The organism is Streptomyces sp. NPDC001594 (assembly GCF_042893675.1).
GTDB lineage: Bacteria > Actinomycetota > Actinomycetes > Streptomycetales > Streptomycetaceae > Streptomyces.
In genome coordinates, this window is sequence record NZ_JBIAVB010000011.1 from 1 (window position 1) to 113997 (window position 113997).

99 protein-coding genes, 1 pseudogene and 1 riboswitch (1 of these 101 only partly in view) are annotated in these 113997 nt (G+C 72.8%); of the genes and pseudogenes, 32 read left to right on the forward strand and 68 right to left on the reverse strand.

All coding sequences use genetic code 11. From position 1 onward, the window contains the following. Nucleotides 1-391 precede the first annotated feature (391 nt). The 3 genes from ACFY0O_RS21930 to thyX form a co-directional block, all read right to left on the reverse strand. On the reverse strand, nucleotides 392-2077 hold the full coding sequence (locus ACFY0O_RS21930; RefSeq protein WP_388948919.1) for a ribonuclease J: 1686 nt from the start codon (nucleotides 2075-2077) through the stop codon (nucleotides 392-394). A gap of 113 nt (nucleotides 2078-2190) precedes the next feature. Then, nucleotides 2191-3090: a 4-hydroxy-tetrahydrodipicolinate synthase gene (gene dapA, locus ACFY0O_RS21935; RefSeq protein WP_358892621.1), complete on the reverse strand. Its 900-nt coding sequence runs from the start codon at nucleotides 3088-3090 to the stop codon at nucleotides 2191-2193. A gap of 242 nt (nucleotides 3091-3332) precedes the next feature. Beyond that, nucleotides 3333-4073, reverse strand: coding sequence for an FAD-dependent thymidylate synthase (gene thyX / locus ACFY0O_RS21940; protein WP_388948921.1), 741 nt, complete (start codon nucleotides 4071-4073; stop codon nucleotides 3333-3335). A 215-nt stretch (nucleotides 4074-4288) separates the two neighbouring features. Between thyX and ACFY0O_RS21945 the strand changes: the two genes are divergently transcribed. Both ACFY0O_RS21945 and ACFY0O_RS21950 read left to right on the forward strand, forming a co-directional pair. Further along, nucleotides 4289-4531 (forward strand): hypothetical protein, encoded by a 243-nt coding sequence (locus ACFY0O_RS21945; protein ID WP_079430072.1) that lies wholly within the window; start codon nucleotides 4289-4291, stop codon nucleotides 4529-4531. Nucleotides 4532-4578: 47 nt separating this feature from the next. Beyond that, nucleotides 4579-5136 carry a PH domain-containing protein gene (locus ACFY0O_RS21950; protein WP_388948924.1) on the forward strand — a complete coding sequence of 186 codons (558 nt, stop codon included), beginning with the start codon at nucleotides 4579-4581 and terminating at the stop codon, nucleotides 5134-5136. Between the two features lie 90 nt (nucleotides 5137-5226). Here the strand turns inward: ACFY0O_RS21950 and ACFY0O_RS21955 are convergent, their stop codons facing one another. The 6 genes from ACFY0O_RS21955 to eccD form a co-directional block, all read right to left on the reverse strand. Further along, entirely contained in the window at nucleotides 5227-5679 is a 453-nt protein-coding gene (locus ACFY0O_RS21955; RefSeq protein WP_358892624.1) for a hypothetical protein, read from the reverse strand. Between the two features lie 15 nt (nucleotides 5680-5694). Then, on the reverse strand, nucleotides 5695-6447 hold the full coding sequence (gene dapB, locus ACFY0O_RS21960; RefSeq protein WP_388948927.1) for a 4-hydroxy-tetrahydrodipicolinate reductase: 753 nt from the start codon (nucleotides 6445-6447) through the stop codon (nucleotides 5695-5697). A 24-nt stretch (nucleotides 6448-6471) separates the two neighbouring features. Then, entirely contained in the window at nucleotides 6472-7851 is a 1380-nt protein-coding gene (locus tag ACFY0O_RS21965; RefSeq protein WP_388948930.1) for a M16 family metallopeptidase, read from the reverse strand. After that, the gene (locus tag ACFY0O_RS21970; RefSeq protein WP_388949443.1) at nucleotides 7848-10070 is read right to left on the reverse strand and encodes a polyribonucleotide nucleotidyltransferase; all 2223 of its coding nucleotides are present in this window, start codon (nucleotides 10068-10070) and stop codon (nucleotides 7848-7850) included. The genes ACFY0O_RS21965 and ACFY0O_RS21970 overlap by 4 nt, the downstream gene beginning before the upstream one ends. A gap of 319 nt (nucleotides 10071-10389) precedes the next feature. Continuing rightward, entirely contained in the window at nucleotides 10390-10677 is a 288-nt protein-coding gene (gene rpsO / locus ACFY0O_RS21975) for a 30S ribosomal protein S15 (protein WP_007266917.1), read from the reverse strand. 172 nt (nucleotides 10678-10849) lie between these two features. Continuing rightward, the gene (eccD, locus tag ACFY0O_RS21980; RefSeq protein WP_388948933.1) at nucleotides 10850-12355 is read right to left on the reverse strand and encodes a type VII secretion integral membrane protein EccD; all 1506 of its coding nucleotides are present in this window, start codon (nucleotides 12353-12355) and stop codon (nucleotides 10850-10852) included. A gap of 220 nt (nucleotides 12356-12575) precedes the next feature. Here eccD and eccCa point away from each other — a divergent pair, with 220 nt between their 5' ends. Both eccCa and ACFY0O_RS21990 read left to right on the forward strand, forming a co-directional pair. Beyond that, a complete protein-coding gene (gene eccCa, locus ACFY0O_RS21985; protein WP_388948936.1) occupies nucleotides 12576-16529 on the forward strand; it encodes a type VII secretion protein EccCa in 3954 nt (1317 codons plus the stop codon). A 146-nt stretch (nucleotides 16530-16675) separates the two neighbouring features. Further along, a complete protein-coding gene (locus ACFY0O_RS21990; protein ID WP_007266914.1) occupies nucleotides 16676-16909 on the forward strand; it encodes a DUF397 domain-containing protein in 234 nt (77 codons plus the stop codon). A 92-nt stretch (nucleotides 16910-17001) separates the two neighbouring features. Here ACFY0O_RS21990 and ACFY0O_RS21995 read toward each other — a convergent pair whose 3' ends face one another. From ACFY0O_RS21995 to eccB, 4 genes are all read right to left on the reverse strand, one after another. Continuing rightward, nucleotides 17002-17313 (reverse strand): WXG100 family type VII secretion target, encoded by a 312-nt coding sequence (locus tag ACFY0O_RS21995; RefSeq protein WP_388948939.1) that lies wholly within the window; start codon nucleotides 17311-17313, stop codon nucleotides 17002-17004. Nucleotides 17314-17350: 37 nt separating this feature from the next. Continuing rightward, a complete protein-coding gene (locus ACFY0O_RS22000; protein WP_388948941.1) occupies nucleotides 17351-17671 on the reverse strand; it encodes a WXG100 family type VII secretion target in 321 nt (106 codons plus the stop codon). 150 nt (nucleotides 17672-17821) lie between these two features. Further along, nucleotides 17822-19039: a type VII secretion-associated serine protease mycosin gene (gene mycP, locus ACFY0O_RS22005; protein ID WP_388948944.1), complete on the reverse strand. Its 1218-nt coding sequence runs from the start codon at nucleotides 19037-19039 to the stop codon at nucleotides 17822-17824. Between the two features lie 15 nt (nucleotides 19040-19054). Beyond that, on the reverse strand, nucleotides 19055-20635 hold the full coding sequence (gene eccB / locus ACFY0O_RS22010; RefSeq protein ID WP_388948948.1) for a type VII secretion protein EccB: 1581 nt from the start codon (nucleotides 20633-20635) through the stop codon (nucleotides 19055-19057). Between the two features lie 203 nt (nucleotides 20636-20838). On the opposite strand from eccB, the gene eccE reads away from it, so the two are divergent. The 4 genes and pseudogenes from eccE (at nucleotide 20839) to ACFY0O_RS22030 (ending at nucleotide 26233) form a co-directional block, all read left to right on the forward strand. After that, entirely contained in the window at nucleotides 20839-22167 is a 1329-nt protein-coding gene (gene eccE, locus ACFY0O_RS22015) for a type VII secretion protein EccE (RefSeq protein WP_388948951.1), read from the forward strand. Nucleotides 22168-22210: 43 nt separating this feature from the next. After that, the gene (locus ACFY0O_RS22020) at nucleotides 22211-22924 is read left to right on the forward strand and encodes a hypothetical protein (RefSeq protein ID WP_388948954.1); all 714 of its coding nucleotides are present in this window, start codon (nucleotides 22211-22213) and stop codon (nucleotides 22922-22924) included. 297 nt (nucleotides 22925-23221) lie between these two features. Further along, nucleotides 23222-23341: pseudogene (locus ACFY0O_RS22025) on the forward strand (SCO5717 family growth-regulating ATPase); the annotation flags it as partial. Nucleotides 23342-25042: 1701 nt separating this feature from the next. Beyond that, on the forward strand, nucleotides 25043-26233 hold the full coding sequence (locus tag ACFY0O_RS22030) for a MinD/ParA family protein (protein WP_388949446.1): 1191 nt from the start codon (nucleotides 25043-25045) through the stop codon (nucleotides 26231-26233). A gap of 82 nt (nucleotides 26234-26315) precedes the next feature. Here ACFY0O_RS22030 and ACFY0O_RS22035 read toward each other — a convergent pair whose 3' ends face one another. The 9 genes from ACFY0O_RS22035 to rimP form a co-directional block, all read right to left on the reverse strand. Then, the gene (locus ACFY0O_RS22035) at nucleotides 26316-27275 is read right to left on the reverse strand and encodes a bifunctional riboflavin kinase/FAD synthetase (RefSeq protein ID WP_388948957.1); all 960 of its coding nucleotides are present in this window, start codon (nucleotides 27273-27275) and stop codon (nucleotides 26316-26318) included. A gap of 103 nt (nucleotides 27276-27378) precedes the next feature. Then, on the reverse strand, nucleotides 27379-31176 hold the full coding sequence (locus tag ACFY0O_RS22040; RefSeq protein ID WP_388948960.1) for a hypothetical protein: 3798 nt from the start codon (nucleotides 31174-31176) through the stop codon (nucleotides 27379-27381). A 352-nt stretch (nucleotides 31177-31528) separates the two neighbouring features. After that, complete coding sequence (truB, locus tag ACFY0O_RS22045) at nucleotides 31529-32437, reverse strand: tRNA pseudouridine(55) synthase TruB (protein WP_388948963.1); 909 nt, start codon at nucleotides 32435-32437, stop codon at nucleotides 31529-31531. Further along, on the reverse strand, nucleotides 32434-32886 hold the full coding sequence (gene rbfA, locus ACFY0O_RS22050) for a 30S ribosome-binding factor RbfA (protein WP_358892638.1): 453 nt from the start codon (nucleotides 32884-32886) through the stop codon (nucleotides 32434-32436). The genes truB and rbfA overlap by 4 nt, the downstream gene beginning before the upstream one ends. A gap of 33 nt (nucleotides 32887-32919) precedes the next feature. Next, nucleotides 32920-33213, reverse strand: coding sequence for a DUF503 domain-containing protein (locus ACFY0O_RS22055; RefSeq protein ID WP_030227569.1), 294 nt, complete (start codon nucleotides 33211-33213; stop codon nucleotides 32920-32922). Nucleotides 33214-33373: 160 nt separating this feature from the next. Beyond that, nucleotides 33374-36457 (reverse strand): translation initiation factor IF-2, encoded by a 3084-nt coding sequence (gene infB / locus ACFY0O_RS22060; protein WP_358892639.1) that lies wholly within the window; start codon nucleotides 36455-36457, stop codon nucleotides 33374-33376. 147 nt (nucleotides 36458-36604) lie between these two features. Further along, nucleotides 36605-36892, reverse strand: a complete 288-nt coding sequence (locus ACFY0O_RS22065; RefSeq protein ID WP_388948968.1) for a YlxR family protein — start codon at nucleotides 36890-36892, stop codon at nucleotides 36605-36607. A 163-nt stretch (nucleotides 36893-37055) separates the two neighbouring features. Then, a complete protein-coding gene (gene nusA / locus ACFY0O_RS22070; protein ID WP_388948970.1) occupies nucleotides 37056-38060 on the reverse strand; it encodes a transcription termination factor NusA in 1005 nt (334 codons plus the stop codon). A 2-nt stretch (nucleotides 38061-38062) separates the two neighbouring features. Beyond that, nucleotides 38063-38560 carry a ribosome maturation factor RimP gene (rimP, locus tag ACFY0O_RS22075; RefSeq protein WP_388948973.1) on the reverse strand — a complete coding sequence of 166 codons (498 nt, stop codon included), beginning with the start codon at nucleotides 38558-38560 and terminating at the stop codon, nucleotides 38063-38065. Between the two features lie 202 nt (nucleotides 38561-38762). Between rimP and ACFY0O_RS22080 the strand changes: the two genes are divergently transcribed. Genes ACFY0O_RS22080 through ACFY0O_RS22095 form a run of 4 tightly spaced genes read left to right on the forward strand, consistent with a single transcriptional unit; the run spans nucleotide 38763 to nucleotide 41594 of the window. Beyond that, nucleotides 38763-39281, forward strand: a complete 519-nt coding sequence (locus tag ACFY0O_RS22080) for a hypothetical protein (protein WP_388948975.1) — start codon at nucleotides 38763-38765, stop codon at nucleotides 39279-39281. Next, nucleotides 39278-39748 carry a ferritin-like domain-containing protein gene (locus ACFY0O_RS22085; RefSeq protein WP_388948978.1) on the forward strand — a complete coding sequence of 157 codons (471 nt, stop codon included), beginning with the start codon at nucleotides 39278-39280 and terminating at the stop codon, nucleotides 39746-39748. Before ACFY0O_RS22080 ends, ACFY0O_RS22085 begins: the two co-directional genes overlap by 4 nt. A gap of 16 nt (nucleotides 39749-39764) precedes the next feature. Then, nucleotides 39765-40667: an aminoglycoside phosphotransferase family protein gene (locus ACFY0O_RS22090; RefSeq protein ID WP_388948981.1), complete on the forward strand. Its 903-nt coding sequence runs from the start codon at nucleotides 39765-39767 to the stop codon at nucleotides 40665-40667. A gap of 42 nt (nucleotides 40668-40709) precedes the next feature. Next, nucleotides 40710-41594, forward strand: coding sequence for a slipin family protein (locus ACFY0O_RS22095; RefSeq protein ID WP_388949449.1), 885 nt, complete (start codon nucleotides 40710-40712; stop codon nucleotides 41592-41594). A gap of 38 nt (nucleotides 41595-41632) precedes the next feature. On the opposite strand, the gene ACFY0O_RS22100 is transcribed toward ACFY0O_RS22095, so the two are convergent. From ACFY0O_RS22100 to ACFY0O_RS22150, 11 genes are all read right to left on the reverse strand, one after another. Further along, nucleotides 41633-43333, reverse strand: coding sequence for a proline--tRNA ligase (locus tag ACFY0O_RS22100; RefSeq protein WP_388948983.1), 1701 nt, complete (start codon nucleotides 43331-43333; stop codon nucleotides 41633-41635). A gap of 41 nt (nucleotides 43334-43374) precedes the next feature. Beyond that, complete coding sequence (locus ACFY0O_RS22105) at nucleotides 43375-43947, reverse strand: GNAT family N-acetyltransferase (RefSeq protein ID WP_388948986.1); 573 nt, start codon at nucleotides 43945-43947, stop codon at nucleotides 43375-43377. A 151-nt stretch (nucleotides 43948-44098) separates the two neighbouring features. Then, nucleotides 44099-44944 (reverse strand): GNAT family N-acetyltransferase, encoded by an 846-nt coding sequence (locus ACFY0O_RS22110; RefSeq protein ID WP_388948988.1) that lies wholly within the window; start codon nucleotides 44942-44944, stop codon nucleotides 44099-44101. 148 nt (nucleotides 44945-45092) lie between these two features. Beyond that, entirely contained in the window at nucleotides 45093-46250 is a 1158-nt protein-coding gene (ispG, locus tag ACFY0O_RS22115) for a flavodoxin-dependent (E)-4-hydroxy-3-methylbut-2-enyl-diphosphate synthase (RefSeq protein ID WP_079430044.1), read from the reverse strand. A 176-nt stretch (nucleotides 46251-46426) separates the two neighbouring features. Further along, entirely contained in the window at nucleotides 46427-47728 is a 1302-nt protein-coding gene (locus ACFY0O_RS22120) for a M50 family metallopeptidase (protein WP_388948991.1), read from the reverse strand. Next, a complete protein-coding gene (gene dxr, locus ACFY0O_RS22125) occupies nucleotides 47725-48978 on the reverse strand; it encodes a 1-deoxy-D-xylulose-5-phosphate reductoisomerase (RefSeq protein ID WP_388948994.1) in 1254 nt (417 codons plus the stop codon). Before dxr ends, ACFY0O_RS22120 begins: the two co-directional genes overlap by 4 nt. 21 nt (nucleotides 48979-48999) lie before the next feature. Further along, the gene (locus ACFY0O_RS22130) at nucleotides 49000-50310 is read right to left on the reverse strand and encodes a hypothetical protein (RefSeq protein WP_388948997.1); all 1311 of its coding nucleotides are present in this window, start codon (nucleotides 50308-50310) and stop codon (nucleotides 49000-49002) included. 67 nt (nucleotides 50311-50377) lie between these two features. Continuing rightward, complete coding sequence (locus tag ACFY0O_RS22135; protein WP_388949000.1) at nucleotides 50378-52327, reverse strand: acyl-CoA dehydrogenase family protein; 1950 nt, start codon at nucleotides 52325-52327, stop codon at nucleotides 50378-50380. 155 nt (nucleotides 52328-52482) lie between these two features. Beyond that, nucleotides 52483-53928 carry an aldehyde dehydrogenase family protein gene (locus ACFY0O_RS22140; protein ID WP_388949002.1) on the reverse strand — a complete coding sequence of 482 codons (1446 nt, stop codon included), beginning with the start codon at nucleotides 53926-53928 and terminating at the stop codon, nucleotides 52483-52485. 183 nt (nucleotides 53929-54111) lie between these two features. After that, entirely contained in the window at nucleotides 54112-55692 is a 1581-nt protein-coding gene (locus ACFY0O_RS22145) for a PucR family transcriptional regulator (protein WP_388949004.1), read from the reverse strand. A 133-nt stretch (nucleotides 55693-55825) separates the two neighbouring features. Further along, nucleotides 55826-58150, reverse strand: a complete 2325-nt coding sequence (locus ACFY0O_RS22150) for an ATP/GTP-binding protein (RefSeq protein WP_388949007.1) — start codon at nucleotides 58148-58150, stop codon at nucleotides 55826-55828. Between the two features lie 248 nt (nucleotides 58151-58398). Here ACFY0O_RS22150 and gabT point away from each other — a divergent pair, with 248 nt between their 5' ends. Further along, nucleotides 58399-59745: a 4-aminobutyrate--2-oxoglutarate transaminase gene (gabT, locus tag ACFY0O_RS22155; protein WP_388949010.1), complete on the forward strand. Its 1347-nt coding sequence runs from the start codon at nucleotides 58399-58401 to the stop codon at nucleotides 59743-59745. 349 nt (nucleotides 59746-60094) lie between these two features. Then, nucleotides 60095-60667 (forward strand): phosphatase PAP2 family protein, encoded by a 573-nt coding sequence (locus tag ACFY0O_RS22160; RefSeq protein ID WP_388949013.1) that lies wholly within the window; start codon nucleotides 60095-60097, stop codon nucleotides 60665-60667. On the opposite strand, the gene ACFY0O_RS22165 is transcribed toward ACFY0O_RS22160, so the two are convergent. From ACFY0O_RS22165 to ACFY0O_RS22200, 8 genes are all read right to left on the reverse strand, one after another. Beyond that, entirely contained in the window at nucleotides 60636-62432 is a 1797-nt protein-coding gene (locus ACFY0O_RS22165) for a chitinase (protein ID WP_388949452.1), read from the reverse strand. The genes ACFY0O_RS22160 and ACFY0O_RS22165 overlap by 32 nt on opposite strands. An 84-nt stretch (nucleotides 62433-62516) precedes the next feature. After that, nucleotides 62517-62987: a hypothetical protein gene (locus ACFY0O_RS22170; protein WP_388949016.1), complete on the reverse strand. Its 471-nt coding sequence runs from the start codon at nucleotides 62985-62987 to the stop codon at nucleotides 62517-62519. A gap of 187 nt (nucleotides 62988-63174) precedes the next feature. Next, nucleotides 63175-64593: an FAD-dependent oxidoreductase gene (locus ACFY0O_RS22175; protein ID WP_358892658.1), complete on the reverse strand. Its 1419-nt coding sequence runs from the start codon at nucleotides 64591-64593 to the stop codon at nucleotides 63175-63177. A gap of 23 nt (nucleotides 64594-64616) precedes the next feature. Then, entirely contained in the window at nucleotides 64617-65411 is a 795-nt protein-coding gene (locus ACFY0O_RS22180) for an ABC transporter permease (RefSeq protein ID WP_079430030.1), read from the reverse strand. Beyond that, entirely contained in the window at nucleotides 65411-66340 is a 930-nt protein-coding gene (locus ACFY0O_RS22185; protein WP_388949018.1) for an ABC transporter permease, read from the reverse strand. The genes ACFY0O_RS22180 and ACFY0O_RS22185 overlap by 1 nt, the downstream gene beginning before the upstream one ends. Further along, nucleotides 66337-67485, reverse strand: a complete 1149-nt coding sequence (locus ACFY0O_RS22190; protein WP_358892661.1) for an ABC transporter ATP-binding protein — start codon at nucleotides 67483-67485, stop codon at nucleotides 66337-66339. Before ACFY0O_RS22190 ends, ACFY0O_RS22185 begins: the two co-directional genes overlap by 4 nt. 68 nt (nucleotides 67486-67553) lie before the next feature. Then, nucleotides 67554-68804: a PotD/PotF family extracellular solute-binding protein gene (locus ACFY0O_RS22195; RefSeq protein ID WP_388949020.1), complete on the reverse strand. Its 1251-nt coding sequence runs from the start codon at nucleotides 68802-68804 to the stop codon at nucleotides 67554-67556. Between the two features lie 49 nt (nucleotides 68805-68853). Further along, on the reverse strand, nucleotides 68854-70368 hold the full coding sequence (locus ACFY0O_RS22200; RefSeq protein WP_388949454.1) for a gamma-aminobutyraldehyde dehydrogenase: 1515 nt from the start codon (nucleotides 70366-70368) through the stop codon (nucleotides 68854-68856). A 182-nt stretch (nucleotides 70369-70550) separates the two neighbouring features. Here ACFY0O_RS22200 and ACFY0O_RS22205 point away from each other — a divergent pair, with 182 nt between their 5' ends. Together ACFY0O_RS22205 and ACFY0O_RS22210 are read left to right on the forward strand one after the other, a co-directional pair. Beyond that, nucleotides 70551-71105 (forward strand): NADAR family protein, encoded by a 555-nt coding sequence (locus tag ACFY0O_RS22205; RefSeq protein WP_388949022.1) that lies wholly within the window; start codon nucleotides 70551-70553, stop codon nucleotides 71103-71105. Nucleotides 71106-71595: 490 nt separating this feature from the next. Beyond that, nucleotides 71596-73206 (forward strand): TROVE domain-containing protein, encoded by a 1611-nt coding sequence (locus tag ACFY0O_RS22210; protein WP_388949025.1) that lies wholly within the window; start codon nucleotides 71596-71598, stop codon nucleotides 73204-73206. A gap of 91 nt (nucleotides 73207-73297) precedes the next feature. Here ACFY0O_RS22210 and ACFY0O_RS22215 read toward each other — a convergent pair whose 3' ends face one another. After that, the gene (locus ACFY0O_RS22215) at nucleotides 73298-73903 is read right to left on the reverse strand and encodes a DUF4190 domain-containing protein (RefSeq protein WP_388949028.1); all 606 of its coding nucleotides are present in this window, start codon (nucleotides 73901-73903) and stop codon (nucleotides 73298-73300) included. A 236-nt stretch (nucleotides 73904-74139) separates the two neighbouring features. On the opposite strand from ACFY0O_RS22215, the gene ACFY0O_RS22220 reads away from it, so the two are divergent. From ACFY0O_RS22220 to ACFY0O_RS22240, 5 genes are all read left to right on the forward strand, one after another. Beyond that, nucleotides 74140-75165, forward strand: coding sequence for an adenosine deaminase (locus ACFY0O_RS22220; RefSeq protein ID WP_388949030.1), 1026 nt, complete (start codon nucleotides 74140-74142; stop codon nucleotides 75163-75165). Nucleotides 75166-75193: 28 nt separating this feature from the next. Then, entirely contained in the window at nucleotides 75194-75892 is a 699-nt protein-coding gene (locus tag ACFY0O_RS22225) for a glycerophosphodiester phosphodiesterase (RefSeq protein WP_388949033.1), read from the forward strand. After that, on the forward strand, nucleotides 75889-77061 hold the full coding sequence (locus ACFY0O_RS22230) for a sensor histidine kinase (protein WP_388949035.1): 1173 nt from the start codon (nucleotides 75889-75891) through the stop codon (nucleotides 77059-77061). Before ACFY0O_RS22225 ends, ACFY0O_RS22230 begins: the two co-directional genes overlap by 4 nt. After that, a complete protein-coding gene (locus ACFY0O_RS22235; protein ID WP_388949037.1) occupies nucleotides 77058-77759 on the forward strand; it encodes a response regulator in 702 nt (233 codons plus the stop codon). Before ACFY0O_RS22230 ends, ACFY0O_RS22235 begins: the two co-directional genes overlap by 4 nt. A 147-nt stretch (nucleotides 77760-77906) precedes the next feature. Beyond that, nucleotides 77907-79106, forward strand: coding sequence for a serine hydrolase domain-containing protein (locus ACFY0O_RS22240; protein ID WP_388949039.1), 1200 nt, complete (start codon nucleotides 77907-77909; stop codon nucleotides 79104-79106). On the opposite strand, the gene ACFY0O_RS22245 is transcribed toward ACFY0O_RS22240, so the two are convergent. The 3 genes from ACFY0O_RS22245 to ACFY0O_RS22255 all read right to left on the reverse strand — a co-directional run bounded on the left by ACFY0O_RS22245 (nucleotide 79073) and on the right by ACFY0O_RS22255 (nucleotide 82408). Further along, entirely contained in the window at nucleotides 79073-79582 is a 510-nt protein-coding gene (locus ACFY0O_RS22245; RefSeq protein ID WP_388949042.1) for a hypothetical protein, read from the reverse strand. The two genes, ACFY0O_RS22240 and ACFY0O_RS22245, sit on opposite strands and share 34 nt — an antisense overlap. Before the next feature lie 77 nt (nucleotides 79583-79659). Further along, nucleotides 79660-80838 (reverse strand): spermidine/putrescine ABC transporter substrate-binding protein, encoded by a 1179-nt coding sequence (locus ACFY0O_RS22250; RefSeq protein WP_388949044.1) that lies wholly within the window; start codon nucleotides 80836-80838, stop codon nucleotides 79660-79662. 130 nt (nucleotides 80839-80968) lie between these two features. Next, nucleotides 80969-82408 (reverse strand): gamma-aminobutyraldehyde dehydrogenase, encoded by a 1440-nt coding sequence (locus ACFY0O_RS22255; RefSeq protein ID WP_358892672.1) that lies wholly within the window; start codon nucleotides 82406-82408, stop codon nucleotides 80969-80971. A gap of 169 nt (nucleotides 82409-82577) precedes the next feature. Here ACFY0O_RS22255 and ACFY0O_RS22260 point away from each other — a divergent pair, with 169 nt between their 5' ends. The 10 genes from ACFY0O_RS22260 (at nucleotide 82578) to ACFY0O_RS22305 (ending at nucleotide 92285) form a co-directional block, all read left to right on the forward strand. Then, a complete protein-coding gene (locus tag ACFY0O_RS22260) occupies nucleotides 82578-83081 on the forward strand; it encodes an Lrp/AsnC family transcriptional regulator (protein ID WP_042814156.1) in 504 nt (167 codons plus the stop codon). Between the two features lie 3 nt (nucleotides 83082-83084). Beyond that, nucleotides 83085-84446, forward strand: a complete 1362-nt coding sequence (locus ACFY0O_RS22265; protein ID WP_358892673.1) for an aspartate aminotransferase family protein — start codon at nucleotides 83085-83087, stop codon at nucleotides 84444-84446. A 168-nt stretch (nucleotides 84447-84614) separates the two neighbouring features. Further along, the gene (locus ACFY0O_RS22270) at nucleotides 84615-85367 is read left to right on the forward strand and encodes an ABC transporter ATP-binding protein (RefSeq protein ID WP_388949049.1); all 753 of its coding nucleotides are present in this window, start codon (nucleotides 84615-84617) and stop codon (nucleotides 85365-85367) included. Further along, nucleotides 85349-86422 carry a hypothetical protein gene (locus ACFY0O_RS22275; protein ID WP_388949052.1) on the forward strand — a complete coding sequence of 358 codons (1074 nt, stop codon included), beginning with the start codon at nucleotides 85349-85351 and terminating at the stop codon, nucleotides 86420-86422. The genes ACFY0O_RS22270 and ACFY0O_RS22275 overlap by 19 nt, the downstream gene beginning before the upstream one ends. Nucleotides 86423-86448: 26 nt before the next feature. Next, nucleotides 86449-87540, forward strand: coding sequence for an LOG family protein (locus ACFY0O_RS22280; RefSeq protein ID WP_388949054.1), 1092 nt, complete (start codon nucleotides 86449-86451; stop codon nucleotides 87538-87540). A 126-nt stretch (nucleotides 87541-87666) separates the two neighbouring features. Beyond that, complete coding sequence (locus ACFY0O_RS22285) at nucleotides 87667-88572, forward strand: hypothetical protein (RefSeq protein ID WP_388949057.1); 906 nt, start codon at nucleotides 87667-87669, stop codon at nucleotides 88570-88572. Nucleotides 88573-88659: 87 nt separating this feature from the next. Then, a complete protein-coding gene (locus ACFY0O_RS22290; RefSeq protein WP_388949059.1) occupies nucleotides 88660-89280 on the forward strand; it encodes a hypothetical protein in 621 nt (206 codons plus the stop codon). A gap of 124 nt (nucleotides 89281-89404) precedes the next feature. Then, nucleotides 89405-89635 (forward strand): ferredoxin, encoded by a 231-nt coding sequence (locus ACFY0O_RS22295; RefSeq protein ID WP_388949061.1) that lies wholly within the window; start codon nucleotides 89405-89407, stop codon nucleotides 89633-89635. Continuing rightward, nucleotides 89625-91019: an NAD(P)/FAD-dependent oxidoreductase gene (locus ACFY0O_RS22300; RefSeq protein WP_388949064.1), complete on the forward strand. Its 1395-nt coding sequence runs from the start codon at nucleotides 89625-89627 to the stop codon at nucleotides 91017-91019. Before ACFY0O_RS22295 ends, ACFY0O_RS22300 begins: the two co-directional genes overlap by 11 nt. A gap of 15 nt (nucleotides 91020-91034) precedes the next feature. Next, nucleotides 91035-92285: a cytochrome P450 gene (locus tag ACFY0O_RS22305; RefSeq protein WP_388949066.1), complete on the forward strand. Its 1251-nt coding sequence runs from the start codon at nucleotides 91035-91037 to the stop codon at nucleotides 92283-92285. A gap of 49 nt (nucleotides 92286-92334) precedes the next feature. Here the strand turns inward: ACFY0O_RS22305 and ACFY0O_RS22310 are convergent, their stop codons facing one another. From ACFY0O_RS22310 to rpsB, 9 genes are all read right to left on the reverse strand, one after another. After that, nucleotides 92335-93360, reverse strand: coding sequence for an ABC transporter ATP-binding protein (locus ACFY0O_RS22310; protein WP_388949069.1), 1026 nt, complete (start codon nucleotides 93358-93360; stop codon nucleotides 92335-92337). Then, nucleotides 93360-94976: an ABC transporter permease gene (locus tag ACFY0O_RS22315; protein ID WP_388949456.1), complete on the reverse strand. Its 1617-nt coding sequence runs from the start codon at nucleotides 94974-94976 to the stop codon at nucleotides 93360-93362. Before ACFY0O_RS22315 ends, ACFY0O_RS22310 begins: the two co-directional genes overlap by 1 nt. Nucleotides 94977-95032: 56 nt before the next feature. Next, nucleotides 95033-96163, reverse strand: coding sequence for a thiamine ABC transporter substrate binding subunit (locus ACFY0O_RS22320; RefSeq protein WP_388949072.1), 1131 nt, complete (start codon nucleotides 96161-96163; stop codon nucleotides 95033-95035). 88 nt (nucleotides 96164-96251) lie between these two features. Next, nucleotides 96252-96362, reverse strand: a riboswitch (TPP riboswitch). A 23-nt stretch (nucleotides 96363-96385) separates the two neighbouring features. Next, complete coding sequence (rlmN, locus tag ACFY0O_RS22325; protein WP_358892685.1) at nucleotides 96386-97501, reverse strand: 23S rRNA (adenine(2503)-C(2))-methyltransferase RlmN; 1116 nt, start codon at nucleotides 97499-97501, stop codon at nucleotides 96386-96388. 135 nt (nucleotides 97502-97636) lie between these two features. Further along, nucleotides 97637-98713 carry a phosphatidate cytidylyltransferase gene (locus tag ACFY0O_RS22330; RefSeq protein ID WP_388949075.1) on the reverse strand — a complete coding sequence of 359 codons (1077 nt, stop codon included), beginning with the start codon at nucleotides 98711-98713 and terminating at the stop codon, nucleotides 97637-97639. Further along, entirely contained in the window at nucleotides 98713-99270 is a 558-nt protein-coding gene (gene frr / locus ACFY0O_RS22335; protein WP_388949078.1) for a ribosome recycling factor, read from the reverse strand. The genes ACFY0O_RS22330 and frr overlap by 1 nt, the downstream gene beginning before the upstream one ends. A 94-nt stretch (nucleotides 99271-99364) precedes the next feature. Then, nucleotides 99365-100144 (reverse strand): UMP kinase, encoded by a 780-nt coding sequence (gene pyrH / locus ACFY0O_RS22340; protein WP_351884069.1) that lies wholly within the window; start codon nucleotides 100142-100144, stop codon nucleotides 99365-99367. Nucleotides 100145-100306: 162 nt separating this feature from the next. After that, the gene (tsf, locus tag ACFY0O_RS22345; RefSeq protein WP_358892690.1) at nucleotides 100307-101143 is read right to left on the reverse strand and encodes a translation elongation factor Ts; all 837 of its coding nucleotides are present in this window, start codon (nucleotides 101141-101143) and stop codon (nucleotides 100307-100309) included. 134 nt (nucleotides 101144-101277) lie between these two features. Continuing rightward, nucleotides 101278-102162 (reverse strand): 30S ribosomal protein S2, encoded by an 885-nt coding sequence (gene rpsB, locus ACFY0O_RS22350; RefSeq protein WP_388949081.1) that lies wholly within the window; start codon nucleotides 102160-102162, stop codon nucleotides 101278-101280. Between the two features lie 250 nt (nucleotides 102163-102412). On the opposite strand from rpsB, the gene ACFY0O_RS22355 reads away from it, so the two are divergent. Continuing rightward, nucleotides 102413-102931: a M23 family metallopeptidase gene (locus tag ACFY0O_RS22355; RefSeq protein WP_388949084.1), complete on the forward strand. Its 519-nt coding sequence runs from the start codon at nucleotides 102413-102415 to the stop codon at nucleotides 102929-102931. Here the strand turns inward: ACFY0O_RS22355 and ACFY0O_RS22360 are convergent. From ACFY0O_RS22360 to rimM, 14 genes are all read right to left on the reverse strand, one after another. Then, the gene (locus ACFY0O_RS22360) at nucleotides 102921-103478 is read right to left on the reverse strand and encodes a TetR/AcrR family transcriptional regulator (protein ID WP_388949457.1); all 558 of its coding nucleotides are present in this window, start codon (nucleotides 103476-103478) and stop codon (nucleotides 102921-102923) included. The genes ACFY0O_RS22355 and ACFY0O_RS22360 overlap by 11 nt on opposite strands. Before the next feature lie 81 nt (nucleotides 103479-103559). Further along, nucleotides 103560-104396 carry an RNA polymerase sigma factor WhiG gene (gene whiG / locus ACFY0O_RS22365; protein ID WP_358892693.1) on the reverse strand — a complete coding sequence of 279 codons (837 nt, stop codon included), beginning with the start codon at nucleotides 104394-104396 and terminating at the stop codon, nucleotides 103560-103562. Nucleotides 104397-104635: 239 nt separating this feature from the next. After that, nucleotides 104636-105793, reverse strand: a complete 1158-nt coding sequence (dprA, locus tag ACFY0O_RS22370) for a DNA-processing protein DprA (RefSeq protein WP_388949087.1) — start codon at nucleotides 105791-105793, stop codon at nucleotides 104636-104638. Beyond that, nucleotides 105790-107415 carry a YifB family Mg chelatase-like AAA ATPase gene (locus tag ACFY0O_RS22375; RefSeq protein WP_388949090.1) on the reverse strand — a complete coding sequence of 542 codons (1626 nt, stop codon included), beginning with the start codon at nucleotides 107413-107415 and terminating at the stop codon, nucleotides 105790-105792. Before ACFY0O_RS22375 ends, dprA begins: the two co-directional genes overlap by 4 nt. Further along, nucleotides 107415-107786, reverse strand: coding sequence for a YraN family protein (locus tag ACFY0O_RS22380; protein ID WP_079429995.1), 372 nt, complete (start codon nucleotides 107784-107786; stop codon nucleotides 107415-107417). Before ACFY0O_RS22380 ends, ACFY0O_RS22375 begins: the two co-directional genes overlap by 1 nt. Nucleotides 107787-107903: 117 nt before the next feature. Continuing rightward, nucleotides 107904-108212: a DUF2469 domain-containing protein gene (locus ACFY0O_RS22385; RefSeq protein WP_014675276.1), complete on the reverse strand. Its 309-nt coding sequence runs from the start codon at nucleotides 108210-108212 to the stop codon at nucleotides 107904-107906. Between the two features lie 55 nt (nucleotides 108213-108267). Then, nucleotides 108268-108771 (reverse strand): NUDIX hydrolase, encoded by a 504-nt coding sequence (locus tag ACFY0O_RS22390; protein WP_388949092.1) that lies wholly within the window; start codon nucleotides 108769-108771, stop codon nucleotides 108268-108270. Then, on the reverse strand, nucleotides 108761-109522 hold the full coding sequence (gene lepB / locus ACFY0O_RS22395; RefSeq protein ID WP_388949095.1) for a signal peptidase I: 762 nt from the start codon (nucleotides 109520-109522) through the stop codon (nucleotides 108761-108763). Before lepB (ACFY0O_RS22395) ends, ACFY0O_RS22390 begins: the two co-directional genes overlap by 11 nt. Before the next feature lie 60 nt (nucleotides 109523-109582). Beyond that, nucleotides 109583-110479, reverse strand: coding sequence for a signal peptidase I (gene lepB, locus ACFY0O_RS22400; protein WP_358892698.1), 897 nt, complete (start codon nucleotides 110477-110479; stop codon nucleotides 109583-109585). 113 nt (nucleotides 110480-110592) lie between these two features. Beyond that, complete coding sequence (gene lepB / locus ACFY0O_RS22405; RefSeq protein ID WP_388949097.1) at nucleotides 110593-111408, reverse strand: signal peptidase I; 816 nt, start codon at nucleotides 111406-111408, stop codon at nucleotides 110593-110595. After that, on the reverse strand, nucleotides 111401-112147 hold the full coding sequence (lepB, locus tag ACFY0O_RS22410) for a signal peptidase I (protein ID WP_388949100.1): 747 nt from the start codon (nucleotides 112145-112147) through the stop codon (nucleotides 111401-111403). The genes lepB (ACFY0O_RS22405) and lepB (ACFY0O_RS22410) overlap by 8 nt, the downstream gene beginning before the upstream one ends. Nucleotides 112148-112191: 44 nt before the next feature. Continuing rightward, nucleotides 112192-112542, reverse strand: a complete 351-nt coding sequence (gene rplS, locus ACFY0O_RS22415; RefSeq protein ID WP_079429989.1) for a 50S ribosomal protein L19 — start codon at nucleotides 112540-112542, stop codon at nucleotides 112192-112194. A 132-nt stretch (nucleotides 112543-112674) separates the two neighbouring features. Beyond that, nucleotides 112675-113496 carry a tRNA (guanosine(37)-N1)-methyltransferase TrmD gene (gene trmD, locus ACFY0O_RS22420; protein WP_388949102.1) on the reverse strand — a complete coding sequence of 274 codons (822 nt, stop codon included), beginning with the start codon at nucleotides 113494-113496 and terminating at the stop codon, nucleotides 112675-112677. Continuing rightward, nucleotides 113496-113997, reverse strand: partial view of a ribosome maturation factor RimM gene (gene rimM, locus ACFY0O_RS22425; protein ID WP_388949105.1) — the 3' portion only. It continues 101 nt past the right edge of the window; only the last 502 of its 603 coding nucleotides appear in the window; its start codon lies beyond the right edge, outside the window; it ends in the stop codon at nucleotides 113496-113498. The genes trmD and rimM overlap by 1 nt, the downstream gene beginning before the upstream one ends.

Below are 113997 nucleotides of genomic sequence, written 5' to 3' on the forward strand. Positions count from 1 at the left end.
GGACGCTTCCTTTGTACTCACCCTCGCGGGCTTTCCTCCGGGCTTTCGTTCTTGCGATTCAGACTCTATCAGAGTCTTTCTCGCTCGCTTTCCAGGTCCTTCGCTTTCGCGTTTTTCCTTTCCGGCGGTTCCGACTCTATCAGATTCTTTTCCGTTCCGTTTCCGGTCTGGATTCGAATTCCGATGGCCTTCGGAGGGGCCTTTCCCTTTCGGGCGGGACAGACTTTATCAGGTTTCCCCGGTCTGGATTCCCATCCTCCCCGGGACACCGGTCCGGGCACACGTGTGTGCGCCGTTCCGTGCGGGGTGGAGTCGTCAACTTACTGGAGCGGGGCCCCCGGATGCAAATCCAGGGGCCCCGCTCCGGTGAGTCGCTGCCGACGGGTCCGGATCAGACCTCGACGACGACCGGGAGGATCATCGGGCGGCGGCGGTAGCCGTCCGAGACCCACTTGCCCACCGTGCGGCGGATGAGCTGCTGGATCTGGTGCGGCTCGGCCACGCCGTCGGCCGCGGCGCGGGCGATGGCCTCCTCGATCTTCGGGGCGACCGCCGTGAAGGCGGAGTCCTCGATGCCGGAGCCGCGGGCCTGGATGGTCGGGCCGCTGACGACCTTGCCTGTGGTGCTGTCCACCACGACGAAGACCGAGACGATGCCCTCCTCACCCAGGATGCGGCGGTCCTTCAGGGAGGCCTCGGTGACGTCGCCGACCGAGAGGCCGTCCACGTACACGTAGCCGGCCTGGACCTTGCCGGAGATGCGGGCCTTGCCGTCGATCAGGTCGACGACCACGCCGTCCTCGGCGATGACGATGCGGTCCTTCGGGACGCCCGTCATGGCACCGAGCTCGGCGTTGGCGCGCAGGTGGCGCCATTCGCCGTGGACCGGCATCAGGTTCTTCGGCTTGCAGATGTTGTAGAAGTACAGCAGCTCGCCGGCCGAGGCGTGGCCCGAGACGTGGACCTTGGCGTTGCCCTTGTGGACGACGTTCGCGCCCCAGCGGGTCAGGCCGTTGATCACGCGGTAGACCGCGTTCTCGTTGCCCGGGATCAGGGACGACGCCAGGATCACGGTGTCGCCGGGGACGATCCGGATCTGGTGGTCGCGGTTGGCCATGCGGGACAGGGCCGCCATCGGCTCGCCCTGGGAACCCGTGCACACCAGCACGACCTCGTCGTCCGGCAGGTCGTCGAGGGTCTTGACGTCGACGACGAGGCCGGCCGGGACCCGGAGGTAGCCCAGGTCACGGGCGATGCCCATGTTGCGGACCATGGAGCGGCCGACGAAGGCGACCCGGCGGCCGTACTCGTGGGCGGCGTCCAGGATCTGCTGGATGCGGTGCACGTGGCTGGCGAAGGACGCCACGATGATCCGCTTCTGGGCACCCGCGAAGACGCCGCGGATGGCGTTGGAGATGTCGCGCTCCGGCGGGACGAAGCCCGGGACCTCGGCGTTCGTCGAGTCCGAGAGGAGGAGGTCGATGCCCTCCTCGCTCAGACGCGCGAAGGCGTGCAGGTCCGTGAGGCGGTTGTCCAGCGGCAGCTGGTCCATCTTGAAGTCGCCGGTGGCGACGACCAGGCCGGCGCCGGTGCGGATGGCGACCGCGAGGGCGTCCGGGATGGAGTGGTTGACGGCGATGAACTCGCAGTCGAAGGGGCCGAGGTTCTCGCGCTCGCCTTCCTTCACCTCAAGGGTGTAGGGGCGGATGCGGTGCTCCTGCAGCTTGGCCTCGATGAGGGCCAGCGTCAGCTTGGAGCCGATCAGCGGGATGTCCGGCTTCTCCCGGAGGAGGTAGGGGACGGCGCCGATGTGGTCCTCGTGGCCGTGGGTGAGGACGATGCCCTCGATGTCGTCGAGCCGGTCCCGGATGGACGTGAAGTCCGGAAGGATCAGGTCGATGCCCGGCTGCTCCTCCTCGGGGAAGAGGACGCCGCAGTCGACGATCAGGAGGCGGCCGTCGAACTCGAAGACGGTCATGTTGCGGCCGATCTCGCCGAGACCGCCCAGGGGGGTGACCCGCAGGCCGCCCTTGGGGAGCTTCGGCGGCGGGCCCAGTTCAGGGTGCGGATGGCTCAAAGGTTCTCCTTCACCACGCGCGCCACGTACCCATCCGGCACGTGGCGCCCATGTCATTCGTGCACTTGCTCTTGTCTGTTTCGGTCGTGCTTATTCAGTTGTGAAGTCCGTTGTCAGAGCTGTACCCCGCCGGCGGCGAGATCGAGCTTGAGCTGGGCCGTCTCTTCGTCGGTCAGACCGATCAGCGGGAGGCGCAGCGGGCCCGCGGGGAGCCCCTGGAGGTCCAGGGCGGCCTTGGTGGTCATCACGCCCTGGGTGCGGAACATACCCGTGAAGACGGGGAGCAGCTTCTGGTGGATCTCGGTGGCCTTCTGCACGTCGCCGCCGAGGTGCGCTTCGAGCATCTCGCGCAGGTCGGGGGTGACCACGTGGGCGACGACGGAGACGAAGCCGACGGCGCCGACGGACAGCAGCGGCAGGTTCAGCATGTCGTCGCCGGAGTACCAGGCCAGGCCGCTCTGGGCGATGGCCCAGCTGGCGCGGCCGAGGTCGCCCTTGGCGTCCTTGTTGGCGACGATGCGGGGGTGCTCGGCGAGCCGGACCAGGGTCTCGGTGTTGATCGGGACGCCGCTGCGGCCGGGGATGTCGTAGAGCATGACCGGCAGCTCGGTGGCGTCCGCGATGGCCGTGAAGTGCTGGAAGAGGCCTTCCTGCGGCGGCTTGCTGTAGTAGGGCGTGACCGCGAGGAGGCCGTGGGCGCCGGTGCGCTCGGCCTGGCGGGCCAGCTCGAGGGTGTGGCGGGTGTCGTTGGTGCCGATCCCGGCCACGACGTGGGCGCGGTCGCCGACCGCTTCGAGTACGGCTCGTACGAGGTCGTTTTTCTCCGCGTCGGTGGTCGTGGGGGACTCACCGGTGGTGCCGTTGATGATCAGGCCGTCGTTGCCTGCGTCCACCAGGTGGACGGCGAGACGCTGCGCGCCGTCGAGGTCAAGTGCGCCATCCGCCGTGAACGGCGTGATCATGGCGGTGAGGACCCGCCCGAAGGGGGTCTGCGGAGTCGAGATCGGAGCCATGGGTAACACGCTACTCGCTGCCATGCTCGCGGTGTCCCCTCGGGGGACGTCAACCGGGGATCCGTCGTGCGTTCCCCCGGCGGCGGCCGGGGGTCCGGGTTGTTGGATCCCGGCACTGCCTGCTCGGGGGTTCAAGCAGTGCCGGGTCCGTTTGATCAGCCTAGATGAACTTTACGAAACGCCGCAATACGGACACTTGGGACTTCTCTTGGCACATCAGTACGCCGTGCGTGCATCGGTCCTTACGGGGCAACGCGACCGTTGCCGTTGAAGGCCGCGTAGGTCAGCGGCATGAGCTGCGCCCAGTGCTGCTCCATCTTCTCGCCGACCATCTCGATCTCCCGCTGCGGGAAGGACGGAACCTTCGCCAGCTCGTGCTGGGTGCGCAGGCCGAGGAAGTGCATGAGCGAGCGCGCGTTGCACGTGGCGTACATCGACGAGAACAGGCCGACCGGCAGGACCGCCCGGGCGACCTCGCGCGCCACGCCCGCCGCGAGCATCTCCTGGTAGGCCTCGTAGGCCTGGCGGTAGCTGTCCTCCATGACCCGCCCGGTCAGCTCCTGCTGCGCCTCGGTGCCCTCGACGAAGACGTACTTGCCCGGACGGCCCTCCTGGACGAGCTTGCGCTCGGCGTCGGGCACGTAGAAGACCGGCTGGAGCTCCCTGTAGCGGCCGGACTCCTCGTTGTAGGACCAGCCCACGCGGTGGCGCATGAACTCGCGGAACACGAAGATCGGGGCGCTGATGAAGAAGGTCATCGAGTTGTGCTCGAAGGGGCTGCCGTGGCGGTCGCGCATCAGGTAGTTGATGAGGCCCTTGGAGCGCTCCGGGTCCTTCTGGAGCTCCTCCAGGGACTGCTCCCCGGCCGTCGACACACGGGCGGCCCACAGCACGTCGCTGTCGGCGGCGGAGTGCTTGACCAGCTCCACCGTCACATCACTGCGGAAGCTGGGTTTCAGGTCGGGGGCGACGGTCTCGCTCACACGGAGTCCTTCCGAACGGGTCTTTCGAGGGGCGCGCCCACTCTACGGCGATCGGCGGCACCCTCCCGACAGGCGACGGGGGCGCCGGGCTCACCCGGACAGCTGACGGGCCGCCACGGATTTGGGCGGATGTCCCGGAATCCGGCACCGATCGGCGCTTTCGTTCGTCTTACCGGGCAGACGTACCAGCCCCCTACTCAGAGGAGTGTTGCCCCATGTTTCGCCGCCGGCGCGAACCCGTCCCGTTCGCCTTCGTCGCCGAGGCCGACCGTTTCCGAAGCAATGTCACTCCGCCGCCGCGCGAGAGTCTGAGCATGACCCAGATCACCGCCCGTAGTCTGGTCGGACTGACCGTGGTGGCGGGGCTCGTCGGGTCCCTGCTCTTCGGCATGCCCGCCCTGCAGCCCTACAAGGCGACCGGCAAGGCGCAGCAGTCGCAGGCCTCCGAAGGGCGGTAGCCTCACGGGCACAGATCAACGAACGTGCATGTGAGTGAGGTCCAGCCGTGCCCCTGCCCTTCCTGACGGCCGACGGCGTCTTCGACGCCGACGAGGACGCGGCGCTCCCGCATGCGGATCCCGAGCGCTGGCGCAGGCCCTACCGGCCCGGCCCCTGGCGGGTGGCCGGTGCGGCGCTGCTCCTGCTGCTCTCGGCCTTCATGCTGCTGGCCACCGTGATCATCGCCTTCGCGGGCACCTGGGCCGGCGCCGCGGTCGCCGGAGCCGCCTCGCTCGCCGTGATCGGTTCGGCGCTGCGGATCCTTCGCGCGGGTGTCTGGGTCAGTCCCGGAGGGCTGCGCCACGTCGGGTTCTTCACGACCCGTTCGATCCCGTGGAGCGAGGTCGAGGAGGTCAGGAAGGTCCAGCAGCCGGTGCGCTGGCTGGGGCTGCCGAGGACCGTGCAGGGGCAGGCCCTGACGGTGGCCGGCCGGGGCGGCGCGGAGCTTCCGGTGCTGCTGACCGACCACAGCGCCGACTTCCTGTCGCGCGGTGAGGCCTTCGACCGGGCGGCCGTCCTGGTGGAGGCGTGGGCCGAGGAGTACCGGGCCTCCGTGCCCGCCTGACGGTCCGGAAGGACGCACGAGGGCCCGTACGGGGATCGTCCCGTACGGGCCCTTCGTCCGTGCCGGTGCGTGCCGGGTGCCGGGCGGCGGTCACGCGCCGGCGTGCGCCGCCTGGTGCAGGGCGATGGCCCTCTGCATGGCCTTGCGGGCCCGCGGGGTGTCGCGGGCGTCGTGGTAGGCGACGGCGAGGCGGAACCAGGTGCGCCAGTCCCCCGGCGCGTCCTCGGTCTCGGCCTTGCGGCGCGCGAAGACCTCGTCGGCGGAGTCCCGCAGGATCCGGCCGTACTGGTCCCGCTCCAGTTCGTCGACGGGCAGGCCGCCCTCGGCCTCCAGCTCGGCGGCGAGCTGGTTGGCGCGGGTGACGAAGCGGGTGTTCATCCAGAGGAACCAGATGCCGATGACCGGCAGGATCAGCACGGCCGCGCCGAAGGTGACGGTGAGCCAGGTGCCCTGCTGGATCAGCATCAGCCCGCGGCTGCCGACCAGGGCGAAGTAGACGACCAGGACGGCGGCCGTGATGAAGTAGGTGATCTTCGCGCGCATGGTGCTACTGCCTCATCAGCCGAGGTCGAGGAAGTTTTCCAGGCCGAAGGTGAGGCCCGGGGTCTGCGTCACGCGGCGCACGCCGAGCAGGATGCCCGGCATGAAGCTGCTGTGGTGCAGGGAGTCGTGACGGATGGTCAGGGTCTCGCCCTCGCCGCCGAGGAGGACCTCCTGGTGGGCCAGGAGGCCGCGCAGGCGGATGGCGTGCACCGGAACGCCGTCGACGTCCGCGCCGCGGGCGCCGTCGAGGGCGGTGGCGGTGGCGTCCGGCTGCGCGCCGAGGCCGGCCTGGGCACGGGCTGCCGCGATGAGCTGGGCGGTGCGGGTCGCGGTGCCCGAGGGGGCGTCGACCTTGTTGGGGTGGTGGAGCTCGACGACCTCGACGGACTCGAAGTAGCGGGCGGCCTGGGCGGCGAACTTCATGGTGAGGACGGCGCCGATGGAGAAGTTCGGGGCGATGAGCACCCCGGTCTCCGGGGAGCCGGCCAGCCAGTCGTTCAGCCGGCCGAGGCGGTCCTCGTTCCAGCCGGTGGTGCCGACGACGGCGTGGATGCCGTGGCCGACGAGGTAGTCGAGGTTGTCCATCACCGAGTCGGGGGTGGTCAGCTCGACGGCGACCTGGGCCCCGGCGTCGGCCAGGGCCTCCAGCTTGTCGCCCCGGCCGAGGGCCGCCACCAGCTCCATGTCGGCGGCGGCCTCGACGGCCTTGACGGCCTCGGAGCCGATGCGGCCCTTGGCGCCGAGGACTGCCACGCGCAGCTTGCTCATGCTTGTTTCCTTCACTCGTACGGGCTAGGCGACCGCTTCGTCCAGGCGGGCCGCCTGCTTCTCCTTGAGCGGGCCGACCACCGCGAGCGAGGGCCGCTGCGCCAGTACATCCCGGGCGACTTCGCGGACGTCGTCCGGGGTCACCTCGGAAATGCGGGCCAGCATCTCGTCGACCGACATCTGGTCGCCCCAGCACAGCTCGCTCTTGCCGATGCGGTTCATGATCGCGCCGGTGTCCTCCAGGCCGAGGACGGTGGAGCCGGAGAGCTGGCCGACGGCGCGCCGGATCTCCTCGTCGGTGAGTCCCTCGGAGGCGACCTTGTCGAGCTCGTCGCGGCAGATCCGCAGGACGTCGTGGACCTGGTTGGGCCGGCAGCCGGCGTAGACGCCGAAGAGGCCGGTGTCGGCGAAGCCGGAGGTGTACGAGTACACGCTGTAGGCCAGGCCGCGCTTCTCACGGACCTCCTGGAAGAGCCGGGAGGACATGCCGCCGCCGAGGGCGGTGTTCAGCACGCCGAGGGCCCAGCGGCGGTCGTCGGTGCGGGCGAGGCCGGGCATGCCGAGGACCACGTGGGCCTGCTCGGTCTTGCGGTTCACCAGGTCGACGCGGCCGGCGGTGCGGACGCGCTTGCTGCCGGTGCGCGGGCCGAGGGGGGTCGCGCCGGTGTCGCGCAGGGCGCCGGCCTTCTCGAAGGCGGCGCGGACCTGGCGGACGACCTTGGCGTGGTCGACGTTGCCGGCGGCGGCGACGACCAGGCGGGTGGGGTCGTAGTGCTTCTTCCAGAAGCGGCGGATCCGGTCGGCGCCGAGGGCGTTGATCGTGTCGACGGTGCCGAGGACGGGGCGGCCGAGCGGCGAGTCCCCGTACATGGTCTGGGCGAAGAGGTCGTGGACCATGTCGCCCGGGTCGTCCTCGGTCATCGCGATCTCTTCGAGGATGACCCCGCGCTCGGCGTCGACGTCCTCCTCGCGGATCAGCGAGCCGGTGAGCATGTCGCAGACCACGTCGATGGCCAGCGGCAGGTCGGTGTCGAGCACCCGGGCGTAGTAGCAGGTGTACTCCTTCGCCGTGAAGGCGTTCATCTCGCCGCCGACCGCGTCGATCGCGGAGGAGATGTCGAGGGCGGTGCGCTTGGCGGTGCCCTTGAAGAGGAGGTGCTCCAGGTAGTGGGTGGCGCCGTTGAGGGCGGGGGTCTCGTCGCGGGAGCCGACGTTGGCCCAGATGCCGAAGGTGGCGGAGCGCACGGACGGCAGCGTCTCGGTGACGACGCGCAGTCCGCCGGGCAGGACGGTGCGGCGGACGGTGCCGATGCCGTTCTCGCCCTGGAGGAGGGTTTGGGTACGGGCGACGGCCCGCCCCTCCGAAGAGGGGCGGGCCGTCACACGGGAACTACGCGACGTCACTTGTCGGAGTCGTCCTTGTCAGCATCGGCGTCGGCGGTCTCGCCCTCGATCACGGGGACCAGGGAGAGCTTGCCGCGCTGGTCGATCTCGGCGATCTCGACCTGCACCTTGGTGCCGACCGCGAGCACGTCCTCGACGTTCTCCACGCGCTTGCCACCGGCGAGCTTGCGGATCTGCGAGATGTGCAGCAGGCCGTCCTTGCCGGGCATGAGGGAGACGAAGGCACCGAAGGTGGTGGTCTTGACGACCGTACCCAGGTAGCGCTCGCCGACCTCCGGCATGGTCGGGTTGGCGATCGCGTTGATCGTGGCGCGGGCGGCCTCGGCGGCCGGGCCGTCGGCGGCACCGATGTAGATGGTGCCGTCGTCCTCGATCGTGATCTCGGCGCCGGTGTCCTCCTGGATCTGGTTGATCATCTTGCCCTTGGGGCCGATGACCTCACCGATCTTGTCCACCGGGATCTTGACGGTGATGATCCGCGGGGCGTTGGGGGACATCTCGTCCGGCGTGTCGATCGCTTCCATCATCACGTCGAGGATGTGGAGGCGGGCGTCGCGGGCCTGGGTGAGGGCCGCGGCCAGGACGGAGGCCGGGATGCCGTCCAGCTTGGTGTCGAGCTGGAGGGCGGTGACGAACTCCTTGGTGCCGGCGACCTTGAAGTCCATGTCGCCGAAGGCGTCCTCCGCACCGAGGATGTCGGTGAGGGCGACGTAGTGGGTCTTGCCGTCGATCTCCTGGGAGATCAGGCCCATGGCGATACCGGCGACGGGGGCCTTGAGGGGCACACCGGCGTTCAGCAGCGACATGGTGGAGGCGCAGACCGAGCCCATGGACGTCGAACCGTTGGAGCCGAGGGCCTCGGACACCTGGCGGATCGCGTAGGGGAACTCCTCGCGGGTCGGCAGGACCGGCAGGATCGCGCGCTCGGCGAGCGCGCCGTGGCCGATCTCGCGGCGCTTCGGGGAGCCGACGCGGCCGGTCTCGCCGACGGAGTACGGCGGGAAGTTGTAGTTGTGCATGTAGCGCTTGCGGGTCACCGGGGAGAGGGTGTCCAGCTGCTGCTCCATGCGGAGCATGTTGAGGGTGGTGACGCCCAGGATCTGGGTCTCGCCACGCTCGAACAGCGCCGAGCCGTGCACGCGCGGGATGGCCTCGACCTCGGCGGCCAGGGTGCGGATGTCGGTCAGGCCACGGCCGTCGATGCGGACCTTGTCCTTGATGACGCGCTCGCGCACCAGGGCCTTGGTCAGGCTGCGGTAGGCGGCGGAGATCTCCTTCTCGCGGCCCTCGAAGGCCGGGAGGAGCTTCTCGGCGGCGATGTCCTTGACGCGGTCCAGCTCGGCCTCGCGGTCCTGCTTGCCCGCGATGGTGAGCGCCTGGGCCAGCTCGCCGCGGACGGCCTGCTCCAGGGCGGTGTAGACGTCCTGCTCGTAGTCGAGGAAGACGGGGAACTCGCCCTCGGGCTTGGCGGCCTTGGCGGCGAGGTCGGCCTGGGCCTTGCACAGGACCTTGATGAAGGGCTTCGCGGCCTCGAGGCCGGCGGCCACGATCTCCTCGGTCGGCGCCTCGGCGCCGCCCTTGACCAGGGCGATTGTCTTCTCGGTGGCCTCGGCCTCGACCATCATGATCGCGACGTCGCCGTCCTCCAGGACGCGGCCCGCGACGACCATGTCGAAGACGGCGTCCTCGAGCTCGGTGTGCGTCGGGAAGGCCACCCACTGGCCGCGGATCAACGCGACGCGGACGCCGCCGATCGGGCCGGAGAAGGGCAGGCCGGCCAGCTGCGTGGACGCGGACGCGGCGTTGATCGCGATGACGTCGTACAGGTGGTCGGGGTTGAGCGCCATGATCGTGGCGACGACCTGGATCTCGTTGCGCAGGCCCTTCTTGAAGGAGGGGCGCAGCGGGCGGTCGATCAGGCGGCAGGTGAGGATCGCGTCCTCGGAGGGGCGGCCCTCGCGGCGGAAGAAGGAGCCGGGGATCTTGCCGGCGGCGTACTGCCGCTCCTCGACGTCGACCGTGAGGGGGAAGAAGTCGAGCTGGTCCTTGGGCTTCTTCGACGCGGTGGTCGCGGAGAGCACCATCGTGTCGTCGTCCAGGTAGGCGACGGCGGAGCCGGCGGCCTGGCGGGCGAGGCGGCCCGTCTCGAAGCGGATGGTGCGGGTGCCGAAGGAGCCGTTGTCGATGACGGCCTCGGCGTAGTGGGTCTCGTTCTCCACTAGCGTTTTCTCCATTTTCGTCGTCTTCCGTCCGCCACCCGTGTGGTGGTGGACGTCCGCCCCGGCCACCCGTGTGGTGGGGGACGGTTGCGGAGAAGCGCTCCTGGCGTGCGGGCCGGTCTTCGATCGAAGCACCCGGTTCCCGGCCCCTGCGTGGGGGCTTTCCGGATGCCACTACCGAGGACCGGCGGCGTAGGGAGGGCGCTCCTCCTCTTCAGTTGTGCGCTGTGTCCCAGCCTACAAAGCGTGGGGTACGTCGCGCACGTACGGCAAAGGGAGCGGCCCCATCGGTGTGGGAACCGCTCCCTTCACAGTGTGCTTACTTGGCGCCGGCCGCACCGCGGCGGATGCCGAGGCGCTCGACCAGCGTACGGAAGCGCTGGATGTCCTTCTTGGCCAGGTACTGCAGCAGGCGGCGGCGCTGGCCGACGAGGATCAGCAGACCACGACGGGAGTGGTGGTCGTGCTTGTGGGTCTTGAGGTGCTCGGTCAGGTCCGAGATGCGGCGGGAGAGCATCGCGACCTGGACCTCGGGAGAGCCGGTGTCGCCCTCCTTGGCACCGAATTCGGCGATGATCTGCTTCTTCGTAGCGGCGTCGAGCGGCACGCTTACTCCTCGTTTAGGTCTTCGTGGCCACCGAGTGCCCCAGGTCGAATTCTCTGGGGATCTTCCATGACTCGGGAGGCGGGGTCCGCTGAGCGCAGCCTCCAGAGGATTCCGGGGGCGCGTACACAAACGGCCGTCACACAGCGTACCAGGCTGCCGGGACGTGGACGTCTCAGCTGGTGAGAGAGCGGGCTCGGCCGTACACGTCGAGGACGGCCAGGGCCAGCGGCACCAGGCTGAGCAGGACCGCGGCCTCGGTGAGGTCGAGCAGCCTCCCCCAGAAGGGTGACAGGCCCTTGCGGGGGATGACAAGCGCGATTCCGGCGAGGAGGGCCGCGCCCGCGGCGACGGCGGCGGAGAGCCAGATCGTACGGAGGTCCAGGCCGCCGCGGTCGTGGTAGCGGGTGAACTCGATCATCAGGTCGACGGGCGGGTGCAGGGCCAGGCCCAGGACGAGCAGCCCGACGGCGGCGAGGCCGGCGACCAGGGCGCAGACCACCTGGGAGGTGTAGCGGAAGAGGCGGGCGCGCAGCAGCACGGCCAGCCCGGAGGCCAGCGCCAGGAGGCGGCCCCAGGTGTCGTCGGAGAAGCCGAGGACGGCGGCGGACCCCACGGTGACGGCGGCGCAGCCCGCGACCAGGCCGAGGAGCATCTCGTGGCCGCGGCGGGCCTGGGCGGCGACGGCTTCGGCGTCGATCGGTTCGCCCTGGTCGGCGCGGCCGTCGCCGGGCTGGTCACCGTACGGGTCGGCGTCGTGGCGGTCCGGGGTCTCGTAGCCGGGGGCGGCGCTCTGCGGGGCGGCGTAGCCGATGGGCAGGCGGGCGAAGCGGGCGGAGAGGCCGGGGAGGAAGGCGACGAGGCCGATGGCGACGGGGGCGCAGACCGCGGCGGTGGCGGTCGCGGAGGCGCCGGTGGCGATGGCCGCGAAGGTGGCGAGGGTGCCGGTGGCGGCGAGGAAGGTGGCCGCGACGAAGGGGGCGTCGCCGTGCGGGGTGAGCGCGGTCAGGGCGACGGAGGCGACGAGGACGCAGCCGCAGCCGAGCAGGAACTGCAGACGGCCGGGTCCCTGGCCGGGGCCGGCGGCGACGATGCCGGAGCCGGCGATCAGCAGGTGCGGGAGTGCGCCGAGGCCGAGGGCGACGGCGGAGCCGCGGTCGCGGTAGACGCGGGCGCGCACCGCGGCGGCGGCGGTGAGCAGGACGCCGGCGGATCCGGCGATGATCCCGGGCAGGCCGTGCATGTCGTGGCGGACGGGGTCGGCGTACCAGAGGACGAAGCCGAGGAGGACGAGCAGCACGGCGGCGCCGGCCAGGCCCGCGCCGCGGAGCAGGTCGTCGCTCCAGCGGTGCCGGTCGCGGACGACGGCGGAGGCGACGGCGTCGGAGACGTCGTCGAACACGGCGGGCGGCAGGGACTCGGCGAAGGGGCGCAGGCTGAGCACCTCGCCGTCGAGGACCTGCTGGGCGGCGAGGGTGCGGGCCCCGTCGAGGACGACGCCGGAGCGGCGTACGAGGTGGAAGCCGGTGGGGGCGCCGGGGGGCTGGGTCTGGCCGGTGAGCCGCAGCAGCTCCGGGTAGACGTCGGCGACGGCGATGTCCTCGGGGAGGGCGACGTCGATACGGCTGTCCGGGGCCACGACGGTGACCCTGCAGAATCCGGTCGCCTCGGCCGTACTCACCTGTGTGACCCCCTGTTGCCGCCACGGGGCGGCCGATTCGCGGATGCGCATGGGTGGATGCGCGTGGTGCGCGCGCCACCCTACCCGGAGGGGGTCCGGCCGTCGGCAAGTAGGATCACGGTTCGCGCCCGGGCGCGGGGTGCGGTAGTCCCCTGCGGGTCCGGGGAGTTGGGGGCGGCGGTCGCGGCGTCCCGTCCGCTTTCGAGGGATTGATGCTCCGGTGAGCCAGATCGTCGTCAAGCGCCCGCCCCGGTCGCTGCCGCCCGAAGTCCCTTCGGAGGAGCTGCGGCTGGAGTCCCCGCCGGAGCTTCCGCGGGGGCAGCAGGAGGGGCTGCTGATGCAGCTCCTGCCGATGTTGGGCATGGGTTCCTCGGTCGTGTTCTTCTTCATGCCGGGTGCGGCGCCGTTCATGCGGATCATGGGCGTGTTGATGCTGGTGTCCACGGTGGGCATGGTCATAGCCCAGCTGGTGCGCCACCGGCGCGGTACGCAGGGGCAAATGGCCGACGTGCGGCGGGACTACCTCAAGTACCTGGCGCAGACACGCCGTCAGGTGCGCAGGACGGCGCGGGCGCAGCGGGACGCGCAGCTGTACCTGCACCCGGCCCCCGAGCAGTTGTGGTCGGTGGTGGCCGAGGGTTCGCGGCTGTGGGAGCGGCGGGTCGGTGACGCGGACTTCGGGCAGGCCCGGCTGGGGCTGGGGGCGCAGGGGCTGGCGACGCCGCTGGTGGCGCCGGACACGGCGCCGGTGGACGAGCTGGAGCCGCTGACGGCGGGGGCGATGCAGCGCTTCCTGAAGGTGCACTCCTCGCTGGACGGGCTGCCGGTGGCGGTGTCGATGCGGGCGTTCTACCACGTGACGGTGTCCGGGGAGGCGGAGTCGGCGCGCGGGGCCGCGCGGGCGATGGTGGCGCAGCTGGCGACGCTGCACTCCCCCGAGGACCTGGTGGTCGCCGTGGTGGCCGCGCCGGGGGCGGTGGCGGCGTGGGACTGGGTGAAGTGGCTTCCGCACACGCAGGTGCCCGGGCAGGTGGACGGGGCCGGCTCGAAGCGGCTGTTCAGTGATGACCTGGGCGAGCTGGAGGGGCTGCTGGGGCCCCGGCTGGACGGGCGGCCGCGGTTCAGCCGGGACGTGTCGCCGGTGCTGGACCAGCCGCACCTGGTGGTGGTCCTGGATGGCGGGATGGTGCCGCCGGACTCGGTGTTCGCGGCGGCCGAGGGGCTGCAGGGCGTGACCGTCGTCGAGGTGGTCGCGGGCGAGCTGGACGAGCCGCGCGGCGGGCTGTCGGTCGTGGTGCGGCCGGGCCGGCTGCGGCTGGAGTCGGGCGCGGGGGTCGCGTACGAGGGGGTGCCGGACACCCTGTCGCTGCCGGCGGCCGAGGCACTGGCCCGGCAGCTGGCGCCGTTGCGCACGGGCGGCGGGGACGACGACGAGCCGCTGCTGGCGAACCTGGACTTCACCGACCTGCTGAACCTGGGCGACGCGGCCTCGGTGGACGTGTCCCGCACCTGGCGGCCGCGGTCGGCCGGTGAGCGGCTGCGGGTGCCGATCGGGGTGGGCGAGGACGGCGCGCCGGTGATGCTGGACCTGAAGGAGGCCGCGCAGGAGGGCATGGGCCCGCACGGGCTGTGCGTGGGCGCGACGGGTTCGGGCAAGTCGGAGCTGCTGCGCACGCTGGTGCTGGGTCTGGCGGTGACCCACACCTCGGAGACGCTGAACTTCGTCCTCGCGGACTTCAAGGGCGGTGCCACCTTCACGGGCATGGGGCAGATGCCGCACGTCGCGGCGGTGATCACCAACCTGGCGGACGACCTGACGCTGGTCGACCGGATGGGCGACTCGATCCGCGGCGAGCTCCAGCGGCGCCAGGAGCTGCTGCGCGCGGCGGGCAACTACGCGAACATCCACGACTACGAGAAGGCGCGCGCGGCGGGGGCGGCGCTGGAGCCGCTGGCCTCGCTGGTGCTGGTGATCGACGAGTTCAGCGAGCTGCTGACGGCGAAGCCCGACTTCATCGACATGTTCATCCAGATCGGCCGGATCGGCCGTTCGCTGGGCGTGCACCTGCTGCTGGCCTCGCAGCGGCTGGAGGAGGGCAAGCTGCGCGGCCTGGACACGTACCTGTCGTACCGGATCGGTCTGCGGACCTTCTCGGCGGCGGAGTCGCGGACGGCGATCGGCGTGCCGGACGCGTACCACCTGCCGTCGGTGCCCGGTTCGGGCTACCTGAAGTTCGGTACGGACGAGATGACGCGGTTCAAGGCGGCGTACGTCTCGGGCGTCTACCGTTCGGGCGGGCGGGAGCTGGCGGTGGGGCCGTTCCCGGTGGAGCGGCGGCCGGTGCTGTTCACGGCGGCTCCGGTGCCGGTGGTGTACGCGGCCCCGGACCCGGCGCACCTGGCGGTGCGGCCGGAGCGGGAGGACGACGCGCTCGCGGACACGGTGCTCGACGTGATCGTGGGGCGGCTGGAGGGGCAGGGGGTGCCGGCGCACCAGGTGTGGCTGCCCCCGCTGGACCGGGCGCCGTCGCTGGACCAGCTGCTGCCGGCGCTGGCCCCGTCGGCGGAGCGCGGGCTGCACGCGGAGGGGTACACGCGGCCGGGCGGGCTGGTGGTGCCGCTCGGGCTGATCGACAAGCCCTTCGAGCAGCGGCGCGAGGTGCTCTACCGGGACTTCTCGGGGGCGGCGGGCCACATGCTGGTGGTCGGCGGCCCGCAGTCGGGCAAGTCGACGCTGATGCGGACGCTGATCTCGGCGTTCGCGCTCACGCACACCCCGCGCGAGGTGCAGTTCTACGGGCTGGACTTCGGCGGTGGCGGCATGTCGGCGGTGGCGGAGCTGCCGCACGTGGGCGGGATCGCCTCGCGGCTGGATCCGGAGCGGGTGCGGCGTACGGTGGCGGAGGTGGCGGGGATCCTGAACCGCCGGGAGGAGTTCTTCCGGGCGAACGGGATCGACTCCATGGCCACCTACCGGCGCCGGCGGGCGGCGGGCGAGCTGCCGGGCGAGGCGTGGGGCGACGTGTTCCTGGTCGTCGACGGCTGGGGCGGCTTCCGCGGCGAGTACGAGGGCCTGGAGCAGGTGGTCACCGACATCGCCTCGCGGGGTCTGGGCTACGGCGTGCACGTGGTGGTGACGGCGGCCCGGTACATGGAGGTGCGGGCCGCGCTGAAGGACCAGATGCTGGGGCGGCTGGAGCTGCGGCTCGGTGACGTCATGGACTCCGAGTTCGACCGCCGGGTGGCCGCGAACGTGCCGACGGGCATGCCGGGGCGCGGTCAGGTGCCGGAGAAGCTGCACTTCCTGGGCGCGCTGCCGCGCACCGACGGCTCGCACGAGGCCGAGAGCCTCTCGGAGGGCACGGCGGAGTTCGTGGCGGCGGTGCGGTCCGGCTGGCAGGGTCCGGCGGCTCCGGGCGTCCGGCTGCTGCCGCGGCTGCTGCACGCCGACCAGCTGCCCAAGGGCGGCGAGTTCCCGGAGCGCGGGATCGCGGTCGGCATCGACGAGACGGCACTGGAGCCGGTGTTCGTCGATTTCGACGCGGACCCCTTCTTCCTGGTGTTCGGCGAGAGCGAGTCCGGCAAGACGAACCTGCTGCGGCTGATCGCCCGGCAGATCGCCGAACGGTATCCGCCGGAGCAGGCGAAGCTGGTGGTCGGCGACTACCGGCGCGGGCTGCTGGGGGCGCTGCCGGAGGAGCACCTGCTGGAGTACGCGCCGATGGCGAATTCCCTGCAGACGCACATGGAGGCGCTGGCCGGGGTGTTCTCGCGCCGCCAGCCGCCCACCGACGTCACCCCGCAGCAGCTGCGGGACCGCAGCTGGTGGACCGGCCCGAACGTGTTCATCGTGATCGACGACTACGACCTGGTGGCCACGAGCCAGGGCAATCCGCTGGCACCGCTGGTGGAGTTCCTGCCCTTCGCCCGGGACACGGGGGTCCGGTTCATCATCGCGCGGAACTCGGCGGGGGCCTCGCGGGCCCTGTACGAGCCGTTCATGCAGCGGATCAAGGAGCTGGGGGCGCAGGGCGTGGTGCTGTCGGGCGATCCGTCCGAGGGGGACCTGCTCGGATCGGTCCGGCCGCGCCCGATGCCCGCGGGCCGCGGCTACTACGTCTCGCGGCGGCGCGGGACGTCCCTGGTGCAGCTGGGGCGGATGCCGGGGTTGTAGGCCGGGGTGGCGGGGCGGGGTGCTGGGCCCGGGTTGTGGGCCAGGGTTTCGTTTCCGGCGGAAACGGGCCCCGGGCGGCGGGCCCTCACCGATAATCGGCTGCGAAGACCGAGCAGCACCGCACGACCGACGGGAAGGGCCGCATCATGGGCACCCAGCAGGAGAAGGACGAGCTGTACGCGCTCGACATCAGCGACGTCGAGTGGCAGGGGCCGCCCGGGACCAGCCCGGACGAGGAGCGGGTCGAGATCGCCAAGCTGCCCGAGGGCGCGGTGGCGATGCGGTCGTCCCTGGACCGTGACACGGTGCTGCGGTACACGGCGGCCGAGTGGGAGGCGTTCGTCCTCGGGGCCCGGGACGGGGAGTTCGACCTCACCTGAGGGGTGCGGGAGCCGTACGAAGAGGGGGCGCGCCCGGTGCGGGCGCCCCCCCTCTTCGTATGCCCGTGTGCGGTGAGCCGTGGGACTCCGGCTCAGAAGGCTTCGGTGAACGCGCGGGAGGCCTTCACGTCGGTGGCGCGGTAGGCGCCCTTGCCGTGCTCGATGAGGCGGGCGGCCTCCTCGAGCCTCTTCTGCATGTGGTCGGCGCGCGCGTGGTACTTCTTCTGGAGCTCCAGGTACTGGGTGTGCGCCTCACCGTCCCAGGTGTCGGTGACGACCTTCACGGCCGACTCCATCTCCTCGAGGTCCTTGAGGATGTTCCTGGACACCACGCGGATGCGGTCCGCCATCTGCTGGACGCTCTCGTACCGTACCCGGGTGTGGCCGTCGTTGTTGCCGGACATGATCTTCTCCTTCGGCTGGCGTGCGGGGCGGGGCGGCTCAGAGGCTGTCGAGGCCCGACTTGCGGGCCTGGGCGAACGCCTGGTGCACTTCCTCGTCCTGTGCGTTGGTGAGGTTCTTGGTCTCCGACACGGCGTGGTGCAGCACGCGGAGCAGGCGGCGGATCGCGTCGTGGTCCTCGTTCAGCTCCACCTGGGCCGACGTGAACCCGTCGGCGCCGACACCGGTCCAGCCCGCGGCGGCGGTGGCCAGGATGTCGGCCAGCTCGCGCGCCTGGCTGGACACCGCGTCGCCCGTCTCGGCGATCTTGTTGGCCGCCTTGACGACCGGATCGTCGGCAAGTCCGAAATTGGTAGTCATCCGAAGCTCCTCACTTCTCAATTCCCCGGCCGAACCAGGGGATCGCGCGGCGGAGCGGATCGTCCGGGCGCGGATTGCAGCCGCGCGCACCGGAGTTCCCCCTCTGCCTCACGCCCTCCCCCGATCTCAGTCGTGAAGACTGCGGTCACTCTAGCCAGTTCGACCGGCACGCCCAACACGGCGGCGGGCCTCGCGCACCACGGTGGCGGTCACGGCGATGACGGCGATGAGCAGACCGGTGATGCCCAGGGCGTACGTGCCGATCCGTTCGTCGCGCTCCCGCGCCGTCTCGGTGAGCGGCAGCGGTACCGCCTGCGGGGCGGCCGCCGGGGGCGGGCCCGGGTCCGGGACGGGGGCCCGGGGGGGCTCGCGGTCCTGGGTGAGCGCCCGTACGGGGTCCACGACGCCCCAGCCCACGTAGTCGTCGCGGCCCTTGACGGAGCGCTCGGCGGTGTTCTGGATCTGCCAGACCACCTCCTGCGCGGTCCAGTCCGGGTGCTTGGCGCGCAGCAGGGCGGCGACCCCGGCGACGTAGGGGGCGGAGAAGCTGGTGCCGTTGTCGATGCACTGCCCGAAGCCCGGGACGGTGGAGACCATGTCGACGCCGGGGGCGGCGATACCGATGAAGTCGCCGGGCTGGGAGAACGCCGCGCGCTCGTTGTTGCGGTCGGAGGAGGCGACGGCGAGGACCCCGGGGAAGGCGGCCGGGTAGGTCCTGCGCTTCTCGCCGCTCATCCCGTCGTTGCCGGCGGAGGCGACGACCACGGCCTTGGCCTCCTGGGCCCGCTGGACCGCCTTGGCGAGCTCGGAGTCGGCGGTCAGGGGGGCGTCGGTGTCCTGGGAGATGTTGATCACCTGGGCACCCTTGGCCACGGCGTGGTCGATGGCCTGGGCGAGGGTGGCCGCGTTGCCGTTGCCCTGTCCGTCGTTCTGCCGGATGGGGATGACGGTGGCCTCGGGGGCCAGGCCGACGAAGCCGGTGCCCTGCTGGGGGCGGGCCGCGATCAGTCCGGCGACCTTGGTGCCGTGGCCGACGGTGTCGTTGGTGCCGTCGCCGCCCTTGGGGTCGAGGAAGTCGCGGCCGGCGCCGGCGTCGAGGGCGCCGGTCAACTGGGGGTTGGCGCGGTCGACGCCGGTGTCGATGACCGCGACGCGGACGCCCTTGCCCCTGGTCTGCGCCCACAGGGCGTCGAAGGTGAGGCGCTGGAGGGCCCAGGGGCGGTCGGCGATCTGCTTCTTCATGGGGAAGGTGCACTCCCCGGCGCCTGCGGGGCCCAGGGCGGGGACCGCCTGAGCGGGGGGTGCGGCCAGGAGGGCGACGGTGAGCGCGGCCAGCGGCAGGGCGGCGGCGCGGGAGGGCTGGGGCACGGCCGGCGTCCTCACTCAGGAACCCTGGGGCTGACGGGCGGAGTTGGTGTCCAGGCGGGGCCCCTTGGAGAGGAACTCCGACCAGGCGATGGGCACCAGTGCCGGGACCACGCCGCCGTAGCCGAGCCGGACCTGCGCCTGGCTGGGCTCGGGCCGGCCGTCACCGGCCGCGCCCGGGGCCTGCGGGTCGGGGGCGCCGATCTTCGACTGCTCGGCGTCGCTGTCGCCGTTGGCCTGCACGGCGTACCGCAGGCCCGTGTCGGTGACCAGGAACAGGGCGCCGCCCGCGTTGGCCTGGCGGCCCTGGACCTGGGTGTAGAGCAGGCCGGTGCCGGGGGTGACGTACGAGCTGGTGCCGCTGGCGGTGATGTCGACGGGGAAGCCGGTCCCGGCCCAGGTGCTCAGCGTCTGGTTGCCCTGGGGGTCGACGGAGCGCAGGACGTTGCAGACGGTGTCGCGCTGTTCGCCGGACGGGGCCGAGCCGGGCGCGGCCGCGACCCGGTTGACCTGGGCGGTGCGCTTGCGGGGCCAGCGGACCTCGTCCTTGAAGGCGGTGGCCTCGGGGTTCAGGGCCTGGAGGTCGACCTCGTGGGCCTTGCCGTGCATGTTCAGGGTGTCGGTGGCGGGTGCGGAGATCAGCAGCCAGGCGACGAACTCCGAGACCGGGGCGACCCGGTCGGGCAGGACCACGTAGTGCTGGGTGCCGGAGCCGGTCTGGGCGGTCAGCACCATCCCGACCCGGTTGTCGGTGCTGCCGAGCCCCTGGACGGAGGCGGGGGCGCCGGCGGTGCCGGGCAGCTGGGGGAAGCCGAGGTCGTCGCCGGAGTTGAGGGTGGCCAGCCATTCCTCGGTGACCGGCTGGGGGGTGGCGCCGGTGCCGACGAGGGCCGTGGTCAGGGTGCCGGAGTCGGGCCGGCCCTCGGGGAACCTGTACTTCGTGCCGGCCGAGTCGACCAGGTAGCGCTCCTTGGCGCCGCCGGTGCTCTGCACGTACAGCACCTGGGTGTCGGTGGTGCGGCGCGCGTCGTCCAGGAGGCCCGCCTCGCGGTCGGCGAGGACGAAGGCGGCCGTCTGCACGCCCCGGTTGTTGCCGCCGGGCTGCTGGCAGACGGCCCAGCGCTTGGCCTTGGCCGCGTCGGCCTTCGCGGGGAGCCGGTCGGGGGCGTAGGGGATGCCGATGATGGGGCCGCGCGGGGGCTTGCCGGCGTCGAGCAGCTTGTCGTCGACCTGGACGACCTTGGCCTTCTGCGGGTCGAGGAGGAGCCGCGCGGAGGCCAGGTTCAGGACGGGGTGGAGCCGGGTCTGGTCCTTGCCGTTGATCTTGGTGGTGAGGACCACGTACCGGGTCGTGGACTGCTTGCCGACGATGACCATGGCGCCGGGTTCGTCCCAGCCCTTGGGTGCCTGCGGTTTGAACATGCCCCAGGCGCCGAAGCCGGCGACCAGGAGCGCGCCGACGACCACACCGGGCAGGACGGTGCGCAGCGGCCGGGGCGCGCCCTCCTCGGTTCCGCTGGCGGAGGGCTGGAGGAAGGCGGCCACCGTGCGCCGTTTCGCAAAGGTGTACGCGTTGAGCTCGTCGCGCCGTGACGCCATGACCGCCTGTTCCTCCCCGGGTGGGTTGGTCGGTGGGGCCCGGTGCGGCCCGGTGGGGCCGTTCCCCGGGCCCTTGGTTGTCGGACCGGGGACCTACTATGCCTGTTGACGGGGGATCGGCTGGTGTGGGGTGGGGTCCGGTGGGGGGATTCCGCCGTCGGGCGGCCTGGGCCGTACGGTGACCGGACTTCTTTGTTCCGCGCATGAGTTGGGGAGGTACGCCGGTGGGGGCCACCGCGACGGCGCCGCAGGCGGCCGAGGCAGCGACGACCGGAAGCGGCGGGGGCGCGCCGCAGGCCGCCGGCCGCGGCGGGGTCACACCGCATCCGAGGCCGAGCCCCGGCCGGTTCGGGCCGCTCCGGCTGCAACAGCTCGTGCTGCTCCAACTCGCCGCCGCCGCGCTGCTCGTGGCCTGGGTGGTGGAGCCGATGCTGCTGATGCCCGCCGGAGTGGTCGCGCTGGCCCTGGTGCTGCTCGCCCTCGTACGGCGCCACCAGCGCTCCCTGCCCGAGTGGATCGGCGGTGCGCTCGCGCTGCGCGCCCGGCGGCGCAGGGCCGCGACCGCGACCGTGCCCGCGGGCACCGAGCCGGGGCTCGCACCGCTGGTCGAGGCCGATCCGGCGCTGCGGACCACGGCCTTCGGCGGCCGGGACCGGCGTCCGGTCGGGCTGGTCGGCGACGGGACGTTCCTGACGGCGGTGGTCCAGGTGGACATGGACGCCACCGCCCTGCGGCCGGAGCGCACGGCGCGGCCGCTGCCGCTGTCCGCGGTGCGGGACGTCCTGGAGGTGGACGGGATCCGGCTGGAGTCGGCGCAGGTGGTGCAGCACACCCAGCCGGCCCCCGCCCCGCACCTGCCGGCGCAGTCGGTGGCGGCGCGCAACTACGCCCCGCTCCAGGCGCGGACGGGGACCCCGGCGGTGCGGCTGACGTGGATCGCCCTCAAGCTCGACCCGGAGCTGTGCCCCGAGGCGGTCGCCGCGCGCGGCGGAGGGCTCGCGGGGGCGCAGCGGTGCGTGGTGCGGGCGGCGGACCAGCTGGTGAGCCGGCTGACGGGGGCGGGGTTCCGGGCCACGGTGCTGACGGAGCAGGAGCTGACGGGCGCGCTGGCGACCTCGTCGTGCGCGAACCCGATGGCGATCACGCAGGCCGGGCGGTCGGCGAGCACGGGACGGCGTACGGAGGAGACCCCGCGCACCTGGCGCTGCGACGACCGGCGCCACACCACCTACTGGATAGCCCGCTGGCCGCAGCTGGGCGGCGCGGGGGCGGCACTGCCGCAGCTCGCGGCGCTGCTGACCTCGCTGCCCGCGCTGGCGACGAACTTCAGCCTGACGATGGCCCCGGCCGGGCGGCAGGGCGTGGCGTTGACGGGACACGTACGGGTGACGGGGCGCAGCGACGAGGAACTCGTCGCGGCCCGGCGGGAGCTCGAGCGGACGGCCCGGGGGGTGCGGACCGGGCTGGTCCGGCTGGACCGGGAGCAGGTGCCCGGGCTGCTGGCCTCGCTGCCGTTGGGCGGGGCGCGGTGAGGGGGTTGGGCGTGGGTGTTGTGGGTGCGGGTGCGGGTGTGGTTTGGGGTGGCGTGCTGTGAGGGGCGGGTTCGGGTTGGTCGGGCCGCGTCGGGAGCGGCATGTGGTGCCCGCGGCGGATCTGGACGCGCTGGCGGTGCCCGTCGGCGATGACGGGGTCGTCATCGGCGTGGATGCCGAGGGGCGGTCGGCGGTGCTGGGCGTGAACCGGCCCACCCCGTACGAGGTCACGCTGATCGGCGGCTTGTGGACCGCCCAGGTGCTGGCGCTGCGCACCGCCGCCACCGGGGCCCGTGTCGCGGTGGAGACGGGGCGCGCGCAGGTGTGGAACGAGCTGGCCCGGGCGGCCGGTGGCGGGCAGCAGTGCGTGACGCTGCACGAGGTGGGCCGGGTGCCTCCGCAGGGCGCTTCGGCGGGCAGTCCGGTCCTGGTGGTCCGGGACTGCGGGATGCGGCCGCCGCGGGGGCGGGTGGTGGCGGGGCCGTGGCAGTCGGTGCTGACCCTGCTGCCGTACCTGAGCCCGACGGCGCCGCGGCTGCTGCGGAACTCCGCGCTGGTGGGGGTGCAGAGGGTGTCCCCCGATGAGGCGGAGCAGGTGGGCGCGCTGATGCGGCTGCCCAGGGCGGCGGTGGACTCGCTGCCGACGCTGGGGGACGGGGTGACGCTGTGGTGCACGCCCCGGGACCGGAAGTTCGTGATGACGCAGGCGACGGAGACGGAGACCGGGTTGTTGGGGGCTGCGCGGCGGATCGACTGAGGCGGTGTTACGGGGGGCGGGGTGGTCGGGGGTCGCCTCGCCGGGCGTACGGGCCGACCTGCATGCCGTCCGGGAGGGCGATGCGCGTCGGATCGCTACGCGCTTCTCCCGTCTCGGTGTGCGACGGCCGTCCTGGGTGACGTCCGGTGATGGTTGCTCAGGGGCCGGGGGGCCTGTAGGCAGGACGTGTGGGGGCGCGACCTCCGGGGCTTTCGAGCACGGAGCGCGATTAGGCTGAGCGCGGGCGCGGCGTCTTGTGTGGGCGCCTGACCGGTGTGCGACAGACCAGGAGGATCAGTGAGCGGCGATCGGAACGAGAGGCGCGGCGGGACGTGGGATGTCCCGACGGACGATCAGTCCGACGCGGAGCCCGATGTGACGGGCGAGTTCACCATCGACTACACCCCGCCGGCCTGGTACACGCAGAGCCCGCCGCCCGCGCCGGCTGCGGGGGTGCCGGGGCTGCCCGAGGGCAGTGGTTTCGAGCCCCATCGGCCGGCGGACGTGGTCTCGCCCCCGACGATGCGGATCGCTCCGCCGGGGGCGCGCGGTGACGCCGGTGCGCCGTTGCCGGGGGCCGAGCCGGGCGCAGCCGTGCCTACGGCCTCGGGGGCGCAGCCGGGCGCAGCCGTGCCTCCGGCGTTCCCTGCGGGTACGCCGCCGATGCCTCGTGGTGCCGAGCCCGTTGCCGCGCCTGCGGCCGCGTCCCCGGGGGGTGCCGGTGCCGAGTCGGCTGGCCCGCCTGCGGCGCCGTTCCCGGCGGGCGCGGGGGCCGAGTCGGCTGGCCCGCCTGCGGCCCCGTTCCGGGGGGCGGCCGGTGCCGAGTCCGGTACTCCGGCTGTGGCCCCGTTCCCGGCGAGTGCCGGTGCCGAGTCCGTTGCTCCGTCTGGGGCGTCGCTTCCGGCGGGCGTGGATGCCGAGTCGGCCGCGCCTGCGGGGGCGGCCGGTGAGGCGGGCGGGCCTGCGAGGCCTGCGGCTGCTGCGCCGTTCGCCGTGCCCACCGTGCCGCCGATGTCCGTCGCGGCCGACCCCGTGTTCCCGCCTGCCGCCGATGCGGCTGTGCCTGGCCCGGACGGTGCCGTTGGCGGATCGGCGGCTGCCCCCGCCGTGGAGCCTTCGGCCGCTGCTTCCCTCGGCGAGAGCGCCCCTGGTCTCCCGGCCGGGTCGGCGGATCCGGTTCCGGCCGCTCCGTCGGCGCAGCCGCCTGTGGCTCCGGTGGTGCAGCCCGCTGCGCAGCCGCCGGCCGACGCCGTTCCGGTCGGGCAGCCGCCTGCGGCTTCGGTCGCCGATGCGGCGGCGGGGCCGGGGGACGCGTCGCCCGCGGCTGTGCCGGGTGTCCGGCAGGCTGCGGATGCCGGCCCGGGGTTCCCGTCGGCCGCGCCCATCGGCGGGGTCGGCGACGCCGCGGGGGCGCCCGCCCCGGTCCAGGGGGACGGGGGGCGGACCGCCACTCCGGCCGAGGGGGTGGCCGTTGCCGACGCACCCTTCGGGGGAGGCGGGGCACTGCCGCCGCTGCCGCCCGCCTTCACCTCCGGCCCGCCCCAGGGGTACGGGTTCCCGCAGGACGCCGCACCGCAAGGTGCCGCACCGCAGGCACCCGGCCCCCAGGGGCACGGATTCCCGCAGGGCGGCACACCCCAGGACACCGCACCGCAAGGTGCCGCACCCCAGGACGCCGCACCCCAGGCACCTGGCCCCCAGGGGTACGGATTCCCGCAGGGAGCAGCACCGCAGGGGGCAGCACCGCAGGGGGCCGCACCCCAGGACACCGCACGGCAAGGTGCCGCACCACAGGACGCCGCACCGCAGGGGTACGGATTCCCGCAGGGTGGCACACCGCAGGACGCCGCCCCACAGGGTGCCGCACCGCACGCAACCGCACCCCAGGCACCCGGCCCGCAGGGGTACGGATTCCCGCACAGCGGCACACCCCAGGACGACGCCCCACAGGGTGCCGCACCCCAGGCACCCGCACCGCAGGCACCCACCCCGCAGGGGTACGGATTCCCGCAGGGCGGCACACCCCAGGACGCCACACCGCACGCACCCGGCCCGCAGGCTGCCGCGCCGCAGGGGTACGGGTTCCCGCCCGTCGGCGCGCAGCCGCAGCCGTACGGGGTGGCGCCGCAGCAGGGGCAGGCTCCGCAGGGGCCGTACCAGCAGCAGCCGGCCGCCCAGGGGCCCGGTGCGCCGTTGGGGTACACCGCTGCCGTCGAGCTGTCCTCCGACCGCCTGATCCGGGCCAAGCAGAAGCCGCGGCCCACCCGCTCCGGGTTCCGGTTCGGCGGGAAGGCGGCCGAGGCCGACCGCCAGCGGAAGCTGGAGCTGATCCGGACGCCGGTGATGTCCTGCTACCGGATCGCCGTGATCAGCCTCAAGGGCGGCGTCGGCAAGACCACGACGACCACCGCCCTCGGCGCGACGCTGGCCACCGAGCGGCAGGACAAGATCCTGGCCATCGACGCTAACCCCGACGCCGGCACCCTGGGCCGGCGCGTCCGGCGCGAGACCGGTGCGACGATCCGGGACCTGGTCCAGGCGATCCCGTACCTGCACTCGTACATGGACATCCGGCGGTTCACCTCGCAGGCGCCCTCCGGGCTGGAGATCATCGCCAACGACGTGGACCCGGCGGTCTCGACGACCTTCAACGACGAGGACTACCGCCGCGTCATAGAGACCCTCGGCCGCCAGTACCCGATCATCCTCACCGACTCGGGCACCGGGCTCCTGTACTCCGCCATGCGCGGGGTCCTGGACCTGGCCGATCAGCTGATCATCATCTCCACCCCGTCCGTGGACGGCGCCAGCAGCGCGAGCACCACGCTCGACTGGCTCTCCGCCCACGGTTACGCGGATCTCGTCTCGCGCTCGATCACCGTCATCTCCGGGGTCCGCGAGACCGCCAAGATGATCAAGGTCGAGGACATCGTGCAGCACTTCGAGACCCGCTGCCGGGGTGTCGTCGTGGTGCCGTTCGACGAGCACCTCGCGGCCGGCGCGGAGGTGGACCTCGACCTGATGCGGCCCAAGACGCGGGAGGCGTACTTCAACCTCTCCGCCCTGGTCGCGGAGGACTTCGTACGGGCCCAGCAGCAGACCGCGCAGGGGCAGTGGGGCGCGCTCCAGCAGCCCCAGCAGTACGCCCCGCCCCAGCAGCCCCAGCCCCAGCCGCCGCAGCAGCAGCCCCAGGGGCCGTACCAGCAGCCGTACGGGCAGCAGCCCTACCCGCAGCCCGGGCAGCCCTGGCCGCAGGCCCCGGCTCCGCAGCAGCCCGGGCAGCCCCCGCGCGACCCGCGGCTCGGCTGAGGCGGGGCGAACGCCGGAGGGCCCCTGCCGTCCCGGGACGGTAGGGGCCCTCCGGCGTGTCAGGGGCGGGGGCGCCGGCCCCTCAGCGGCGTGCCGCGTCGGAGGCGTCCGTCAGGGCGCGCGCCCGCTTCACGTCGTCGGCGATGGCCTCCAGCAGGCCGTCGAGCGACTCGAACTTCGCCATCCCGCGCACGTACGCGAGGAAGTCCACCGCCACCTGCTTGCCGTACAGGTCGAGCCCGACGCGGTCGATCGCGTAGGCCTCCACGGTCCGCTCGGTCGCGTCGAACTGCACGTTCGTGCCGACCGAGATCGCCGCCGGCATCCGCTCGCCGTCCGCCGTCAGCCACCCCGCGTACACCCCGTCGGCCGGGATCGCGGTGTGCGGCGCCGTCTCCACGTTGGCCGTCGGGTAGCCGAGTTCGCGCCCGCGCTGCGCACCGCGCACCACGACGCCCTCGACCCGGTGCGGGCGGCCCAGGATCTCGGCGGCGCCCTCCATGTCGCCCTCGGCGACGAGCCTGCGCGCCAGGGTGGAGGAGAACGGCACGCCGCCGCCCGCCTCGCCGCGCTCGACCAGGTCCACGACCTCGACCTCGTAGTCGTAGGTGGAGCCCAGCTCGCGCAGGAAGTCGACGTTCCCGGCGGCCCGGTGCCCGAAGCGGAAGTTGGGGCCCTCGATGACGGCGCGCGCGTGCAGCTTGTCGACCAGCACCTTGACGATGAAGTCGGCCGGGGACAGCTGGGAGAACTCCGCCGTGAAGGGCAGGATCAGCAGCGCGTCGACGCCGAGGCCGGCCATCAGTTCGGCGCGGCGGTCGTAGGGGGCCAGGATCGGCGGGTGGCTGCCGGGGCGCACGACCTCGCTGGGGTGCGGGCTGAAGGTCACGACGACCGACGGCACGCCCAGGGCGCGGGCCTTCGCCACGGCCCGTCCGATGATCAGCTGGTGTCCGCGGTGCACACCGTCGTAGGAGCCGATGGTGACGACGCTGCGTCCCCAGTCCTGGGGGATGTCCTCCAAGCCACGCCAGCGCTGCACTGTGACCGCTCCTCGCCCGAACCCTTGTAGTCCCTGTACGGGATTGCCGATTGCAGGTCTAAGACTGCCATGCCGGTGGCCCGGTCCCCGCATCGGAGTCCGCTCAGGTGACGTGGGGGGCGGATCGGCTGAGGGTCTCCACGGTGCGGCGGGCGCCCGGTCCGAGCAGGGCCGCGGCCTCCGCCGCGGACTCGGCGAGCCAGCGGGCCACCAGGGCCCCGAAGACCGGGTCGGCGCGGGCCAGCTCCACGGTGCGCTGCTCGAACACCTCGGGCCCGCCCGGGGTCCGCAGCAGCTGCCGGCCGGTACGGCGGAGCAGCTCGCGGGTGCGGTCCTCGGGGCGGGCGCGGGCGGCCGCGGCGAGGGCCGTCAGGAAGGCGCCGAGCACCTGCGGGTCGGGCTCCTCGCGCAGCAGGGTCTCGGCCAGCTCGGCCCGCAGCACCGAGCCGGGCTCGCCGCCGGGCGCCGCGAGTACGCCGGCCAGCGCGGCCCGTACCGGCGGCGGGGCGGTCCGCAGCAGGGCCAGGACCAGCGGGCGCAGCACGGGGGCGGCGGCCGGGCCCTGCTCCAGGCGCCGGTCGACGAAGGCGGCCGCGTGCGGGGCGTCGGCGGGGTGCCGCGCGAGGTGCTCCCGTACGAGGTCACCGGCGCGGCGGGCCAGCGCGGGGGTGGTCAGGGCAGCCAGGGCGCGCAGCACCTCCCCGTCCGCGCGGGCCCGCAGGGCGTCGAACACCGCGTCCGGGTCGGGCAGTACGGGCAGGGCCGCGACCAGGGCGGAGGCGGGCAGCCGGGAGCCGCGGTCCGGGTCGCGGAAGCAGTCGAGGGCGTCGGTCAGGTGGCGGGCGCGGGCCTGGGGGTCGCGCAGCAGCATCCCGAGGGCGCTGCCGTGCAGGGGGAGGTCGCCGGGGCGGGCGAGGAGCGCCTCGGCGGCGTGGCGCAGCACTTCGCGGTCGGCGGGGGTCCGCACGTGCGGGGCGGTGGCGAGCCCGTACGCGGCGGCGGCCACGCGGCGGCCCGGGCGGTCGTCGTGGGCCCAGCGGTCGACGGCGCGGGACATCGCGGAGGGCTCGTCTTCGGCGAGGACGGCGAGGAGTTCGTCGGCGCGGGGGTGGGCGGCGTCGACGAGGGCCTCGGTCAGGTCGTCGGGGGCGAGGGCGCGGTGGGTGTGCAGGAGCGCCTGGGCGGCGGTGGCCACGGTGGCTCCGGGGCGGCCGCGCAGTCGGCGTTCGTCGGTGAACCAGGTGCACAGGAGGGGCAGGACGATGTGCGGGGCGCGGGTGAGGCGGCGTCCGGCGGCTTCGAGGTAGCGGTGGTCTGAGGGCAGCAGGCGGCGCAGCAGGTCGAGCCGGTCGGACTCGGGCAGCCGGAGCCGGTTCCAGAACCAGCCGCCGAAGTCCTGCGGGCCGGTCCGGGCCACGTGCTCGGCGAGGGCGTGCAGGACGGGCAGGTGGGCGGTGGCGTCCGGGGCGCCGAGCAGGGTTCCGCGCAGCAGCCGGGCGGCCCACCAGACCCGGTCGGGGTGCACCTCGCCCGGCGGGGCGTCGGCGAAGGCGTTCAGGGCGTCGACCAGCCGGGCGGGCTCCTGCGCGGTGCCGGCGGAGGGGGGCCGGCGGAGGGCTTCGAGCACGGGCCCGATCCGGTGCCGGGGCACGGGCGGGCCGGGGGCGGCGGGGCCGGAGTGGACGAGGGAGTCGAGGGCGCCGACGAGGTCGAGGTGGCAGGCCTGGAGCCAGTCGGAGAACTCCTCGTGGGCGAAGCGGTAGCCGGGGCCCGCGGGGACGAGGAGGCCCTCGGTGAGGACGGCGGAGGCCCAGCCGGTGCGCCAGGGGAACAGCTCCTCGAAGGAGGCCCGGTCGAGCTGCCCCTGTCCGGGCCCGAGGCACCGCCGGGCGGCCTCGTGCACCCGCCCGGCCACCCGTACGGCGAGCCGCCGCACCCCGGGGGCGTACACCCCGCCGGCCGGGTCCGCGGCTCCGGCGGACGGGTCGGCCCCGCGAGGGGAACCGGAGGGCCCGCCGGCGCCGGACCGGAAGCCCGGGGCACCGCCTTCGGCCGGTTCGGCGGGACCGGCCCCCGGCTCCGGCCGTGCCCGTGCGGTCCCGTCGCGCGCCGGGCCACCGGCCGGGGCGGCCCCGGGGCCTGGGCCGGAGGGTCGGCCCCCCGCAGGTGGGGTGCCGGTCCCCGGGGCGGGTGCCGGCGGGGGCCCGGCGGCCGGGGAGTGCCCAGCGGACGGGAAGGGCCCGGCGGCCGGGGAGGGCCCGCCGACCGGGGAGCCGGGCCAGGCGGACGGGGAGCGCCCGCCGACCGGGGAGCCGGGTCGGGTGGTCCGGCGGGAGTTCCGGTTCGGACTGTGCGGGCCGGCCGGACCGGAGGGGCCGCCGGGGGGCGACCGGAAGGGGTCCGTGGTCGAGCCGGGGGCGGCGGTGATGCGCAGGGCAGCCCGGAGGCACAGGAGGTCCAGGTGGGCCGCGAAGACCTCGTCGCGGGTCGGGCGGCCCCCGGTGACCCCGGCGGCGCGGATCCCCGCGAGCAGGCCGAGGGTGAGGGGGTGGCGGGCGTCGGCCTCCGGTACCGCGTCCGCCGGGAGGCCCAGGCGGGCCCGGGCGGTGTCCGCCTCCGCCGGGGTGAGGTCCCCGACGGGCAGCGCGGGCGGCAGCCTCCGGGCGGGGTGGCGGGGGGTGTGCAGCAGCTCCGGCGGGTAGAGCGCCCCGGCGAGTTCCCAGTGCTCGGGCCGGGCGGCGACCACCAGCCGGGCGCCGGTGCCGCACAGCCAGGCGGCGGTGGACACCGTCCACGGCGCGAGCCGGTGCGCCAGGGCGGGCGGCATCTCCTCCGGGCCGTCCAGCACGATCAGCAGCGCCCGTCCCGCCGCCCCCGTCAGCCGGGCCACGCGCTCGGCCGTCCCCTCGGCGGCCGGCTCCCGCGCCGCCGCCCCCGTCGGCGCGCCGCCCGCGGTGACGATGCGGACGGCCTCCGCCAGCGCCCGCTCCACGGCGTCCGCCAGGGAGGCGTCGTCGGCCCGCAGGTCGGCCCCGCGCAGCCAGAGGGTGGGGGCGGGGCGGGGTCCGCGGGCCCGGTCGGCGGCGAGGGCCGCGAGGGCGGTGGTGCGGCCGGTGCCGGGGTCGCCGACGAGGCCGAGGACGAGGTCCTGCCCTGCGGTGAAGGCGGCCAGCCCGGCGGCGAGGGCGGGCCGTGCCACCGGTTCCGGCCCGGCGAGGACCGCCGGGGGGAAGGCCGAGCCGACGGTGGTCGCGGTCAGCTCCAGCGCCCCCGCCAGGTTGAGTTCGGCCCCGTAGCCGGGGACGGTGGCGCCGTTGCGCTCCAGCAGGGCCGCCAGGGGGCCCGTGGGGGCGGTGGCGGCGGCCGCGCGCAGGGGGACGGCGAAGGTGCCGGAGCGGCGCTCCGCGGTGAGAGCGGTGCCCAGTACCGCGAGCACCGCTCCGGTCTCCGCGTCGAGGACCGGCCCCCCGCAGGCCTCGCCGCCCAGCCGGAGGGCGTCCCGGCCGTCCGTGCCGATCGCCAGCTCCACGGTGACGGGCAGCACCAGCCGGCGCCCGGCCGCGGTGTAGCCGGCCTCCGCCCCCGCCGCGAGCACCCGGGCCTGGCGCCAGCCCCGCGCGGGGACGCGCACGTACGTTCCCGAAGGGATGGTCCCGCGCCCGGCCACCGGCAGCGGCCGCACCCCGAGCCCGTCGCTCGGCACCAGAGCCAGCCCGAGCTCGGGCAGGAGGGTGACGTCGGCGCCGTCGGTCCGCCAGGTCCGCCCGTCCGGCGCGTGCAGCACGACCCGGTCCAGGCCCTCGACGGCCTCGTGGCCGGTCAGCACCGTCCCGCGGTCGTCGGCGACGAACCCGCTCCCGCGGGCCCGTCCGGCCGCGTCCCGAACGGTGACGAGTTCCACCGGCTCCGCGGGCGCGTGCGGCTCCGCGACCCCCGGGTGCTCCGCCGTTCCCCAGGGGGCCGCCCCGGCACGCCCCGCACCAGCTGTGACCTCGTCCGACAACGCCGCACCACTCCCCCGCCACGGGACCCGTGGTCATGACGGTAGGCAAGTGAAGATCGGGACGAAAAGCGCGCGGGCCGAAAGCGCCCCCTTACGCTCCCTCCGTTCACTCCGAGCGCCTGCTCGGTCGGGTGAACAACGGGCTCCGGGTGGATAGAGACCTACCCGAGGGGGGTCGTGGAGCGGTGAGCGGCGGTCGCGGTCCGAGTGCGCTCACCGCTCCACGTCGGAGCGGATCGGTCGGTGCGGATCAGACGAAGACCGCGAGGGACTTCGCCTTGCCGCCCTTGCTCTCCACGAGCCCGAGCAGCTGGCCCTGCGGCCCGTAGACGGCCACGGTCCGGCCGTCCTGGTACTCGTCCGGCATGTCGATCCGCACGCCGTTGGCGAGCAGCGAGGCCCGCCGGGCGTCCAGGTCCCAGCGCGCGAACGCGGCCGCGGCCGCCTCGCCGATCGGCATGACGGTCAGCTCCTCCTGGAGCTGGTCCAGCGTGCGCGCCTTGTCGAGCTTGTACGGGCCCACCCGCGTGCGCCGCAGCGCCGTGAGGTGGCCGCCGACACCCAGGTCGGCGCCCAGGTCGCGGGCGAGGGCCCGGATGTAGGTGCCGCTGGAGCAGACGACGGAGACGACCAGGTCGACGACCTTGGTGCCGTCCTCGGCCTCCGCCTCCCGCATGTCGTAGACCTGGAACGACGAGATGGTCACCGGGCGGGCCGGGATCTCGAAGTCCTCGCCGTCGCGGGCGCGCTTGTAGGAGCGCACGCCCTTGATCTTGATGGCGCTGACCTTGGACGGGACCTGCATGATGTCGCCGGTCAGCTTGGCGATCCCCGCGTCCACGGCCTCCCGGGTCACCCCGGAGGCGTCGGCGGACCCGGTGATCTCGCCCTCGGCGTCGTCCGTGAGGGTGTACTGCCCGAGGCGGATCGTCCCGAGGTACTCCTTCTCCGTCAGCGCGAGGTGGCCGAGGAGCTTGGTGGCCTTCTCGACGCCCAGGACGAGGACACCCGTCGCCATGGGGTCGAGGGTGCCGGCGTGGCCGACGCGGCGGGTCTTGGCGATCCCGCGCATCTTGGCGACCACGTCGTGCGAAGTGAAGCCGGACGGCTTGTCGACGATGACAAGGCCGTCCGGAGTCTTCCCTGCGTCGGTGCTCATTCCGCGGCTGCGTCCTCGTCGTCCTCGTCGCCCGGCTTCTTGTACGGGTCGGCCTCACCGGCGTACTGGGCGCCGGAGGAGACCTCGCGCACCTGGGCGTCGGAGGCGCGCGCCTTGTCGAGGAGGTTCTCGATGGTCTTGGCGTTCTCCGGGAGGGCGTCCGCGACGAAGGTCAGGGTGGGCGTGAACTTGGTCCCCGCCGCCCGGCCGACCGCGGAACGCAGTACGCCCTTGGCGCTCTCCAGGCCCGCTGCCGCGCTGGCACGGTCCTCGTCGTCGCCGTAGACCGTGTAGAAGACCGTGGCCTCCCGCAGGTCGCCGGTGACCCGGGTGTCGGTGATGGTCACGTGCGTACCGAGCCGGGGATCCTTGACTCCACGCTGCAGCTTCTGCGCCACCACCTCCCGGATGAGGTCCGCCAGCTTCTTCGCCCGCGCATTGTCGGCCACTGGTCCGTCTCCTTCTTCCTTGCAGACAAGCAATCAGTCTTCATCACCGTGGAACCGCCGCCTGACGGACAGCAGCTCCACTTCCGGACGCGCCGCGACCAGCCGCTCACAGCGGTCGAGCACGTCCGACACGAACCCCGCGTCCCCGCTCACCAGGGCGACCCCTATGCGGGCCCTGCGGTGCAGGTCCTGGTCTCCCACCTCGGCCGCGCTCACGGAGAACTTGCGCTGGAGCTCGGCGACGATGGGCCGGACGACGGAGCGTTTCTCCTTCAGCGAATGGACGTCGCCGAGGAGCAGATCGAAGGACAGAGTCCCCACGTACATGCAGTTCCGGATATCCCGCCGGTGCGGGTTCGGTGGCCTGCCGGCCGTCGCTCGGCAGGGTCACCAGAACCGTACACGCAACGGCCGGGGCCGATCGACGGATATTCCGCCGACCGGCCCCGGTGTTACGCGTTACGACACGGTGCGAACCGCCTCGCGCTTACGCGCGCGGCTTCTCGCGCATCTCGTACGTCGCGATGACGTCGTCGATCTTGATGTCGTTGAAGGAGCCGAGGTTGATACCGCCCTCGAAGCCTTCGCGGATCTCGGTGACGTCGTCCTTGAAGCGGCGCAGACCCGAGATGGTGAGGTTCTCGGCGATGACCTTGCCATCGCGCAGGAGCCGCGCCTTGGTGTTGCGCTTGACCTCGCCCGAGCGGACCAGGACACCGGCGATGTTGCCCAGCTTGGACGAGCGGAAGATCTCTCGGATCTCCGCCGTACCGAGCTCGACCTCTTCGTACTCCGGCTTGAGCAGACCCTTGAGGGCCGCCTCGATCTCCTCGATGGCCTGGTAGATCACCGAGTAGTACCGGACGTCGACGCCCTCGCGGTCCGCCATCTGCCCGGCACGGCCGACAGCGCGGACGTTGTAGCCGATGACGATGGCGTCGGAGCCCATCGCGAGCGAGATGTCCGACTCGGTGACCGCACCCACACCGCGGTGCAGGACGCGGATGTCGACCTCTTCGCCGACGTCGAGCTGGAGCAGCGAGGACTCCAGGGCCTCGACCGCACCGGACGAGTCGCCCTTGATGATGAGGTTGAGTTCCTGGACCAGACCGGCCTTGAGCACGGAGTCGAGGTCCTCGAGGGACACGCGACGGACGCGCTTGGCGAAGTTGGCGTTGCGCTCACGCGCAGCACGCTTCTCGGCGATCTGACGGGCGGTGCGGTCCTCGTCGACGACGAGGAAGTTGTCGCCGGCGCCGGGGACGTTGGTGAGACCCAGGACCAGGACGGGGGTCGACGGACCCGCTTCCTCGATGTTGTTGCCCTTGTCGTCGAGCATGGCGCGCACGCGGCCGTAGGCGTCGCCCACGACCATCGTGTCGCCGACGCGGAGGGTACCGCGCTGGACGAGGACGGTGGCGACGGCACCGCGGCCACGGTCGAGGTGGGACTCGATCGCAATACCCTGAGCGTCCTGCTCCGGGTTGGCGCGCAGGTCGAGCGAGGCGTCGGCGGTGAGGACGACGGCCTCCAGCAGGGAGTCGATGTGCAGACCCTGCTTGGCGGAGATGTCGACGAACATCGTGTCGCCGCCGTACTCCTCGGCCACCAGACCGAACTCGGTCAGCTGACCGCGGACCTTGACCGGGTCGGCACCCTCGACGTCGATCTTGTTGACCGCGACGACGATCGGGACGCCGGCGGCCTTGGCGTGGTTGAGCGCCTCGATCGTCTGCGGCATGACGCCGTCGTTGGCCGCGACCACGAGGATCGCGATGTCGGTCGACTTCGCACCACGGGCACGCATGGCGGTGAACGCCTCGTGACCCGGGGTGTCGATGAAGGTGATCTTGCGGTCTTCACCGTTGACCTCGGTGCCCACCTGGTAGGCGCCGATGCCCTGGGTGATGCCGCCGGCCTCGCCCGCGACGACGTTCGTCTTGCGGATGGCGTCGAGGAGGCGGGTCTTACCGTGGTCGACGTGACCCATGACGGTGACGACCGGCGGACGCGGCAGCAGGAACTCCTCGCCGCCCTCGTCCTCGCCGAACTCGATGTCGAAGCCCTCGAGCAGCTCGCGGTCCTCCTCCTCCGGGCTGACGATCTGAACGGTGTAGTTCATCTCGCCGGCAAGGAGCTGGAGGGTCTCGTCGGAGACGGACTGCGTGGCAGTGACCATCTCGCCGAGGTTCATCATGACCGCGACCAGCGACGCCGGGTTGGCGTTGATCTTCTCCGCGAAGTCGGTGAGGGACGCACCGCGCGACAGGCGAACGGTCTCGCCGTTGCCGCGGGGCAGCATCACGCCGCCCACGGACGGGGCCTGCATGGCCTCGTACTCCTGGCGCCTCTGACGCTTCGACTTGCGACCGCGACGGGCGGGCCCGCCGGGACGGCCGAACGCACCCTGCGTGCCACCACGGGCACCCGGGCCGCCGGGACGGCCGCCGAAGCCGGGACGACCGCCACCACCGGCGCCGGCCGGGCCGCCGCCGAAGCCGCCGCCACCCGGACGCGGGCCGCCGAAGCCGCCACCGGCCGGACGCGAGCCCGGACCGGCCGGACGGCCGGCGAAGCCGCCGCCGCCGGGACGACCCGGACCGCCGGGACGGCCCGCGCCGCCCGGACCGGGACGGGGGCCGCCGCCGGGACGGGGGCCGGGACCGCCGGCAGCGGGACGCTGCGGCATCATGCCGGGGTTCGGACGGTTGCCACCGGGAGCACCGCCCGGACGCGGAGCGCCGCCCTGCGGACGGGGCATGCCGCCCGGGGTCGGACGACCCGCACCGGGACCCTGCGGACGCGGAGCGCCACCGGGACCACCCTGCGGGCGGGGAGCACCCTGGCCGCCGCCGGCGCCGGGGGCACCGGGACGCGGGGCGCCGGCCGGACGGGGCGCCTGCGGGCGCGCCATGCCGGTGGAGCCGCCGGAGGTGAACGGGTTGTTGCCCGGACGGGGACCGGCCGGACGGGAGCCCTGCGGACGCGGGGCCGGAGCACCGGGACGCGGGGCCTGGGCACCGGGGGTGGCGCCGGCCGGACGCGGGGCGCCGGGACGGGCACCGCCCTGAGCCGGGCCGGCCGGACGCTGCTGCGCCGGACGGGGACCGGGGGTGGCGCCGGCCGGACGCGCGGGGGCGGCCGGGGGCGCGGAGAACTCGGTCGCCACGGGAGCCGCCGGAGCGGGCTTCGGGGCGGCCGGAGCCTTGGGGCCGGGACGCGGGCCGGGAGCGGCCGGAGTCACCGGGGCGGAAGCCGCGGGGGCCTCGGCAGCGGCCGGCTTGGGGGCCGGTGCGCCGGGCTTGGGGGCGGCGGGACGTGCCGCGGCGGCCGGGGAGGGCGCCGCGGGCTTGGCGGGCGCGGCCTTGCGGGGCGCGCCGGGCTTCGCAGCGGACTTGCCGGCGTTGCCGCCGGGCCCCTGCAGTGCGTCAGTCAACTTGCGTACAACCGGCGCCTCGATCGTCGAGGACGCCGAACGGACGAATTCACCGAGTTCCTGGAGCTTGGCCATGACGACCTTGCTCTCAACCCCGAACTCCTTGGCGAGTTCGTATACCCGGACCTTAGCCACTTCGCTCCTTTTAGGTCCGGGTTACGCCGGACCGTCGCTACTTCATGGGCGTACTCATCGCGTACTCATCGAGTGCTCATCGCAATCTCGACCTACTTCCAACTCGCGAGGTACCTGACCGCACGGGAATCCGTGCCGTACTTCTTCTTACGGTGTCGCCACGGCCCGGTCTGCCAGGGCCGTGCGCAGTCCCTCCGTGTCGAGCGGTCCAGCGGACCGGAGGGCCCGGGGGAACGCCCGGCGGCGGACCGCCTGGTCGAGGCAGACCACGGCGGGGTGCACGTACGCACCCCGGCCGGGCAGCGTACCGCGAGGATCGGGGACGCACTCGCCCCCGACCGCCACGATGCGCAGCAGATCGTTCTTGGCCGCTCGCTCCCGGCACCCCACACAGGTGCGTTCGGGGCATGCGCGGGCTTGCGTCCGGCCAGACACGCTTAAGTCTACCTCCCCGTACCGACCTCACCCCTTCAGGTGAAAAATCGAACGGATGTCGTTGTGATCCACGAGGGTCCCCCGACTGCGGGGACACCCCTGTCTACCGCCCGGAAACGATCGTTCGGTAGCCATTTATTCCCGTCCGGGGCGCCGTTTCCGGTCAGTCCCGATCGGTGTCCGCCTCGGACGCCGGCTCGGTGTCGGGCCGGATGTCGATGCGCCAGCCGGTCAGCCGCGCGGCGAGGCGGGCGTTCTGGCCCTCCTTGCCGATGGCCAGCGACAGCTGGTAGTCGGGGACGGTCACCCGCGCGGAGCGCGAGTCCCAGTCGACGACCTCGACCTTGCTCACCCGGGCGGGTGACAGGGCGTTCGCGACCATCTCCGCCGGGTCGTCCGACCAGTCGACGATGTCGATCTTCTCACCGTGCAGTTCGGCCATCACGTTGCGCACGCGGCTGCCCATCGGGCCGATGCAGGCGCCCTTCGGGTTCAGGCCCGAACGGGTGGACCGGACGGCGATCTTGGTGCGGTGTCCGGCCTCGCGGGCGATCGCGGAGATCTCGACGCTGCCGTCGGCGATCTCCGGGACCTCCAGGGCGAAAAGCTTCTTCACCAGGTTCGGGTGCGTGCGCGACAGGGTCACGGACGGACCGCGGACGCCCTTCGCCACGCGCACGACGTACGCCTTCAGGCGGAGCCCGTGCGGGTACTCCTCACCGGGGACCTGCTCCTGCACCGGCAGGATGGCCTCCAGCTTGCCGATGTCGACCAGGACGTTCTTGGGGTCCTTGCCCTGCTGCACGACGCCGGTGATGACGTCGCCCTCACGGCCGGCGAACTCGCCGAAGGTCAGGTCGTCCTCGGCGTCGCGCAGACGCTGGAGGATCACCTGCTTGGCGGTCGTCGCGGCGATCCGGCCGAAGTCCGACGGGGTGTCGTCGAACTCCTTGGGCTCCTGCCCCTCCTCGAGATCGCGCGGGTCCTCCGTCGCCCAGACGACCACGTGGCCGTTGGTGCGGTCCAGCACCACCCGGGCGCGGCGGAAGCTGCCCTCGGTGCGGTGGTACGCGATGAGGAGGGCCGACTCGATCGCCTCGACGAGCAGGTCGAAGGAGATCTCCTTCTCCCGGACCAGACCCCGCAGGGCACTCATGTCGATGTCCACGGCTACGCCTCCTCTTCCTTCTTGTCCTTGCGGTTGAACTCGATCTCGACACGCGCCTTGGCGATGTCGGTGAACGCGACGCGGCGGGCGGTCGCCTTGCGGCCCTTCACGCCCGGTACTTCGAGGTCCATGCCCTCGTCGTCGACGTCGAGGATGCGGGCGACGAGCTCCCCGCCCTCGACCAGCTGGAACTTCACGAGGCGCCCCACGGCCCGCACGTAGTGGCGGTGCTCGCTGAGCGGGCGGTCCGCGCCCGGGGAGCTGACTTCGAGGACGTACTCGTCCTCGCCCATCACGTCGGAGGCGTCGAGCGCGTCGGAGACCTCACGGCTCAGCTCGGCGCACGCGTCCAGTTCCACGCCTTCGTCGGAATCCACGACGATCCTCAGCATCCGGCGCCTGCCCGCCTTGGAAAGCTCGATCTCCTCGAGGTCCAGGCCCTTGGCGGCGACGAGCGGCTCCAGCAGTCCGCGCAGCCTGTCGCTCTGGGTGGTGCTCATCCGGGTGACTCCTCGGCCGCGTGTGCTGTTGTGGTTTTCCGTCGCGTGTCAGGTCAAAGGGTATCCGGTCGCGGAGGGTGTTGCCGTCCGCGCCGCCGGGCGGACCCCCGGGTACCGTGATCACACCTTGTCCCGCCGTCACCCCGAGGACGTCACCGTGCCCTGGACCTTGCCTTCGAGGCCCTCGCCCTCACGCAGGAGCGTGCTCGCCGGAGCCGCCGTCGCAGCGGCCGGGTCCGCGCTGGTCACCGGGTGTTCCGGCGGCGGCGAACCGTCCGCCGCGGACCAGGCGATTTCACTCGAACGGCGGATGCGGGAGGGCGCCGTCCGCGACAGCGGCCGGCTGCTGGAACGTTACGACGCCACCCTGGCCGTCCACCCCGATCTCGCCGAACGGCTGGCACCCCTGCGGGAGGCCGTCGCCGCGCACGCCAAGGCCCTCGCCTTCACCACCCCGAAGGCCGACCCCACCCCCTCCCGGCCGGCCTCCCCCTCCGCCTCCCCCTCCCCCAGCGCACCCGCGGCCGGGCGGGCGGAGGTCCCGGCGAAGCCCGCCGAGGCGCTGAGCGCCCTCGCGGACGCCGAGCGGAGCCTGTCGGAGGCCCGCACCATCGCCCTGGCCGGGGCCCCGGGGGAGCTCGCCCGGATGCTGGCCTCGGTGGCGGCCTGCGGGGCCGTCCACGCCTTCCTGCTGACCTCCAACCCGGGAGCCGCCTCGTGAACCCCGCCGTGAAGCCCTCCCCCTCCGCCGGCGGCCGCGCCCTGCAGGCCGCCCAGGCGGCGCTCGCCGCCGAGCACGCGGCGACCTACGGGTACGGGGTCATCGGCGCCCGGATCGCGGCCGCCCGGGCCACCGAGGCCCGCGAGGCCTACGGCCAGCACGTCTCGCGCCGCGACCGGCTCACCCGGACGGTGCGGGAGCTGGGCGGGGCGCCCCGGCCGTCCGAGGCCGCGTACGCCCTGCCGTTCGAGGTGCGCTCCCCGGACGACGCGGAGCGGCTGGCCGCCGACATCGAGGACCGGGTGGCGGGCGCCTACTCGGACCTCGTCCGGGCGGCGGACGGCCAGTTGCGCCGTGACGCGGCTGACGCGCTGAGCGCCGCGGCCGTGCGCGCGGCACGCTGGCGCGGGGTCGGCGTAGCCTTCCCTGGGCTCACCGAACGCTCGGAGGGCGCCCGCACCAGCTGAAAGGGACCACGCACGCATGGCTTTCGAACCGCCGCAGCGGCTCGTACGGGCGCTCGGCGAGCTGCCGCGGACAGCGCAGGACACACAGTGGCTGGAGCGGCTGCCGGAGCTCGCCGAGGAGGCGCTGGAGCGGCGGGACGTGGAGGCCCAGCGCGCCCTGGCGCCGGGCGGCCGCAGCAGCCTGGTGGTCCTGGTCCGCTACGCCGACGGCACACCCGCCACCCTGAAGCTGGCACCGCCGGCCGCCCGGCCCGACCGCGAGCTGGCCGCGCTCGCCCACTGGGGCGGCTTCGGCGCGGTACGGGTCCTGGACTCGCGCCACCACGAGGAGGACGGCGCCCTCCTGCTGGAGCGACTGCAGCCGGACGTCTCCCTGCGCTCGCTCCCCGAGGCCAAGGCCCTGCTGGAGGCGTGCGGCACGCTCCGTCGCCTCTGGGTGCGCCCGCCGTCCGACCACCCCTTCGAGACGGTGGCCGCGCGCACGGCCGCCCAGTCCGAAGCCCTGCGCGCGGCGCCCCCGGAGGCCCGGGCCCTCGCGGAGACCGCCCTGGCACTCCTCCCGGAGCTGACCGCCCAGCCGCCGGAGGAACTCCTGCTGCACGGGAACTTCCGCCAGGGCAAGGTGCTGGCGGGCGATCGGGCGCCCTGGCTGACGGTGGGCCCGGACCCGCTGGTCGGCGAGCGGGCCTACGACCTGGCCCGGCTGGTGCGGGACCGCCTGGAGGACCAGATGGCCTCGTCGGCGGGGGCCTCGGGGGCGCGGCGGCGGGTGAACAAGCTGGCCGACTCCCTGGAGGTGGACCGGGAGCGGCTGCGGGGCTGGACGGTGTTCCGGGCGGTGGAGTCCGGGGTGCGCGCCCTGGCCGCCGGGCGGCGCAGGGACGCGGAGCTCCTGCTGGAGTTCGCGGCCTGGCTGTAGGGCATACCTTAGTAAAAGGTGTATGTCCGGCAGGGGGCCGTCATGGTCGAGGAACTGCTGACAGCGGGGATCGCCGCCGCCGCGGGCGTCGCGGTCTACCTGGGCGCTGCCGCACGGGTGGTGAAACAGTACGAGCGGGGCGTCGTCCTGCGCTTCGGGCGGCTCCGCGAGGGGGTCCGGCCGCCCGGCTTCACGATGATCCTTCCGGTGGCGGACCGCCTGCACAAGGTGAACCTCCAGATCGTCACCCTCCCGATCCCGGCCCAGGAGGGCATCACCCGGGACAACGTCACGGTCCGCGTGGACGCGGTCGTCTACTTCAAGGTGGTCGACCCGGCGAGCGCGATCATCGCGGTGGAGGACTACCGTTTCGCCGTCTCCCAGATGGCGCAGACCTCGTTGCGCTCGATCATCGGCAAGAGCGACCTCGACGATCTCCTGTCGAACCGCGAGAAGCTGAACCAGGGCCTGGAGCTCATGATCGACAGCCCGGCGATGGGCTGGGGCGTCCAGATCGACCGGGTGGAGATCAAGGACGTCTCCCTCCCGGAGACCATGAAGCGCTCGATGGCCCGCCAGGCCGAGGCGGACCGCGAGCGCCGCGCCCGCGTGATCAACGCGGACGCGGAACTCCAGGCCTCGCACAAGCTGGCCGAAGCGGCCGAGGTCATGTCGGAGCAGCCGGCGGCCCTGCAGCTGCGCCTCCTCCAGACGGTGATCGCGGTGGCGGCGGAGAAGAACTCCACCCTGGTCCTCCCCTTCCCCGTGGAACTCCTCCGCTTCCTGGAACGCGCGACCCCCTCCGGAGACCCCCAGCCCCACCCGGCGCCCGCTCCCCCGGCCGCACCACCTCCGGACCTCCCAGCCCAGGACCCCCTCCCCGAACTGGACACCCCCCACCCCCCGGCCCTACCCCCGGAACCGTAGGCCCCGCTGCGCGGAGTCCATCGAGGGAGAGCCGCCCCCTACCCCACCCGCCCCACGGCCTCCTCCAGCGTCAGCTCCACCCGCTCGCCCGTCCGCCGGTCCTGGAGCTCGACCACTCCGTCGGCCGACCTGCGGCCCGCCACCAGGATCCACGGCACGCCGATGAGCTCGGCGTCCGTGAGCTTGACCCCCGGCGAGATCCCGGCGCGGTCGTCCAGCAGGACCCGCTTGCCCGCGGCCGCCAGGGCCTCCGCCGCCCGCTCGGCCAGCGCCAGTGGGACCGCCTTGCCCGCCGCCACCACGTGCACGTCGGCCGGGGCCACCTCCGCCGGCCAGCACAGCCCGCGGTCGTCGGCCGTCTGCTCGGCCAGCGCGGCCACCGCCCGGGAGACGCCGATGCCGTACGAGCCCATGGTGACCCGCACCGGCTTGCCCTGCGGGCCGAGCACGTCCAGCCCGAAGGCGTCCGCGTACTTCCGCCCCAGCTGGAAGATGTGCCCGATCTCGATCGCCCGGTCCAGCCGCAGCCCCGCACCGCACTTCGGGCAGGGGTCGCCCGGCTCCACCACGACCACGTCCAGGTACCGGTCCACCTCGAAGTCGCGCCCGCAGACCACGTTCCGCGCATGCGTGTCGGCCTTGTTGGCCCCGGTCACCCAGGCGGTCCCCGGCGCCACCCGGGGGTCGGCGATGTAGGGCACCTTCTCCAGCCCCTGCGGCCCCACGTACCCCCGCACCAGGTCGGGCCGCCCCGCGAAGTCCTCGGCCGTCACCAGCTCCACCACCGCCGGGGCCAGGTGCTCCCCGAGCTTGCCCAGGTCCACCTCCCGGTCCCCCGGCACGCCCACCGCCGTGATCTCCCCGTCGACCTTCACCAACAGGTTCTTCAACGTCGCCGAAGCGGGCACACCCAGGTGGGCGGCCAGGGTCTCGATCGTCGGCGTGTCCGGCGTCGCGATCTCCTCCAGCGCCCCGTGCGACGCCGCGTCCGCCGCACCCCCGGGAACGTGGACGACCGCCTCCGTGTTCGCCGCGTAGTCACACGCCGGGCAGTCCACGAACGTGTCCTCACCGGCCGCCGCCGGCGCCAGGAACTCCTCCGACGCCGAGCCGCCCATCGCGCCCGAGACGGCCGACACGATCCGGTGGTCGAGCCCGAGCCGCTCGAAGATCCGCACGTACGCCTCGCGGTGCAGCCGGTAGGACTCCGCCAGCCCCTCCTCCGTCACGTCGAACGAGTACGAGTCCTTCATCTGGAACTCGCGCCCGCGCAGCACCCCGGACCGGGGCCGGGCCTCGTCGCGGTACTTGGTCTGGATCTGGTACAGCATCACGGGCAGGTCCTTGTAGGACGTGCACTGGTCCTTGACGACGAGGGTGAAGATCTCCTCGTGGGTCGGCCCGAGCAGGTAGTCCGCGCCCTTGCGGTCCTTGAGCCGGAACAGCAGGTCCCCGTACTCCGACCAGCGGCCGCTGACCTCGTACGGCTCCTTCGGCAGCAACGCCGGCAGCAGCACCTCCTGGGCCCCGATCGCGTCCATCTCCTCACGGACGATGCGCGAGACGCTGTCGAGGACCTTCTTGCCGAGCGGCAGCCAGGTCCACACCCCCGCGGAACTGCGCCGGACGTAACCGGCGCGGACGAGGAGGCGGTGGCTGAGGGTCTCGGCGTCGGCCGGGTCCTCGCGGAGGGTCTTGGCCATCAGGCGGGACATGCGCTGCACGTGTTGCGTCGACATGCGGCGAGGCTATCCGGGGCGGCCCCCGCCGGGTATCGAATTCAGCCCCGGCGCAGCGGCAGCGGCGCGCCCATGACCGCGTACGGCATGCTCGCGCTCGGGAAGTGGACCTTGCGGGCCAGGTCCTGGTAGCCGAGGGCCCCGTAGAGCCTGCGGGCCGGGCTGTCGGTGTCGATGGCGGAGAGGATCGAGCGGGGTTCCTCGGCGCCGTCGGTGATCCGGGTGATCAGCGCGCGGCCGACCCCGCAGCCCTGGAAGCCGGGGTGGACGTGCAGCTCGGTGATCACGAAGGAGTCGTCGAGCCAGTGCTCGGTGTCGGTGGCCCGCAGGTAGGGCTCGACGATCGTGGACCACCAGTGGGCGCGGTCGTTGGGCATCCCGTAGACGAACCCGGCGAGGGCCCCGTCGTCGGTGAAGGCGCCGAGTGCGCGGGCGCCGCGGCAGGTCATGTGGCGCTGGACGATGTAGCGCCGGATGCCGACCTCCTCCTCGCTGAGCCCGAAGGCCACCGCCTGCACGCGCAGGGCCTCGTCCACGCGGCCGGCGAGGTCGAGGGGCCCGATGCGCAGTCCGGCGGGCCGTGCGGGGTCGTCGCCCCCGTGGGTAGGCAGCATGCGGCCGACCTTACTTCGGGGTAGGGCCGCTCCGGTACGGCTTCCCGGACGAATCCGGCCGCGCGGACCCGTACATGTCCACAGGCCTCGGCCGGGCGGGCGGGCCCCTCACGGCGCCGGCCCGCGGACGATCCGCGCCCGCGGGCCCCGATCAGAACAGCACGCTCATGAACGCCCCCACCTCACGGAACCCCACCCGCCGGTAGGCGGCCCGCGCGGCGGTGTTGAAGTCGTTGACGTACAGGCTCACCACGGGCGCGACGTCCCGCAGCGCGAAGTCCACGACGGCCGCCATCCCGCTCTCGGAGTACCCGCGGCCGCGGAACTCGGGAGCCACCCAGACGCCCTGGATCTGGCAGGCCCGGGCGGTGGCGGCGCCGATCTCGGCCTTGAAGACGACCTGGCCGTTCTCGACGCGGGCGAAGGAGCGGCCGCTGCCGACCAGCTCGGCGACCCGGGCCTGGTAGAGCAGGCCGCCGTCCCCGGCCATGGGCGAGATGCCGACCTCCTCGGTGAACATGGCCACGCAGGCGGGCATGATCATGTCCATCTCGTCCTTGCGGATCCGCCGCACGAGCGGGTCGGGCGCGATCTCGGCGGACGGCTGCTCGGTGGCCATGAGCGGCTGGTGGGGGCGGACGTCGCGGGCCGGGCCCCAGCTGGGCTCCAGGAGCTGCCACAGCAGCCGGGTGGCCTCGGCGGGGCCGACGATGGAGGAGCAGCGGCGGCCGGTGCGGCGGGCCCGGTCGGCGAAGGCGCGGACCGCTTCGGGGCCGGCGCAGACGGGGACGAGGTTGGCGCCGGCGTAGCACAGGGAGCGCAGCTCGCCGCCGGAGTACCAGCCCCACATCTCGCCGCCGAGGCGCCAGGGGTCGAGTCCGGCGACCTGGACCCGGGAGGTGACGAAGGCGTTCTCTACCGGCTCGCGTCCGAGGATGGCGAGCGCGGCGTCCAGATCACTGGGCTCAAGGACCCGGGTGGTTGTCTGAGTCAACACTGGGGCCTCACCGTGCAAGTCTGCTGATCTCCGCACTGTACCCGCCGGGGCGCGGGGATGCCGCGTCCCGAGGGTCACGAAAAGGGCCCCGGCCCCGGCCCCTCGACGGGTCCGGGGCCGGGGCCCTGGCTCGGCGGCCCTGAAGGGATCAGACGCCGATGGCGACGCTGGGCTCGCCGGAGGCGATCCCGTCCTTCTCCATCTGCTCGGCGATCTTCAGCGCCTCTTCGATGAGGGTCTCCACGATCTTGGACTCGGGGACGGTCTTGATGACCTCGCCCTTGACGAAGATCTGGCCCTTGCCGTTGCCGGAGGCGACGCCGAGGTCGGCCTCGCGGGCCTCGCCGGGGCCGTTGACGACGCAGCCCATGACGGCGACGCGCAGCGGCACGGTCATGCCGTCGAGGCCCGCCGTGACCTCCTCGGCCAGCTTGTAGACGTCGACCTGGGCGCGGCCGCAGGACGGGCAGGAGACGATCTCCAGGCGGCGCTGGCGGAGGTTGAGCGACTCCAGGATCTGGATGCCGACCTTGATCTCCTCGGCCGGGGGCGCGGAGAGCGAGACGCGGATGGTGTCGCCGATGCCCTGGGAAAGCAGGGCGCCGAAGGCGACGGCGGACTTGATGGTGCCCTGGAAGGCGGGGCCGGCCTCGGTGACGCCGAGGTGCAGCGGGTAGTCGCACTGGGCGGCGAGCTGGCGGTAGGCCTCGACCATGACGACGGGGTCGTTGTGCTTGACCGAGATCTTGATGTCGCGGAAGTCGTGCTCCTCGAAGAGGGAGGCCTCCCACAGCGCGGACTCGACCAGCGCCTCGGGGGTGGCCTTGCCGTACTTCTTGAGCAGCCGGGCGTCGAGGGAGCCGGCGTTGACGCCGATGCGGATCGGGGTGCCCGCGTCGCCGGCGGCCTTCGCGATCTCCTTGACCTTGTCGTCGAACTGCTTGATGTTGCCCGGGTTGACGCGGACGGCGGCGCAGCCGGCGTCGATCGCGGCGAACACGTACTTGGGCTGGAAGTGGATGTCGGCGATGACCGGGATCTGCGACTTCTTGGCGATCACGGCGAGCGCGTCGGCGTCGTCCTGCGTGGGGCAGGCGACGCGGACGATCTGGCAGCCGGAGGCGGTCAGCTCGGCGATCTGCTGGAGCGTGGCGCCGATGTCGGACGTCCGGGTGGTGGTCATCGACTGCACCGAGACGGGTGCGTCGCCTCCGACGGCCACGGAGCCGACCTGGATCTTGCGGCTGACCCGGCGGTCGGCAAGCTTCGTCGGCACGGACGGCATTCCGAGAGAGATGGCAGTCATCTGCTGTGCAACCCCAAGGTGTGGATCGAGGTCCCGAGATCGGCGGGCTCCGGCCTTTGAGGTTACGCCAATGCGCGCGTGCCCCACGCATCCGAGGGGGCGGCGCCACCCGAACGTAGGGAGCCGGGCACGGTGCGTGCCCGGCTCCCGGTGTCCGCGGTGGTGCCCCCGCCCGGCTAACTGATCTTGATCGGGTTGACCACGTCCGCGACGAGCACCAGCAGGGTGAAGCAGACGAAGACACCCGCGACCACGTACGCGGCGGGCATCAGCTTCGCCACGTCGAAGGGACCGGGGTCGGCGCGCCGGAAGACCTTGGCCACGGTGCGCCGGACGGACTCCCACAGGGCGCCCGCGATGTGGCCGCCGTCGAGCGGGAGCAGCGGGAGCATGTTGAACAGGAACAGCGACAGGTTGAACCCGGCCAGCAGGTTGAGGAAGAACACCAGCTGGTACTGGGCGGGGATGTCGAGGTTGAAGATCTGGCTGCTCACGCGGGCCGCGCCGACGACGCCCATGGGGCTGTCCTGCTTGCGCTCGGCCCCGTTGAAGGCGGCGTTCCACAGGTCCGGGACCTTGCCGGGGAGGTCGACGAGGGACTGGACGCCGGCCTCCATCATCTCGCCCATGCGCTCGACGGCCTGGCCGAAGGTCTGCGGGACGTAGCCGACGGCGGGGGCGAAGCCGAGGAAGCCGGCGGTGACGTACTGGTCCTTGACGTAGCGGCCCGCGGCGTCGGTCTTGGCGACCTTGTTCTCGATCAGGTTGGCGTGCAGGTCGAGGCGCTTGCCGGCCCGCTCGACGGTGATGGTGGCGGGGCCGACGGTGGCGCGGATGTCCTTCTGGAGGACGGACCAGTCCTCGACCGGGCGCCCGTTGAAGGCGACGATCTTGTCCTGTGCCTGGAGTCCGGCGGCCTTGGCCGGGGCGGCCGGGTCCCCGGCCGCGCACTTGTCGCGCTTCTCGCTCTGCTGGATGACGCAGTCGGAGACCGAGCTGACGACGGTGGTCTGGGTGTTCAGCCCGAAGGTCATCAGGGTGGTGAGGAAGATCGCCACCGCCAGGACCAGGTTCATGAACGGACCCGCGAACATCACGATGACGCGCTTCCAGGGCCGACGGGTGTAGAACAGCCGGCTCTCGTCGCCGGGCTGGAGCTCCTCGTACGCGGCCGAGCGGGCGTCCTCGATCATCGACCGGAACGGCGAGGTCGAGCGGGCGGTGACCTTGCCGTCGTCGCCGGGCGGGAACATCCCGATCATGCGGATGTAGCCGCCCATCGGGATGGCCTTGATGCCGTACTCGGTCTCACCCTTCTTGCGCGACCAGACGGTCGGCCCGAAGCCGACCATGTACTGCGGCACCCGGATGCCGAACAGCTTGGCCGTGGAGAGGTGGCCGAGCTCGTGCCAGGCGATGGAGACCAGCAGGCCGAACGCGAAGAGCACGACCCCGAGTACCGTCATCAAAGCCGTCATGCGCCCGCCTCCACGGCGGCCCGCGCCGCCATCTCCCGTGCCCGGGCCCTGGCCCAGGTCTCCGCTTCGAGGACGTCCTGGACGGTGAGGGAAGTTCCCGTCCGCGGCGTCCCGTGCTCATCGACCACTGCGGAGACCGTATCCATGATTGCTGTGAACGGCAGCCGGCCGGCGAGGAAGGCCTCGACGCATTCCTCGTTCGCGGCGTTGAACACGGCGGGGGCGGTGCCGCCCAGGGTGCCCACGTGCCGGGCGAGGTCCACGGCGGGGAAGGCCTCGGTGTCCAGGGGGAAGAACTCCCAGGTGGAGGCCTTGGTCCAGTCGAAGGCGGGGGCTGCGTCGGGGACCCGCTGCGGCCAGCCGAGGCCGATCGCGATGGGGCCGCGCATGTCCGGCGGGGTGGCCTGGGCAAGGGTGGAGCCGTCCGAGAACTCGACCATGGAGTGCACGTACGACTGGGGGTGTACGACGACCTCGATGCGGTCGAAGGGGATGTCGTAGAGCAGGTGCGCCTCGATGACCTCCAGCCCCTTGTTGACCAGGGTGGCCGAGTTGACCGTGATCACCGGGCCCATGGCCCAGGTGGGGTGCGCGAGGGCGTCCTGGACGGTCACCTCCGCCAGCTCCGCGCGGGTGCGGCCGCGGAAGGGGCCGCCGGAGGCGGTGACGACCAGCTTGCGCACGTCGGCGCGGGTGCCGGCGGCCAGGGCCTGGAAGAGGGCCGCGTGCTCGGAGTCCACGGGGATGATCTGGCCGGGCGCGGCCAGCGCCTTGACCAGGGGGCCGCCGACGATCAGCGACTCCTTGTTGGCCAGCGCGAGGGTCCGGCCCGCGCGGAGCGCGGCGAGGGTCGGCGCGAGGCCGATGGAGCCCGTGATGCCGTTGAGGACGGTGTGGCACGGGGAGGCGGCGAGGTCGGCGGCCGCGTCGGGTCCGGCGAGGATCTCGGGCAGCGGCTCGGAGGGCCCGTACGCGGCGCTCAGCGCCTCCTTCAGGGCCGGTACGGCGTCCTCGCGGGCGACGGCCACGGTCTCCACCCGCAGGGTGCGGGCCTGCTCCGCCAGGAGGTCGGTGCGGCCGCCCGCGGCGGACAGCGCGGTGACCCGGAAGCGGTCCGGGTTGCGCAGGGCCAGGTCGATGGCCTGGGTGCCGATGGACCCGGTCGCCCCGAGGATGACGATGTCCCGGCGGCCGGCCGCGGCGTCGAAGAGGAGGTGCGGGTCGGCGAGGGGGGCTGGACTGTCGCTCATGCCCCCCATTGTTGCCGCTCCTCAGGGCCGTTTGGACACGGAGTCCCCGTCCGTGACCCGGGCGAGGAGTTCGGGCAGGGTGCCGGCGAAGTCGGGCAGGGCGCGGGCGGCGCGCCACCAGGCCTCCGGGTCGTCGCCGAGGGCCGCGTCGAAGAGCCGGTCGGCCTCGGCGCGGGCGGCGAGGACGGCGGCGGGCCGGTCGTGGCGGTCGGGGTGGCCGATGTCGCCGAGCCACTGGTCCTCGTCCAGGGCCCAGCACGCGGGGACCTTGTGGCGGATGACGTCGGCGCCGGTGAGCAGGGAGCGGTCCAGGCAGTCGCGGACCCAGCGGACGTCCTCAGCGGCGGTGTCCATCGGCACGGCGAGGCTGACGAGGGCCAGCTCGCGCTCCCAGGCCCCGGACGGCTCGGCGGGGGCCGTCTCGGGCGCGAGGTGGCGTACGGCGCGGGCCAGGGCCGGGTCGTGGCGGACGGCGCCGGGGGCGGCCGGGGTGCCGGCGGCGAGGGCGGCGGCCAGCTCGGGCAGGGTGCCGGGGAAGGCGGCGGCGCGCCGGGGCAGCTCGGCCCACAGCCGGGGGTCCTCGCCGAGCAGGGGGCGCAGGGCGCGGTGCACGGCCGACTGCATCTCGGCCTGTTCGGGCAGGTTCCAGCGCAGGCCGCGGGTGGCGGGGAGGTGGCCGAGGAGCAGGGTGCGGGCGGCCGGGGCCACGTGGGCGACGAGTTCGTCGCAGGTCAGCAGGCCCATGCGGACGGCGCGGACGGCGGGCCGGTACCAGTGGCGCCCGTACGGCTGCCCGGCCCGGGCGTCGAGCAGGGCGAGGCACTCCGTCCGGGTGAGGCCGCCCGCGAGGAGCAGCGCTTCGACGGCGCCGGCCGGCAGCGGGGCGCGGGCGTGCCCGTTCAGCAGTTCCCCGGGGTCGAGCTCGTGCGGCATGCGCAGCAGGGTGAGCGGGATCCGGGGGCGGCGGCCGTGGCGGCGCAGCAGGGCCGTCAGCTGTTCGGTGGTGAAGGGGCCGGGGCCCACGTCGGCCAGCAGCTCGGGCGAGGGGCCGGGCCGGGCGGCGTACCGGGCGGCGCCGGGCAGGCCGGGGAGGGGGCGGCCGACGACGTGGGGGTTGCGGGCGATGTAGTGCCGGTCGGCGTCGGTGCCGTGGCGCAGCAGCAGGGTGACGGCGGCGGCCGGCAGCCACTCGTCGCGGCACAGGTACTTGCGGACGGGCGCGTCGAGCCGGTCGAGGAGGTCGGCGACGACGTGGTGCGGTGCGTGGCGCAGCAGGTGCGCCACGCACCGGGCCAGCCGTCTGCTGGCCCGGTCCTCCTCGGCCGTCGGCATCGTCCTCGTCCGCCTCGCGCTCGCACCCGTACTCGTACATCCGTCCGTACAAGCCGATGATGGCAGGTCAGCGCAGGGGACGGTGAACGTTTTTCCTCGTGGAGGGGCCGGGGGTGGCGTCGGCGATCCAGGGGCCGTCGCCGGAGGGGTCGAGGACGCCTTCCTCCAGCCAGGTGTAGGTGCCGGAGAGGACGCCCTGGACGACCTTGTGGTCGAGTTCGTCGGTGTTGGCCCACAGGCGGCCGAACAGCTCCTCGACGCGCAGCCGGGACTGCCGGCAGAAGGCGTCGGCGAGCTGGTAGGCCTCGCGGCCGTGGTCGCCGGTGGCGCGCAGGTGCTCGGCGCGGACGCAGGCCGCGCTCATGGCGAAGAGTTCGGCGCCGATGTCGACGATCCGCCCGAGGAAGCCCTGCTTGGTCTCCATGCGCCCCTGCCAGCGGGCCATGGCCATGAACATCGCACGGGCGAGTTTGCGGGCGCCGCGCTCGACGTAGCGCAGGTGGGTGGCGAGGTCGGGGTGGCCGGCCGGGTGGAACTCGCGGTAGGTGCCGGGGACCTGTCCGGGTCCGGCGGCGAGTTTGGGCAGCCAGCGGGCGTAGAAGCCGGCCGCGCGGGCGCCCGCCTTGGCCTTGTCGCCGAGGGCCTTGTCGGGGTCGATGAGGTCGCCGGCGACGGAGAGGTGGGCGTCGACGGCCTCGCGGGCGATCAGCAGGTGCATGATCTCGGTGGAGCCCTCGAAGATCCGGTTGATGCGCAGGTCGCGCAGGAGCTGTTCGGCGGGGACGGCCCGTTCGCCGCGGGCGGCGAGGGACTCCGCGGTCTCGAAGCCGCGTCCGCCGCGGATCTGGACCAGCTCGTCGGCCATCAGGCAGGCCATCTCGGAGCCGTAGAGCTTGGCGAGGGCGGCCTCGATGCGGATGTCGTTGCGGTCCTCGTCGGCCATCTGGGAGGCGAGGTCGACCACGGCCTCCAGGGCGAAGGTGGTGGCCGCGATGAAGGAGATCTTGGCGCCGACGGCCTCGTGCCGGGCGACGGGGCGGCCCCACTGCTCGCGGACCCCGGACCACTCGCGGGCGATCTTCAGGCACCATTTGCCGGCGCCCACGCACATGGCGGGCAGGGAGAGCCGTCCGGTGTTGAGGGTGGTCAGCGCGATCTTGAGGCCGGCGCCCTCGGGGCCGATGCGCTGGGAGGCGGGGACGCGGACGCGGTGGAAGCGGGTGACGCCGTTCTCCAGGCCGCGCAGGCCCATGAAGGCGTTGCGGTGCTCGACGGTGATGCCGGGTGAGTCGGCCTCGACGACGAAGGCGGTGATCCCGCCCCGGTGGCCCTCCGACTTGGGTACCCGGGCCATGACCACGAGCAGGTCGGCGACCACCCCGTTGGTGGTCCACAGCTTCACCCCGTCGAGGAGGTAGCAGTCGGGGTCCTCGGGGTCCGGGACGGCGGTGGTGGCCAGGCGTGCCGGGTCGGAGCCGACGTCGGGCTCGGTGAGCAGGAAGGCGCTGATGGCGGTGGTGGCACAGCGGGGCAGGTAGGCGTCCTTCTGCTCCTTGGTGCCGAACATCTTCAGCGGCTGGGGCACGCCGATGGACTGGTGGGCGGAGAGCAGGGCGCCGATGGCCGGGCTGACGGAGCCGACGAGGGCGAGCGCCTTGTTGTAGTACACCTGGGTGAGGCCCAGGCCCCCGTACTCGGGGCTGATCTTCATGCCGAGGGCGCCGAGCTCCTTGAGCCCGCGCACGGTCTCGTCGGGGATGCGGGCCTCGCGCTCGATGCGCTGCCCGTCGATCTCGTTCTCGCAGAACTCCCGCAGCCGGGCGAGGAAGGCCTCGCCGCGCCGGACGTCCTCGTCGGCGGGGAGCGGATGGGGGTGGATCAGGTCGAGCCGGAAGCGGCCGAGGAAGAGCTCCTTGGCGAAGCTGGGTTTGCGCCAGTCCTGCTCCCGGGCCGCTTCCGCGACCTGCCGTGCCTCGCGCTCGGTCACCTTGGGCTGTACGGGCTGTGTTGCCGACATCCGGGTCCTCACCTCGCCGCATCGGGGGCTGCCGATCGGTTGCGTGTGAGTCGTACCCGTTTCGGGCGCCGGGGATTCGGGGGGCGTGGCAAAAGGGGGACGGCCGGGCCCCCGCACAGTAGGCCCGGCCGTCGGTCTGTGACCGTACGAGTCGGTCAGATGTCGAGGCCCGTGAGGACCAGGACGCGCTCGTACGTGTAGTCGTCCATCGCGTAGCGGACGCCCTCGCGGCCCACGCCGGACTGCTTGACGCCGCCGTACGGCATCTGGTCGGCGCGGTAGGACGGCGCGTCGCCGATGATCACACCGCCGACCTCGAGCTCGCGGTGGGCGCGGAAGGCGACCTGGACGTCACGGGTGAAGACGCCGGTCTGCAGGCCGAACTTCGAGTCGTTGACGGCGGCGAACGCCTCGTCGGTGTTCTCGACGCGGGTGATGGTCAGGACCGGGCCGAAGACCTCCTCGGTCGCCAGCTTGACGCCGGCCGGGACCTCGGCGATGACGGTCGGCTCGACCGTGGCGCCGTCGCGCTTGCCGCCGGTGAGCAGCTTGGCGCCGGCGGAGACGGCCTCGTCCACCCAGGACTCGACGCGCTTGGCGGCGTCCTCGGAGACCAGCGGGCCGACGTCGGTGGCGTCGTCCGCCGGGTCGCCGGTGACCTGGGCCTGGACCTTCGCGACGACCTTCTCGACGAGGCGGTCGTAGACGGAGGCGTCGGCGATCACGCGCTGCACGGAGATGCAGGACTGGCCGGCCTGGTAGTTCGAGAAGGTCGCGATCCGGGTCGCGGCCCAGTCGAGGTCGGCCTCGGAGGACCAGTCGGCGAGGACCACGGCCGCGGCGTTGCCGCCGAGCTCCAGGGTGCAGTGCTTGTGGGGCACCGACTGCTGGATGGCGTAGCCGACGGTGTCGGAGCCGGTGAAGGAGATGACCGGGAGGCGGTCGTCCTTGACCAGGGCCGGCATCTTGTCGTTGGCGACCGGCAGGACCGACCAGGAACCGGCCGGGAGGTCGGTCTCGGCGAGCAGCTCGCCCAGGATCAGACCGGAGAGCGGGGTGGCCGGGGCCGGCTTCAGGATGATCGGCGCGCCGACGGCGATGGCCGGGGCCACCTTGTGGGCGCACAGGTTCAGCGGGAAGTTGAACGGCGCGATGCCGAGGACCGGGCCCTTGACGAAGCGGCGGGTCAGGGCGAGACGGCCGACGCCACCGGCGTCGGTGTCCAGGCGCTGGGCCTCTCCGCCGTTGAAGCGGCGGGCCTCTTCGGCGGCGAAACGGAACACGGACACCGCACGGCCGACCTCGCCGCGAGCCCACTTGATCGGCTTGCCGTTCTCGGCGGAGATCAGCTGGGCGATCTCCTCGGTGCGCTCGGCGAGGCGCTTGGACACGTGGTCCAGCGCGGCGGCGCGTACGTGGGCGGGGGTCGCGGAGAACTCCGCCGTCACGGCGTACGCCGCGGCCACGGCCTCTTCCACCTGGGCGTCCGTGGGCACGCTGACGGTGCCGACGAGCCGGCCGTCCCACGGGTTGTGGACGTCGAAGCTGTCCTCGCCGGTGGCCTGGCGGCCGGCGAGCCAGAAGGCGTGGGTGGAAGTCATGCGAATCCCGGCCCTTCGGTGGTGTGTGCTGGGGGCACCTCCCAGCGGTGGCTGGGGGCGGTCCTTGTCTCCACCAAGGTAGGACGCCGCCGGGCGTTCGTCGTTTAGCCGCGTTGGAGCGGCGCCCTCGCGGCCTGCGCCGCTTTGTCACTGTTGCCCGCGGCCGCCGCCGCGCCCGGAGGGTCAGGGGTGGGGCGGGGTGGCCTTGAGGGCGAGCCAGAGCTCCATGCGGACGTCCGGGTCGTCCAGGGAGCGGCCGAGGATCTCCTCGACCCGCTTCATCCGGTACCGCAGGGTGTGCCGGTGCACACCCAGGTCCGCGGCGGCGGCGTCCCACTGCCCGTGCCGGGCGAGCCAGGCCTGGAGCGAGGCCACCAGGTCGCCCCGCCCCGTGGCGTCGTGTTCGCGCAGCGCCCGCAGGGTGCCCTCCGCGAAGGCCCGTACCGCCTCGTCGGCGAGCAGCGGCAGCACGGAGCCCGCCGCGAGGTCCTCGTGCTCGACCAGCGGCCGCCCACGGCGCCGGGCCACGGCCAGCGCCTGGTCGGCCTGCTTGAACGCGGCCGCCACCCCGTCCGGCCCGGCGGGGGCCGACAGTCCGACCACGAGTTCGTCCGGCTCCGGTCCGGCCGTCTCGCGCCCGCGCCGGGACTCCAGCGCCTCGGCGTGGTCCGCGCAGGCCTGCACGGCCGCTCCCCCGTCGGCGGCCAGCACCACCAGCCGTCCCGGCTCCGGCACCACCAGCAGGGCCTCCCCGGTCCGTGAGGCCGCCGACTCCAGGGTGTCGGCCAGCAGCGCCAGTCCCTCCGGCTGGGCCGTCCCGGGCAGGGCCGGCTCCGCGACGAGGATCCGGAACGGGGCCTCCAGCAGGGCCCCGTACAGGTCCCCCGCCACCGCCCGGGCGTGCCCGGCCTCCCCGTCCAGCAGCATCCGCAGCACCGCCGCGCCCAGCCGGGACTCCGCGTCGTGCAGGGACCGCGAGCGCTCGGTGGTCAGGGTCAGGAGGGCGACGGCGGAGTGCACCGCGTACCGCTCGGCGGTGCCCAGCGGGGCCGCCGTCCCCACGGCGAGCGCGCCCCGGGCCCGCCGTCCGGTGCCCAGCGACTGGAGCTCGACCCGGTCCTCGGACCCGCCCACCACCGCGCTCGCGGGCGCCGGCCGCTCGCGCAGCCGTTCCACGTCGGGGGTGAGCCGGGCGGCCCGGCGCGCCGCCCAGTCGGGGGCGGCCGCGACGACGGCGCCGGAGGTGTCGTACAGCGCGGCCCAGCCGTGCACGTGGGCCGCGAGCTTCGCCAGCAGGTCGGCGGGGCCGTCGGCGGACAGCGCGGCCCGGGTCAGCTCCCGCTGCGCCTCGAACCCGGCGGTCACGGCCCGGTACTGGTCGGCCGCGAGCGCCGCGGAGACGGCCTTGCTGATGGCGAGGAACGGGGTGCGCCGGGGCACCTCCAGCAGCGGCAGGTCCTCCTCCCGGGCGGCCTGGACCAGCGCCTCGGGCACGGCGTCGTAGTTGACGCCGACGGCGAAGCCGATGCCGACGACCCCGGCGGCCGCGAGGCGCCGTACGTAGCGGCGCATCTCCTCGGGGTCCTCGGCGTCCAGCTTCATGGCGGTGACGAGCAGCAGCTCGCCGCCTTCCATATAGGGGACGGGGTCGGCGAGCTCACTGACGTGGGCCCAGCGCACGGGGGTGTCGAGGCGGCTCTCCCCCGCCCGGACGCTGAGCTTGAGCGCCGAGTGCTGGACGAGCGAGGCGAGGGTGAGCGGCATCGGGTACCAGGGGCCTTCGGGAGGGCGGGGAGCAGCGGGCGGGGCGTCCTCGATCCTGGGCTCCCCCGGTCCGGGGACTTCTCCACGTCGTATGAACGACCCCTCTCGATTCTGCCACCCCGTACGGGTCCTCTCAGCCCGTCGCGGCCAGCCGGAGCAGCAGCGGAGCCGCCCGTTCCCCCCGGACGGAGGTGAGGGAGAGCACCGCGCAGCCGGGCGGTACGGCGTGCGCCAGCTCGGAGGCGGACCAGCGCTCGCGCTCCACCTGGCGCACGGTGACCGCGTCCGTGGTCACCGCCTTTCCGGTGACCATCTTGCGGAAGGCGTGGATGGCCCGGGTCAGCGGCTGGTCGGCGAAGACGGTCCGGTGGGTGACGTCGCGGGTCTCGACCCACTCGGTGCCCCACGCGTCGGCGAAGCGCTGCCCGTCCCAGGTGGTCACCCCGGAGAACGCCATCCGGCAGCCGACCGCCCCCAGCAGCGGGGTGCGCAGGGCCTCCGGTACGTCGTCCAGCGAGCGCAGCGCGAGCAGGACCCCGGCGTTCACCGAGCGCAGCCGCTGGAGCCCGCGGACGGTCTCCGGGGTCAGGGTGTGGGAGGCGTCGTCGAGGGCGAGGAAGGCGAACAGGGAGCGGTCGGCACGGGCGGCCGCGGAGGCGTTGAACTGGGCGAGCAGCAGCCGGGCCAGCATCCGGGAGGCCTCGGCGTGCCCGCGTTCGGGCAGGTCCACGCGGACCCGGACGGGGTGTTCGAGGGTGCGCAGGGAGAAGGGCCGCCCGCGTCCGGTGGTGTCGAAGAAGCCGGCGAAGGCGGGCCGGTCGAGCAGGGCGATCCGGTCGGCGAGGGCGGGGCCGGGGTCGCCGTGGGCCCCGTACTGGCGCTCGCGCGCGTCGAGCTCGCGGAGCATCGCCTGCTGCCCGGCGCCCTCCAGGGCCTGGCGCAGGGAGGTGACGGCGGTGGGCACCCCGTCGAGCAGCTCCCGCAGCTCGGGCACGGCGGGGAAGCGGCCGTGCGCCGCGCGGAAGGGGCCGAGCACCTGGGCGAGGGCGGTCGCGGCGCGGCGTACGTCGGCGCCGGGGGCGTCGGCGACGAGGGCCTCGGCGACGAGGGCGGCGGCCTCGTCGCAGTCGCCGGTGCCGCCGTAGAGGTCGAGGTCGTGGACGGAGTCGGGGTCGCCGACGCGGACCACGATGTCGTACGCCTCGTCGGGGCCGAGCGGGGACCCGGCGGCGCCGACGGCGATGACGGCGGCCTGGCCGGCCAGCGCCTGGAGCGCCAGGGACTCCACGACGGGCCGCACGAGGCGGGCGGTCTTGCCGCTGCCGGAGGGGCCGACGGCGAGCAGGGAGGTCCCGAGCACGTCGGGGCCGAGGGCGAGGCCGGTGCCGCGGCGGGCGTACGGGTTGCGCTCGCCGTCCTCGACGGTGCCGAGGAGCACCTGGCGGGCGAGGAGGTCGTGCCGCGCGGCGCGGACCGGCAGGTCGCGGTCGCCGGAGGGGTGGACGCAGGCGGCGGCGCCGTGGTCGCGGACGGCGTCGGCGAAGGCGGGCAGCCGGGCGGGATCGGCCCGCACGGTCTCCCAGGCCCGCCGGATCCGCGCGTAGTCCACGTCGTTCATCCGCCCCCCGAACACCTCCCCCCCCAGCCGCCCGGCCACGTCCCCCAGCCCGGCATCCCGCACCTCGGGCCATTCGGCGGGGTCGGCGGGCGGCCCGGCCTCGGGCAGCGCAGTGGTGGTGTAGCGCTCCCCGGAGGGGGGCTTGAGTGCGAGGCGGGTGAAGAAGATGACGACCGGGGCAAGGGCGACCGTGTACACGACGGCGGAGAGCGCCATCTGTTCGCCCTTGCTCAGGGCCTGCAAGTCGTAGTGGGTGCCGAGAAGGTCGGCGATCGGAAGGGTCCCGTTCCAGATCAGCAGTGCCACGAACAGGGCTCCGGCCGTGGCCCCCGCCACCCGGGCCCGCGGGCCGCGCGCCGCGACGAGCCGTTCGAAGGCCAGGCCCCAGGATCCGAGGCGGCTGAACCACATCACCAACGCGGCCGTCAGCAGGATCACGTACACCTGCAAGGCGGCCTCGCCCCGCCCGTCGACGGGTCCCCCGCCCAGCGGCTTCCACCAGTCGTCGGGAGTGAAGAGCTTCACCGGAACGTCGACGTACGGGACGTAGCGGTTGGTGATCAACGACCACACCAGCACGCACGCCAGAAAGGAGATGACCGCCCCGCTCAGCAGCGACCGGTCGCTGACGGGATCCGCCTCGCTCCCCTTGCGCGGCACGTACCCGAACCGCCACACCCCCGGCTCCGCCTGCGGGCGCGGCGTGCGGAGCCAGTCCGCGAGCGGGGATCCGACCGTCGGCGCGTGTCTCGGTTTCGGCGGGGCCTGGGCCGGTGCGGCCGGGCGGGGGACGTGCCCCGCGCGGGTCGCCCGTCCGTCGTTGGTGCCCTCGCTGTCCATGAACCCCTGCCCCCTGCCGTGCCATGCCGTTCCCTGTAACGCCGCGGCGCTCAATCTAGTGCCCGGCCCGCCACTTGGGCCCGTACCCCGGCGGGATCCACGGCCCCCGCGCCGCGTCCTTCCTATGGCCGCCGCGGACAAGGACACGCGGGCACCACTCCCTATCGGAGCATGCCTTACCCCCGCCCCCGGGCCTAGCCTGCGGACAAAGACACAAGTGCGTCCGAAAACACCCCCAGGAGCCCTCTATGACCGCTGTTCCGCAGGAGCGCAAGATCGTCACCGCGATCCCCGGCCCGAAGTCGCAGGAGCTGCAGGCGCGCCGTCTGCAGACGGTGGCCGGCGGCGTGGGCTCCGTGCTGCCCGTCTTCACCGCCCGCGCGGGCGGCGGCATCATCGAGGACGTCGACGGCAACCGCCTGATCGACTTCGGCTCCGGCATCGCCGTGACCTCCGTCGGCGCCTCCGCCGAGGCCGTCGTGCGCCGCGCCTCCGCGCAGCTCGCCGACTTCACCCACACCTGCTTCATGGTCACCCCCTACGAGGGCTACGTCGAGGTCTGCGAGGCCCTCGCCGAGCTGACCCCGGGCACCCACGCCAAGAAGTCGGCCCTGTTCAACTCGGGCGCCGAGGCCGTCGAGAACGCCGTCAAGATCGCCCGTGCGTACACCAAGCGCCAGGCCGTCGTCGTCTTCGACCACGGTTACCACGGCCGCACCAACCTCACGATGGCGCTGACGGCGAAGAACATGCCGTACAAGCACGGCTTCGGCCCGTTCGCCCCCGAGGTCTACCGCGTCCCGGTCGCCTACGGCTACCGCTGGCCCACCGGTGCCGAGAACTGCGGCCCCGAGGCCGCCGCCCAGGCGATCGACCAGATCACCAAGCAGATCGGCGCCGAGAACGTCGCCGCGATCATCATCGAGCCGGTCCTCGGCGAGGGCGGCTTCATCGAGCCGGCCAAGGGCTTCCTCCCGGCGATCGTGAAGTTCGCCAACGAGAACGGCATCGTCTTCGTCGCCGACGAGATCCAGTCCGGCTTCTGCCGCACCGGCCAGTGGTTCGCGTGTGAGGACGAGGGCATCGTCCCGGACCTGATCACCACCGCCAAGGGCATCGCGGGCGGTCTGCCGCTCGCCGCCGTGACGGGCCGCGCCGAGATCATGGACGCCGCCCACGCGGGCGGCCTGGGCGGCACCTACGGCGGCAACCCGGTGGCCTGCGCCGGTGCGCTCGGCTCCATCGAGACCATGAAGGAGCTCGACCTCAACGCCAAGGCGAAGAACATCGAGTCGATCATGAAGTCGCGCCTCTCCGCCATGCAGGAGAAGTACGACATCATCGGCGACATCCGCGGCCGCGGCGCCATGATCGCGATCGAGCTCGTGAAGGACCCGGCGTCCAAGACCCCGTTCCCGGAGGCGGCCGGCGCGCTCGCCAAGGCCTGCCACGCCGAGGGCCTGCTCGTCCTCACCTGCGGCACCTACGGCAACGTGCTCCGCTTCCTGCCGCCGCTGGTCATCAGCGACGAGCTGCTGAACGAGGGCCTGGACCTGATCGAGGCGGCGTTCGCGGCCATCGGCACGGACGTCTGAGCGAACCACCGAACACAGGAGCCCGCCGGTACCGCCGGTAACGGTCGGGCACTGTGAAGAAGCTGTGGGGGGCCGATGACAAGAGGCCGTTCCTGCTGTCGGTCCCCCCTCGGCTGCCGTACGGTTTCTGCAGATGAGTGAGACAGACCGCTCCCGGGCAACCGGGGGCGAAACCGGTACAGGGCTTCCCCAGCGCCGTACTGGGCATGCGTTCGCGCACACTCCTCTCCGATCGGACGGCCGTCCGCCCCAAACCCCCCGGGGCGCACGGCAACCCGGTCCGGCCGGCCGTCCCGGAACCACCCCCCCTGTTCCGGGACGGCCGGCCCTTTTCCTCCCCTCCCTCCTCGTGTCGGCCGTCTGCGCCGTCCTCTTCGCCCTGATCACCTGGCAGGTCCTCGACGGGGGCCCGCTGCTGACCCCGGATCAGGAGCTGAGCCGCGCCCTGGTGCGCACCGTCCCCGACGCCGTCACCGAGCGCCTCGCGGACCTGGGCAACGTCGAGGTCGCCGTTCCCGTCCTCGTACTGGCCATGGCGTACGCCGTCCGGCGCGGCCACCGCCTCGCCGCCCTCGCGGCCGGTCTGGCGATGGCCCTGGTGCCGGCGCTGATCGTGCCCCTCAAGGAGTGGACCGCCCGCCCGGGCCCGCTGGAGCCCTGGGCCGCCGGCTACTACCCTTCCGGCCACACGGCCACGGCCCTGACGGCCTACACCGCCGCGGCCCTCCTCCTCACCCCCCACACCCGCCGCCGCTGGCCCCTGCCCGCCGCGGCGGCCCTGACGGCCCTGACCGCGGCGGGCCTGGTCCTGCGCGGCTTCCACTGGCCCCTGGACGTCCTGGCCGGCCTCCTGCTGTGTACCCCGCTGCTGCTGGGAGTGCGGTGGGCGGTCAGCCGAAGTACGCGTCGAAGTTCCGGCTGAACTCCCAGCCGCCGAAGCGGTCCCAGTTGATCGACCAGGTCATCAGGCCGCGCAGGGCGGGCCAGGTGCCGTGGGGCTGGTAGGGGCCGCAGCCGGTGTGCCGGGTGAGGCAGTCCAGGGTCTTGGTGACCTCGGCCGGCGGGGTGTGGCCGTTGCCCGCGTTCGGGGTGGCCGGGAGGCCGATGGCCACCTGGTCCGGGCGCAGGGGCGGGAAGACGCGGGAGGTGTTCCCGGCGACCGGGAAGCCGGTGAGCAGCATGTCGGTCATCGCCGTGTGGAAGTCGGCGCCGCCCATGGAGTGGTACTGGCCGTCCAGGCCCATGATCGGCCCGGAGTTGTAGTCCTGGACGTGGAGCAGGGTCAGGTCGTCGCGCAGGGCGTGGATGACGGGGAGGTAGGCGCCCGCGCGCGGGTCCTGGCCACCCCAGGGGCCGGAGCCGTAGTACTGGTGGCCGAGCTGGACGAAGAAGGTCTCCGGGGCCATGGTCAGGACGAAGCCGGGCCCGTACCTGGCCTTGAGGGTCTTCAGCGCCGCGATGAGGTTCACGATCGACGGGGTGGTGGGGGCGCGGAAGTCGGTGTCGCCGGTGGCGAGGGAGAGGGAGTGGCCCTCGAAGTCGATGTCGACGCCGTCGAGCCCGTACTCGTCGACGATCTTCGAGACGGAGGAGACGAAGGCGTCGCGGGCGGCCGTGGTGGTGAGCTGTACCTGGCCGTTCTGGCCGCCGATGGAGATGAGGACCTTCTTGCCCGCCGCCCGCTTGGCCCTGACGGCCGCCTTGAACTCGGCCGGGGTCTCCGCGCCGGGGCATTCGGAGACCGGGCAGGGCTGGAAGCGGATGTCGCCGGAGGTGGCGGAGGTCGGTTCGCCGAAGGCGAGGTCGATGACGTCCCAGGAGTCGGGGACGTCGGCCATGCGGAGGTGGCCGGCGCCGTTGGCGAAGCTGGTGTGGAGGTAGCCGACGAGGGCGTGGGCGGGCAGGCCGCCGGGGGTGCCCGGGTCGCCGCCGCCGGGCGGGGTGGTGACGGTGACCGGGGCGCTGCGGGGGGATTCCCCGGCGGCGTTCACCGCGCCGACCGTGAAGGTGTAGGGGGTGGCGGGGGCGAGTCCGGTGATCGTGGCCGAGGGGGTGGTGGTGGTCAGGGGGTCGGCGCCGTCGCGGCGGACGGTGTAGGAGGTGGCCCCGGGGGCCGCCGTCCAGGTCAGGGCGACCGTGCTGGGGGAGGTGGCGGTCGCCGTGAGGCCGGTGGGGGCGGCCGGGGGCTGGGGTTGGCCGGGGCCGCCGGGGTCGGGGCCGGTCAGGGTGACGTCGTCGGTGAGGTGGGCGGGCTGGCCGTACCAGCCGTGGGTGTAGACGGTGACGGAGGTGGTGGCGGGGCCGGTGCGGAAGCTCGTGGTCAGCTGATTCCAGGCGCCGGGGGTCTGGGTCCAGGTGGCGACGTCGGTGGTGCCGGTGCCGCTCGCGCCGAGGTAGACGTACGCGCCCTGCACCCAGGCGGTGAGGGTGTAGGCGGAGTCCGGCTTGACGGTGACGGTCTGGGCGCAGCGGGCGTTGTCCTGGCCGGCCGGGGTGGCCCGGAGGGCGGAACTCCCGCCGTGGACGGGGGTGCTGACGACGGCTCCGCTGCCGGCGGAGCAGCTCCAGCCGTCGAGGCCGGATTCGAAGCCGCCGTTGCGGACGAGGTCGGCGTCGGCGGCCGTGGCGGGCGGGCCGGCGGTGAGGAGGGTGGCCGCGGTGAGGGCGGCGGCGGCCAGGAGGGGCAGGGGTCCGCGCACAAGTGCCTCCGGATCGTGGGGGGATGGAGGATCCGGGCCAACATGGTCCAGACCAATCCCCTTGTCAAGGCCTCAGGCGCCGACGGGTCCCCGCTCCCCCGCCAGGGCCCGCCCCGCCGCCTCGTGCAGGGCCAGCTCCAGCAGGGCCGGGTCGGTCAGGGTGCCGCGCCCGTCCGGGAGTTGCAGCCAGCGTGGACCGCCCGTCGCCCGGCCGGGGTACGGGACCGCGATCCAGCTCCCGCGCCCCGCGCCCCGTACGCCCGTTCCGGCCCAGTGGGCGGCGGTGCCCGGCGGGACGAAGAAGCCCAGGCGGGCGGTGCGGCCGCCGAGGAGCACGGGTCCGGGCGGGGCGGGCAGCCGGCGCAGTACGCCGAGGGCGGCCCCGCCCAGCTCCCCGGGGGTGATCAGCAGGTCCCAGTGCCGTCCGGCGGGCAGGAGGGCGACCCCGAGGGGGCCCCGCTCCCACTCCCAACGGCAGGCCTCCGGATCCGGCGCGGCCGCCGCCAGCCACTCCACTGCCGCCCTGGTCTGCGGGAACGCCATCGCCCGGCCTCCGTTCGTCTCGCGGTGTGAGGGTGTCTCACCGGGAGAGAGCGGGACCGGGCGCGGCTATGACGCGGGTCGGGTTACGCCATGGGGGTGATGCGGGTCACCGCCCGGGCGCCGGTGTGCGCCGGGGCGTGCCAGCCGGCGCCCCCGGAGCCCCCGAGGCCCCCGGAGCCCGGCGTCGTCAGCTGTCGAAGCCGAGGCCGAAGCGGTCCAGGGTCCTCAGCCACAGGTTGCGCCGGCCGCCCCGGGCGTCGGCGCGGGCCAGCGACCACTTGGTGAGGGCGATCCCGGTCCAGGCCAGGGGCTCGGGCGGGAAGGGCATCGGCTTGGACTTCACCATCTCCAGCCGGGTGCGCTCGGTGGAGAGCCCGTCCAGCAGGTCCAGCATCACGTCGGCGCCGAAGCGGGTGGCGCCCACCCCGAGCCCGGTGTAGCCGGCGGCGTAGGCGACGCGGCCCGCGTGCGCGGTGCCGAAGAAGGCCGAGAAGCGGGAGCAGGTGTCGATGGCCCCGCCCCAGGCGTGGCTGAAGCGCAGCCCCTCCAGCTGCGGGAAGGCGGTGAAGAAGTGCTCCGCCAGCTTGAGGTAGGTCTCCGGGCGGTGGTCGTACTCCGAGTCGAGCTTGCCCCGGTAGGGGTAGATCGCGTCGTAGCCGCCCCACAGGATGCGGTTGTCCTTGGTGATGCGGAAGTAGTGGAACTGGTTGGCGCTGTCGCCCAGTCCCGGGCGGTTCTTCCAGCCGACGGAGGCCAGCTGCTCCTCGGTCAGCGGCTCGGTCATCAGCGCGTAGTCGTAGACCGGGACGGTGAACGGGCGGATGCGCTTGACCAGCGACGGGAAGATGTTGGTCGCCAGGGCGACCCGGCGGGCCAGGATCGTCCCGTACGGGGTCTCCACGGTCATCCCGGCGCCGGCCCGGGCCATCTTGAGGCCCCGGGTGTTCTCGTAGATCCGCACGCCCTGCTCCAGGCAGGCCCGCTTCAGGCCCCAGGCCAGCCTGGCGGGGTTGAGCATGGCGACGCCCTGGCGGTCCCAGAGGCCGGCGAGGAAGGTCGGGGAGTTGACCTCCGCGCGCAGGGCCTCGCCCTCCAGCCATTCGGAGCCGTCCGCGAGACCGAGCTTGCGGGCCTCCTCGTGGAGTTCGCGCAGCTCCTCGACCTGGTGCGGCTCGGTGGCCACGTCGATCTCGCCGGTGCGCTCGAAGTCGCAGTCGATGCCGTAGCGGGCGACCGCCTCCTCGATGGCGTCGAGGTTGCGGGCGCCGAGCTCCTCCAGTTTGGCCAGCTCGCCGGGCCAGCGGGACAGGCCGTTGGCGAAGCCGTGGGTGAGGGAGGCCGCGCAGAAGCCGCCGTTGCGGCCGGAGGCGGCCCAGCCCGCCTCCTTGCTCTCGATCAGGACGACGTCCCGGCCGGGGTCGCGCTCCTTGGCCAGCAGCGCGGTCCACAGTCCGCTGTAGCCGCCTCCGACGACCAGCAGGTCGCAGCGCTCGTCGGAGGTGAGGGCCGGCTGCGGGTCGGGGCGGCCGGGGTCGTCCAGCCAGTACGAGACCGGCTTCGCTTCGGAAAGGGATTTCGCAACACTACGCATGGCGACTGGGGCCATGGCTTCCAACTCCCTACAGGGCTCTACTTCGGTTGTGCCTTCTTGCGGCGGTTGCCGGCCCACTGGCCGGCGAGGACCACCAGCACCGCGATGACGAACATCGCCGTGCCGATGACGTTGATCTGGACGGGCGTACCGCGCTGGGCCGATCCCCACACGAACATGGGGAAGGTGACGGTGTTGCCCGAGTTGAAGTTGGTGATGATGAAGTCGTCGAACGAGAGCGCGAAGGACAGCAGCGCGCCCGCCGCGATACCGGGGGCCGCGATCGGCAGGGTGACGCGCAGGAAGGTCTGCACGGGCCCGGCGTAGAGGTCGCGGGCGGCTTCCTCCAGCCTCGGGTCCATCGACAGCACGCGCGCCTTGACGGCGGCGACGACGAAGCTGAGGCAGAACATCACGTGGGCGATCAGGATGGTCCAGAAGCCCAGCTGGATGCCCATGTTGAGGAACAGGGCGAGCAGCGAGGCGGCCATCACGATCTCGGGCATGGCCATCGGCAGGAAGATCAGCGAGTTCACCGCGCCGCGCGCCCGGAACCGGTAGCGCACGAGCGCGAAGGCTATGGCGGTGCCGAGGACGGTGGCGCCGATGGTCGCCCACAGGGCGATCTGGAGGGAGAGCGAGAGGGAGCCGCACAGGTCGGCGACCCCGCACGGGTCCTTCCAGGCGTCGAGGGAGAACTCCTGCCAGGCGTAGTTGAAGCGCCCGGTGGGGTTGTTGAAGGAGAAGACCGTCACGACGACGTTCGGCAGGATCAGGTACGCGAGCGTGCCGAGGCCGGCGATGACGACGAGATTGCGGCGGAGCCAACGCATCAGACCAGGTCCTCCGTTCCCGCTCGGCGGATGTAGACGGTGACCATGATCAGCACGATGGCCATGAGGATGAAGGACAGCGCGGCCGCCGTCGGGTAGTCGAGGATCCGCAGGTACTGCGACTGGATGACGTTGCCGATCATCCGGGTGTCCGTGGAGCCGAGGAGTTCGGCGTTGACGTAGTCGCCGCTGGCGGGGATGAAGGTCAGCAGGGTCCCGGAGACCACGCCCGGCATCGACAGCGGGAAGGTGACCTTGCGGAACACCGTGGCCGGAGTCGCGTAGAGGTCGCCGGCGGCCTCGTGGAGGCGGGTGTCGATGCGCTCCAGCGAGGTGTAGAGCGGCAGGATCATGAAGGGCAGGAAGTTGTAGGTCAGACCGCAGACCACGGCGAGCGGGGTGGCCAGCACCCGGCTGCCCTCGGTGATGCCGAGCCAGCTGGTGACGTCCAGGAAGCCGATCTTGTCGAGGACGCCGACGACCGGGCCGCCGTCGGCCAGGATCGTCTTCCAGGCCAGGGTGCGGATCAGGAAGCTGGTGAAGAACGGGGCGATGACGAGGACCAGCAGGAGGTTGCGCCAGCGGCCCGCCTTGAAGGCGATGAGGTAGGCCAGCGGGTAGCCCAGCAGCAGGCACAGGACCGTGGCGGTGCCGGCGTAGGCCAGGGAGCGCAGGAACTGCGGGAGGTACTCGGTGAAGGCGTCCCAGTAGGTCTGGAAGTGCCAGGTGACCTTGAAGCCCTCTTCGAGGGAGCCGGTCTGCACCGAGGTGGAGGCCTGGTAGACCATCGGCAGCACGAAGAAGACGAGCAGCCAGACGATGCCGGGGAGCAGCAGCCAGTACGGGATCAGGCGCTTCTTCAGCGAGGCCCGGTGGACGGGGGGCTCGGCCGGGGCTTCGGCCCGCGGGGGCGCGGCGGTGGCGGTCACGCGCTCTCCTCGACGGTCTCGATGCCCGCGTCGATGGCCTGGGCCGCGTCCAGGCCGAAGGTGTGGTCGGGGTTCCAGTGCAGGACGACGTCGGCGCCGGGGACCAGGCGGGCGTCGCGCTCGATGTTCTGGACGTAGACCTCCAGCTCCGGACAGACCGGGCTGTCGATCACGAACTGGGTGGAGACGCCGATGAAGGAGGAGTCGGCGATCTTGCCGGTGATCTTGTTGCGGCCGGCCGCGACGGTGTGCTCCTCCCCGGCCGGTACCAGGGAGATCTTCTCGGGACGCACGCCGACCAGCAGCTTTCCGCCGGTGCGGGGCGTGGTCGAACATCGGGCGGCGGGCAGCCGGAGTACGGCGCCGGAGGCCGAGACGGCGACGTCCGGGCCGGTGGACTCCACCGAGGCCTCGATGAGGTTGGAGGTGCCGAGGAAGTTCGCGACGAAGGTGGTGCTCGGGTTCTCGTAGAGCTCGGCGGGGGCGCCCAGCTGCTCGACGCGGCCGCCGTTCATCACCGCCACCGTGTCGGCCATGGTCATGGCCTCCTCCTGGTCGTGGGTGACGTGCACGAAGGTGATGCCGACCTCGGTCTGGATCCGCTTGAGCTCCAGCTGCATCTGGCGGCGCAGCTTGAGGTCGAGGGCGCCGAGCGGCTCGTCGAGGAGGAGGACCTGGGGGTGGTTGATCAGGGCGCGGGCGACGGCCACGCGCTGCTGCTGTCCGCCGGAGAGCTGGTGGGGCTTCTTGCGGGTGTGCTCGCCCAGCTGGACGAGGTCGATCATGTCGTCGACCTGCTTCTTGACCGACTTGATGCCGCGGCGGCGCAGGCCGAAGGCGATGTTCTCGAAGATGTCCATGTGCGGGAACAGCGCGTAGCTCTGGAAGACGGTGTTCACCGGGCGCTTGTAGGGCGGCAGGTGGGTGACCTCGCGCTCGCCGAGGCTGATGGTGCCGGTGGAGGGCTCCTCCAGGCCGGCGATCATGCGCAGGGTGGTGGTCTTCCCGCAGCCCGAGGCGCCGAGCAGGGCGAAGAAGGAGCCCTGGGGGATGGTCAGGTCCAGCGGGTGCACGGCGGTGAAGGAGCCGTAGTGCTTGCTGATCCCGGCGAGGCGGACGTCGCCGCTCGCGGTGGTGTCGGTCATGGGCCTGGGCCTTCGGTGGTGTGTCGTGGAAGGGGGCGGGGCGCGTGGCGGGCCGGCGAGGGGGCCGGTCAGGCGCCGATGAGCTTGGCGAACTTCTCCTCGTACGCCGTCTCTTCCTCGCTGCTGAGGGAGCGGAAGGCGTGGGCCTTGGCGGCCATCTCCTTGTCCGGGACGATCAGCGGGTTGTCCGCGAGCTCCGGCTTGATCTTGGCCAGCTCGTCCTTGACCCCGTCGACCGGGCAGACGTAGCTGATGAAGGCGGCCAGCTGGGCGGCGACCGCGGGCTCGTAGTAGTAGTCGATGAGCTTCTCGGCGTTGGCCTTGTGCCGGGCCTTGGCGGGGACCAGCAGGTTGTCGCTGGAGGTGATGTAGCCGGCGGCCGGGATCGCGTACTTGATGTCGGGGTTGCCGGCCTGGAGCTGGATGACGTCTCCCGCCCAGGCGAGGCAGGCCGCGAGGTCGCCCTTGTCGAGGTCGGCGGTGTAGTCGTTGCCGGTGAAGCGGCGGATCTGCTTGCTGTCGACGCCCTTCTGGAGGCGGCCGATGGCGGCGTCGTAGTCCGCGGCGGTGAACTTCGCCGGGTCCTTGCCCTGGTCGAGGAGGGTCATGCCGACGGTGTCGCGCATCTCGGTGAGGAAGCCGACGCGGCCCTTGAGGGTGGGGTCGTCGAGCAGCTGGGTGACGGAGTCGACCTTGTTGCCGCCGGTGGCCTTGACGTTGTAGGCGATGACGGTGTCGATGCCGGTCCACGGGTAGCTGTGGGCGCGGCCCGGGTCCCAGTCGGGGTTGCGGAACTGCGGGATCAGGTTGGCGTAGGCGTTGGGGAGGTGGGCGGGGTCCAGCTTCTGCGCCCAGCCGAGGCGGATGATGCGGGCGGCGAGCCAGTCGGTGACGACGATCAGGTCGCGGCCGGTGTCCTGGCCGGCCGCGAGCTGCGGGCGGATCTTGCCGAAGAACTCGACGTTGTCGTTGATGTCCTCGGTGTACTTGACCTCGATGCCGGTGCGCTTGGTGAAGGCCTCCAGCGTCGGCCGGGACTTCTCGTCGTCGCTGGTGTCCATGTACTCGGTCCAGTTGGAGAAGTTGATCTCCTTCTCCTGCGCCGAGTGGTCGTCGGACGGAGCCGCCTGGCCGCCCTCGCGCTTGGCGGGCGGGATACCGCAGGCGGTGAGGGCGGCGAGGCCGCCCAGGGTGAGCGCCCCGGCTCCGGAGGCGCGCAGCAGCGAGCGGCGGGTGAGGGCGCCGCGGCCGCTGGTGAGACTGCGCCGCATCGCGGCGAGTTGCGCCGCCGAGAGGCGGTCGGGCTCGAACTGCTCCATGCGCGTTGCCCTTTCGGGAGGGAGGGCCGCTGGTCAGGCGGCGCTATGACTATCGGTCCCCGAAGATCGTGCGGTGCCAGTCCTTCGCGGCCACCGCGGTGTTGTCGTACATCACATGCTTGACCTGCGTGTATTCCTCGAAAGAGTAAGAGCTCATGTCCTTTCCGAAGCCACTGGCCTTGTAGCCCCCGTGCGGCATCTCGCTGATGATCGGGATGTGGTCGTTGACCCAGACGCAGCCGGCCTTGAGCTCGCGGGTGGCCCGGTTCGCCCGGTAGAGGCCACGGGTCCAGGCGGAGGCGGCGAGGCCGTACGGGGTGTCGTTGGCCAGGGCCAGGCCCTCGTCGTCGGTGTCGAAGGGGAGGGCGACGAGGACCGGGCCGAAGATCTCGGACTGGACGACCTCGCTGTCCTGGGCGGCGCCGGTGATCAGGGTGGGCCGGTAGTAGGCGCCTTCGGCGAGGTCCCCGCCGGGGATCTCGCCGCCGGTGACGACGGTGGCGTACGCGCGGGCGCGCTCGACGAAGGCGGCGACGCGGTCGCGCTGGGCGTGCGAGACCAGCGGGCCGAGGTCGGTGGTGGGGGCGAAGGGGTCGCCCAGGCGGACGGTCTCCATCAGCTCGGCGACGCGGGCGGTGAAGTCCTCGAACAGGGGGCGCTGGACGTAGGCACGGGTGGCGGCGGTGCAGTCCTGGCCGGTGTTGATGAGGGAGGCGGCGACGGCCCCGTGGGCGGCGGCCTCCACGTCGGCGTCGTCGAAGACCACGAAGGGGGCCTTGCCGCCGAGCTCCAGGTGGAGCCGCTTGACGGTGGCGGTGGCGATCTCGGCGACCCGCTTGCCGACGGCGGTGGAGCCGGTGAAGGAGGTCATCACCACGTCGGGGTGGCCCACCAGGTGCTCGCCCGCGTCGCGGCCGGCGCCGGTGACGATGTTGATCACCCCGTCGGGGATCCCCGCCTCCTGGGCCGCCTGGGCGAACATCAGGGAGGTCAGGGGGGTGAGCTCGGCGGGCTTGAGGACGATGGTGTTGCCCGCGGCGACGGCCGGGAGGATCTTCCAGGCGGCCATCTGGAGGGGGTAGTTCCAGGGGGCGATGGAGCCGACGACCCCGATGGCCTCGCGGCGTACGTACGAGGTGTGGTCGCCGGAGTACTCGCCCGCCGCCTGGCCCTGGAGGTGGCGGGCCGCGCCGGCGAAGAAGGCGGTGTTGTCGACGGTCCCGGGGACGTCGAACTCGGTGGACAGCCTGAGCGGCTTGCCGCACTGCAGGGACTCCGCGTACGCGAAGTCCTCCGCCTGCTCGGCGAGGACGGCGGCCAGCCGGTGCAGGGCGTCCGAGCGCTCGCCCGGGGTGGCGGCCGACCAGGCCGGGAAGGCCCGCTTGGCGGCGGCGACGGCCTCGTCCACGTCGGCCGGGCCGGCGAGCTCGTAGGTGAGCACGTCCTGTCCGGTGGCGGGATCGACGACGGTGTGCGACCGTCCGGAGGTACCGGCGCGGAGCCGTCCGTCGATGTACTGCGCGCCGTCTGCGAAGCGGTCCTTGACCTGGAAGCGGTTACCCATCACGCTCTCACGCTCTCCGTAGCTACAGCTCGAATTGAGTGCCGATCCTGACAGAGGGCTCTTCCTCCGCCAAGTGATTCCGTTGTTGCCTTTTGATTACGCGACGGAATCGGTCGACCATGTGTCGAGGCGCGCCGCAAATCCCGTACGAAGTGTCAGTGGTGGCTGGCAGACTCGCGTGCATGGAGCGGATCGAGGCATTGATCGGGCAGGTCAGCCATGGTGAGCGGGTGAAGTACCTGCCCTTCTGGGGACACCGGCCCCGCCCGGACGGCAGCCTGGGACCGAGCTGCCTCAGCCAGTGGTGGCCGTCCCCCTTCACTGTGGGTGACGTCCGGTACGCGACGGCCGAGCACTGGATGATGGCCGGGAAGGCCCGCCTGTTCGGGGACGCGGAGGCGGAGCGCGCCGCCCTGGAAGCGCGGAGTCCGGCCCAGGCGAAGAAGGCCGGCCGGCTGGTGCGCGGCTTCGACGACGCGGTGTGGCAGCGGGAGCGGTTCGCGCTGGTCGTCGAGGGCAGCGTGCACAAGTTCGGCTCGGACCCGGCGCTGCGCGCGTACCTGCTGGGTACGGGGTCGCGGGTGCTGGTGGAGGCGAGCCCGGTGGACCGCATCTGGGGCATCGGCCTGGCCCCCGACGACGACCGCGTCCTGGACCCGGCCCGCTGGCGCGGCCTGAACCTGCTGGGGTTCGCGCTGATGGAGGCGCGTGCCCGGCTGGGCGGGGAAGCGGCCTGAGGCCTCGTTAAATACGTGGCGTCCCTCCCGGACGGGCCCCTAACGTGAACGTCGTCCAGGTGCGAAGGCGAGACCTACTTCGACTACTCATCGGGCGGTCGCGGGTTCGAGTCCCGCCACCGGTACTCGTGCCGGTGTAGCTCAGTTGGCAGAGCACCATGTGGTTTCGCCGGCCTTGTTCTCTGGACACCTACTCGTCACGCACCTCCCGGTGCGCCCGGCGGCGGCTACTTCTCGCAGAAATCACGCCGCCGCCCCATCTGATCTCGGGAGGCCCGCGTGGGGGATGCCCGGTGCGCAGGCGACGGTTACTTCCGGGACCCGGAGGTCGTGGGTTCGAATCCCACCCGGCCCGACGCCCGCGAGGGCGACGGCCGGTGGAGCAGCTTGGTGGCTCGCCGGGCATAAGCACCGTCACCGACTCGGATCTCGGGCATCCCCCATCCGGCACGCCTCCCCCGCTCTTCGTTCTGAATTCGGGGGGATTCACATGGCCCGCTTCAACCAGCGCGCGTCCAAGACCGCGGCCAAGACCGCGGCCTCGACCGCTGCCGCGCCCGCCTCGCCCGTGCGCTCCACGGGCCGGCGCGCCGCCAACCACCACGGCAGCCCCGGCTTCGCCCGCGACGCCCGCTCCGAGCTGTTCCTGCTGGCCGTCGCCAACTTCGTCACGCAGGACACCGCCTACGAGTCCGGCGGGGCCCGCGACGACCGCTTCCGCGCGCTGGTGCGCAGGCTCGCCGTCAAGGACCCGGAGTGGACCGCGGGCCTGCTGCACTGGCTGCGCCGCGACGGCAGCATGCGCACGGCCTCCCTCGTCGGCGCCGCCGAGTACGTCAAGGCACGCCTCGACGCGGGCGCGACGGACGGGCCCGCCAACCGGCAGGTGGTGGACTCCGTGCTGCTGCGCGCCGACGAGCCCGGTGAGCTGCTGGCCTACTGGACGGCCGTCCACGGACGCAACGTCCCCCAGCCCGTGAAGCGGGGCATCGCCGACGCCGTGCGCCGGCTCTACTCCGGTACCTCGCTGCTGAAGTACGACACCGCGTCCAAGGGCTACCGCTTCGGCGACGTCCTGAACCTGGTCCACGCCTCGCCCGACCCGGCCAAGCCCTGGCAGGGCGAGCTGTTCCGGTACGCCCTCGACCGCCGCCACCACCCGGAGACCGCCCAGGTGCCGGCGGGCAACCGCACCCTGGTGGCCCACCGGGAGCTGATGGAGATCCCCGTGGAGCGACGCCGGACCGTGGTCACGGGGAAGGACGGGGCGCAGCGGCTCGCGGAGGCGGGCATGACCTGGGAGGCGCTGGCCGGCTGGCTCCAGGGGCCGATGGACGCGGCCGCCTGGGAGGCGGTCATCCCGTCCATGGGCTCGATGGCGCTGCTGCGCAACCTGCGCAACTTCGACCAGGCCGGGGTCTCGGACGCGGTGGCGAAGGAGGTCGCCGCGAAGATCGGCGATCCCGAGTCGGTGGCCCGGTCGCGGCAGTTCCCCTTCCGCTACCTGGCCGCCTACCAGCACGCGCCCTCGCTGCGCTGGGCGTACCCGCTGGAGAAGGCGCTGCGGCACTCGCTGGCCAACGTGCCGCAGCTGTCCGGGCGGACGCTGGTCCTGGTCGACCGCTCCGGCTCGATGTGGTCGCCGCTGTCGGCCCGCTCGCAGCTCAACCGGGCCGACGCGGCCGCCGTGTTCGGCGCGGCGCTGGCCCTGCGGGCCGAGCGGGCGGACCTCGTCCAGTTCGGCACCGGCAGCAAGGAGGTCGCCTGCCGGCGGGGCGAGTCGGTGCTGAAGGTGCTCGAGCGGTTCGAGAGCCTCGGCGGTACGAACACGGCGGAGGCCGTGCGCCGGCACTACCGGGACCACGACCGGGTCCTGATCGTCACCGACGAGCAGGCCACGTACGCGTACGGGGGTGACCCGACGGCCCTGGTCCCCCAGGAGGTGCCCGTCTACACCTGGAACCTGGCCGGGTACCAGGTGGGCCACGCGCCCGCCGGGTCGGCGAACCGGCACACCTTCGGCGGGCTCACGGACGCCGCGTTCCGCATGGTCCCCCTGATCGAGGGCGGCCGGGACGCCGACTGGCCGTGGGCGGCGTAGGACGGCGCGGGGAACGCCGAAGGGCCGGCTCCGGGCGTCCGCTGCCCGGGGCCGGCCCTTCGCCGCGTCCGCCGTCGGGCGGTGCCGGGGCTCAGACCCGTTCGCGCACCTGGGTGTTGGAGTGGGAGCCGCCGTCCGGGGTCTCGTCGAAGGTCTCCGACATGATCCCGGTGAAGGCGAGGACCAGGATCACGGCACCGAGCACGATGCCGATGGCGCCCAGGATGGTGCCGGCCAGGGCCATGCCGCCGTTGGTGGCCTCGCCCCGGTTCGCCTTGCCCCGTCCGAGCACGCCGAAGACCACCGCGGCGATGCCCAGCGCGATCGAGAAGAAGCTGGTGACGCAGATGACGACGGAGAGGATGCCGAGGACCAGCGCGGTGATGCCGAAGCCGTTGCTGGGGCCCGGGCCGTACGCGTGGTACCCGGTGTAGCCCGGGTAGCCGGGCGCGGGCGGGTAGCCCGGTGTGCCCGGGTAGCCCGCAGGGGGCGGGTAGCCGGGGTAGCCGTACCCGGGCGGCTGCGCCGCGGCCGGGCCGGGCGGGCCGTAGCCGCTCGGGGCCGGGTACGCGTACCCGGCGCCGGGTATCGGCGGGGCTGGCGCGGGGCCGGGGCCCGGCGCGGGTGCCGGTCCGGACGCCAGCGGCGGGGCCCATTCGGCTCCCGGCATCCCCGCGACGGTCTGCTGGTCGTGCACGGACGGCGCTCCCGGGGTCCCGTGGCTCCCCTGGGTCCCCGGCGTCTGCCGCGGGCTCCCGCCCGGTGCGGCGGCGCGCCCTTCGGGCGGCGCCCACGGGTCCCTCGGCTCAGGGCTCTGGTCGGTCATACGGCGCCCCCCTCTCGTACAGCCATGCTAAGCGCTGCCGCCGACACCGCCGGGCCTGCCTACGATGAGGCAGACCTGCCCGCACCAGCGTCCCACCGGAGGCCCCCATGTCCGACCTGCACCCCTTCATCGCGGGGCTGCCCAAGGCCGAACTCCACGTCCACCACGTCGGCTCGGCGTCCCCCCGCATCGTGGCCGAACTCGCCTCCCGCCACCCGGACTCCAAGGTCCCCACCGACCCCGAGGCGCTGGCCGACTACTTCACCTTCACCGACTTCGCCCACTTCATCGAGGTCTACCTGTCGGTCGTCGACCTCGTCCGCACCCCCGACGACGTGCGCACGCTGACCTTCGAGGTCGCCCGTGACATGGCCCGGCAGAACATCCGCTACGCCGAACTGACCATCACCCCCTACTCCTCCACCCGCCGCGGCATCGACGAGCGCGCCTTCATGGAGGCCATCGAGGACGCCCGCAAGGCCGCCGAGTCCGAGCTCGGGGTCATCCTGCGCTGGTGCTTCGACATCCCCGGCGAGGCCGGCCTGGAATCCGCCGAGGAAACCGCCCGCCTCGCCGTCGACCTGCGCCCCGAGGGCCTGGTCTCCTTCGGCCTGGGCGGCCCGGAGATCGGCGTGCCGCGCCCGCAGTTCAAGCCGTACTTCGACCGGGCCCGCGCGGCCGGCCTGCACAGCGTGCCGCACGCCGGCGAGACCACGGGCCCGGAGACCGTGTGGGACGCCATCCGCGAACTGGGCGCCGAGCGCATCGGCCACGGCACCAGCGCCGCGCGGGACCCGGAGCTGCTGGCCTACCTCGCCGAGCACCGCATCGCCCTGGAAGTCTGCCCGACCTCCAACATCGCCACCCGCGCCGTGGCCGACCTCGACCAGCACCCGGTCAAGCAGATGGTGGAGGCCGGGGTGCTCGTCACCATCAACAGCGACGACCCGCCGATGTTCGGCACCGACCTCAACAACGAGTACGCGGTCGCCGCCCGTCTGCTCGACCTCGACGAGCGCGGCCTCGCGCAGCTGGCGAAGAACGCCGTCGAGGCCTCCTTCCTGGACCCGGCCGGCAAGGCCCGGCTGGCCGAGGAGATCGACGCCTACACCGCCGAATGGCTCGCCCGCTGACTCCCCTTGATCGCTGCGGCCCCCGAGAATGGGGTGCATGAGCACCCTGACTGCCGTCGGCCACCGCGGCGATCCCTACCGAGTCCGTGAGAACACCCTCCCCTCGATCGGCTCCGCGTTCGCGCGCGGGGCCGACGCGGTGGAGGTGGACGTGCGGCTGACCCGCGACGGCGTGCCGGTCCTGCTGCACGACGAGACGCTGGAACGGCTGTGGGGCCACGACGTGCGCCTCGACGCCGTCACGGCCGCGCAGCTGAAGGAGCTCGCCGGGGGCGGGATCCCGACCCTGCGCGAGGCGCTGATGGCGGCCGGGGCCGGCCGGCTGATGATCGACCTGCCGGGGGCCACGCCCGAGGCCGTCCGGACCGTCGTCGACCTGGTGCGCGAGTGCGGCGCCCGCGACCGTACGTACTACTGCGCGGGCCCGAACACCATGCTGGCGGTCCGCGCCGCCGACCCCGACGCGGAGATCTCGCTGACCTGGACCACGCTGTCCCCGCCACGCCGGGTGCTGATCGACGCGGTGTCCCCGCGCTGGCTCAACTACCGCTTCGGGCTGGTCACCCGGGAGCTCACGGACGCCCTGCACCGGGACGGGCTGCTGGTGTCGGCGTGGACCGCGGACACCAAGCGGTCGATGCGCGCCCTCCTGCGGGCCGGGGTGGACTCCGTGACCACCAACAGGCTGGACGCGCTGGCCGCCGTACGGGCCGAGCTCGGGCGGTGAGGAGCGAGTTCGGCGAACGCCTGCGCGAGGGCGTCCTGCGGGCGGATCCGCGCTGGCGGGACGCGGGGCTGACGCTGCTGGTGCAGGTGGCCGCGACCATCCCCTTCGTGGTGCCGCGCGATCCGGCGGACTCCCCGGCGACCTGGACGGCGTACCTGCTGACCACGCTGGGGAACGTGCCCCTGCTGTGGCGGCGCCGGGCTCCCGCGGCGGCGCTGCTGGGGGTGATCGCGGCCGGGTCGGTCTACCGGCTGGCGCTGGACGGGCCCGGGCAGCCGCTGCCGTACGCGGGGCTGGTCTGCGTGTATTCGATCGCGCTGCTGCGGCCGGCGCGGGAGCGGCTGGCCGCGGCGGCGGCCCTGGTCGTGGTCATCGCGGTGTCCGTCGGGCTCAACACCGGGACGGCCCGGGAGCTGCTGTTCTCCCTCTTCGTGTTCGCCGCGGCGTTCGCGCTCGGCCGGCTCCAGGCCACGCGGCTGGCGTACACGGCGGCGGTGGAGGACCGGGCGGCGCAGCTGGAGCGGGCGAACCGGATCGAGGCGGAGCAGGCGGCGGCGCGCGAACGGGCGCGGATCGCGCGGGAGATGCACGACATCCTCTCGCACGCCGTCAGCATCATGGTGGTGCAGGCGGAGGCCGGGCCGGTGGCGGTGCGCCGGGCCCCGGAGCGGGCGGAGGCGGCGTTCGAGGCGATCGCCGAGACGGGGCGGGACGCGATGGCGCAGTTGCGGACGATGCTGGGCGTGCTGCGGACGCAGGAGGCGGCTCCGCGGGCTCCGCAGCCGGGGATCGGGGAGCTCGGGGCGCTGGTGGAGCGGGTACGGGCGAGCGGGCTGGCGGTGTCGTACGAGCGGACGGGGGAGGTGCGCGAGCTGCCGGCGGCGCTGGGGGCGACGGTGCACCGGGTGGTGCAGGAGGCGCTGACCAACGTGGTGAAGCACGCCGGGGCCTCGGCGGTGGACATACGTCTGGAGTACGGGCCGCGGGAGCTCGCGGTCCGGGTCACGGACGACGGCCGGGGTCCGGCCGGGGGCGCCGCGGGCGGGCACGGGCTGATCGGGATCCGTGAGCGGGCCGCGGCGCACGGCGGGACGGCGTGGACCGGCCCGGGTGCGGGCGGGCGCGGGTTCACGGTGCTTGTAACCTCGCCGCTGGAGGTGGGGGCGTGACGATCCGTGTGGTGGTGGCCGACGACCAGGAGCTGGTGCGCAGCGGGTTCGCGATGATCCTGGACGTCCAGGAGGACATCGAGGTCGTGGCGGAGGTCGGGGACGGGGCGGCGGCCGTGGCCGCGGTGGAGCGGCTCTCCCCCGATGTGGCACTGCTGGACGTGCGGATGCCGGTGCTGGACGGGATCGAGGCCTGCCGGGCGATCTCGGCGCGGGGCGGGTGCCGGACGGTGATGCTGACGACCTTCGACTCGGACGAGTACCTCTACGAGGCGCTGCACGCGGGGGCGAGCGGGTTCCTGCTGAAGGACGTGCGCCGGGACGACCTGGTGCACGCGGTGCGGGTGGTGGCGGCGGGCGAGTCGCTGCTGGCGCCCTCGGTGGCGCGGCGGCTGATCGAGGAGTACACGGCGGTGACGGCCCGGCAGGCGGCCGTGCCGGCGCCGGCGACGGAGCGGCTGGAGGTGCTGACGGCCCGGGAGCGGGAGACGCTGCTGCACCTGGGGCGGGGGCTGTCGAACGCGGAGATCGCGGTGGCGCTGGTGGTGAGCGAGCACACGGTGAAGTCGCACGTGGGCAACGTGCTGGCGAAGCTGGGGCTGCGGGACCGGATCCAGGCGGTGATCTGCGCGTACGAGACGGGGCTGATCGCGGCGGGCTCGGCGGGTCCCTCCCCGGTATCTCCCTCTGGGGAGTGAGAGGCGGCTGGGCGCCTCCCCCGCGCCGGTGAGTTGTCGTACCGCTGAAGACCACTCCTGATGGTGATCCGCGGATACCCCTGTGACCTGCAGCATTGAGTCATCGGGGGGCAGCGGGCCCCGCGGGTCTCACACAGGGGGAACGTCATGAAGGCACGTACGCGCACGCTGGTCGCCGCCGCTCTGGTCCTGGGCATCGCCGCCGGTCCGGTGGCCGCCGCCCAGGCCGCACCGGCGCCGGCTCCGGCAGCGGCGCCGGCGCCGGTCCCGTCCCCGGTCTTCACCGCCCCGCCGGACGCGGCGGCGCTGCGGAAGGCGATCGCCGGGGTCGGGCCGCAGAGCAAGGACGCGACGGCCGCGCTGGTCCGGGTGGGCGGTACGAGCGGCAGCTGGCGGGGCAGCGCCGGTGTCGCGGACATCGGCAGCGGGCGGGCGGCGGTGGAGGACGCCCGGTTCCGGGCGGGGTCGGTGACGAAGACCTTCACGGCGGCGGTGGTGCTCCAGCTGGCCGCCGAGGGCAAGGTGGACCTGGACCGGCCGGTCCAGGACTACCTGCCGGGGCTGCTGCCCGGGTTCGAGCCGGTGAAGGTGCGCCAGCTGCTGAACCACACGAGCGGTCTGCGGTCCGCCGACGGTCCGGGGGACGCCTTCGAGGACGAGTACGCCCACCGCTTCGACCTGGTCGACCCGCACGCGCTGATCGCCAACGCGGTGGCCAAGGGGCCGGAGTTCAGGCCCGGGGAGAAGCAGCGGTACAGCAACATCCACTACACGGTGCTGGGCGTGCTGATCGAGAAGCTGACGGGGACGACGTACGAGAAGGCCGTCGGGGAGCGGATCATCAAGCCGCTGGGCCTGCGCCACACCTCGTTCCCGTCCCGGACCCAGAACCGCATACCGGGGCCGTACAACCGCGGCTACCAGGCGGTCCCGGAGGCCGACGGCAGCCGCAGGCTGGTCGACGTGTCGGACTGGAACTCCTCGTCCAACTGGGCGGCGGGGGACCTGATATCGACGACGGCGGACCTGGAGCGCTTCACGGTTGCCCTGTTCGGCGGCCGGGTGGTGCCGAAGGCGCAGCTGGAGGAGATGTTCACGGTCCCGGACGTGCCGGACGCCGAGACCGGCGGGCATGCGGTGCAGACGGCCGGCATGAAGGAGTTCGTCCTCCCGGACGGCACGAAGCTGTACGGCAAGACGGGCTCCCGGTACGGCTACAGCACGGTCATCGGCGGCACCCGCGACCTGTCGCGCACGCTGGTCTACTCGGTGAACTCCACCGACGCCAAGGGCCGGGACATGAACGCGGTGGCCTACGGCATCATCGGGGCGGCCTTCGCCAAGTAGCCTGCGCGGTCCGCCTCTTCCAGGGCCTCCAGCCGCTTGATCAGGCGGCGCAGCACCAGCAGCGGGACGATCCCGAAGACGCCGAAGGACATGTCGACCAGGGTCCACCCGAAGGGCAGGCCCCGGATCGGCCCGCAGATCAGGGCGAGCGGGATGATGCCGACGCAGGCGACCATCCCGGCCTCGACGATCCAGATGTTGCGGACGGGGTCGCGGTGGACCCCGTAGAAGAACACCGCGATCACCAGGTGGGCGAAGGCGAGCCAGTCGGTTCCGTAGAGGAGGAAGGGGTATTCGGCGTCGGCCCGGTCCAGGCCGGCCCCCACCCGGCGCAGCCAGTCGTGGGACACCAGCGCGTTGAGCCAGTGAAGTTCGGTGACCAGGGGGAAGGCGGTGAGTCCGCTGAGGACCAGGCAGGCCAGGAACAGCGCAAGCCAGGCACGGATCCGCCGCCGGAGGGCGTTTCTGTCGCTCATGGAAGGGAGCCTACCGACAGAACTGAACGCGTTCAGCCAAAATCCTGAACATGTTCAATCCTGCGGCGAGATCGTGATCACAGTCCGACGATGGCGTTCCAGCGCGGGGCGAAGGTGCGGCGTTCGGCCGAGGAGATGTCGCGGGCCACGACCAGGCGCTTGCGCATGTCGTCGTCGGGGAAGATCAGCGGATTCTGGGCCAGTTCGGCGGTCTTCTTGTCCGGGGAGGCGGCCAGCACCTCGCGGGCGGCGGGGACCGGGCAGACGTAGTTGACCGCCGCCGCCAGCTCCGCCGCCACCGCCGGGTCGTAGTAGTGGTCGACCAGCGCCTCCGCGTTGGCCTTGTGGCGGGCGAGGTTGGGGATGAGCAGGCTCTCCGCCCACAGTTCGGCCCCCTCCTCGGGGACCACGAACTCGATGTCGGGGTTGTCGGCCTTCAGCTGGATGGCGTCGCCGGAGTAGGCCTGGCAGGCCAGGACGTCACCCTTGCCGAGATCGGAGGTGTAGTCGTTGCCGGTGAAGCGGCGGATGTGCTTCTTCTTCACCATGCTCTCGACCTGGTCGCACATCCGGTGGAAGTCGGATTCGGTCCAGCGGGTGGTGTCGGTGCCGTTGCCCTGCATCAGCAGCGCGAAGGACTCGTCGAGTCCGGAGAAGAGGGTGACCTTGCCCGCCAGGTCCGGGTGCCACAGGTCCTGGACGGACCTGATCTCCCGGCCCAGCGCCTTGCGGTTGTAGGCGATGCCGGTGATCCCGGACTGCCAGGGGACGGTGTGCAGCCGGCCCTGGTCGAAGGCGGGGGAACGCAGCTGAGGGTCCAGGTTCTTCGCCACGTTGGCCTGCGCCGACCGGTCCATCTTCTGGGCCCAGCCCAGGTGGACGAAGCGGGCGGCCATCCAGTCGCTGACCACCACCAGGTCGTGACCGGTCGCCTGGTGGTTCATCAGGGCCGGGCTGACCTTGCCGAAGAACTCGTCGTTGTCGTTGATCTCCTCGGTGTACCGGACGTCGATGCCGGTCTTCTCGGTGAAGGCGTCCAGGGTCGGGCGCTTCTCCTCGTCCTCGTCGTCGGTGTCTATGTACAGCGGCCAGTTGGAGAAGGCGAGGCTGCGCTCGCGTTCCGAGAGGTCCTGGCCCTGCCTGCGGTCCTCCGGGACGTAGGCGGCGGGAACACCGCAGCCGGTGAGGGCGGCCAGCAGGCCCGCGGCGCCGAGGCCGCGCAGCGCAGCGCGGCGGGAGAAGGGGAGTTCAGGCATGGGCTCAGCCTCGGTCAACGCGAAAGGGGCGGGCAATAGACAACGTGTCTACCACCCGCCCCTTCAGTGGCCTGCGGTGATCAGTGCGCGGTACCAGCCCGCGCTCCGGTCACCCTGCCGCCGGGCCGGTTCAGCCGTCGAGCGAGGTCATCACGTGCTTGATGCGGGTGTAGTCCTCGAAGCCGTAGGCGGAGAGGTCCTTGCCGTAGCCGGACTTCTTGAAGCCGCCGTGCGGCATCTCGGCGACGAGCGGGATGTGGGTGTTGATCCACACGCAGCCGAAGTCGAGGTTCTTGGACATGCGCATCGCGCGGCCGTGGTCCTTGGTCCACACGGAGGAGGCGAGGGCGAACTCGACGCCGTTCGCGTACTCCAGCGCCTGGGCCTCGTCCGAGAAGGACTGGACGGTGATGACGGGGCCGAAGACCTCGTTCTGGATGATCTCGTCGTCCTGCTTCAGGCCCGAGACCACGGTCGGGGCGTAGAAGAAGCCCTTGTCGCCGACGCGGTGGCCGCCGGCCTCGACCTTGGCGTGGGCGGGGAGGCGCTCGATGAAGCCCGCGACCTGCCCCAGCTGGTTGGGGTTGTTCAGCGGGCCGTAGAGCACGTCCTCGTCGTCCGGCTGACCGGTCTTGGTCTCCGCGGCGGCCTTGGCGAGCGCGGCCACGAACTCGTCGTGGATCGACTCGTGCACGAGCACGCGGGTGGCGGCGGTGCAGTCCTGGCCGGCGTTGAAGTAGCCGGCGACGGCGATGTCCTCGACGGCCTTGGCCAGGTCGGCGTCCTCGAAGACCACGACGGGCGCCTTGCCGCCGAGCTCCAGGTGGACCCGCTTGACGTCCTTCGAGGCGCTCTCGGCGACCTGCATGCCCGCGCGCACCGAGCCGGTGATGGAGGCCATCGCCGGGGTGGAGTGCTCGACCATGGCCTTGCCGGTCTCGCGGTCGCCGCAGACGACGTTGAAGACGCCCTTGGGCAGGATCGAGTCGATGATCTCCGCCATCAGCACCGTGGAGGCGGGGGTGGTGTCGGAGGGCTTGAGGACGACGGTGTTGCCCGCGGCGATCGCCGGGGCGAACTTCCACACGGCCATCATCATCGGGTAGTTCCAGGGCGCGACCTGGGCACAGACGCCGACCGGCTCACGGCGGATGATCGAGGTCATCCCGTCCATGTACTCGCCGGCCGAGCGGCCCTCGAGCAGGCGCGCGGCGCCCGCGAAGAAGCGGATCTGGTCCACCATCGGCGGCAGCTCCTCGCTGGCCGTCAGACCCAGCGGCTTGCCGGTGTTCTCCGACTCGGCGGCGACCAGCTCCTCCGCACGCGCCTCGAAGGCGTCGGCGATCTTCAGGAGGGCCTTCTGCCGCTCGGAAGGGGTGGTGTCGCGCCACGCCGGGAAGGCGGCAGCGGCGGCGGCCATGGCGGCGTCCACGTCGGCCTGGCCCGACAGCGGGGCGGTCGCGTACACCTCGCCGGTGGCCGGGTTGACCACCTCGGTGGTCCGCCCGTCGGCGGCGTCCTTGAACTCCCCGCCGATGTAGTTGCGCAGACGACGCAGTTCGGTGGTCACTACAGCCACTCTCCTGATCACATGTCCAACGATTGAGACAAGTCCCAAGGGTAGCCCCTCGGGCGACGCTTTCGACAGAGCCAGACCCGGCCAACTACGAAATCCGTGCATTCAAAGACCCCCCGCAACGAATTTCATCGGTTACGGGTTGCGGAACCGACGACTCCTCGTGCACAGTGGCGTCGTGGTCAGTCGAAGCGCAGATTCCAGGAACAGACAACCGTCCCCTTCGGTCGATGCTGTGTCCCTGGCGATCATCGAGCAACTGCAGGAGGACGGCCGGCGCCCCTACGCGTCGATCGGCAAGGCCGTGGGCCTCTCCGAGGCGGCCGTGCGCCAGCGCGTACAGAAGCTGCTCGACCAGGGCGTCATGCAGATCGTCGCCGTCACGGACCCGCTCACCGTGGGTCTGCGGCGCCAGGCCATGGTCGGCATCAACGTCGAGGGCGACCTCGACCCGGTGGCCGACGCCCTGACCGCCATGGCCGAGTGCGAATACGTCGTGATGACCGCCGGGTCGTTCGACCTGATGGTGGAGATCGTCTGCGAGGACGACGACCACCTGCTCGAAACGATCAACAAGAAGATCCGCACGCTCCCCGGCGTGCGATCAACCGAGAGCTTCGTTTACCTGAAGCTCAAGAAGCAGACCTACATGTGGGGAACTCGATAGCCCGTGAGCCAGGACCTCTCCAAAACCGCGTACGACCACCTGTGGATGCACTTCACGCGCATGTCGTCGTACGAGAACGCGCCCGTCCCCACCATCGTGCGGGGTGAGGGCACCTACATCTTCGACGACAAGGGCAAGCGCTACCTGGACGGTCTCGCCGGACTGTTCGTGGTCAACGCCGGTCACGGCCGCAAGGAACTGGCCGAGGTCGCCTACAAGCAGGCCCAGGAGCTCGCGTTCTTCCCCGTGTGGTCGTACGCGCACCCCAAGGCCGTCGAGCTGGCCGAGCGCCTCGCCGGCTACGCCCCCGGCGACCTGAACAAGGTCTTCTTCACCACCGGCGGCGGCGAGGCCGTCGAGACCGCGTGGAAGCTCGCCAAGCAGTACTTCAAGCTGCAGGGCAAGCACACCAAGTACAAGGTCATCTCGCGTGCGGTCGCCTACCACGGCACCCCGCAGGGCGCCCTGTCCATCACCGGCCTGCCGGCCCTGAAGGCCCCCTTCGAGCCGCTGGTCCCCGGCGCGCACAAGGTGCCGAACACCAACATCTACCGCGCCCCGATCCACGGCGACGACCCCGAGGCCTTCGGCCGCTGGGCCGCCGACCAGATCGAGCAGCAGATCCTCTTCGAGGGCCCCGACACCGTCGCGGCCGTCTTCCTGGAGCCCGTCCAGAACGCCGGCGGCTGCTTCCCGCCCCCGCCCGGCTACTTCCAGCGGGTGCGCGAGATCTGCGACACCTACGACGTGCTGCTCGTCTCCGACGAGACGATCTGCGCCTTCGGCCGCCTCGGCACGATGTTCGCGTGCGACAAGTTCGGCTACGTGCCGGACATGATCACCTGCGCCAAGGGCATGACCTCGGGCTACTCCCCGATCGGCGCCTGCATCGTCTCCGACCGGATCGCGGAGCCGTTCTACAAGGGTGACAACACCTTCCTGCACGGCTACACCTTCGGCGGTCACCCGGTGTCCTCCGCGGTGGCGCTGGCCAACCTCGACATCTTCGACAAGGAAGGCCTGAACCAGCACGTGCTGGACCAGGAGGGCAACTTCTTCAGCACCCTGCAGAAGCTGCACGACCTCCCGATCGTCGGCGACGTGCGCGGCAACGGCTTCTTCTACGGCATCGAGCTCGTCAAGGACAAGGTCACCAAGGAGTCCTTCACGGACGAGGAGACCGAGCGCGTGCTCTACGGCTTCCTCTCCAAGGCGCTCTTCGACAACGGCCTGTACTGCCGGGCCGACGACCGAGGCGACCCGGTCATCCAGCTGGCCCCGCCGCTGATCGCGGACCAGGGCACCTTCGACGAGATCGAGGGCATCCTGCGCAGCGTCCTCACCGAGGCCTGGACCAAGCTGTAAACAACAGAAAATAGTCCGAACCACACGGCCCGGATCCCCTGTTCGAGTGAGAACACGGTGGTCCGGGCCGTGTGCTGTCGCCATCCCGCCGGTTCGTCTCTTTACATCTGTGTGCGGGCCAGTGACCGAAGCGGCTCCGCTTCGTTCCCCCGGACGGAGGTGTACGCCATGGTGGCTCCACCGGACAGTGCCCCGCCAGACGACGACGTCCTCTGGGCGCGGTCCCTTCACTACTCCCACATGGGTTCCCCCGGCCTGATCGGGGTCGGCGCCCGAGTCCGGCAGGGCGAGGTCCTCGCCGTGACCGGCCCGCGCGGCAGCGGCAAGACCACCCTGCTGCGCTGCCTGGCCGGACGGCTGGTGCCCGACCAGGGCGAGGTCCTGTTCGAGGGGACCGCCGTCCACGCCCTCGGCGCCGCGGCCCGCGAACGGCTGTTCCGCGCCCGGTTCGCCTGGATCGGGCCCGAGCCGCAGCTGCTGCCCGAGCTCAAGGTGTGGGAGAACGCGGCCCTGCCCCTGCTGCTGACCGGCGCACCGCACCGCGCCGCCCGGGCCGCCGCCCACGAATGGCTGGAGCGCCTGGACATCGGCGGCTTCGCCCGCAAGCGTCCCGGGGCCCTGAACCGGGCCGAGTCCCAGCGGGTCGTGCTCGCCCGCGCCCTGGCCGCCGAGCCCGCCGTGCTCTTCGCCGACGAGCCCACGGCCCCGCTGCACCGCGCCGAGCGCGCGCAGCTGCTCCGCACGCTCACCACGGCGGCCCGCTCGCACGGGATCACGGTGGTCCTCGCCACCCACGACGAGGAGACCGCGGCCGCCGCCGACCGGGGCCTGGCCCTGATCGACGGCCGCCCGGCCGACGCCGCGGCCGTCGTCTCCCCCGGGACCACGGAGGACCAGGCCGCGTGCTCTCTCTCCGCCTAGTCCGCGGCTCCCGGCCCCTGGTCCAGCTGCGCAGACTGCTGGTCGCCGCCGCCTGCGCCGGCAGCGGCCTCCTGCTGCTGTACGTCCTCGCGGACGCCCAGGCCCGGCCCGCCGGATCGTTCCCGCGGCTGCTGTGGGCGCTGGTCCCGCTCGCCGCCACCGTCCAGCTGGCCGTCGCCGTGGCCCGTACCGACCCGGCGACCCAGCCCCGGGAGGGGCTCGACGCCGTCGGGCTGGGACCCGTACACCTGGCCCTCGCCGCGGCGGTCTCCACCGCCGTCGCCTGCACCCTGGGCGGTGTCCTGGCCCTCGCCGTCTTCCTCCACCTGCGCGGCGAACTCGCCGGGCTGCCCTTCGACGGGGCCGGTGCCCGGCTGCTCCACGCGGACCGGCCCCTGCCGGTGGCCGCCGCCCTCACCCTGCTGGCCCTGCTCCCCCTGACGGCCTCCGCCGCGACGGCCCTCGCCCTGCGCCCCCGGCCCCCGCACTCGGGGCTGGCCCCCCAGACGGGCGTGCCCTGGGGGGTGGCGCTCACCGCGTGCGGGCTCGGCCTGCTGGCGTACGCCCGCCCGGACGGCCCGGCGGTGCCGGCGGCCGCCGCCCTGATCGCGGTCGGCCTCGCCCTGGCCGGACCCGGCCTGGCCTACGCCTGCGGCACCCTGGTGCAGGCCGTCCGCCCGGGCGCGCTGCGGCTGCTCGCCGGGCGGACCCTGCAGGAGGAGGCCTCCCGGCTGGGCCGGCCGCTCGGGGTGCTGTGCGCCGTCGGCGCGGCCGGCCTGACCGCGTCGGCCGGGGCCGGGGCGCCGGCGCCGCTGGGGCCGCTGACCGGACCGGCCGCCGCGCTCGTGGCACTGTGCGCGGGCGCCTCCCTGCTCACCGCCGCCGTCGAGTCCCGGCAGGCCCGTGGCGCGGCCCGGGCGGCGCTGCTGGATCTGGGCACCCCGGGCGCGGTGCTGCGGACGGCCGCCGGCCTGCGGGCCGCCGCGCTGATCGCCGGCTGCGTGCCGCTCGTGTGGGGTGTGGCGCAGCTGACGTCGCTGGCCCTGACCCGCTGATCGGGGCAGCCCTTAGGGTGGGCCGAATGGTCCACGCAGACATCGAGATCGAGACGCTCGCCGAGTTCGACCGGGTGGTCGCCCGGGGCTCCCTGAGCGGCTACCGCGTCCAGTCGGTCAACCTGCTGGAGCGGACCTTCGCCCTGCTGTCCGCGGACACCTCGGCCGCCGTGTTCCTGGGCTGCGCCATGGAACCCGACGCCGCGGTGAAGGTCCGCGCGGACGGTGCGCTGGTCTTCCCGCCGGTGCCGGACCTGCCCTTCGACCCGTACCGGGGGCTGCTCTACACGCCGGAGGAGCTCTTCGCCGGGCTCTCCGGGGGCTACGAGTCCACCCCGGACGCCCTGGCGTACGCCTGGTTCCAGGAGACGAAGGCCGACGGCGACGTCTTCTCCTCGATGCTGCGCTCCCTCCACGACGACGCGGTCTCCGACGCGCTGGACGAGGCCCTGGTGGGCGCCCGCGTGGTCGGCGTGATGGGCGGCCACGCCATGGCCCGGGGCACGGACGGCTACCGCGGCGCGGCCGAACTCGGCCGGGCCCTGGCCCGCGGCGGGCTGACGGTGGCCACGGGCGGCGGGCCGGGCGCGATGGAGGCCGCCAACCTCGGCGCCTACCTGGCCCCCGCCCACGACGAGGCGCTCGGCGAGGCGCTGGAGGTGCTGGCGAAGGCGCCCTCCTTCACCCCGTCGGTCTCCGACTGGGCCCGCGCGGCCTTCGCCGTGCGGGAGCGCTGGCCCGCGGGCGGCGACTCGGTGGGCATCCCGACGTGGTTCTACGGGCACGAGCCGCCGAACGCGTTCGCCGGGCAGATCGCCAAGTACTTCTCCAACGCCGAACGTGAGGACGGGTTGCTCGCCCGCTCCACGGCGGGCGTGGTGTTCCTGCCGGGCGCGGCCGGGACGGTGCAGGAGGTCTTCGACAACGCGACGCCGAACTACTACGCGTCCGACGCCGACCCCACCCCGATGGTCCTGGTCGACCGGCGCCACTGGACCGAGGAGCTGCCCGCCTGGCCGCTGCTGCGGGCCCTGGCCCGGGGCCGGGCCATGGAGTCGCGGATCGCGCTGGTGGACTCGGTGGACGAGGTCCCGGACGCGCTGGCGGCCCTGGCCTGAGCGGGGCCCGGCCCCGGCCGGGCAAAGAAAAGGTCAACGAACCCCCTTGCGGAGGCAACTCCGCGGCCCGATCCGACGTCTGGCAGAGGTACCGCTTTACCTGCCAGACGTTGAACGGAGCCCTCTGTGCTCATAGGCCTGCTGACCGCTGTCGCGGCGTCCATCTGCTACGGGACGGGCTCCGTCCTGCAAGCCGTCGGATCGCGCCGCGCCGCGCGGATGTCACCGGCCGCCGCCGGGGTGACCGCCCACGGCGGCCCGAACCTGACCTCCACCGCCAAGGCGGCGATGACCTGGGAGTTCATCGTCGGCACGATCCTGGACTTCGTCGGCTTCGGGCTGGGCGCGCTGGCGGCCCGGCTGCTGCCCCTGTTCCTCTCCCAGACGGTGATCAGCGCCAACCTGGTGATCACCGCCGTGCTGAGCGTGAAGCTGCTGGGGATCCGCCTGACCCGCAAGGAATGGACCTCCATCGGGGTGGTCTGCGCGGCCCTGGTGCTGCTCGCGACGGCCGCCGGCCACGAGGGCGACCACCACGCCCCGATGGCCACGCACTGGTGGCTGCTGGCGGTGACCGTGCTGATCATCGTCGGCGGCACGGCGGCCGTACGGTTCCTCGGCGCCCGGGCCGCGATCCTGGCGGGCCTCCTGTCGGGCCTGGCCTTCGGCGCGCTGGGCGTGGGCGTGCGCGTCCTGGACGGGATCGACCCCTTCGACCTGGGCACGCTGCTCACCGACCCCGCCCTCTACGCCATCCTCATAGCGGGCGTCGGCGGCATGTACCTGCACACCGTCGCCCTGCAGATCGGCTCGGTGAACGGGGCCACGGCCGCCCTGGTGGTCGGCGAGACGGTGCTCCCCGGTGCGATCGGCGTGCTGTGGCTGGGCGACGCCTCCCGGCCGGGGCTGGCCTGGCTGGCCGTCGTCGGCTTCGTGCTGGCGGTGGCCGGAGCGGTCGCGGTGGCCTGGTACGGCAACCACGACGGGGCGGCGGACCCGGCCGAGGAGCCGGTCCCGGAGCCGGTGGGCTGACCCGGCCGGCCGGTCCGGCGCCCCGGGCGTTCACCCCGACGGGTCCCCGGGGTGGCGCGGCCGCGGCGGCCGGGGCCTGCTGGGGGCATGGACTCCCCCACCAGCACACGGCTGCGCACCCCCCGCGCGGCGGGCCTGGCCGGTGTCGTCTTCGCCGTGCTGCTCGCGGCCGCGGTCGTGCTGATGCGGATCGCCGTCCCTTCCGGGAGCCCGGCCGAGGCCGCCGTCGACGCCGACAAGCGCTGGGCCGTGCGGCTGGCCCTGGAGATCGTCCCGTTCGCCGGGATCTTCTTCCTGTGGTTCATGGGAGCCCTGCGGGAGCACTCGGGCGAGGTGGAGGACCGTTTCTTCGCCACCGTGTTCCTGGGCAGCGGCTTCATCTTCGTCGCCACCCTGTTCGTGGCCGCCGCGGCGGCCGGCACCGTGCTCAACGAGGCGGTCCCGCCCTCCGGCTTCGGCCGGCCCTTCGCGTACACCGTCCTGACCTCCTACGCGATGCGCGTGGCGGCCGTGTTCGCCTTCTCGACGTCGGCCATCGGCCGCCGGCTCGGTGTCTTCCCGCGTCCGGTGGCCCCGCTGGGCTTCGCGACCGGACTGGCCCTGCTGGTGCTGGGGTCGGGGGTGCCCTGGATCGAGATGGTCTTCCCGTTCTGGGTCCTCGTCGTCAGCCTCCACATCCTCCGCGCCGGACTGCGCCGCACGCCCTGACCTGCGCCTTCGCCGCCCCTTCCGCCCGGCAGGCGACAGGCGGCCTCCGCGCGCATGCTGGAGGGGTGGCCGGGGGGCCTCGGGGGCCGCGGGGGTCATCAGGGCACGGAAAGGCTGATGCCTCATGAGGCTCGTCGTCGACCTGAACCGCTGTCAGGGGTACGCGCAGTGCGCGTTCCTCGCACCCGACGTCTTCACCATGCACGGCGAGGAGTCACTGCTCTACAACCCGCAGGCTCCCGAGGACCAGCACGACAACGTCGTGCGCGCCGCCCACGCCTGCCCGGTCCGCGCCATCCTCCTGGACGCCGTGAACGGCTCCCTCCAGACCCGGGAGGCCGGCGGTGAACGGTGACGGAGCCCTGGAGCGGCTCAAGCGCGAGGGCCGCATCGTCGTCGTGGGCGCTTCCCTGGCCGGCCTGCGTGCCGCCGAGACCATGCGCGAGGAGGGCTTCGCCGGCGAGCTGACGATGATCGGCGACGAGCCCTACGAGCCGTACGACCGCCCGCCCCTGTCCAAGCAGGTCCTGCTGGGCATGGCCACCGCCGACGGGACCGCCCTGCCCCGGCGCCGGGACATCGACGCCAAGTGGCGCCTCGGGGTGCCGGCCGCCGGCCTGGACATGGCGGCCCGCCGGGTCCGGCTGGCCGACGGGGACGAGGTGGAGTACGACCGGCTGCTGATCGCCACCGGGGTGCGCGCCCGGCCCTGGCCCAACCCGGACGAGGGCGCCCTCGACGGGGTCTTCGTGCTGCGCACCCGCGGCGACGCGGCCGCCCTGGAACGCGCCCTCGCGGCCGGACCCGGCCGGGTGCTGGTGATCGGGGCCGGGTTCACGGGCTCCGAGATCGCCTCCGCCTGCCGGGAGCGCGGTCTGGCCGTCACCGTGGCCGAACGCGCCGACGCACCGCTGGTCGGAGCGCTCGGCGGGGTGATCGGGGCGGTCGCGGCCGAGATGCACCGCGAGAACGGCGTCGACCTGCGCACCGGCATCATGGTGACCAGCCTGGAGGGCGACTCCTCCGGCCGGGTCCGCGCCGCGCACCTCTCCGACGGCACCACGCTGGAGGCCGAGGTGGTGGTCGTCTCGCTCGGCGCGCAGCGCAACACCGAATGGCTGGCCGGGTCCGGACTGGGCGCGGGCCCGCGCGGCATCGCCTGCGACGCGGGCTGCCGGGCCTTCGACATCCGGGGCATCGTCACCGACGACATCTACGTGGCCGGGGACGTCGCCCGCTCCCCGCACGCCCTGTTCGGCTACCAGTTCCTGTCGCTGGAACACTGGGGCAACGCCGTCGCCCAGGCCGAGACGGCCGCGCACAACATGCTCAGCCGCAGCGCCGACCGCCGTCCGCACCTGTGGGTGCCGGCGTTCTGGTCCTCCCAGTTCGGCGTCAACATCAAGTCGGTCGGGGTCCCCTCGATGGGCACCGAGATCGTGATCACCCAGGGCTCGCGCGCCGAGCGCCGCTTCGTCGGCGTGTACGGGTACCAGGGCCGCGTGATCGGGGCCGTCACCTTCGACCAGTGCCGCTGGCTGGACTTCTACGAGCAGCAGATCGAGCAGACCGCGCCGTTCCCGCCGCCGTACCCGACGGTGGACCGCAGGCCCGAAGGGGAGCGGCCGCTGGACGCGGACTTCCCCGACCCGTCGGTGCCCACCCACGGGCCGACGATCACCCTGAGCGGCTACTCGCCGGCCGACCGGCGGATGACCTTCACTCCGGCGCACAACTGAGCACGAGGACCTCTCATGACCCAAGGCATCCTGCGGCAGATCCTCGACTACTCCAGCCGCGCCGACCCGTATCCGCTGTACGCGGAACTCCGCGAGACCCCGGTGTTCCACGACGGGGAAGGCCCCTACGTCGTGAGCACCTACCACGAGATCAAGGGCCTGCTCCACGACCCGCGCATCAGCTCCGACGCCCGCAACCTGACCTCGGCGGCGGGCGACCCCCTGAACCAGGCCGAGGAGGGCGAGAGCGCCGTCCTGCCCCCCTCGTTCCTGAAGCTGGACCCGCCCGACCACGACCGGCTGCGCCGGATGACCAACCGGCCCTTCGGTCCGCCGCACTCCCCGCGCCGGGTCGAGCAGATGCGCGGCGAGCTCGGCGGCATCGTCACGGGGCTGATCGACACCGTCGCCGCGAAGGGCGACCCGAACCGGATCGACCTGGTCGAGGAGTTCTCGTACCCCTTCCCGGTGACCGTCATCTGCCGGCTGCTGGGCGTGCCGCCCGAGGACGAGGCCCGCTTCCACGTCTGGGCCGACACCCTGGCCGCGAGCCTGGACCCCGACCCGGACGCCGATCCCGCCGAGCGCGCCAAGAAGACCGAGGGCGCCCGGATGGAGCTCGGCATGTACCTGGCCGGGCTGATCGAGGAGCGGCGCAAGAACCCCACCGGGGACATGCTCTCGGAGCTGGCGACGGGACAGGGGCCGGACGGCACGATGAGCACGATGGAGGTGCTCAGCACCGCGGCGCTGCTGCTGATCGCCGGGCACGAGACCACCGTCAACCTGATCACGAACGGCATGCTCACCCTGCTGCGCAACCCGCAGCACCTGGAGCGGCTGCGCTCCGAGCCCGACCTGGCGGTACCGATGGTGGAGGAGCTGCTGCGCTTCGAACCGCCGGTGCAGCTGCTCCCGCAGCGCAGCACCCTCACGGACGTCGACATCGCGGGGGTGACCGTGCCCAAGGGCTCCTCGCTCTGGCTGATCCTGGCCTCCGGCAACCGCGACCCCAAGCGGTTCGAGGACCCGGACCGCTTCGACCCGGACCGCCCGGACGTCCAGCACCTGGGCCTGGGGAGCGGCATCCACAGCTGCTTCGGGGCGCCGCTGGCCCGGCTGGAGGCGGCGCTGGCACTGCGCGAGCTGGCCCGCAGGCTGGAGAACCCGCGGCTGCTGGAGGACCCGCCGCCCTACCGGCAGAACGCGGTCCTGCGCGGCCCGCGCCACCTGCCGATCGCCGTCGACGGCATCCGGGCTGCCTGACCCGGCCTCCCGGCGGCCCGGCCCCGCAAGCGGCCCCGGAAGCGGCGGCTCAGGCCGACGGGAGGACGACCACCTCGGAGGGCGTGAAGGCCACCGCGATCCGGTCCCCCACGGCCGGCGCGGCGGCCAGATCGCACTCCGCCTCCAGCACGGGCCCCTCCTCGGGCCGCAGCAGCAGGGCCACGTGCGTCCCGCGGAAGGTACGGGACTCCACCACGCAGTCCAGCCCGGCCGCGCACGGCACCACCCCGGCCGGCCGCACCAGCAGCCGCTGCTCCCCCTCGGGAGAGCCCTCCGGCACCGGGACCTTCCCCCACGGGGTGGCGGCAGCGCCCCCGGTGACGGTGGCCGGGACCACGTTCTCGAAGCCGAGGAACCGCGCCACGAACTCCGAGGCCGGACGCCGCCACACCTCCAGCGGGGTTCCCGCCTGCGCGATCCGCCCGTCCCGCATCACCACCACCCGGTCGGCCAGCGCGAAGGCCTCGCCCTGGTCGTGGGTGACGGCCAGCACGGTGGTGCCCAGCCGGGAGAACAGCCCCTGGAGCTCGACCACCAGCCGCTCGCGCAGCCCCCGGTCCAGCTGGCCGAGCGGCTCGTCCAGCATCAGCAGCCGGGGCGAGGGGGCCAGCGCCCGGGCCAGGGCGACCCGCTGCTGCTCACCGCCCGACAGGGAGGCCACGGCCCGGCCCTGGGCGCCGGGGAGCCCGACCAGGTCCAAGAGCCGGGCGACCCGCTCCTTCTGCTCCGCCTTCGCCGAGCCGCCCCGCACGCGCAGGCCGAAGGCGACGTTCCCGCCGACGTCGCGGTGCGGGAACAGCTGGTGGTCCTGGAACATCAGCCCCACCCCCCGCCGGTGCACCGGCACCCCGGCCTGGTCGGCGCCGCCGAGCAGCACCCGTCCGGCGGTGGGCGGCTGCAGCCCGGCCACCACCCGCAGCAGGGTGGACTTGCCGCTGCCGCTCGGCCCCAGCACGCAGACGGTCTCGTGCTCGGCGACCTCCAGGTCCACCGCGTCCACCACCGCCCGGTCACCGAAGCGGACCGTCACCCCTTCGAGCCGGAGCAGGGTCATCAGAACTCTCCCGAGGTCTTGTCGGGTCGCAGCCGCTCCAGCACCAGCAGGGACACCGCGCACACCAGCATCAGAATCGTGCTCAGGGCCATCGCCTGCCCGTAGTTCATCTCACCGGCCCGCCCCAGCAGCCGGGCCACGGCCACCGGCAGCGTCGGACGGTCCGGCCGGGCGATGAACACCGTCGCCCCGAACTCGCCCAGCGAGACCGCGAAGGCGAAGCCCGCCGCGATCAGCACCGCCCGCCGCACCAGGGGCAGGTCCACCTCCCGCCAGACCCGCAGCGGCGAGGCGCCGAGCACGGCCGCGGCCTCCCGCAGCCGTCCGTCGACCGCCCGCAGCACCGGCAGCATGGTCCGCACCACGAACGGCACCCCGACCAGCGCCTGGGCCAGCGGCACCAGGATCCAGGAGGTCCGCAGGTCCAGGGGCGGCCGGTCGAGGGTGATCAGGAACCCGAAGCCCACCGTCACGGCGGACACCCCGAGCGGCAGCATCAGCAGCGCGTCGAAGCCCCGGACGAAGCGGCCCGCCCGCCGGGCCAGCGCCGCCGCCGCGAGGCCGCCGACGGCCAGGGCGATGGCCGTGGCGGCGAGCGCGTACTGCAGGGAGTTCCAGATGGCCTCCAGCGGCGGCACCAGAAAGGTTCCGCCGCCCGCACCGGCCTCCTGGAGCGCCCGGTAGAAACCGAACCCGTACCCGCCGGGGGCGTCCAGCGACCGCTCCACCAGCACCGCGAGCGGGGCGACGATCAGCAGCGCCACCGTCAGCAGCACCCCGCCCAGCAGCCCCCGCTGCGCCCAGCCGCGCGGCGGGTGCGCGGTCCGCGCGGGGTCGACCAGCCGCAGGGCCGTCTCCCTCCGGCGCACGGTCCAGGCGTGCACCCCGAGGATCACCCCGACGGCGGCGAACTGGACCAGCGTCAGCACCGCGGCCGTCGGCAGGTCCAGCAGCTGCGCCGTCTGCCGGTAGACCTCGACCTCCAGGGTGGCGTACGAGGGCCCCCCGAGGATCTGCACGACGCCGAAGGAGCTGAAGGTGAACAGGAACACCATCAGCGCGGCCGCGGCCACCGCCGGGGCCAGCGCGGGCAGGGTCACCCGCCGCCAGGCCGCGAACCGCCCGGCGCCCAGCACCCGGGCGGCCTCCTCCTGGCGCGGGTCCAGCTGCGCCCACAGCCCGCCGACCGTGCGGACGACGACGGCGTAGTTGAAGAAGACGTGGGCGAGCAGGATCGCCCACACGGTGGTGTCCAGCCGGACGCCCCACACTTCGTCCAGCAGCCCGTTCCGGCCGACCAGGGCCAGGAAGGCCGTGCCGACGACCACGGTCGGCAGCACGAAGGGAACGGTGACCAGGGCGCGCAGCAACTGCTTGCCGGGGAACGAGAACCGCGCGAAGACGTACGCGCCGGGCAGCGCGACGATCAGGGTGAGCGCCGTCGAGGCGAGCGCCTGCCAGGTGGTGAACCAGAGCACACCGGCGATGTCCGGCTGGGCGAGCACCTCGCCGATCCGGCCGAACCGCCAGCCCGCGTCCGTCTCGAACCCGCGGCCGACGATGGCGGCCACGGGCCAGGCGAAGAACAGCCCGAAGAAGGCGAGCGGCACGGCCATCAGGGCCAGCCTGACGGCGGTCGCCCGCCCGCCCTCCTCCGGGGAGCCGTCGCGTGCTACTTCACGACGATCGAGGACCATGCCTTGACCCACTGGTCACGGTTCTTCGCGATGGCCTCGGGGGCCACGTTCTCCGGCTTCTCGACGACCACGCCGTGCTTGGTGAACACCTCCGGCAGCTTCGCGTCCTTGACCACCGGGTTCACGAACATCTGGAGCGGCATGTCCTCCTGGAACTTCTTGCCGATCAGGAAGTCGATGAGGGCCTTGCCGCCCTCCTCGTTCTTCGCGCCCTTCAGCAGGCCCGCGAACTCGACCTGGCGGAAGCAGGTGCCGGTGGCCACGCCCGTGGGTGCCTCGGCCGGCTGGGGCTCGCCGTAGAGGACCTCGACCGGCGGGCTGGAGGCGTAGGAGACGACCAGCGGGCGGTCGCCCTTGGCCTTCTTGCCGCCGGCGGAGCCGGAGAAGCGCTCGTTGTAGGCCTGCTCCCAGCCGTCGACCACTTCGACGCCGTTGGCCTTGAGCTTGCTCCAGTAATCCTTCCAACCTCCCCCAGAGGCTTCGCCCTGGGAGGTGCCCCCATCCCCATACTTGCCGACGGAGGCGAGGAGGAAGCCGAGGCCGGGCGACGAGGTCGCGGCGTTCTCGGTGACCAGCAGGTTCTTGTACTCCGGCTTGAGCAGGTCGTCCAGCGTCTGCGGCGGGGCGATCTTCTTGTCGGCGAAGTACGCCTTGTCGTAGTTGACGCAGATGTCGCCGGAGTCGACCGGGGTGACGCGGTGCTGCTTGTCGAGGACGAACTCGGGCTTGACCTCGGCCAGGCCCTTGGCCTCGTAGGGGGTGAAGATCCCGTTGTCGAGGGCGCGCGAGAGGAGCGTGTTGTCGACACCGAAGAAGACGTCGCCGCGCGGGGAGCCCTTGGTGAGGATCTCCTGGTTGAGGGCGGCGCCGGCGTCCCCGGACTTCAGGACCTTGACGGTGTAGCCGCTCTGCTGCTCGAACTCCTTGAGGACCGAGTCGGTCACGTTGAAGGAGTCGTGGGAGACGAGGGTGACGGTCTTGGACTTCGGCGAGCCGCTCGCGGCGGCCCCGCCCGCGTCCTTGGTTCCGCCGCCGCACGCGGTCAGCGTGGTGACGCCGAGGGCCGCGGCCAGTGCCGCCCCCGCGATCTTCTGGGTGGTGCTCACGATCGATTCCTCCTGGGTATGACCAGGAGAAGACGCGGCCCTGCCCGGGCGCTCAGTGGAGCGGGGCGCCCGGGCAGGGCGCAACAGCTTGAGGTGGTGACCGAACTTCCTACCCAGAATGACCTGGGCGAGGTTCAGAGGGTCTGCGGCCTGACGGTTACCGCACTCTCAGCGCTGTGGCGCTCCCCTGTCGGAATATGCAGATGATGTACGCGGGCCAGCCTACCGCTCGCTCGCGGCGAGCTGTCCGCACGCTCCGTCGATCTCCTGGCCGCGGGTGTCCCGCACGGTCACGGGCACGCCGTGGCGGGCGATGGCCTCCACGAAGGCCTTCTCGTCCTCGGGGCGCGAGGCGGTCCACTTCGAGCCGGGCGTCGGGTTCAGCGGGATCAGGTTGACGTGCACGCGCTTGCCCTTGAGCAGGCGGCCGAGCAGGTCGCCGCGCCAGGCCTGGTCGTTGATGTCGCGGATCAGGGCGTACTCGATGGAGATCCGGCGGCCGGACTTCTCGGCGTACTCCCAGGCCGCGTCGAGAACCTCGCGGACCTTCCAGCGGGTGTTCACGGGGACGAGGGTGTCGCGCAGCTCGTCGTCCGGGGCGTGCAGGGAGACGGCGAGGCGGCACTTGAAGCCCTCGTCGGCGAACCGCAGCATGGCCGGGACCAGGCCGACGGTGGAGACGGTGATGCCGCGCTGCGACAGGCCCAGGCCGTCGGGCTCGGGGTCGGTGAGGCGGCGGATGGCGCCGACGACGCGGTTGTAGTTCGCGAGCGGCTCGCCCATGCCCATGAAGACGATGTTGGACAGACGGGCCGGGCCGCCGGGGACCTCGCCGTCGCGCAGGGCGCGCATGCCGTCGACGATCTGGTGCACGATCTCGGCGGTGGAGAGGTTGCGGTCGAGGCCGGCCTGGCCGGTGGCGCAGAACGGGCAGTTCATGCCGCAGCCGGCCTGCGAGGAGATGCACATGGTGACCCGGTCGGGGTAGCGCATCAGGACGGACTCGACGAGGGTGCCGTCGTGGAGCTTCCACAGGGTCTTGCGGGTGGTGTCGTCGTCGCAGCTGATGTGCCGGATGACGTTCATCAGGTCGGGGAGCAGCTCCTGCTGGAGCTTCTCGCGCGAGGCCGCGGGGATGTCCGTCCACTCCGCCGGGTCGTGGGCGTAGCGGGCGAAGTAGTGCTGGGAGAGCTGCTTGGCCCGGAACGGCTTCTCACCGATCGCGGCGACCGCCTCGCGGCGCTCGGCGGGGGTGAGGTCGGCGAGGTGCCGGGGCGGCTTCTTGGCGCCGCGCGGGGCGACGAAGGTGAGCTCACCGGGAGCGGGACGGGGGGCCATGCGGTACTCCTCGGTACGACGGGGTGGGGGTCACCCCGCGCGTGCAGGGCCGGTCCGCTGCGGCTCGGCCGCCGGACGGAAAGGGCGCGCCGTGCGAACACGGCGCGCCCTCCAGGATAACCCGGCCCGAACCCGTCAGCCGGTGCCGACGAAGGCCGCCAGCAACAGCCACACCACCGGGGCCGTCGGCAGCAGGGAGTCGAGGCGGTCCATGATGCCTCCGTGGCCCGGGAGCAGCGTGCCCATGTCCTTGATGCCCAGGTCACGCTTGATCATCGACTCGCCGAGGTCGCCCAGGGTGGCGCTGACCGCGACGGCCAGGCCCAGCAGCAGGCCCTGCCACCAGGAGCCGCCGTCGATGAGGAACTCCATGCACAGCGCGCCTGCCGCCATCGCGAAGGCGACCGCGCCGAACAGGCCCTCGCGGGTCTTGCCGGGGCTGATGCGGGGGGCGAGCTTGTGCTTGCCGAAGCGCCAGCCGACGGCGTAGGCCCCCGTGTCGCTGACGACGGTCAGCAGCAGGAAGGTCACCACCCGCTGCGGGCCGTCCTCGGCCGTGAGCAGCATGGCGACGAACGTGGCCAGGAAGGGCACGTAGAACGCCGCGAAGACGCCCGCGGTGACGTCCTTGAGGTAGTCCTCGGGCGGTTCCGTCATCCGCCAGACGAGGACCGCCAGCGCGGTCAGGGGCATGGCGACCCAGGCGCCCTCGGCCCCCCGGACGTAGCCGGCGATGACCATCGCAGCGCCGCCGACCGCGAGCGGGACCAGCGGTGCCTTGATGCCCTTCTTCTCCTGGAGCCGGGAGGTGAGCTCCCACAGGCCGACGACGACGGCGACGACGATCACGCCGACGAAGACGGCCTTCACGATGAACAGCGAGGCGAAGATCACCGCGCCGAGGCCGACGCCGACCCCTATGGCGGCACGCAGGTCCCGCCCCGCGCGCTTCTTCTGCGGTGGGGGCGAGGCGTCCTGCGGTGCCTGCGGAGGCGGGGGCGGGGGGCTGGGCATGGGCTCCTGCAACGGCATCTCGGTACGGAGCGGGGGGCCGCCGGTGAAGGCGGCCCCCCGATCGCGTGCTTCCCGGTCGTCGAACGCACGGCCGGCGGCATCGGGCACGATGGGCATGGGCGCAGTCTGAGGGCCCACCAGCGCATCGTATGCGGGACCCGCCGGTACCGGCTCAGCGGCCCAGGGAGAGTCGTTCATCAGACCTCGAGGAGCTCGGCTTCCTTGTGCTTGAGCAGCTCGTCCACCTGCGTGACGTACTTCGCGGTGGTGTCGTCGAGCTCCTTCTCGGCGCGGCGCACCTCGTCCTCGCCGGCCTCCTTGTCCTTGACCAGCTTGTCGAGCTGGTCCTTGGCCTTGCGGCGCACGGAGCGGATGGAGACGCGGGAGTCCTCGGCCTTGGTCTTGGCGACCTTGATGAACTCCTTGCGGCGGTCCTGCGTCAGCTCCGGGAAGGTCACCCGGATGATGCGGCCGTCGTTGCTCGGGTTGACGCCCAGGTCGGAGTCGCGGATCGCCTGCTCGATGTTGCGCAGGGCGGAGGCGTCGAACGGCGTCACGATCGCCATGCGCGGCTCGGGCACCGCGAAGGAGGCGAGCTGGTTGATGGGCGTGATGGCGCCGTAGTAGTCCGCCACGATCTTGTTGAACATCGCCGGGTGCGCACGGCCCGTGCGAATCGCCGCGAAGTCTTCCTTGGCGACGACGACGGCCTTCTCCATCTTCTCCTCGGCCTCGAGGAGGATTTCTTCGATCACCACGTGCTCCTGCATGTCAGATATGGATGGTTCAGGCGGGGCTGGGCGGAACGGGCCGCCCGGACCGGGCCCCGGAGGGCCCGGTGCGACGGGCTCAGGCCCGGGTGCCCTGGTCGCTCACGAGCGTGCCGATCTTCTCACCCTTGACGGCACGGGCGATATTGCCTTCGGCGAGCAGCTCGAAGACGAGGATCGGGAGCGTGTTGTCGCGGCAGAGCGTGATGGCCGTGGCGTCGGCGACCTTGAGGTCGCGGGACAGCACCTCGTTGTACTCCAGCGCGTCGAACTTCACCGCGTCCGGGTTGGTCTTCGGGTCGGAGTCGTAGACCCCGTCGACGCCGTTCTTGCCCATGAGGAGGGCCTCGGCGTCGATCTCCAGGGCGCGCTGGGCGGCCGTGGTGTCGGTGGAGAAGTAGGGCATGCCCATACCGGCGCCGAAGATGACGACGCGGCCCTTCTCCAGGTGGCGGACGGCGCGCAGCGGGATGTACGGCTCCGCGACCTGGCCCATGGTGATGGCGGTCTGGACGCGGCTGTCGATGCCCTCCTTCTCCAGGAAGTCCTGGAGGGCGAGGCAGTTCATGACGGTGCCGAGCATGCCCATGTAGTCGGACCGGGCCCGGTCCATGCCGCGCTGCTGGAGCTCGGCGCCGCGGAAGAAGTTGCCGCCGCCGATGACGATCGCGATCTCGGCGCCGTCTCGGACCACGGCCGCGATCTCGCGGGCGATGGCGTGCACGACGTCAGGGTCGACACCCAGCCCGCCGCCGCCGGAGAAGGCTTCGCCGGACAGCTTCAGCATGAAGCGGCGACCCTTCTTGTCGTGGTCGCTCTTGTCGTGGGATGCGGTGTGGGGGTCCACGCCCTGATTCATGGAGATCTCCTCGTGCACATACGAAGAAGGCCATTGCCGGTGGGTCCTCGCGGTTCCCTCTGCGGCAATGGCCTCCTCGTCAGATCTGCGGTCGTCCGGCGCAAGCGTGGACGACTGCCTCAGACCCTATCGGGGTCCGGTGTCCGTCGTGTACGGACGGACTCAGATGCCGACCTTGATGCGGGCGAAGCGCTTCAGGGTGACACCGGCCTCGTCCAGAACCTTCTGGACGGACTTCTTGTTGTCCAGCGCGTACGGCTGGCCGAGCAGCGTGGCGTCCTTGAAGAAGCCGTTGACGCGACCCTCGACGATCTTGGCGATCGCGGCCTCGGGCTTGCCCTCGGCGCGGGTGGTCTCCTCGGCGACGCGGCGCTCGGACTCGACGATCTCGGCCGGGACGTCCTCGGCGGTGAGGTACTTCGGCGCGAAGGCGGCGATGTGCTGGGCGATGCCCTTGGCCAGGTCGGCGTCGGCCTTGTCCAGCTCGACCAGGACACCGATCTGCGGGGGCAGGTCGGGCATGGTGCGGTGCATGTAGGACGCGACGAACGCACCCTCGTACGCCGCGAAGCGGTCCAGGACGATCTTCTCGCCGAGGTTGGCGTTGGCCTCGTCCACGAACGCCTGGACGGTCTTGCCGGCCTCGATCTCGGACGCGAGGAGCGCCTCGATGTCGGCGGGCTTGGTGGCGGCCACGTGGGCGGCGAGCTGGTCGGCGACGGCCAGGAACTTCGGGCTCTTGGCCACGAAGTCGGTCTCGCACTTGAGCTCGACGAGCACGCCGGAGGTGGCGTCCTCGGAGATCAGGGAGGTGACGGCACCGTTCTCGGCGGAACGGCCCTCGCGCTTGGCGACACCCTTCAGGCCCTTGACGCGCAGGATCTCGTTGGCCTTGGTGACGTCGCCGTCGGCCTCGACGAGCGCGTTCTTGCAGTCCAGCATGCCGGCGCCGGTGAGCTCGCGGAGCTTCTTGACGTCAGCGGCGGTGTAGTTCGCCATGAGTCTGTGATTCTCTCTCGAAGTCGTAGATCTACGGGTGAACGGCGGAGGAGCGCGCTCGTGGCGCGGCTCCCCCGCCGTCATCGTCCGTGCTGCGAGTGCCCGGCGGATGAACGCCGGGCGCTCTCAGTGGGTCAGGCCTGCTCGGCGTCGGCGGCCGGGGCAGCCTCGGCAGCCTCGGCGGCCGGGGCGGCCTCGGCGGCGGGGGCCTCGGCCGCGGGGGCCTCGGCGTCAGCCTTCTTCTCGCCCTCGAGCAGGTCGCGCTCCCACTCGGCGAGCGGCTCGGCGGCGGCCTTCTCGCCCGGCTTCGAGTCACCGGTCGCAGCGCCGGAGCGGGCGATGAGGCCCTCGGCGACGGCGTCGGCGATCACGCGGGTGAGCAGGGTGACGGAGCGGATGGCGTCGTCGTTGCCCGGGATCTTGTAGTCGACCTCGTCGGGGTCGCAGTTGGTGTCGAGGATCGCGACGACCGGGATGTGCAGCTTGCGCGCCTCACCGACGGCGATGTGCTCCTTCTTGGTGTCGACGATCCAGACGGCGCTGGGAACCTTCGACATCTCGCGGATACCACCGAGGGTCTTCTCCAGCTTGGTCTTCTCGCGGGAGAGGACCAGGAGCTCCTTCTTGGTGAGACCCGAGGCCGCGACGTCCTCGAAGTCGATCGCCTCAAGCTCCTTCAGACGCTGGAGGCGCTTGTAGACGGTGGAGAAGTTGGTGAGCATGCCGCCCAGCCAGCGCTGGTTGACGTACGGCATGCCGACGCGGGTCGCCTGCTCGGCGATGGCCTCCTGCGCCTGCTTCTTCGTACCGACGAACATGATGGAACCGCCGTGCGCGACGGTCTCCTTCACGAACTCGTAGGCGCGGTCGATGTACGACAGCGACTGGAGCAGGTCGATGATGTAGATGCCGTTGCGCTCGGTGAAGATGAAGCGCTTCATCTTCGGGTTCCAGCGACGGGTCTGGTGACCGAAGTGGACGCCGCTCTCCAGCAGCTCCCGCATCGTTACGACGGCCATGGCCATCTCCTTGGTTTCTCGGTTTTGGTTCCTGACGCCCCGCCGCGCCCTGCCCCATGAAGGGACCGAGAGACGCTGTCGCCTGACCGGAACCGGTCGGCGCTGGGGCGTGCGAAGTCGACCCGGTGACCCGGATCGCCACAAGAAGTGTACGGGACCCGGCGGTATGCCGGGTGACGCCCTTGTCCACACCCTTTCGCCCGTCCACAGGCGCGGGCGGGCCGCCGGTTCCGCGCGGGACCCTGGGCGCATGACGACGACACTGCTGCTCACCCTGCTGTTCGCGCTGTCCGGGGCACTGGTCCCGGCTCCCGGCGCGGTCCCCGCCGAGGGGGCCTTCCGGGCGGTCCGGCCCCTGCCGGCGCCGCTGTCCGTCGCCCGCTGGTGGGATCCGCCGCCGACCCCGTACGCGGCGGGGCACCGGGGGGTGGACCTGTCGGCGCCGGTGGGGGCGCGGGTGCGGGCCGTGGGGCCGGGACGGGTCCACTTCGCGGGGCGGGTCGCCGGGCGCGGGGTGCTGTCGCTCACCCTTCCGGGCGGGCTGCGGACCACCTACGAGCCGGTGCGGCCGCTGGTGGCGGAGGGGGAGGCGGTCACGGCGGGGCAGGTGGTGGCGGTGCTCACGGAGGGCTCCCACTGTCCGGGGCCCTGTCTGCACTGGGGGCTGCTGGCGGGCGAGGACGCCTACCGCAACCCGCTGGCCCTGCTCCCCCGGTCCACGCCCCGGCTGCTGCCGTCCGCGCCGGAGCCGTCCGCGATCAGCCGCTGAGGCCGCGCAGGGCCATCGAGACGGCCGTGGCGGTGATGACGGCGGGGTCCTCGGCGGCGCCCAGCTCGATCCGGCGGGCCGCGGCGTCCACGACGCCCTGGAGGAGCAGGGCGGCCAGCCTCGGTTCCGGCTGCCCGAGGGCGTCCAGCGCCTCGCCGATCAGGGCGACGAGGCCGCCGTGCGCGGCGCGGATCTTCTCGCGCGCGCCGGCGTCCAGCTCGCCTGCGGAGATGGCCACCACCGCCCGGTGGCGGCGGTCGCCGACCAGCTCCAGCTGGCTGCGCACGTACGCCTCGATCTTCCCCTCGGGGGTCTGGGCGGCCTCCATGGCCGTCTCGATCTCGGCGGCCCACACGGGGAAGTCCACGGCGCACAGCTCTTCGACGACGGCCGCGCGCGACTTGAAGTACTCGTACACGGAGGACCGGGCGAGACCCGTGCGCTCCGCGAGGGCGGGGAAGGTCAGGGCCTCGGTCCCGCCTTCCGACAGCAGGGAACGCGCCGCGTCCAACAGGGCGCCGCGCTGCATCGACCGGTGCTCGGCCACGGAGGCCGCTCGAATCCTGGGCACGTCACCACTGTACGGAGGGTGCGCAAGCTCCAGGGGCCATCCGGTACCGGGGGCGGCTCAGCGGCCGACGTCGGCGAGTTTGGCGCGCAGCTGGAGCACGGATTTGGTGTGGATCTGGCTGACCCGGCTCTCGGTGACGCCCAGGACGTTGCCGATCTCGGCGAGGGTGAGGCCCTCGTAGTAGTAGAGGGTCACGACGGTCTTCTCCCGTTCGGGGAGGGTGTTGATGGCCCGGGCGAGGAGCCGGCGCAGCTCCCGGTCCTCGGCCACCTCCACCGGGTCGTCGGCGGCGGTGTCCTCCAGGGTGTCCATCAGGGAGAGACGGTCGCCGCCCTCCCCGCCGACGTGCAGCAGCTCCTCCAGGGCGACCACGTTGGCCAGGGACAACTGGCTGAAGACGGTGTGGAGGTCCTCGACCCCGATGCCCATCTCCCCGGCGACCTCACCCTCCGTCGGGGTGCGCCGCAGCTGGGCCTCCAGCGTGGCGTAGGCGCGCTCCACGGCGCGGGCCTTCTGGCGGACGGAGCGCGGGATCCAGTCCAGCGCCCGCAGCTCGTCGATCATCGCGCCGCGGATGCGGGTGATCGCGTACGTCTCGAACTTGATGGACCGCTCGATGTCGAACTTCTCGATCGCGTCGATCAGGCCGAAGACCCCGGAGGAGACGAAGTCGGCCTGTTCCACGTTGGGCGGCAGGCCCACGCTGACCCGGCCCGCCACGTACTTGACCAGCGGCGAGTAGTGCAGGATCAGCTGCTCCCGCAGCCGCTCGTCACCGGAGTCCTTGTATGAGCGCCAGAGCAGCTCCAGGGACGAGGGCTCGGTGGACCGCACGCCGCCACGGGCAGCGGGTGGCACCGAAGCGCGGTCGGACCCTGAGGTGTGCTGGGGCATGCTTCGCCTTTGCCGGAGCGGGATTCCTTGGGAGCGTAGCGTGACGGAAGTGTCGCGGTGCGCGAAGAGTACGGGATGCCGCAGGGGCGCAGGTGCGTCCGGACCCGCGGGGGCGGCCCGGGACCGGCGCCTCGCGCACGGCCCGGGCGGCCGCCTCGGGGAAGACCGCGTCTCTCATCGCCTTCACTCTTTCACCGGAACGCCCCAGGTCAACGACCGCCTCGCCGGACGGCTCCGGATTACGCCCCTCCCTTCGGTCCGGGGCGGGTCAACCACCAGGCGTCGCCCTGCCGTTCGACGAACCCCAGAGAGTGAAGTTCGTACAGTCTGCCGATGACTTCATCGGTGCCGGTGCCCGCGGCGAGGGAGATCTCCTCCACGTCGGCGGGCCGGCCGGCGGGAAGGGCTTCGAGTACCCGCGCGGCCGCGGGGTCGAGCAGGTCGCGGGCGAGGACGGGGCCGCGCCGCACGGGGGCCAGCTCCCCGATGGCGCCGACCAGTTCGATCACCTCGGCGGCGTCGGTGACCAGGACGGCCTCGCCCCGCAGCAGCTCGTGCACCCCGGCGGAGAGGCCGCTGGTGGCGGGGCCGGGGACGCCCATGGTGAGGCGGCCCAGCTGCTGGGCGCGGCGGGCGGTGACCAGGGAGCCGCTGCGCCGGGCGGCCTCGACGACGACGGTCCCCCGGGTGAGGGCGGCGATGACGCGGTTGCGCAGGACGAACCGGCTGGGCGTGGGATGGCTGCCGGGCGGCAGCTCGCCGAGGACCAGCCCCTGGCGGGTGATCCGGCCGAGCAGTCCGGCGTGTCCGCGGGGGTAGACGGTGTCCACCCCGCAGGCCAGCACCGCGGCCGTGGCCCCGCCGGAGGCCAGCGCCCCGCGATGGGCCGCGCCGTCGATCCCGTACGCCGCCCCGGAGACCACCACCCAGCCCCGCTCGGCCAGCCCGGCGGCCAGGGCCTGCGCCATGTGGGCCCCGTACGGGGTGCAGGCGCGGGCCCCGACCACGGCGACGGAGCGCAGCGCCCAGGTCCGCAGGTTCGGCCGGCCCCGCAGCCAGAGTCCGACGGGCCGGGCGTCGCCGAGATCGTCGAGCTGGGTCGGCCACTCCGGCGTGCCCGGGCAGACGAACCGGACGCCCTCCTCGGCGGCCCGTGCCAGGTCCCGCGCGGGCTCCGCGAGCGCCGCCCGTCTGCGGTACCCGGCGAGCCGCTCGGGGCCCGCCCCGGTCAGCCGGCCGGCCTCCGCCCCCTCCGCGGCGCCGGTCAGGTGCCGCATCAGGGCGACGGGGCCGAGCTCCCGCAGCCAGCGCCCGCCGTGTTCGTCGCCCGGCTCCAGGACCCGGGTCAGCGCCGCCCGGGCGAGGAGGGCGGGCTCCGGCGGCCCGGCGGCGCTCACGGCCCCGCCCCCAGGGCCGCCGCCGCGCCGCGGGCGATACCCGTGCGCAATTCCAGCGCCACGGCCGCGTCCAGCGCCTCGGGGCGGTCGCGGCCGCGCAGGTCGGCCACGGTCCAGGCGACCCGCAGCACCCGGTCCAGCCCCCGGGCGGTGAGCAGCCCGCGCTCCATCTCCCGCTCGGCCTGCGCCAGTGCGCCGGGCCCGGCCGGCCAGCGGGTGCGCAGCTCGTGTCCGGGCACCTCGGCGTTGAGCCGCCAGGGGGTGCCCCCGTACCGGGCGGCGGCCCGCTCCCGGGCCTCCCGTACCCGGTCGGCGACGGCCCGCGTGCCCTCGCCCCGGCCTCCCCGTCCCAGCAGGTCGGAGCGGGTGACCGGCTCGACCTCGACCCTGAGGTCGACCCGGTCGAGCAGCGGGCCCGACAGCCTGCCCTGATAGCGCCGGATCACGGAGGAGGGGCACTCGCAGCCGGCCCCGTTCAGGGTGTGCCGGCCGCAGGGGCAGGGGTTGGCCGCGAGGACCATGAGGAAGCGGGCGGGCAGCCGGACCACTCCGGCGGCCCGGGCGATGACCACGTGCCCGGCTTCGAGGGGCTGGCGCAGGGCGTCCAGGACCTTGGCGCTGAACTCGGCCGCCTCGTCCAGGAAGAGCACTCCTTTGTGGGCCAGGGAGACCGCTCCGGGCCGGGGGATCCCGGCGCCGCCGCCGACCAGGGACTGCATGGTCGCCGAGTGGTGCGGGGCGCAGTAGGGGGGCCGGGAGACCAGTGGTTCGCCGGGCGGCAGGATTCCCGCGACCGAGTGGACGGCCGTCACCTCCAGGGAGTCCTGGCGGGTGAGCGGCGGCAGGATCCCGGGCAGCCGTTCGGCGAGCATCGTCTTGCCGGCGCCGGGCGGTCCGTTGAGGAAGAGGTGGTGGCCCCCGGAGGCGGCCACCTCCAGGGCCCGGCGGGCGCCGTGCTGGCCGGCCACGTCGGCGAGGTCGGGGAGGTCCGGGCCCGCCTGCGCGCCCCGGGCCAGGCCCGCCCCGAATCCGGCGCCGGGCAGGAGCAGCCCGGCGAGCATCGGGTCGGGGCGGCCCTCCGTCTCCGGCGGGTCCTCCTCGGGTACCGGCGCGTCGGTCAGCACGGCGATCAGCTGCCGCAGGCTGCGCACGCCCAGCACCGACACCTCCGGGACCAGGGTGGCCTCGGCGGCGCACTGCTGCGGCACCACCACCTGCCGGTACCCCGCCTCGGCGGCGGCCACCACGGCCGGCAGGATCCCCCGCACCGGACGGACCCGGCCGTCCAGGCCCAGCTCCCCGATCAGCACGAGGTCGGCGATCGCCCCGGGGTCGACCACCTCGGCGGCCCCCAGCACGGCAGCCGCCACGGCCAGGTCGAAATGGGCCCCGGACTTCGGCACGGAGGCCGGGCTGAGTCCGACGGTGAGCTTCTTCTGCGGCCAGGGCGCGCCGGAGTTCACCACCGCGGCCCGTACCCGGTCCCGGCTCTCGACCAGGGTCTTGTCGGGCAGCCCCACCAGGGTGAAGGCCGCCACGCCCGGTTCGAGGTCGGCCTGGACCTCCACGACGACGCCCTCGACGCCCACCAGGGCCACCGAGCAGGCCCGTGCGAACCCCATCAGGCGGCCCCCCTGACGTGCTCCACCACGGGCGCGCCGCGCCTGGGCAGCAGGACCCCGACCAGGTCGATCCGCACCCCGCCCGGCGGCGGCCCCCCGTGGTCGGCGAGCCAGCGCCCGGCGAGTCGGCGCAGCCGCTCGGCCTTGCCGGCCCGGACGGCGGCCATGGGGTGTTCGAAGTCCCCCGCGCGGCGGGTCTTGACCTCGCACACGACGAGGGCGTCCCCGTCCCGCGCGACGATGTCGATCTCCCCGCCCCGGCACCGCCAGTTCCGGGCGATCACCGTCATCCCCGACTCGGTGAGCCGCCGGACGGCGAGCTCCTCGCCGTACCGGCCCAATGCCTGTCGTGCCACGCCCTTCGCGTTCATCCGGCACCACCTCCGGCACCGACGATCGCGCGTCCCGGCCCACCGAGTGGATCTTGGTGGAAAACTCCGGGGTTGTGGACGGACCACTCACCCCTGCGGGTGAGGGCCCCGGCCGGATCAGCCGCCCGGCAGTTCGAGGTCGCTCTTGTTGAGCTCCTCGATGTTCACGTCCTTGAAGGTCAGCACCCGCACCTGCTTGACGAACCGGGCGGGCCGGTACATGTCCCAGACCCAGGCGTCGGCCATCGTGACCTCGAAGAACACCTCCCCCTGGACCGAGTGCACCTGCATCTCGTAGTCGTTGGTGAGGTAGAAACGACGTTCCGTCTCGATCACGTACTTGAACAGCCCGACGACGTCGCGGTACTCCCGATAGAGCTTCAGCTCCATCTCGGTCTCGTACTTCTCGAGGTCCTCGGCGCTCATGGCATGTTCCCCTTCAGCCGTGCGTCCCCCTATTGTGCGCCAGCGCCGTGCGCCCCTAAACGATTTCCGGGGGCAGGACCACCGGAGCGTCCGGGGGACCGTCGTCGAGCAGCATCCTCAGCAGCCCGGCGAGCTTGGTCGGGTACACCGTCTCACGGGCCGCGAGAAGTTCCTCGGAGGTCCACCATCTCGCCCCCGTGACGCTGCGCCGTTCCAGCTCGGTGAGCCCGGTCGGCGCGATGCCGGTCTGGGCCGTCCGGGCCAGGAAGTACCACTCGTCCTGGTCCCAGCGCCTGCCGTCGAAGGGGAAGGAGCAGGAGCGGTGCCACAGCACGGGCCCCAGCTCCACCTCGGTGATCCCCGTCTCCTCCGCGAGCTCCCGCAGCGCGGCCTGCTCGCGGGTCTCGTCGCCCTCCAGCCCGCCGCCCGGGGTGAACCACCAGGTGTCGGAGGGGTCGTCCGGCTCGAAGCCGTGCAGCAGCAGGATCCGGTCCTCGGGGTCCAGCAGGATCACCCGGGAGACCTTCCGCGCCGGCCGCGCGCCCGCCTCAGCGTCCACCGGAGCGCCCCCGCCGCCGTCCGCCCCCCAGGACCCGGGCCACCGGCCCGTAGGCGGCCCCCAGGACCACGAGGGCGGCGCCGGCCACCACCGCGCCCACCTGGAGCCGCAGCGGCCCGGGCTGCGAGGTCCCGCCCGGCAGGGCGGCGAAGGCCTGCGGCCGCTCCAGCATCCTCGTGTTCGGCCACGCCAGGGCGTCGACCCGGGCCACGACGGCCGACCGGGGAACCGTCCCCTGGCCGGCGTCCTGGAGGTGGGCCCGCGAGTCCAGGGAGCCCGAGCGCCGGTCGCCCATCAGGAAGAGGTTGCCCTCGGGCACCTTGACCTCGAAGTTCGTCGTCCCCGCGGCCAGCGCGTCGCGCCCGGCCTGGTCCACGTACGGCTCCTCCAGCGGCTTTCCGTTCACGGTCAGGCGGCCGCCCTGCCCGCAGCAGCCGACGGTGTCGCCGCCGACGGCCACGACCCGCTTGACCATGGGCGAGTCGCTCCACTGGGAGTCCTTGAAGACGACCACGTCCCCACGGTGCACCTCGGCGCCGCCGATCCGCTGCGCCAGCACCCGGTCACCGGGCTGCACGGTGGGGACCATGGAGTTCGTCGGGACCGTGTAGGGCTGGTACACCAGCGCGCCCCAGACGAAGCCGCCGAGGAAGAACGCGAAGCCGATGGCCACGGCGATGCCCGACAACGTGTTGCCGAGCCCGCCGCGGCCGTCTCTGCCGCTCGCGCGTATTGCCTGCGTTCCGCCCATTGGTGCGCCCCCATACCCGGAGATGGCCGCCACCCGGCGATGGCCGGCCTGGGCGGCACCCTACCCGGCGGTAGGCGTCTTGGTCAGCCTCCGCCGGCGCCACAGGACGATCGGCACGGCGCCCACGAGGCCCAGGGCCGCCGAGTTGACGTCGGCCACGCCGAGGCCGGAGGCCTGCGGGGAGTGCAGCGGGGCCGGGAGCTGCTTGTCGATGCCCTTCTGGTCGAAGGTGTCCGGGACCGGCAGGGTGGCCCAGCGGGTGACCGGCCAGGCGACGACCACGGCGCGCCCGACGACGTCCGAGACGGGCACGAATCCCTGGGTGGAGTCCTGCATGTGGTAGCGGGAGTCCTGGGAGTTCTGGCGGTGGTCGCCCATCACCCAGATCTTGCCCTTGGGCACGGTGACCGGCCCGAACGGGGCGTCGTCGCAGGGGGTGTTGCCGGGGAAGATGTACGGCTCGTCCAGCGGCTTGCCGTTGACGACGACCGGGCCGCCCCGCTTGCACTCCACGGTGTCCCCGCCGATGGCGATGGTCCGCTTGATCAGGTCCTTCTCCTCGGCGGACGGCATCAGGCCGATCCAGCTGAGGACCTTCTGCACGACATTGGGCTCGGGGGTGGGCTCCCCCTCCAGCCAGTGCGCGGGGTCGTGGAAGACGACGACCTCGCCGCGCTCGGGCTCCGAACCGAACCAGGGGGTCAGCTTGTCCACGAGCACCCGGTCGCCGCGCTGCAGCGTGTTCTGCATCGAGTCGGACGGGATCGAGAACGCCTGGACCAGGAAGGTCTTGATCAGCAGGGCCAGCACCAGGGCGATGCCGATGAGGAGCGGGAGCTCCTTCCAGAAGGAACGGTGCTGCTTCTCCTCCGCAGCCGCCTCGTCGGTCTCGTGCGTGACGGCATCGTCCGGCCGCTCCTCGCCCTCATCGCGTCCGGATCGAGCGCCTACCGCCACATCCCCCACATCCACTCCTCACTCGGAAACGACCGCCCGCGCCGGATCGGGAGCGGGCCCTCCCCTCCCTTAACGAGCGGGAGTTCCCTAAGGCGCGGGAGACCGGGAACACACTATGCGAACGCGGTGCCCCGGCGGCGACGGCCGGGCCGCTGCCGGCGCCCGGCGCGGACGGGATCCGGAACGTCGAGGAAGGTCGCGGGCTGCTCCAGCCGGCGCCAGTGTCCGAACGGCCAGGCGATCACCACGGCCTGTCCCACCACGCCCTTCTCGTCGATGGTGCCCTCGAACGCCTCGTCGAGGTGGTAGCGGGAGTCGGCCGAGTTGGCCCGGTGGTCGCCCATCACGAAGAGGCGCCCGGCGGGCACGTGCACCTCGAAGCGGATGTCGGAGGGCGAGTTCCCGGGTGACACGTAAGGCTCATCGAGCGGACGTCCGTTGACGGTCACCCGTCCCCGGTTGTCGCAGCAGGCCACGGTGTCGCCGCCGATGCCGATGACGCGCTTGATCAGGTCCTGCTCGTCGGCGGAGGGCAGCAGGCCGATGAAGGTCAGGGTCTGCTTGATCTGCTTCACGCCGGCCGGGTCCGGGGCGGGCCGGGCCGCCTCGCCCTTGAGCCATCCTCCGGGGTCCTTGAAGACGACGACGTCGCCCCGTTCGACCTTGGAGCCGAACCACGGGGTCAGCTTGTCCACCAGCACCCGGTCGCCGATCCGGATCGTCTGCTCCATCGAGCCGGACGGGATGAAGAACGCCTGGACCAGGAAGGTCTTGAGGAGCAGGGCTATGCACAGGGCCACCGCCACCAGCAGCGGCAGCTCGCCGACCCGCCGGGTGCGCCTGCGCCGGCGCTGCTTGCGCGCCAGCCGGCGCCGCTGGGCCCGTCCGCCGCCCTCCGCCGGCTCCGCCGGGCGCCCCCGGCTACCCACGCGGGCCCCCGGTGGCGGGCGCCGGGGGCAGCGAGCCCCAGCGGGACACCGGCCAGCCGATCCAGTCGGCCCGCCCGATGACCTTCTCCACCGGCACCATCCCCCCGCCCGGCTCGCCCAGGTGGTCGCGCGAGTCCCGGGACTGGGAACGGTGGTCGCCCATGACCCACAGGGTCCCCAGCGGGACCACGATCCGGAACGGCACCTCCGAGGGGGCGTCCCCGGGGTACAGGTACGGCTCCGCCACCGACACCCCGTTGACCTGGATCCGGCCGCCCGCGTCGCAGCACACCACGTCGTCCCCGCCGACCCCCACGACCCGCTTCACGAAGTCGGTGTCGGCGGGCTCCGCGAGCCCCAGCGCCGAGGCGGCCCCGTGCAGGGCGTCGCCGACCGGGTTGCCGCGGGCGGGTTCCCGTACGAAGGACCCGGTGCCGTCGAAGACCACCACGTCCCCGCGCTGCGGCACCGCGCCGAAACGGTACGCCAGCTTGTTCACCAGGATCCGGTCGCCGACCTTCAGGGTCGGCTGCATCGAGCGGCTCGGGATCAGGAAGGGCTGGACCACGAAGTTGCTGATCAGTAGCAGGAAGACCGCACAGACCACGCCGAGCGCCCCGGCCCGGCGCCAGGGCGTCCGCAGAAGGGCGCGTGCCCTGGAAACAGCAGAGCGCGGCCGCTCCTCCCCCGGTGCGGGGGAGGAGCGGCCGCGCTGTGTGAGCTCTGCTTCGGTGTCCATCGGGGTGGAGCCTATCCGGCCTTCCCGTGGACCCGGAGAGGAGATCAGCGGTCGCGCTTCTCCTTGATCTTCGCGGCCTTGCCGCGGAGCTCACGGAGGAAGTACAGCTTGGCGCGACGCACGTCACCGCGGGTGACGAGCTCGATCTTCTCGAAGATCGGGGAGTGGACCGGGAAGGTACGCTCCACGCCGACGCTGAAGGAGACCTTGCGGACCGTGAAGGTCTCCGACACGCCGGAGCCCTGGCGGCGGATGACAACACCCTTGAACTGCTGGATACGGGAGCGGTTGCCCTCGATCACGCGGACGTGCACGTTGATCGTGTCACCCGGGCGGAAGGCCGGGACGTCCGTACGCAGGGAGGCGGAGTTGACGCCATCGAGCAGGTGAGACATGAGTTCGTCTGCTTTCTTCGCACGACGCCACAGGTCGCCGGTGCGGATTTCCGTAGAGAATTCGAGAGCCGTGTCACCCGGCGGACGACGATCCCCCTGTGGCAGGGGCGCCCGCGAGCACACAGCAGCCGCCTATTCTTCCACGGCCTCCGGCCTGCGCCAAAATCGGCCGTCTCCGGACGGTTTCCAGCCCAGGATGCTCAGGATCTCGCGGTCCTTCTTGTCGAAGGCGGAGGCCTCGCAGCGCTCGATCAGGTCGGGCCGGTTCTCCGCGGTGCGGCGGAACGCCTCGTCCCGGCGCCAGCGGGCGATCTTCCCGTGGTGGCCGCTGAGCAGCACCTCCGGGATCTCCCGCCCGCGCCACTGCGGGGGCTTGGTGTAGACGGGGCCTTCCAGCAGGTTGGCCATCTCGCCGGGGGCGAAGGAGTCGTCGCGGTGCGATTCGGCGTTGCCGAGGACCCCGGGGAGCAGCCGGGCCACGGCCTCGGTGACGACCAGGACGGCCGCCTCGCCGCCCGCCAGCACGTAGTCGCCGATGGAGACCTCGTAGACGGGCATGCGGGTCGCGTACTCGTCCATGACGCGGCGGTCGATGCCCTCGTACCGGGCCGGGGTGAAGATCAGCCACGGCCGCTCGGAGAGCTCGACGGCCAGTTCCTGGGTGAAGGGCCGGCCGCTGGGGGTGGGGACGACCAGGACGGGGCCGTGCGCGCCGGACTCGTAGCCGTCGGCCAGGGCCGCGTCCAGGGCCTCACCCCACGGCTCGGTCTTCATGACCATGCCGGGGCCGCCGCCGTACGGGGTGTCGTCGACCGTGTTGTGCCGGTCGTACGTCCAGTCGCGCAGGTCGTGCACGTGGACGTCGAGCTGCCCGCGGGCCCGTGCCTTGCCGACGAGGGAGACGTTCAGGGGCTCCAGGTACTCGGGGAAGATCGTGACGACGTCGAGCCGCATCAGGCGTCGTCCCCGGACTTCCCGGCCTCGGCGGACGTCGCGGCCTCGGCGGCGTCGGCCGCCTCCGCGTCGCGCGCGGAGGCGATCTCGGCGCCGTCGTCGATCAGCCCCGGCGGCGGGGTGATGACGCAGCGCTGCCCCTCCAGGTCGATCTCCGCGACGATCTCCTCGACGAAGGGGATCATCACCTCGGAGCCGTCCGGGCGCTCGACGATGAAGAGGTCCTGCGAGGGCAGGTGGGAGATCTCGGTGATCCGGCCGATCTCGGTGCCGTCCTCCAGCACCACGTCCAGGTCCATCAGCTGGTGGTCGTAGTACTCGTCCTCCTCCTCCGGCAGCTCCGTGGGGTCCACGTCCGCGATGAGGAGGGTGTTGCGCAGCCCCTCGGCCGCGGTGCGGTCCTTGACCCCCGCGAACCGCAGCATGAGCCGGCCGCTGTGCACCCGGCCCGTCTCGATGGTCAGGGGACCCACCGACGCCGGGTCGGTGCGGAGCACGGCG

What these genes read in the sequence shown, in the direction of transcription:
- dapA (WP_358892621.1), bottom strand. Translation starts at nt 3,090, where the DNA reads ATGGCTCCGATCTCGACTCCGCAGACCCCCTTCGGGCGGGTCCTCACC.
- ACFY0O_RS21945 (WP_079430072.1), top strand. Translation starts at nt 4,289, where the DNA reads ATGTTTCGCCGCCGGCGCGAACCCGTCCCGTTCGCCTTCGTCGCCGAG.
- ACFY0O_RS21955 (WP_358892624.1), bottom strand. Translation starts at nt 5,679, where the DNA reads ATGCGCGCGAAGATCACCTACTTCATCACGGCCGCCGTCCTGGTCGTC.
- dapB (WP_388948927.1), bottom strand. Translation starts at nt 6,447, where the DNA reads ATGAGCAAGCTGCGCGTGGCAGTCCTCGGCGCCAAGGGCCGCATCGGC.
- ACFY0O_RS21990 (WP_007266914.1), top strand. Translation starts at nt 16,676, where the DNA reads ATGGGCACCCAGCAGGAGAAGGACGAGCTGTACGCGCTCGACATCAGC.
- ACFY0O_RS21995 (WP_388948939.1), bottom strand. Translation starts at nt 17,313, where the DNA reads ATGTCCGGCAACAACGACGGCCACACCCGGGTACGGTACGAGAGCGTC.
- ACFY0O_RS22000 (WP_388948941.1), bottom strand. Translation starts at nt 17,671, where the DNA reads ATGACTACCAATTTCGGACTTGCCGACGATCCGGTCGTCAAGGCGGCC.
- eccB (WP_388948948.1), bottom strand. Translation starts at nt 20,635, where the DNA reads ATGGCGTCACGGCGCGACGAGCTCAACGCGTACACCTTTGCGAAACGG.
- eccE (WP_388948951.1), top strand. Translation starts at nt 20,839, where the DNA reads ATGAGTTGGGGAGGTACGCCGGTGGGGGCCACCGCGACGGCGCCGCAG.
- truB (WP_388948963.1), bottom strand. Translation starts at nt 32,437, where the DNA reads ATGAGCACCGACGCAGGGAAGACTCCGGACGGCCTTGTCATCGTCGAC.
- ACFY0O_RS22055 (WP_030227569.1), bottom strand. Translation starts at nt 33,213, where the DNA reads ATGTACGTGGGGACTCTGTCCTTCGATCTGCTCCTCGGCGACGTCCAT.
- rimP (WP_388948973.1), bottom strand. Translation starts at nt 38,560, where the DNA reads ATGAGCACCACCCAGAGCGACAGGCTGCGCGGACTGCTGGAGCCGCTC.
- ACFY0O_RS22090 (WP_388948981.1), top strand. Translation starts at nt 39,765, where the DNA reads ATGGCTTTCGAACCGCCGCAGCGGCTCGTACGGGCGCTCGGCGAGCTG.
- ACFY0O_RS22095 (WP_388949449.1), top strand. Translation starts at nt 40,710, where the DNA reads ATGGTCGAGGAACTGCTGACAGCGGGGATCGCCGCCGCCGCGGGCGTC.
- ACFY0O_RS22100 (WP_388948983.1), bottom strand. Translation starts at nt 43,333, where the DNA reads ATGTCGACGCAACACGTGCAGCGCATGTCCCGCCTGATGGCCAAGACC.
- ACFY0O_RS22105 (WP_388948986.1), bottom strand. Translation starts at nt 43,947, where the DNA reads ATGCTGCCTACCCACGGGGGCGACGACCCCGCACGGCCCGCCGGACTG.
- ispG (WP_079430044.1), bottom strand. Translation starts at nt 46,250, where the DNA reads ATGACTGCCATCTCTCTCGGAATGCCGTCCGTGCCGACGAAGCTTGCC.
- ACFY0O_RS22120 (WP_388948991.1), bottom strand. Translation starts at nt 47,728, where the DNA reads ATGACGGCTTTGATGACGGTACTCGGGGTCGTGCTCTTCGCGTTCGGC.
- dxr (WP_388948994.1), bottom strand. Translation starts at nt 48,978, where the DNA reads ATGAGCGACAGTCCAGCCCCCCTCGCCGACCCGCACCTCCTCTTCGAC.
- ACFY0O_RS22130 (WP_388948997.1), bottom strand. Translation starts at nt 50,310, where the DNA reads ATGCCGACGGCCGAGGAGGACCGGGCCAGCAGACGGCTGGCCCGGTGC.
- ACFY0O_RS22135 (WP_388949000.1), bottom strand. Translation starts at nt 52,327, where the DNA reads ATGTCGGCAACACAGCCCGTACAGCCCAAGGTGACCGAGCGCGAGGCA.
- ACFY0O_RS22140 (WP_388949002.1), bottom strand. Translation starts at nt 53,928, where the DNA reads ATGACTTCCACCCACGCCTTCTGGCTCGCCGGCCGCCAGGCCACCGGC.
- ACFY0O_RS22145 (WP_388949004.1), bottom strand. Translation starts at nt 55,692, where the DNA reads ATGCCGCTCACCCTCGCCTCGCTCGTCCAGCACTCGGCGCTCAAGCTC.
- ACFY0O_RS22150 (WP_388949007.1), bottom strand. Translation starts at nt 58,150, where the DNA reads ATGGACAGCGAGGGCACCAACGACGGACGGGCGACCCGCGCGGGGCAC.
- gabT (WP_388949010.1), top strand. Translation starts at nt 58,399, where the DNA reads ATGACCGCTGTTCCGCAGGAGCGCAAGATCGTCACCGCGATCCCCGGC.
- ACFY0O_RS22170 (WP_388949016.1), bottom strand. Translation starts at nt 62,987, where the DNA reads ATGGCGTTCCCGCAGACCAGGGCGGCAGTGGAGTGGCTGGCGGCGGCC.
- ACFY0O_RS22175 (WP_358892658.1), bottom strand. Translation starts at nt 64,593, where the DNA reads ATGGCCCCAGTCGCCATGCGTAGTGTTGCGAAATCCCTTTCCGAAGCG.
- ACFY0O_RS22180 (WP_079430030.1), bottom strand. Translation starts at nt 65,411, where the DNA reads ATGCGTTGGCTCCGCCGCAATCTCGTCGTCATCGCCGGCCTCGGCACG.
- ACFY0O_RS22190 (WP_358892661.1), bottom strand. Translation starts at nt 67,485, where the DNA reads ATGACCGACACCACCGCGAGCGGCGACGTCCGCCTCGCCGGGATCAGC.
- ACFY0O_RS22195 (WP_388949020.1), bottom strand. Translation starts at nt 68,804, where the DNA reads ATGGAGCAGTTCGAGCCCGACCGCCTCTCGGCGGCGCAACTCGCCGCG.
- ACFY0O_RS22200 (WP_388949454.1), bottom strand. Translation starts at nt 70,368, where the DNA reads ATGGGTAACCGCTTCCAGGTCAAGGACCGCTTCGCAGACGGCGCGCAG.
- ACFY0O_RS22205 (WP_388949022.1), top strand. Translation starts at nt 70,551, where the DNA reads ATGGAGCGGATCGAGGCATTGATCGGGCAGGTCAGCCATGGTGAGCGG.
- ACFY0O_RS22210 (WP_388949025.1), top strand. Translation starts at nt 71,596, where the DNA reads ATGGCCCGCTTCAACCAGCGCGCGTCCAAGACCGCGGCCAAGACCGCG.
- ACFY0O_RS22220 (WP_388949030.1), top strand. Translation starts at nt 74,140, where the DNA reads ATGTCCGACCTGCACCCCTTCATCGCGGGGCTGCCCAAGGCCGAACTC.
- ACFY0O_RS22225 (WP_388949033.1), top strand. Translation starts at nt 75,194, where the DNA reads ATGGGGTGCATGAGCACCCTGACTGCCGTCGGCCACCGCGGCGATCCC.
- ACFY0O_RS22240 (WP_388949039.1), top strand. Translation starts at nt 77,907, where the DNA reads ATGAAGGCACGTACGCGCACGCTGGTCGCCGCCGCTCTGGTCCTGGGC.
- ACFY0O_RS22245 (WP_388949042.1), bottom strand. Translation starts at nt 79,582, where the DNA reads ATGAGCGACAGAAACGCCCTCCGGCGGCGGATCCGTGCCTGGCTTGCG.
- ACFY0O_RS22250 (WP_388949044.1), bottom strand. Translation starts at nt 80,838, where the DNA reads ATGCCTGAACTCCCCTTCTCCCGCCGCGCTGCGCTGCGCGGCCTCGGC.
- ACFY0O_RS22270 (WP_388949049.1), top strand. Translation starts at nt 84,615, where the DNA reads ATGGTGGCTCCACCGGACAGTGCCCCGCCAGACGACGACGTCCTCTGG.
- ACFY0O_RS22280 (WP_388949054.1), top strand. Translation starts at nt 86,449, where the DNA reads ATGGTCCACGCAGACATCGAGATCGAGACGCTCGCCGAGTTCGACCGG.
- ACFY0O_RS22290 (WP_388949059.1), top strand. Translation starts at nt 88,660, where the DNA reads ATGGACTCCCCCACCAGCACACGGCTGCGCACCCCCCGCGCGGCGGGC.
- ACFY0O_RS22295 (WP_388949061.1), top strand. Translation starts at nt 89,405, where the DNA reads ATGAGGCTCGTCGTCGACCTGAACCGCTGTCAGGGGTACGCGCAGTGC.
- ACFY0O_RS22305 (WP_388949066.1), top strand. Translation starts at nt 91,035, where the DNA reads ATGACCCAAGGCATCCTGCGGCAGATCCTCGACTACTCCAGCCGCGCC.
- ACFY0O_RS22310 (WP_388949069.1), bottom strand. Translation starts at nt 93,360, where the DNA reads ATGACCCTGCTCCGGCTCGAAGGGGTGACGGTCCGCTTCGGTGACCGG.
- ACFY0O_RS22315 (WP_388949456.1), bottom strand. Translation starts at nt 94,976, where the DNA reads ATGGCCGTGCCGCTCGCCTTCTTCGGGCTGTTCTTCGCCTGGCCCGTG.
- rlmN (WP_358892685.1), bottom strand. Translation starts at nt 97,501, where the DNA reads ATGGCCCCCCGTCCCGCTCCCGGTGAGCTCACCTTCGTCGCCCCGCGC.
- ACFY0O_RS22330 (WP_388949075.1), bottom strand. Translation starts at nt 98,713, where the DNA reads ATGAACGACTCTCCCTGGGCCGCTGAGCCGGTACCGGCGGGTCCCGCA.
- pyrH (WP_351884069.1), bottom strand. Translation starts at nt 100,144, where the DNA reads ATGAATCAGGGCGTGGACCCCCACACCGCATCCCACGACAAGAGCGAC.
- tsf (WP_358892690.1), bottom strand. Translation starts at nt 101,143, where the DNA reads ATGGCGAACTACACCGCCGCTGACGTCAAGAAGCTCCGCGAGCTCACC.
- rpsB (WP_388949081.1), bottom strand. Translation starts at nt 102,162, where the DNA reads ATGGCCGTCGTAACGATGCGGGAGCTGCTGGAGAGCGGCGTCCACTTC.
- ACFY0O_RS22355 (WP_388949084.1), top strand. Translation starts at nt 102,413, where the DNA reads ATGACGACGACACTGCTGCTCACCCTGCTGTTCGCGCTGTCCGGGGCA.
- whiG (WP_358892693.1), bottom strand. Translation starts at nt 104,396, where the DNA reads ATGCCCCAGCACACCTCAGGGTCCGACCGCGCTTCGGTGCCACCCGCT.
- ACFY0O_RS22375 (WP_388949090.1), bottom strand. Translation starts at nt 107,415, where the DNA reads ATGGGGTTCGCACGGGCCTGCTCGGTGGCCCTGGTGGGCGTCGAGGGC.
- ACFY0O_RS22380 (WP_079429995.1), bottom strand. Translation starts at nt 107,786, where the DNA reads ATGAACGCGAAGGGCGTGGCACGACAGGCATTGGGCCGGTACGGCGAG.
- ACFY0O_RS22385 (WP_014675276.1), bottom strand. Translation starts at nt 108,212, where the DNA reads ATGAGCGCCGAGGACCTCGAGAAGTACGAGACCGAGATGGAGCTGAAG.
- lepB (WP_388949095.1), bottom strand. Translation starts at nt 109,522, where the DNA reads ATGGGCGGAACGCAGGCAATACGCGCGAGCGGCAGAGACGGCCGCGGC.
- lepB (WP_388949100.1), bottom strand. Translation starts at nt 112,147, where the DNA reads ATGGACACCGAAGCAGAGCTCACACAGCGCGGCCGCTCCTCCCCCGCA.
- rplS (WP_079429989.1), bottom strand. Translation starts at nt 112,542, where the DNA reads ATGTCTCACCTGCTCGATGGCGTCAACTCCGCCTCCCTGCGTACGGAC.
- trmD (WP_388949102.1), bottom strand. Translation starts at nt 113,496, where the DNA reads ATGCGGCTCGACGTCGTCACGATCTTCCCCGAGTACCTGGAGCCCCTG.